This window comes from Streptomyces sp. NPDC034086 (assembly GCF_055575515.1).
Genome location: NZ_JBVISM010000006.1, coordinates 173,859 through 285,995, shown reverse-complemented (window position 1 = coordinate 285,995; position 112,137 = coordinate 173,859). Strand labels below are relative to the sequence as shown.

Below are 112,137 nucleotides of genomic sequence, written 5' to 3'. Positions count from 1 at the left end.
CTTCGCGGAGGCCGCCGCCGATGCCGCCCTGCGGATCGCCGGGCTCACACCGCCGGACCGGCCTCCCAGCCCGCGCGGTCCCGCCAGGCCTGGAGGGTGAGCCCGCTCTCCAGGCGGTGGGCGACCCCCGTGACGGGGTCGGTGAAGGCCAGGACGCGGGCCAGCAGCTGGAGCGGACGCCGGTAGTCCGCCGGGCCGGCCGCCTCGGCCACCACCGGGTACACGGGATCGCCCAGGATGGGCAGGCCCAGACCGTTCATGTGCACCCGCAGCTGGTGGGTGCGCCCGGTGTGCGGGGTGAGCCGGTAGCGGCCCAGGCCGTCGCGGGTCTCGGCGAGCTCGATCAGGCTCTCGGCGTTCGGTTCGGCGCCGGGCACCTCCACCGCGGCCATCACCCCGCGGGTCTTCTCGATGTGGCTGCGGACCAGCCGGGGCAGCTCCACCGACGGGTCGTGGGCCGCGAGGGCCTCGTACTCCTTGTGGACCAGGCGCCGCTGGAACAGCGTCTGGTAGGCGCCGCGGTCCTCGGGCCGGATGCTGAACATCACCAGCCCGGCCGTCATCCGGTCCAGGCGGTGGGCCGGGCTCAGGGCCGGCAGGTCCAGTTCGCGGCGCAGCCGGGCCAGGGCCGTCTCGGTGACGTGGGTGCCGCGCGGGGTGGTCGCCAGGAAGTGCGGCTTGTCCACCACCAGGAGGTGCGGGTCGCGGTGGACCACGCGGATCGGGAACGGCACGGGGGGCTCGGGCGGCATGTCCCGGTGGAACCAGAGCCAGCCGCCCGGCTCGTACGGGTCCTCGTGCCGCAGCACCCGGCCGCCCTCGCCGAGCACCCGGCCGGCCGCGAGCAGCCGGGCCATGGACTCGGAGCCGCGCGTGCCGGCGTACCGCTCGGTCAGGTAGTCGCCGAGCCGGGGCCACCTGCCCTCGTGGTCGGGGGGCAGGCGCATCCGGACGGGGTCGATGCCGGCCTGCTGGGGGAGGGGTGCGGGCGGGATGTGGGATCTGCGGCTCATCGGGACCAGGGTAGGGGGCTACTTCCGGGTGAAGGTGCCGAGGTGGTTCTGGTCGAGGTACTCGACGCGGACCCGGCCGTCGGAGAAGAACACCCCGGTGCGGCCGACGGCGTTCTCGCCGGCCGTCTCGAAGCTGAACGTGTCGCCGTCGTAGTGGGTCAGGGGGAAGCGCGTCGGCTTCGGGCCGAGGGAGAGGACCAGACCCTTGCCGGAGGGGTCGGCGGCGACGGTGAGGGGGCCGTAGTACGGGTTCTCGTAGGTGCCGGTGTAGACGCCGTCGTCACGGGCGGGCTTCGCGCCGGCCGGGGGGCGGGCGTAGTCGGTGTCGGACCGGCCCGCGGCGTCCAGCTGCGCGTACGTGGCGGCGATGAGCGCCAGCCAGTCGGCGGTCGGCTTGCCGTGCTCGGCGATGTCGAAGAAGTCCAGGGCGACGGAGTCCGCCAGGCCGACGGGGGAGCCGTTGGTCAGGACGACGATGCCGAGGCGCTCCAGCGGGACCATCGTGACGTTGGTGTTGGCGCCGAGTTCGAAGCCGCCGGAGTGGCTCAGGCGCAGCCGGCCGGCGTCGTCGTAGTTGACGTTCCAGCCGAGCCCGTAGAACTGCGGGGTGCCGCGGGGGGTCCGGGCCTGCGAGACGATCTCGGGGAGGCGGGTGCGGTCGAGGGTGTCCTCGGGGATGACGCGCTTCCCGTCGAGGGTGCCGGTGTTCAGCTGGAGCCGCAGCCAGCGGGCCATGTCGCGGGCGGTGGAGCTGGTCCCGCCCGCCGGGGTCTGGGCGTCGGCGTCGCGGACGTAGCGGGGGCTCCAGGTGCCGTCGGCGTTCCGCACGTGGCCGGACGCCCGGTCCGGGGCCTTCGCGTAGGCGGAGAACGCGGTGCTGGTGCGGGTCATGCCGGCGGGCTTGAAGAGGGTGTCCTCGCTGAGCTTCTGCCAGCTCACGCCGTGGTCGCGGGCGATGGCCTCGGCGGCGGCGGTGAACCCGAAGTTGGTGTACGCGTAGCCGGCGCGGAAGGGGGTCAGCGGTTCCTCGCGGAGGTGGCGCAGGATGTACGCCTGGTCGTAGCCGAGGTCCTCCAGGAGGTCCCCGGCGTGGTCGGGGAGGCCGCTGCGGTGCGAGAGCAGGTCGGCGGGCGTGACGTGCGAGGTGACCCAGGGGTCTTTGAGGGCGAAGCCGGGGAGGGTGCCGGCGAGGGGTTCGTCCCAGGCCCCGGGGGAGCTGAGGGCTCCGGCGATGACGGTGGTGGTGACGGGTTTGGAGACGGAGGCCAGCTGGAAGACGGTGTCGGGGCCGACCTCGGCGGCGTCGCCGGTGCGGCGGAGTCCGAAGCCCTTGAGGTAGACGACCTTGTCGTCGTGGACGACCGCGACGGAGACGCCCGGTACGCCGGTCCGGCGCATGCCGGCGGTGACGGTGGCGTCGAGCCGGGCGACCGCGGCGGCGACGGCGGCGTCGGTGAGGCGCGGAGCGGGGGGCGGGGGAGGAGCGGGCGCCGCCGACGCGGCCGCGGTCGCCATCAGGACCGCGGCGCCGGCGAGTCCGGCTGCCCGGAACGTACGCATGGGCTCATTGTCCGCCCGGCGCCGCCGCCGCGCCGCTCGGGCGGGGGCGGCCGTACCGGCCTCCGGCGGGGCCTGGGCGGTGCCCGGCGGGGCACGGCGGGGCACGGCCGGAGGCGTGGCCCGCCCGGCCGGGCGGCTTGCCGCCTTGAGGGTGTCCACGAGCGGTGGCGGGGGCCCCGGGTGATGCGGCGCTGATCCGCCGGTCGTCCCCTGGGCGTGTCGTCAAGCAGCGCCGATCGGGCCCGAGTCTTCCCAGCTGGCGCGGGGCGCGGGGCGGCGCGGCGGGGTACCGCGGCGGCGCGGCGAGCTGATCCGCATCCGGCGCCGCGCGCTCGTCGGGGGGCGCGGGGCGGCGCTCAGGCGGCGGCGCGGGCCGGGAGGTCCTGTTCGGCTTCCACCGTGGCGTTCCAGTCGCGCTTGATGGCGCGCCAGCCCTCGTCCGTCTCGCCCAGGCGCCAGTAGCCCGAGATCGACAGCCGCTCGCGCGCCACGCCGCGGTCCAGCCGGAGGTGGCGGCGGAGCTCCTTGACGAAGCCCGCCTCGCCGTGGACGAAGGCGTGCACGTCGGTGGAGGGGAAGTGCAGGGAGGTGACCGCCTCGACCAGCGCCGCGCCCACGGGGCGGTCACCGCGGTGCAGCCATACCGGGGAGACGCCGTCCGGGGTGCGGATGTCCTGCTCGTCGGCCGGGCCGTCGACCTCGATGAAGGCGTGCACCAGCGCGCCGCGCGGCATGCGTTCCATCGACGCCGCGATGCCCGGAAGGGCGCTCTCGTCGCCGGCGAGGAGGTGCCAGCCGGCCGAGGGGTCCGGGGCGTAGCAGCCGCCGGGGCCGAGGAAGCGGACCTGTTCGCCGGGCTGGACGCGGGCCGCCCAGGGGCCGGCCAGGCCCTCGTCGCCGTGCACGACGAAGTCCAGGGTCAGCTCCCGGCGGGCCGGGTCCCAGGCGCGGACCGTGTACGCGCGCTGGCGGGGCCAGGCCTCGCGATGGTGGGTCGCGCGGATGACGTCGAGGTCCCAGGGCTCGGCGTACCGCACGCCCTCGGGCGCGAAGAGGAGTTTCACGTAGTGGTCCGTGTGCGCGCCCGCGTCGAAGCCGGCCAGCCCGTCGCCGCCGAGCACGAGGCGGACCATGTGCGGCGTGAGTCGTTCGGTGCGTACGACGACTGCGGTGCCGACGGTGCGGGCGCGTCCTTCTGCCACGGTATCTCCCCTTACGCCTACGAAGCTTAGGATTACCTAACTTAGCACCTCAGGAGCGCAGCGCGCTGCTCAGACGTGACACCGCTCCTCCCAGACCCCACCGATGGGCGAGTGCCTCGACCGTCTCCGGCCGGGCGGGGGCCTTCGGGAGGGCCGCTTCGAAGGCCGGGAGCGGGACGTCGGAGGCCACCTGGACGACCTTCGGGGCGACCTCGAGGTAGGCGCGCGACTCGTCCAGGCGCTTGCGCTGGGTGGGGGTCAGTCCCGACTTCGGGTCGCCGATCGCCGCGATGATCCCGGCCAGGTCCCCGAACGCGTCCAGCAGCTTGGCCGCCGTCTTCTCGCCGATGCCCGGCACGCCCGGCAGGCCGTCGCTCGGGTCGCCGCGCAGCAGCGCGAGGTGCGCGTACCCGGGGCCGTCCACCCCGTACTTCTCGCGCAGCCAGGCCTCGTCCGTCACCTGGAGGCTGCCCACGCCCTTGAGCGGGTACAGGACGCGGCGCTGCCGGGCGTCGTCCACCAGCTGGTAGAGGTCCCGGTCGCCGGTGACGATGTCCACCGGTCCGGTGGCGCGGGCGGTGAGGGTGCCGATCACGTCGTCCGCCTCGTACCCGGCGACCCCCACCCGGGCGATGCCGAACGCGTCCAGGGCCGCCTCGATGATCGGCACCTGCGGGGCCAGGGTGTCCGGGGTCTCCTCCACGTCCGGGCCGGTCTCCGTCGCCTCCGCGACCCGGTGCGCCTTGTAGGAGGGGATCAGCTCCACCCGCCAGTGCGGCCGCCAGTCGGCGTCCATGCAGGCCACCAGGTCGTCCGGGCGGTGGTCCTGCACCAGCCGGCCGATGAAGTCGAGCAGGCCGCGCACGGCGTTGACGGGGGTGCCGTCCGGGGCCTTCACGGAGTCGGGCACGCCGAAGTAGGCGCGGTAGTAGAGGGAGGCGGTGTCCAGGAGCATCAGGCGTCGTGTCGTCACGCAGACGATGATGCCGCACCGCCGACGCGGGGCGGGGGTCACCCGAAGTGAGGGGACGGTCACTCAAACAGTTGCTCCGGCGCGCGCGTTCGTGATCTCTCGCGGAGGGTGTGATCACGGCCGGGTCCGGTGCCCGTCGGGTTCCGTCAGGTCCGCCGTCCGGTTCCGCCACGTCCCGCCGTCCCGTTCGGCTCCTCCGCCGTCCGGTTCGGTCCCGTTCCGCCCGCCCCCGTCACGTGAGGGTTCCGCATGCCCCGTCGCGGAGTCGCCCGCGCCCTCGTCGCGAGCACCGTGCTGTCCCTGCTGTCCGCCGGACCCGTCGCCGCCCACGACGGTTCCCCGGGTCCGGCCGCCGCCCCCGCCGCCCCCGCCGCCGTCCGGCAGACCCCCGGCCAGGTGCGTGAGCGGGTCCGGCGGGAGGTCTCGCCGGCTGAGGCGCGCGCCCTCGGCCCCGAGCGTGCCGAGGCGCTGGCGCGCACCCGCCTCGCGGTGCGGGAGGAGGCCGGCCGCCCCCGCACCGTGAGGGCAGCCCGCCTCGCGTCCCTGACGGAGTCCCAGGCCCGGGCGAACGCCGGATTCCGCCCCGCCCTCTACGGCGCGTTCCGGGAGTACTTCGGCTCGCCGGAGTCCGGTGCGCACACCGCGCTGCTGCCCACCGGCAAGGTGCTGCTGTTCTCCTTCGGGCCCGCCGGCGCCGGCCGCGCCTCCCTGTGGGACCCGGCGAAGGGCACCGGTGCCGAGTCGTTCGAGGACGTCTCCCCGCCCCCGGCCGCCGCACCCTTCTTCCCCACCGGGCACGCGCTCCTGCCCGACGGCAGGCTCGTCGTCCAGGGCGTCCCCGGTGCGCGCGGCGACGGCGCACGCGCGGACGGCGGGCTCGCTCCGGTCTTCGACCCCTGGACGGAGACCTGGAGCCGCGAGCCGGCGACGCCGGCCGGCCTCCGGGGGCCCTCCCCGGACGGCACCGGGCCGCTCTGGGGCACCCGGGCCCCGGCGATGGAACGTTTCCCCACCCGGGTCCATCCCGCCGCGGCGGGCGGCCCCTCGTACGCGCCCTCCGCCGGCCGCCCCCACGACAGCACCCTCCTGCTGCCCGACGGAACCCTGCTGACCGTGAGCGGCGCGTACGACATCCACGACTACGCGAGCGGCCTCCTCAGCCCCGCCCCCGACCCGAAGTACCGGCAGCTGGAGCTGCGCGACACCAAGGGCGGCTGGCGGCTGGGCCCGGTGCAGCGGCTGCCGCGCGGTCACCGCTCCAACGCCCTGGTCCTGCCCGACGGCCGGGTGGCGATCACCGGCGACGAGCTCCAGCAGACCGCCCACGACGCCGACCCCGGCGACGGCGCGCACGGCACCATCGAGATCTACGAGCCCGCCTACCTGCACCAGGGTCCCCGGCCCGTGCTCGACGAGGTGCCCGCCGCGCCCCTCGCCCCCGGCGACCGCTTCCGGGTGCGCACCAGCACCCCGGACCGGGTCCGCAGAGCCGTACTGCTGGCGCCGGCCGGCGCTGCGCACCCCGCCGGGGCCTCCCGGCGGCAGGTCGAACTGCGCATCGAGCGGCGCGAGGGGGGACTCCTCACCCTCCAGGCCCCGCCGACGCGGACGGCCGCCCCGCCCGGCCACCACCTGCTCTTCCTCCTCGACGGGAAGGGCGTGCCCAGCGTCGCCCGCTGGGTCCGGCTCGCCTGACCCCACCCCGCCCGATCCCCGCCCCTCCCGCCCCTCCCGCCCCGCACCCTGGAGACCCGATGGACGACGCGCAGCCCCTCACCCCCGCCCGCAGGAACGTCATCAGGGCCGGGGCGGCGGCCGCCGCCGCGCTCGCCGTGTGCCCGTACGCCGCCGGCGCGGCGACGGCGGCGCCCGCGCCCGCCCCCCGCCGCCCCGCCCCCGCCCCCGCGCCGGGCGCGGGCCTGCCGCTGCGCGCCGACCGCACCACCCAGGGCGACATCCTCGCCGGCTCCCGCAAGGACCACGCCTGCCTGCTGCTCCTGCACTTCCGCGACGCCGCGCGGGCCCGGAGCTGGCTCGGCCGGCTGCTGCCGGAGATCTCCACCACCGAGGAGATGGCCCGCTTCAACGCCGCCTTCAGCGCGGCCCGGCTCAAGGCGGGCGGCGCCGACCCGGCGGGGCTCTCCGCCCAGTGGACCGGGCTGTCCCTCACCCACCCCGGGCTGCGCCTGTTCGCCGGACGGGACCCCTTCCCCGCGCTGCCCGCCGGCAGCACCGCCGAGGCGTTCGCCCAGGGCGCCGCGCAACGCGCCGAGGAGGTCGGCGACACCGGCGACAGCGCCCCCCGCTCCTGGCTGTTCGGCGCCGAGGAGCCCGGCCGCGCCGTGCACGCCGTTCTCAGCCTCTCGGCGGACGACCCCGCCCGGCTCGCCTCGGCGGTGGCCCGCCACAAGGAGGCGCTCGGGCAGGCCGGCGGCGAGGTCGTCTTCCGGCAGAACGCCGGCAAGCTCCCGGGCGCGCTGAAGGGCCACGAGCACTTCGGCTTCGCCGACGGCATCAGCCAGCCCGGCGTACGCGGCTTCCACGAGCCGGATCCGGCCGACGCGAGCACGGTGAAGGGCAAGCCCGGCACCCGGCTGGTCCCCGCCGGGGAGTTCCTCGTCGGACAGGAGCGGGCCGGGCGGCGGCCCGCCGGTCTGCCCGCCTGGGCCACCGGCGGTTCCTTCCAGGTCATCCGCCGGCTCGCCCAGGACGTCCCCGGCTGGTGGGAGCAGGCCCGGGAGCGGCTGGCCGAGCTGAAGAGGGCCGGGGCCGCGCCGCCCGAGGCGACCGAGACGTGGGTCGCGGCCCGTCTGGTCGGCCGCTGGCCCGGGGGCACCCCCGTCGCCGGCTGCCCGCTCGCCGAGGAGCCCGCCCCCCTCGGCACGGACCCCGACGCCGCCCTGAAGTACGCGGACGACCCCGACGGCTGGCACACCCCGCTGTTCTCGCACATCCGCAAGGGCAACCCCCGCGACGGCCTCGTCACCGTCCCGGGCAGGCCCCCGCTGGCCGCCTCCGAGCTGGACGGGCGGCGGATCATCCGGCGGGGCATCCCCTACGGCCCCGCCTTCGACTTCGACCGGCCAGCGCACGAGCAGCGTGCCCCGCGCGGCCTGGTCTTCGTCGGGTACCAGGCCGACCTGGTCCAGCAGTTCGAGTTCCTCTCCAAGCGGTGGATCAACGACACCGACTTCCCGCCCGGCCGCAACCCCCGTGTCGGCGCCGACCCGGTCCTCGGCCCGGAATCCCCCGTCACCTTCGAGACCGAGTCCGCGAACGGCAGCCGCGCCACCACCCTGCGCTTCGGCCGGTACGTGCGCACCGAGGGCGCCCTCTACGCCTTCACCCCCTCCCTGCCCACCCTGCGCGCCCTCGCCGAAGGCACCCTCGACGACTCCGTGGAGGTCCACGCCCGCACCGTCCTGCGCGCCGGCGACGTCCTCGACGCCGGCACCGTCCGGCTGTCCCTCCAGGCCGACGGGGACCTCGTCCTGCTCGGCGCCGGAGGGAACCGCCTGTGGAGCGCGGGCACGGAGGGAGAGGGGAACGAAGCCGTCTTCTCCTCCGACGGCGAGCTGCGCGTGCGCACCGAGGACGACGTGACCCTGTGGAGCAGCGGCACCGACGGCCACCCCGGTGCCCGGCTGCTGGTCCGGCCTGCCGGCGACGCGGTGATCCTCGACGGTGACCGAGTGCTGTGGCGCCAGGGCGGTGGCCACGCACGGTGACCGGACGGACACGGAAACCCACCGGGCCGCGGCCCGGTGGGCTCCTGCGCGCGAATCACGGGGCGGTTGCTGCGTAAGGTGCTTACAGCACACCGATGTGCGATGAGGACAGGGGAGGGCAGCCCCGACATGAACGACAAGGACGACGGAAGCACCGCGGACGGCACGGACGGCACGGAGTACGAGCCCGCGCGGGCGGGCTCGGCCGAGGGCCACGACAAGGAGAAGGACTCCAAGGAGCCGCTGCGGGTGGGCGTCGCCGTGCGCAAACGGCGCCGCGCGCTGCACCTCACCCTCGCCGCCGTCTCGGCGCGCAGCGGCCTGTCCGTCCCCTTCCTGAGCCAGATAGAGAACGAGCGCGCCCGCCCCAGCATGCGTTCGCTGGAGCGGGTCGCCGACGCGCTGGAGACCACGGCCGTGGAGCTGCTGGCCGCCTCGGACACGGCGCGCACCGTGGACCTCGTACGGGCCGGTGACGAGTCCGGGTTCACCCCGGTGACGGGCGTGCGCCCCCTCGTGCGCGGACACCACCAGCTGCACGCGCTGGAGTTCACCGGGGACCAGGACGCCGGCCGCGAGTACCAGCACCGCAACGACGAGCTGATGTACGTGGTCTCCGGCGCCTGCCAGGTGGAGGCCGAGGGGCGGGCGTACCGGCTGGAGAGCGGGGACGCGCTGTTCCTCTCCGGCGGGGTGCGCCACCGCTGGCGGGCGGTCAGCGAGGACACCCGGCTGCTGGTGGTCGCCGTCGGCGAGCACATCCACGCCACGTCCGAGCCGCCCTCGCCGGGGCGCTGAGCGGGTGCGCGTCGTCTCGCTGGTGCCGTCCCTGACCGAGGCGGTGGCCGTCAGCGCGCCCGGCCTCCTGGCGGGGGTCACCGACTGGTGCGCCCACCCCGCGGACCTGGGGGAGGCGGTGCGGATCGGCGGCACCAAGAACCCCGACGTACGGGCCATCGCGGAGCTGCGCCCGGACCTGGTGATCGCCAACGAGGAGGAGAACCGGGCCCCGGACCTGGAGGCGCTGCGCGCGGCCGGACTGGAGGTGCTGGTCACCGTGGTCCGCGACCTGCCGCAGGCCCTGAGCGAGCTGGACCGGCTGCTGGTGGGAGCCCTGGGGCTGGAGCGGCCCGAGTGGCTGGACCGCGCCGGGGAGGCCTGGGCGGACGTGGAGCCCGTCGGCTCCCTCACCGCCTTCGTGCCGATCTGGCGCCGCCCCTGGATGGTGCTGGGCCGCGACACCTTCGCCGGTGACCTCCTCGCCCGGCTCGGGGTGCGCAACGTGTACGCCGGACACCCGGAGCGGTACCCCAGGGTGCCGCTCGCCGAGCTGACGGCGAGCGGCTGCGACCTGGTGGTGCTGCCCGACGAGCCCTACGCCTTCACGGCCTCGGACGGCCCGGAGGCCTTCCCGGGCCTACCGGCCGCCCTGGTGAGCGGCCGTCATCTGACCTGGTACGGGCCTTCGCTGGCCGAGGCCCCGGCGGTACTCGGCAGGGCGCTCAGCGGGTGGCGGGCAGCAGCCGGCCGGTGAACAGGCCGCGCAGGGTGTGCGCGGCGGCGGCCGCCCAGGCGCAGACCAGCGCCAGGAAGAGGGCGGCGGCCAGCCAGCCGAAGGCGTCGAGCCCGGTGTGGCGGGCCAGCCCGGCGGCGCCGGTGACGCAGGTGCCGACGGGGAAGGTCAGCGCCCACCAGGTCATCGCGAAGCCCATGCCGGCCCGGGCGGCCCGGACCAGCATCGCGGCGGCCAGGGCCAGCCACAGCAGGGCGAAGCCCATCACGGGCACCCCGTAGACGACCGCGAGGGCGCCCAGGGCGTGGGCGTAGGGGGCGTCGACGGCGCCGGGCGCCACGTCGGCGAGCTGGTTGACCGCGGTGGTGGACTGCCCGAGGGGTCCGAGGACCAGGAACAGGGCGGGGGTCAGCGCCAGGGGCAGCGGGCCGCTCACGATCAGCCTGCCGAGGACCAGGGGGAGCAGCAGCAGGGTCGCCAGCAGGCTCACGCCGAACATGGCGTAGCAGGCCAGCAGCAGCGCCTCGCGGGGCTGGCCGGCGGGCAGGTGGGGGACGAGCAGGGGGCCGACGGCGGCGGAGACCATGGGGGAGACGACGGGCAGCAGCCACACGGGGCTGGCCGCGGCGGCCTCGACCCGGTGCCGGACCACCATCAGGTAGGGCACCACGACGGCCATGACCAGGCCGATCACGGTGCCGGCGGTGCACAGCACGGCGTCCACGGCCAGGGCGGCGCCGGTCCCGATCAGGTCCTTGCCGACGATCAGGGTGCCGCCGCCCACGGCCAGCAGCGCCATCGCCAGGCAGCCGTAGAAGGGGGCGACGGCCGGGTCGAGGAGGTGGGCGCGGGCCTGGTCCCGGTGGTGCAGCCAGTGGCCCGCGCGGGCGGTGAGCAGGACGGCGAGGGCCACGGCGGACAGCGCCCAGACGGCCTGGCAGGCCGCCCGCTGGCCGGGGAGCTGGTACGGAAGGGTGGCTCCGGCGTTCGCGACGATCGCCGTGCCCATGACGGAGGCGTACCAGTGGGGGCCGAGGTGGCGCAGCGCGGGGGCCTTGTGGGTCCGGGGCGCGGGTTCGGTGCGGGTGCGGGGTCGCACGACGGTGGTGGCCATGGATCCAGCGTCGTTCCGGGCGACGGGCGGCGGCAGGGGTCATCACCCTATGAGGCCATAAACTGATGTTATGGGTAATGAGGAGACGGTTCCGCTGGCGCACCGCGTGCCGGACCTGGGCGCGCTGGAACTGCTGCTCACGGTGGCCCGCGTCGGCAGCCTGAGCGCCGCCGCCCGGCACCTGGGCATCACGCAGCCGGCCGCGAGCAGCCGCATCCGGGCGATGGAGACACGGCTCGGCGTGGCCCTGGTGGACCGCTCCCCGCGCGGCTCGACGCTGACGGCGGAGGGCGCGCTCGTCACGGACTGGGCCCGGCGGGTGGTGGAGGCCGCCGAGGCCTTCGACGCCGGGGCGCAGGCGCTGCGGGGCCGGCGCGATTCCCGGCTGAGGGTCGCGGCCAGCATGACCATCGCGGAATACCTGCTGCCGGGCTGGCTGATCGCCCTGCGCGGGGAACGGCCCGACACGGCGGTGTCCCTGCACGCCGGGAACTCGGCCGACGTCGCCCAGCGCGTCCTCGCGCACGAGGCCGACCTCGGCTTCGTGGAGGGGCTGTCGGTCCCGGACGGCCTGGACTCGGTGGTCATCGCCCAGGACCGCCTGCTGGTGGCGGTGGCGCCGGGGCACCCCTGGGCGCGGCGTTCGCGCGGGGTGGACCCGGCGGAGCTGGCCCGCAGTCCGCTGATCCTGCGCGAGCGGGGATCGGGCACCCGCCAGGTCCTGGACGCCGCCCTGGCCGCGTCCGGGGGGCTGGCCCAGCCGCTGCTGGAGCTGGCCTCGACCACCGCCGTCAAGGCGGCGGCGCTGAGCGGGGCCGGGCCGTGCGTCCTGTCGGAGCTGGCGCTGCGCGACGAGCTGGCGGCCCGCCGGCTGGTGGAGGTGCCGGTGCCGGGCGCCGCCCTGGCCCGCGCCCTGCGCGCCGTCTGGCCCACCGGCGCCCGCCCGGCGGGCCCGGCGCGCGACCTGCTGTCGCTGACCCGGCGGCGGGCGTAGGCGGGCCGGGGCCGGGGGCGGTCCGGCGCGCGCGGGCGGTGCGCGCGGGGGCCCCGGCGCCCGGGAGGACGCCGGGGCCCTGGGCGGATCCGGGGTCAGGACACCGGCACCGGCACCGACACCGCGCGACGGTCGGCGGCGGCCTCGATCAGGGAGTCCATCACCCGGGTGTCCTTGTCCCGCTCCGGGTGCCACTGGACGCCCAGGACGTAGCGGGAGCGGTCGGGGTCCTCGATGGCCTCCACCGTGCCGTCGTCCGCGTACGCCGAGACGACCAGGCCCCGGCCCAGCAGGTCCACGGCCTGGTGGTGGTACGTCGGCACGTCCGCCTTCTCCGGGACCAGTTCCGCGTAGCGGGTCCCCGCGACGGGGGTGACGGGGTGCCAGGAGGTGACGCCGGGGGTGTGGACGTGCCCGTCGATGTGCTGGATCAGCGTTCCGCCCAGGGCCACGTTCAGGGCCTGCATGCCCCGGCAGATCCCGAGCACGGGCAGCTCCGCCTCCAGCGCCGCCCCGATCAGGGCGAGTTCCCACTCGTCGCGGACGCGCGCGGGGGGACCCGTACGGGGGTCGCGCGCGGCTCCGTAGAGGCGCGGGTCCACGTCCGGGCCGCCCGAGACGATCAGTCCGTCCAGTCGGCCCAGCACCTCCGCCGCCCGCTCCGGTTCGTCCGGCGGCAGCAGGACGGCCGCCCCGCCCGCCGCCTGGACGAGCTCGTAGTACCCGGAGGGCACGAGCGACGTGGGCAGGTCCCACACGTTGTAGCGGGTGGATTCCTCCACGTAGGTGGTGATGCCGATGAGCGGCCTGGGCACGGATTACCTCCAGGGTGGTGCCGGACAGCGTGCGGGGCTAAGGATTTCAGCCGCGGGTCAACTCCGCCTCGGCTTCCGCCAGCGCGGCGGCTTCTTCCTCAGGTGCCGAGGCCACGAGGCGGTGGCGGCTGTAGAAGGCGAAGTAGGCCAGCGCGACGGCGTACACGACGAGGGCGGTGAGCGCCGCGTCCTGGTCCACCAGGAAGGTGGCGACCAGCGCCGCCAGGGCCAGGACGAAGGCGACGGACGAGGTCAGGACCCCTCCGGGGGTGCGGTACGGACGCTCCAGGCCCGGCTCCCGGCGGCGCAGCACAATGTGCGAGAGGGCCATCAGGGCGTACGAGATGGTCGCCCCGAAGACCGCGACGTTCAGCATCCGCGCACCGTTGCCGGTGGCCGCCGCCAGGGCGAATCCGATGGCACCGGGGATCACCAGTCCGAGGTACGGGGCCTTGCGCTTCGAGGTGAGCGAGAGGAAGCGCGGCAGGTACCCGGCCCGGGAGAGGGCGAAGAGCTGGCGCGAGCCGGCGTAGATGAGGGAGAAGAAGGAGGCGACCAGGCCGGCGAGTCCGGCGTAGTTGACGAAGCGGCTGAGCGCGGTCGGTCCCCCGTCCCCCTCCAGGGCCACGACCAGGGGGTTTCCGGCCGTCCTGACGGCGTCGGCGCCCTGGGCGCCGGTGGCGGCGAAGAAGGTGATCAGGGCGAGGAGGGCGAGGACGCCCATGGAGATGGCGAGGGCCTTCGGCATGGCGCGGACCGGATCCTTGGCCTCCTCGGCGGCCAGCGGTACGCCCTCGACCCCCAGGAAGAACCACATGCCGAAGGGGAAGGCCGCCCAGATGCCGAGGACCCCGAAGGGCAGCCAGGAACCGGAGCCGAACGCGCCGGCGTCGACGGCGATGTCGTCCAGTGAGCCCGCGTCGAACTCGGTGAGCGCTCCGAGCGCGAAGATCAGCAGCGCGGCCACGGCCACGGCGGTGACGGCGAGGCTGAAGCGCAGTGCCTCGCCCACGCCCCACAGGTGCACGCCGATGAAGAGGACGAAGCAGCCGAGGTAGACCGGCCAGCTGGAGGTCAGTCCGAACAGTCCGAGCGATTCGACGTAGTCGCCGATGAAGATGACGATCGCCGCCGGGGCCAGGACGTACTCGATGAGGATGGCGGTGCCGGTGAGGAAGCCGCCCCACGGGCCGAGCGCGCGGCGGGCGAAGCCGTAACCGCCGCCCGCCGTCGGCAGGATCGTGGACAGTTCGGCGAGGGAGAACACCAGACAGGCGTACATCGTGCCCATGAGGACCGTGGCGATGGCCAGCCCGCCGAAACCGCCCTTGTCCAGGCCCACGTTCCAGCCGGAGAAGTCCCCGGAGACGACGTAGGCGACGCCGAGCCCGGTCAGCAGCAGCCAGCCGGCGCTGCCGCGCCGCAGGGTGCGGCGCTCCAGGTACTCCGCGTCGGCGTTCCTCGCGCCGGCGTCCTTCGCGAGGGCCGGTGGTGCGGATACGGGCACGGGTGCGGTGTCGTCGGCCATGTGCGCTCCTGCCTAGGGCAATGCAATGGTTGTGAGGCGTACCTTTGCGTCATGGGTGGGGCGCGCGCAAGACCCCGGCGTTAAACGGGGGTTACGAAAACCTCTCCGGCCCGCCGTCGCCCCCGTCCGCCCGCGCGCCGCCTCAGGCCAGGAACCCGCGCAGCAGGGCGGCCGTCCCGCAGCAGTGCTCGCGCATCACCGCGCGGGCGCCCTCGGCGTCGCGTTCGAGCACCGCCTCCACCAGGGCCGTGTGCTGCTGCTGCGAGTGCTCCAGGTTGCGCACCAGCAGCGGGATGCAGTCCAGCAGGTCGTTCACCGTCGCCCGGACGGCGGCGTACTGGGCCGTCAGGGTGGCGGAGCCCGCCAGTTCGCACAGCGTGAGGTGGAAGAGGGTGTCCTGGCGGCGGTACTCGGCGAGCGGGGCGTCGTGGGTGGCGGCGAGCGCGGCCAGCAGCCGTTCCGCCTGCTCCTCGGAGAGCCCCTGCGAGGCGCACAGCCCGGCCGCGCCCACCTCCAGCACCTCGCGGAAGCGCAGGGCGTCCTCGATGTCCACCCCCGCCACGCGCCGCCGCAGCTCCTCCTCGGCGCCGCCGGCCGGCGTGTCGGGGCGGGCCAGCACGAACGTTCCGCCGTACCGTCCGCGCCGGGCCTCCACCAGTCCCTGGTCCTGGAGCACCTTGAGCACCTCGCGCAGGGTGACCCGGCTGATCCCCATCCGCTCCGCCAGCTCCCGCTCGGGCGGCAGGCGTTCCCCGCCCGGCACCAGGCCCAGCCGGACCACCTGGAGGATCTGCTCCAGCGCCTCCTCGAAACCGTTGCCCGCCCGCACCTGCCGCAGTACGGGATTCAGCCGCGCGATCGCGCCACCGCCGTCCGCCGTGTCGGTCATCTCGGCTCCTCCCCTTCCCAAGCAATGGTTCTGTTCAATACCTTAGGCCTCCTCGGCTCACCGAAGGAGAGATTCCAGTGGTAGACCGCATGCCGCCGCTCGCGCCCGGGGAGCTCCGTGCCCTCGTCGCGAGCGGTGAGATCGACACAGTCGTCCTGGCCTTCCCCGACATGCAGGGACGTCTCCAGGGCAAGCGGTTCGCCGCACAGTTCTTCCTCGACGAGGTCCTCGCCCACGGCACCGAGGGCTGCAACTACCTCCTCGCCGTCGACACCGACATGAACACCGTCGACGGCTACGAGATGTCCTCCTGGGACCGCGGCTACGGCGACTTCGCCATGCACCCCGACCCCGCCACCCTGCGCCGCATCCCGTGGAACCCCGGCAGCGCCTTCATCATGGCCGACCTGGCCTGGAGCGACGGCACGCCCGTCGTCGCCGCACCCCGCCAGATCCTGCGCCGCCAGCTGGAACGCCTCGGCGAACTCGGCTACACCGCCATGGTCGGCACCGAGCTGGAATTCATGGTCTTCCAGGACACCTACGAACAGGCCTGGAACGCCGACTACCGCGGCCTCACCCCCGCCAACCAGTACAACATCGACTACTCCGTCCTCGGCACCGGCCGCGTCGAGCCCCTCCTGCGCCGCATCCGCAACGAGATGCAGGCCGCCGGACTGGTCGTCGAGTCCGCCAAGGGCGAGTGCAACCTCGGCCAGCACGAGATCGCCTTCCGCTACGACGAGGCGCTCACCACCTGCGACCAGCACGCCGTCTACAAGACCGGCGCCAAGGAGATCGCCGCCCAGGAGGGCGTCTCGCTCACCTTCATGGCCAAGTACGACGAGCGCGAGGGCAACTCCTGCCACATCCACCTCTCGCTCGCCGACACCGAAGGACGCAACGCCATGGCCGGCGACGGCCCGGACGGGGTGTCCCCGCTGATGCGGCACTTCCTGGCCGGCCAGCTGGCCGCGCTGCGCGACTTCTCCCTTCTCTACGCCCCGAACATCAACTCGTACAAGCGTTTCCGCCCCGGATCCTTCGCCCCGACCGCCGTCGCCTGGGGCGTCGACAACCGCACCTGCGCCCTGCGCGTGGTCGGCCACGGCCGCTCCACCCGCTTCGAGAACCGCCTCCCCGGCGGTGACGTCAACCCGTACCTCGCCGTCGCCGGCCTGGTCGCGGCCGGGCTCCACGGCGTCGAGAACCGCCTCGAACTGCCGGAACCCTGCGCCGGCAACGCCTACACCGCCGGCTTCGCCCACGTCCCCACCACCCTGCGCGAGGCCGCGGAACTGTGGGAGAACAGCGAGATCGCCAAGGCGGCCTTCGGCCCCGAGGTCGTCGCCCACTACCGCAACATGGCCCGCGTCGAACTCGACGCCTACGACTCCGCGGTCACCGACTGGGAGCTGCGCCGCTCCTTCGAACGCCTGTAGAAGCCACCCCGCACCGAACATCAGGAAGGCACCCACGTGTCCGATGTGCTGGAAGTACTGAATCCGGCCACCGAGGAAACCGTCGCCACCGTCCCGGCCGCCACACGGGACGATGTCGACGCCGCCGTCGCCCGGGCCGCCCGGGCCCAGCGCGCCTGGGCGGCGGCACCCCCCGCGGACCGGGCCCGGCTCCTGCGCCGCTTCGCGGCGGTGGTCGACGGACACCTCGAGGAACTGGCCCGCCTGGAGGTCGGCGAGGCCGGCCACACCATCGGCAACGCCCGCTGGGAGGCCGCCAACGTCCGCGACCTCCTCGACTTCGCCGCCGGGGGAGTGGAACGCCTCTCCGGCCGTCAGATCCCCGTCGCCGGGGGCATCGACGTCACCTTCCTCGAACCCCTCGGCGTCATCGGCGTCATCGCGCCGTGGAACTTCCCCATGCCGATCGCCGCCTGGGGCCTGGCACCCGCCCTCGCCGCCGGCAACGCCGTCATCCTCAAGCCCGCCGAGACCACCCCCCTCACCGCCCTGCGCCTCGCCGGACTCGCCCTCGAAGCCGGGATCCCCGAGCACCTCTTCCAGGTGCTCCCCGGCCACGGAGCGGTCACCGGCGACGCGCTGGTCGAACACCCCGGCGTCGCGAAGATCGTCTTCACCGGCTCCACCCGCGTCGGCAAGCAGATCATGGCCAAGTGCGCCGACCGGGTGAAGCGCCTCACGCTCGAACTCGGCGGGAAGAGCCCCAACATCGTCTTCGCCGACGCCGACCTCGAGGCCGCCGCCGCGGCCGCCCCCATGGCCTACCTGGACAACACCGGCCAGGACTGCTGCGCCCGCACCCGGATCCTCGTACAGCGCTCCGTGTACGACCGCTTCCTGGAGCTCGTCACCCCCGGCATCGAGTCCGTCGTCGTCGGCGACCCCCTGGACGAGAAGACGCAGATGGGCCCGCTCATCTCCCGCGGCCAGCTGGAGCGCGTCCGCTCGTACGTCACCGACGACCTCACCACCGTCCGCGGCAAGGCCCCCGAGGGCCCCGGCTTCTGGTACCCGCCGACCCTCGTCACGGACGTGGACCCCACCGCGCCCGTCGCCGCCGAGGAGGTCTTCGGCCCGGTCGCCGTCATCCTCCCCTTCGAGGACGAGGAGGACGCCGTACGCCTGGCCAACGCGACCGAGTACGGCCTCTCCGGCTCCCTCTGGACCCGCGACGTCGGCCGCGCCCTGCGCGTGTCCCGCGCCGTCCGGGCCGGCAACCTCTCCGTCAACTCCCACAGCAGCGTCCGCTACTGGACCCCCTTCGGCGGATACAAGCAGTCCGGACTCGGCCGCGAGCTCGGACCCGACGCCCTCACCGCATTCACCGAGACCAAGAACGTCTTCATCAGCACGGAGGCCTGAACCCCATGACCGACCGCACCGAAGAGATCGTCTGCCGCCGCCTGGTCGGCCGCACCGCCGTCATCACCGGAGCCGGCAGCGGCATCGGCCTCGCCACCGCCCGCCGCCTCGCCTCCGAAGGCGCCAACGTCGTCTGCGCCGACATCGACCCGGCCGCCGGCAAGGCCGCCGCCGAGGAGGTCGGCGGCACCTTCGTCCAGGTCGACGTCACCGACAAGGACCAGGTGGAAGCCCTCTTCAAGACGGCCTTCGACACCTACGGCTCCGTCGACATCGCCTTCAACAACGCCGGCATCTCGCCCCCGGACGACGACTCCATCCTCACCACCGAACTCGACGCCTGGCGCCGCGTCCAGGACGTCAACCTCACCTCCGTCTACCTCTGCTGCAAGGCCGCCCTCCCCTACATGCAGCGCCAGGGACGCGGCTCCATCATCAACACCGCCTCCTTCGTGGCCATCATGGGCGCCGCCACCTCCCAGATCTCCTACACCGCCTCCAAGGGCGGCGTCCTCGCCATGTCCCGCGAACTCGGCGTCCAGTTCGCCCGCGAGGGCATCCGCGTCAACGCCCTCTGCCCCGGCCCCGTCAACACCCCCCTGCTCCAGGAACTGTTCGCCAAGGACCCCGAGCGCGCCGCCCGCCGCCTCGTGCACATCCCGCTCGGCCGGTTCGCCGAACCCACCGAGATCGCCGCCGCCGTCGCCTTCCTCGCCAGCGACGACTCCTCCTTCATCAACGCCACCGACTTCCTGGTCGACGGAGGCATCTCCGGCGCGTACGTCACCCCCCTGTAGGCCGGCCCACCCCTCGACGGCGGCCGGGCGTCCACGACGCCCGGCCGCCGTGCTCCACCGTCCCCGGCGGACCCGTACGAGAACAGGAGCACCAGCCCCCGTGACCCGACCCGCCCCCGCCCGACGGCTCCGGACCCTCGCCGCCGCCGTCGCGACGGCCGCCGCGACCCTCACCACCACCGCCCCCGCCCAGGCCGCACCCACCGCCTGCACCCTCCCGGAACCCGCCGCGGGCTGGTACGGGGACAACCGGGCCCGCCTCCAGCAGCTCGTCGACCGGTACGGCGACTGCGCCCCGCACCGCCCGCACCGGACCCGGCCCGTCGCCGTCTTCGACTGGGACAACACCGTCGTCAAGAACGACGTCGGCGACGCCACCATGTTCTGGCTCCTGCGCAACGGGAAGATCCGCCGGCCCGCCGGCGGCGACTGGAGCACCACCAGCCGCCACCTCACCCCGGCCGCCGCCCAGGCCCTCGCCGCCGCCTGCGGCCCCCTCGCCCGCCCCGGCGCCCCGCTGCCCACCGGCACCCCCGAGGGCGCCGCCTGCGCCGACGAACTCCGCACCGTCTACGGCACCTCCGCCACCCGCACCGGCGCCGCCGCCTTCGCCGGCTGGGACCGCCGCACCACCGACCCCGCCTACGCCTGGCTGCCGCAGCTGATGCACGGCTGGACCACCGACGAGGTACGCGGCTTCGCGGCCGCCGCCCGCGCCGAGAACCTCGCCGCGCCCGTCGGCGCCGTCCAGCGGGTCGGCACCGGCACCGCCACCGCCTGGGTCCGCTACTACGACCAGCAGCGCGACCTGATCGACACGCTCCGCCGCGCCGGCTTCGACGTCTGGATCAGCTCCGCCTCCCCGCAGCCCGTCGTGGAAGTCTGGGCCCGGCACGTCGGCATCCCGGCGGACCACGTCATCGGCATCCGCAACACCACCCGCGACGGCAGGCTCACCAGCCACCTCCAGGGCTGCGGATCCGTCCCCGACGGCGCCGACACGATGACCACCTACATCGACGGCAAGCGCTGCTGGATCAACCAGGAGGTCTTCGGCGTCCGCGGCCGCGCCGCCGAGAAGGTCCAGCCGCCCGCCCGCCGCCAGGTCTTCGCCGCGGGCGACTCCGACACCGACGTCTCCTTCCTGCGCGACGCCACCGCCCTGCGCCTGGTCATCAACCGCAACAAGAACGAACTCATGTGCCGCGCCTACGACAACAGCGACGGCAAGTGGATCGTGAACCCGATGTTCATCGAGCCCAGGAAGCAGAAGCCCGGCCCCTACCCCTGCTCCACCACCGGCTACACCGGCCACGACGGCACACCGGCGCCCGTCCGCCGCGCCGACGCGAGCATCGTCCCCGACCAGACGGACACGGTCTTCTAGAGGAACGTCCGCCCCTCACCCCGGTACGTCGGAACGGCCCCGGTCACCCGGTCCCCCTCCACCAGGTGCAGGGTGTCGAACCGCTCGCACAGCTCACCGGCCTTCGCGTGCCGGAACCAGACCCGGTCGCCGATCAGCAGGTCGTCGGCCGGGCTCCCCAACAGCGGGGTCTGCACCTCGCCCGCGCCCTCCCGCGGGTCGTAGCGCAGCCCGGCCGGCAGGTACGGCACCGGCAGCCGGTCGGCACCCGCCGCCCCCGAAGCCGGATAACCGCCGCCCAGCACCGTCACCACCCCCACCCCGGGCCGCCGGACCACCGGCTGCGCGAACAGCGCCGCCGGACGCCCCCGGAACGTCGAGTAGTTGTCGAACAGCCGGGGCACGTACAGCCCCGACCCGGCGGCGATCTCCGTCACCGCCTCCTCCGCCGCCGTCTCCGCGACGCTGCCCGTCCCGCCGCCGTTGACGAACTCCAGCTCCCCCACCACCGCCCGCACGGCCCGCACCGCCTCGGCGCGCCGCACCGCCAGCTCCTTGCGCGCCGCGCCCTGCATCAGCCGGATCACCCGCGAGCGCACCGGCCGCCCCGCCAGCGCGTCCCCGACACCGGCCACGTGACCCTCGTAGCCCATCAGCCCCACCACCCGGAACCCCGGCCGCGCCGCCACCGCCGCCGCCAGCTCCGCCAGCTGCCCCGGCTCCCGCAACGGCGACCGCCGCGCCCCGACCCGCACCCGCCCGCCGAGCAACCGCAGGGCCGTGTCCAGCTCCAGGCAGACCCGCACCACCTCGGCCCCGCCGCCCCGCGCCCGGTCGATGAGGTCCAGCTGCGCCGGATCGTCCACCATCACGGTCACCGCGGAGGCCAGCTTCGCGTCACCGGCCAGCTCCGCGAACCCGGCCCGGTCGGCGGACGGGTAGGCGAGCAGCACGTCCTCGAACCCGGAACGGGCGAGCCACAGCGACTCGGCGAGGGTGTACGACATGACCCCGGCGAACCCCGGCCGGGCCAGCACCCGTTCGAGCAGCGCCCGGCACCGCACGGACTTGCTCGCGACCCGGACCGGCTTCCCGCCGGCCCGCCGCACGAGGTCGTCGGCGTTGGCGTCGAAGGCGTCCAGGTCCACGATGGCCAGGGGCGCGTCGAGATGCGCGGTCGCCCGGTCGTACCGGGCCCGGTCCGAAGTCATGGGCGGCAGCTTGCCAGACGGCTCTACCGGTGGGTAGGCCCTTGCCCTGGCCGGGCGGTACGGGGCCCTCGCTGCGCGGCCCGTTCCCGGGGGCCGGCCCCCGGACCCCCGCGCCTCAATCGCCGGCGGGGCTGGGTGTGGTGGCGCAGCCCGTTCGCCTGCGGACCGTCTCCTGGGGGCCGGCCCCCAGACCCCCGCGCCTCAATCGCCGGCGAGGCTGGAGTTGGCCCCCCGCGCCTCAATCGCCGGCGGGGCTGGGTGTGGTGGCGCAGCCCGTGCGTCTGCGGACCGTCTCCTGGGGGCCGGCCCCCAGACCCCCGCGCCTCAATCGCCGGCGGGGCTGGCTTTTGCGGCGGAGCCCGTGCGTCTGCGGACCGTCTCCTGGGGGCCGGCCCCCAGACCCCCGCGCCTCAAACGCCGGCGAGGCTGGAGTTGGCCCCCCGCGCCTCAAACGCCGGCGGGGCTGGCTTTTGCGTAGGGGTTGGAGGTGCCGGGCGAGCTGGAGGTGGCTGCGTGAGGGGGCGGGGACGGGGTGGGGTGTTGGCCGGGGCTAAAACGAGATGAATTCGGCGCCCGATGCCCGTACGACTCGGATCCGGAACGGGCGCCGAACATCGAAGCCCGCCCCGGACGACACCCCACCCCGGCACCGACCCCGCCCCGAAGCCACCCCACCGAACCCCGCCCCGCAGGGCGATCCCGTCCGCCTGAAGCCGCCCACCCCGAACCCGCCCCGCAGGGTGATCCCGTCCCCGAAGCCGCCCACCCCGAACCCGCCCCGCAGGGCGATTCCGTCCCCGAAGCCGCCCGCCCCCGAACCCGCCCCGCAGGGGCGATACCGCCGCCCCACCCCCGGGCCCCGTCCCGCAGGGCGTCCCGCACCGCCCGGCCAGGGCAACGGCCCCGTAGAGTACGGGCAGGCAGCCGTACGGAACGGGGGGCGGAGCCGCCGGATGACCACGACGACACCACGGACCGAGGTCCTGGGCGGCGACCCCGAGCAGCCGTCGCCCCACCCGTCCCACCCGCCCCGCCGCCGTCCCGCACGGGTCGTCAGCGCCACCGTCTGCGCCCTCCTCGGCACCGCCCTCCTCGCCGGCGCCGCCACCACCGCCTGGCGCGACCACCGCGCCTCGCACCGCCCCCTGCCCCCCGACGCGGCCTACCGCCAGGCCGCCTCGCTGTGGCGGTCGGCCCCCGTCGACGGCCTCCTGCCCCCCGTGCTGGACGCCCCCGGGTCCGGCCCCGGCGGCGCCGACCGCAGCTGGATCCGGATCGCCCTCGCGCCGGACTCCGACTGCGCGGCCGTCCTGCCCGCCGACTGGCGGGCCGCTCTCGCCGCCACCGGCTGCACCCGCGTGCTCCGCGCCACCTACACCGACGCCACCCGCAGCTCCCTCGTCACCGTCGGCCTGGTCTTCACCCCCGCCGACGCCACCGCGATGGACGGCCTCCGTGGCCGGCTGACCGTCCCGCCCGCCTACGAGTACGCCGACGCGCGCCGCGCCGCCTGGACCGCGACGGTCTCCGCCGAGGCCCCGGCGGTCGTCTACGCCGTCTCCGCCTTCGCCGACGGCCGCACCGTCGACGCCCCGGTCCCCGCCGAGGAGGCGGTGCGGTCCGGCGCCACCGGGACCGTCGCCGAGGCCGGGCTGGGCCACACGGCAAAGGCCGCCGCCGACCGCGCCGCACATGCCCTCACCGGCCTCGCCGCCCCCTCTTCCGCCCCCTCTTCCGGGCCCTCCTCCGGCGCCGCCCCGGCCCCCGCCCCGGCCCCCGCCCCGGCCTCCGCCTCGAGCCCGGCCCCCGTCCCGCCCCCGCCGACGAAGGGGTCCACCCGATGACACCGGCCCCCCTGCGCACGGCGGCCGCCGCCGTCCTCACCGCCGCCCTCCTCGCCGGGACCGCCGCCCACCCCGCCGCCGCCGACACCATCCGCGACCGGCAGTGGGGCCTGCTCGCCCTGCGCGCCGAGGAGGCGTGGGGCACCACCCAGGGCGACGGGGTCACCGTCGCCGTCCTCGACACGGGCGTGGACGCCACCCACCCCGACCTCGCCGGCCAGGTCCTCGAGGGCGCCGACCTCGTCGGCATGGGCGCCGGCCGCGGCGACCGCGCCTGGGCCCGCCACGGCACGGCCATGGCCGGCATCATCGCGGGCCGGGGCCACGGCCCCGACCGCTCGCAGGGGGTCCTCGGGATCGCGCCCCACGCGAAGATCCTGCCCGTCCGCGTGATCCTCGAAGAGGGCGACCCGGGCCGGGCCGAGGCCCGCGACAGCAAGGCCGGCGCCCTCGCCGAGGGCATCCGCTGGGCCGCCGACCACGGCGCCGACGTGATCAACCTCTCGCTCGGCGACGACAGCGACTCGGCGCACCACGAGGCCGCCGAGGACGAGGCCGTGCAGTACGCCCTCGGCAAGGGCGTGGTCGTCGTCGCCTCCGCGGGCAACGGCGGTGAACGCGGTGACCACACGTCCTACCCCGCCGCCTACCCCGGCGTGATCGCCGTCGCGGCCGTGGACCGCCAGGGCCGCAAGGCTCCCTTCTCCACCCGCCACTGGTACGCCGCCGTCAGCGCCCCCGGCGTCGACGTGGTCATCGCCGACCCGGACCGTTCCTACTACGAGGGCTGGGGCACCAGCGCCGCCGCGGCCTTCGTCTCCGGCGCCGTGGCCCTCGTCAGGGCCGCCCACCCGGGCCTGTCCCCGGCACAGGTGAAGAAGCTGCTGGAGGACACCGCCGCCGACCGCCCGGCCGGCGGCCGCGACGACGCCCGGGGCCACGGCACGGTCGACCCGGTCGCCGCGATCCAGGCCGGCGCCGCGCTGCGCCCCGAGGCGCCCGTGCCCGCCGCCGTCCCGGCCGGGCGGCGCCACTTCGGCCCGGGCCCCGAACCGGTCCGCGCGTCCGGGCGCCGGACGGTGCCCGGTGTGCCGGCGGCCGCGGCCGGGGGAGCGGCCCTGCTCGTGCTGGCCGCCGTACTGGCCCGGCGCCCGCGCGCCGCACGGCGGGATAGAGTCGCGTAACTGTGGCGACCAAGAACATTCCAGACCCCGGTTTCTCCGACGACGACGGCACCGCCGATCCCCGGCTGAGCGCCGCCCTGGCCGCCTGGGCGGCCGACCGGGCGGCCGAACCGCAGCTGCTGGCGGCGCTGAAGGACGCCCGCCTGCTGGTGCCGGTCGTGGCGATGCTCGGCGAGGTCGAGACGGACCCGGAGACCGGCCTGAAGCGCGAGAAGACCAGCGACATGGCCGTGCCCACCCTGACGGCGGGCAACCGCCGGGCGCTGCCCGCCTTCACCTCGATCGCCTCGCTGGCCCTGTGGGACCCGGCGGCCCGCCCCGTGGCGGTCCCGCTGCACCAGGCGCTCGCCGCCGCCGCGCACGAGAAGGCCGACACGGTCGTCATCGACCTGGCCGGTCCGGTCCCGTACCAGCTGACGGGGCCGGCGCTGCGCGCGCTGGCCGAGGGCCGCACGGACGCCGATCCGCTGGCCGACCCGGCCGTGCGCGAGGCCGTGCGCGCGGCCGTGGCCGCCGAGCCCGCCGTGCTCCGCGCCCACCTGGGGCGGGGCGGTGCCGACGCCGACGGCACCCTGGCCGTCGTGCTCTCGGCCGACGCCGAGCCCGCCCCGGCGGCCCGCCGGGTGGCCGAAGCGCTGGCGGCGGACGAGACCCTGCGCGCCCGGCTGGTACGCGGCCTGGACCTGGCCCTGCTCCCGCCCGGCGGCCCGGTCCCGCCGGGCGAGCCGCTCTTCGCGCGCTGAGGTCCGCCCGCCCGGAACCCCGTACGCCGAAGGGCCGCCGCGAGGTGTCGCGGCGGCCCTTCGGCGTACGGAAGCGGAACGTGCGGGAGGACGGTCAGGCGTAGACCGGGCCCGTGAACTTCTCGCCCGGGCCCTGGCCCGGCTCGTCCTGCACGAGCGAGGCCTCGCGGAAGGCCAGCTGGAGCGACTTCAGGCCGTCGCGCAGCGGGGCCGCGTGGAAGGAGCTGATCTCGGTGGCGCTGGCGGTGACCAGGCCGGCCAGGGCGGTGATCAGCTTGCGGGCCTCGTCGAGGTCCTTGTGCTCGGAGTCCGGCTTGTCCAGGCCCAGGTTGACCGCCGCGGCGCTCAGCAGGTGGACGGCCACCGTGGTGATGACCTCGACGGCCGGGACGTCCGCGATGTCGCGGGTCATCTCGTCGTAGTCGGGAGGGGTGGAATCGGAGGGCGTCGCGTCAGTCATGCGCTCCACGATAGGTCGTGCGGCGGCCTTGTCCCGCGTGGGGTAGTATGGAACTCGACCGGCCGGACACATGCGTGCCCGGCCCACAAGTGGAGGCTCCGATCTCCCACCCGACCACCCTCCGGGGAGGCGGGTCATCCGGTCAGACGGTATCCATCGTTCCGTACGGACGATGGAAAGCCGTCGATCTGCGCCCCGCGGTTCGCACGCGGCGGTGCTCCGGTTGTTTTGGAGCCCCTGCCTGTGCCCGGCGGGGCATTTTTCATGTTCCGCCGCGGTTGAGGTCTGACGACAAAAGACGTCAGCGGTTGTCTGCCAGGCAACCGTGTGGTGCTACCGAGGAGGATCCATCAGCACCGAGCCCCGCATCAACGATCGGATTCGCGTCCCTGAGGTGCGACTCGTCGGTCCCAGCGGCGAACAGGTGGGCATCGTCCCGCTTGCGAAGGCGCTTGAGCTCGCACAGGAATACGACCTGGACCTGGTCGAGGTCGCGGCTTCCGCGCGCCCGCCGGTCTGCAAGCTCATGGACTACGGCAAGTTCAAGTACGAGTCGGCCATGAAGGCCCGTGAGGCGCGCAAGAACCAGGCGCACACGGTCATCAAGGAGATGAAGCTCCGGCCGAAGATCGACCCGCACGACTATGACACCAAGAAGGGTCACGTCGTTCGGTTCCTCAAGCAGGGCGACAAGGTCAAGATCACGATCATGTTCCGTGGTCGCGAGCAGTCCCGGCCGGAACTCGGCTACCGACTGCTGCAGCGTCTCGCCTCCGACGTCGAGGACCTCGGCTTCATCGAGTCGAACCCGAAGCAGGACGGCCGAAACATGATCATGGTTCTCGGTCCGCACAAGAAGAAGACCGAGGCGATGGCCGAAGCCCGCGAGGCGCAGGCCGCGCGCAAGGCCGAGCGCCAGGGCACCGCCGCCGAGGCCGCTCCGGCCGAGGAGGAGGCCCCGGAGGCCGCCACCGAGGCCGAGGTCGAGGCCGACGGCTCCGCCGAGGCGAACGCCGAGGCCTGATCCCGGACAGCCCGTCCCGGATCACCCAACAACATGACGCTCCCGCGAGCCGGTCCCGCCGGACCGGCGGGAGCGCCACCGACGAGGAGATAACGGCGCCATGCCGAAGAACAAGACTCACAGCGGTACCAAGAAGCGCTTCAAGGTCACCGGCTCCGGCAAGGTGCTCCGTGAGCGCGCCGGCAAGCGCCACCTGCTCGAGCACAAGTCGTCCCGCATCACCCGTCGCCTGACCGGCAACGCGGAGATGGCTCCCGGCGACGCCGCGAAGATCAAGAAGCTTCTCGGCATCTGATGTCCTCCGCTCCCCCCGGGGAGCGGGACGTCAAGACCGGGACCCCATCGATTTCCGGGCCGTGTGAAGACAACCACGGCCCCGCTACAAGGAGTAAAAAGTGGCACGCGTCAAGCGGGCAGTAAACGCCCACAAGAAGCGCCGGGCGATCCTCGAGGCGGCCTCCGGCTACCGCGGTCAGCGTTCGCGCCTGTACCGCAAGGCCAAGGAGCAGGTCACCCACTCGCTGGTCTACAACTTCAACGACCGCAAGAAGCGCAAGGGCGACTTCCGTCAGCTGTGGATCCAGCGCATCAACGCCGCTGCCCGCCAGAACGGCATGACGTACAACCGCCTCATCCAGGGTCTGAAGGCCGCCAACATCGAGGTGGACCGCAAGATCCTCGCCGAGCTGGCCGTCAACGACGCCAACGCGTTCGCCGCGCTGGTCGAGGTCGCGCAGAAGGCCCTCCCGGCCGACGTGAACGCGCCCAAGGCCGCTGCCTAAGGCGCCTGGCCGGCCCGCTCCGCGCGACCGGCACCCCACGGACCCGCAGGCTCACCGCCTGCGGGTCCGTGTGCTTTCGCCCCGCCCCGCAGAACCCGAGAGAGAACCGCAGACACCATGGGTCACCCCACCGAGCTGATCTCCCCCCGATCCCCGCGGGTGGCCGCCGCCCGCCGGCTGGCGCGGCGCAACTTCCGCACCAAGGAGCGCCGGTTCATCGCCGAGGGGCCGCAGGCCGTCCGGGAGGCCGTCGAGCACCGCGGGGCCCAGGGCGCGACCCTGATCGAGCTGTTCGCCACCGTCGAGGCCGCCGAGCGCTACGCCGACATCGTCGAGGCCGCGCTGCTCGCCGGGGCCCGGGTGCACCACGCCTCCGACGAGGTGCTCGCCGAGGTCTCCCAGACCGTGACCCCGCAGGGCCTGGTCGGCGTCTGCCACTTCCTGGACTCCCCCTTCGAGGAGATCCTCAAGGCCGGGCCCAGGCTGGTCGCCGTCCTCGCCCACGTCCGCGACCCCGGGAACGCCGGCACCGTACTGCGCTGCGCGGACGCCGCCGGCGCGGACGCGGTGGTGCTGACCGACGCCTCCGTCGACCTGTACAACCCCAAGTCCGTACGGGCCTCCGTGGGCTCCCTCTTCCACCTGCCGGTGGCCGTCGGCGTCCCCGTGGAGCAGGCCGTGGAAGGGCTGCGGGCCGCCGGAGTACGGATCCTCGCGGCCGACGGGGCCGGGGAGGACGACCTCGACGCCGAGCTGGACGCGGGCACCATGGGCGGCCCCTCGGCCTGGGTGTTCGGCAACGAGGCCTGGGGCCTGCCCGAGGAGACCCGCGCCCTCGCGGACGCCGTCGTCCGGGTCCCGATCCACGGCAAGGCCGAGAGCCTGAACCTCGCGACGGCCGCGGCCGTGTGCCTCTACGCGTCCGCGCGCGCACAGCGGGCGCCCGGAGGGTGCCGCTCCGTGACCCCCAGCTAGTAATGTGGCCGCCCGGGGGCCCACTGAGCTACCCGGAGATGCGGGGTACGGGGACATGACCGTCGGTACGAACAGCTCACCAGGGGCCGCGGACGCGGCCGAGGAGCGGTTCGGGGACGCCGCCCGGCCCCCCGGCGGCGCACCGGCCGGTCCGGGCGCCCTGCCCTCCGTACCGCCCCAGGCCGGCCCCGCCGGCCGCGGGGGCGGTGCCCCCGGCCAGGGTCCCGCCGGAGCCCCCGGGCCGGGGGGCGGCGCCTTCCTGATGGACCCCGACGAACTGCCCGACGGGCTCGTCGTCGCCGACGGCACCGGGCACGTCGTCTGCTTCAACCGGGCCGCGTCCCGGATCACCGCCATCGCGGCCGGCCAGGCCCTCGGGGCCCGCATCGAGCGCGCGCTGCCGCTGGAGGACCTCGAAGGCCGCCGCTGGTGGGCGCTGACCGACCCGTACGGGGGGCTCGCCACCCGGCGCGGCCAGCCCGAGCGGAACCTGCTGCTGCCCGGCGGGCGCGAGGTGCTCGTCTCCGCCCGCTACGTACGCACCCATCCCACCGGCCCGCTCAGCCGCCTCGTCGTCACCCTGCGCGGCACCGAGGCCCGGCGGCGCACCGAGCGCAGCCACGCCGAGCTGATCGCGACGGTGGCGCACGAACTGCGCTCCCCGCTGACCTCGGTCAAGGGGTTCACCGCGACCCTGCTCGCCAAGTGGGAACGGTTCACCGACGACCAGAAGCGGCTGATGCTGGAGACCGTCGACGCCGACGCCAACCGCGTCACCCGGCTCATCGCCGAACTCCTCGACATCTCCCGCATCGACTCCGGCCGCCTGGAGGTGCGCCGCCAGCCCGTCGACATCGCCGCTGCCGTGGGCCGCCACGTCCAGGCGCTCACCGCGAACGGGCAGGCGCCCGAGCGGTTCCTCGTACGGGTCAGCAGCCCGCTCCCGGACCTGTGGGCCGACCCGGACAAGATCGACCAGATTCTCGGCAACCTCCTCGAAAATGCGGTGCGCCACGGTGACGGAACGGTCACCATCGACGTGGCACCGCACGAGAAGGGAACCGCCGTCACCGTGACCGACGAAGGCCCCGGGATCCCCGAGGAGTCGATGGGCCGCGTCTTCACCCGCTTCTGGCGGGGGAGCAAGCGCGGCGGCACCGGCCTGGGCCTGTACATCGTCAAGGGCATCGTGGAGGCCCACGGCGGCACCATCACGGTCGGCCGCGGCCCCGGAGGCGGAGCCGAGTTCCGATTTATCCTGCCCGTGAGCGCCCCGGCCTACCTCACGCAGTAACCCTGCGGACGGTCTCGCCAGGCGGCCCACGGGCTCCTCCACCCCCGGCGGCCCTTAGACTCGTCCTTTGGCACCTTTGTGTCCTTGTGCCGATCGATCCGAGCCGTTTCGATCCAGGTCGCGCGGGGACCCACCAGCCAGCCATCGGAAGTACGGGAAGAGATGTCGGCACCGAACAAGTCGTACGACCCTGTCGAGGTCGAGGCACTGAAACCGGAAGAGATCGAGCGCATGCGGGACGAGGCGCTCGCCGCCTTCGCGTCCGCCGGCGACCTCGACGAGCTCCGCGAGGCGAAGACCGCGCACATGGGCGACCGCTCGCCCCTGGCGCTCGCCAACCGCGAGATCGGCGCCCTGCCGCCCCAGGCCAAGGCCGAGGCGGGCAAGCGCGTCGGACAGGCCCGCGGCGCCGTGAACAAGGCCTTCGGGGCCCGCACGGTGCAGCTGGAGGCCGAGCGCGACGAGCGGGTGCTGGTCGAGGAGGCGGTGGACGTCACGCTGCCCTACGACCGCGTGCCCGCCGGCGCCCGCCACCCCCTGACGACGCTGATGGACCGCATCGCGGACATCTTCGTCGGCATGGGCTACGAGGTGGCGGAAGGCCCCGAGGTGGAGGCGGAGTGGTTCAACTTCGACGCCCTCAACTTCACGCCCGACCACCCGGCGCGCCAGATGCAGGACACCTTCTTCGTCCAGGGCCCCGAGGGCACCGCGGGCGACGAGTCCGGTGTCGTGCTGCGCACCCACACCTCCCCAGTGCAGGCGCGTTCGCTGCTGGAGCGCAAGCCGCCCGTCTACATCGTCTGCCCGGGCCGCGTGTACCGCACCGACGAGCTCGACGCGACGCACACCCCGGTCTTCCACCAGGTCGAGCTGCTCGCCGTGGACGAGGGCCTGACCATGGCCGACCTCAAGGGCACCATCGACCACATGGTCAAGGAGCTCTTCGGGGAGCAGACCACCACCCGGCTGCGCCCGCACTTCTTCCCCTTCACCGAGCCGTCCGCCGAGATGGACATGCAGTGCTACGTCTGCCGCGGCGAGTCGGTGGGCAACCCCGACCGCCCCTGCCGTACCTGCTCCAGCGAGGGCTGGATCGAGCTCGGCGGCTGCGGCATGGTCAACCCGAAGGTGCTCGTCGCCTGCGGCGTGGACCCGGAGAAGTACAGCGGGTTCGCCTTCGGCTTCGGCATCGAGCGGATGCTGATGTTCCGTCACAACGTTGAAGACATGCGAGACATGGTCGAGGGTGACGTGCGCTTCACCCGGCCGTTCGGGAGTGAGATCTGATGCGCGTCCCGCTTTCCTGGCTGCGGGAGTACGTCGACCTCCCCGCGGGCGAGACCGGCCGTGACGTGGCCGCCAAGCTGGTCGACGCCGGCCTCGAGGTCGAGACCGTCGAGCAGCTCGGCGCCGGCCTCAAGGGCCCCCTCGTCGTCGGCCAGGTGCTGACCATCGAGGAGCTCGAGGGCTTCCGCAAGCCCATCCGGTTCTGCACGGTCGACGTCGGCTCCGCCAACGGCACCGGCGAGCCGCAGGAGATCGTCTGCGGCGCCCGGAACTTCTCCGTCGGCGACAAGGTCGTCGTGGTGCTGCCCGGCGCCGTGCTGCCCGGTGACTTCGCGATCGCCTCGCGCAAGACGTACGGCAGGACCTCGCACGGCATGATCTGCTCCGGCGAGGAGCTGGGCATGGGCGACGACGGCACGCACGGCATCATCGTGCTGCCGCCGGAGTACGAGCCGGGCACCGACGCGATCGAGCTGCTCCAGCTGATCGACGAGGTCCTGGACATCGACATCACCCCGGACCGCGGCTACTGCATGTCCATGCGCGGTGTGGCCCGCGAGGCCGCCACCGCCTACGGCCTGCCGCTGCGCGACCCGGCGCTGCTGGACGTGCCCGCGCCGAACTCGTACGGCTACGCCGTCCAGATCTCCGACCCGCAGGGCTGCGACCGCTTCACCGCCCGCACGGTGACCGGCCTCGACCCCGAGGCGCGGTCCCCGATCTGGCTGACGCGCCGCCTCCAGAAGGCGGGCATGCGCCCGATCTCGCTGGCCGTCGACATCACCAACTACGTGATGCTGGAACTCGGCCAGCCGCTGCACGCCTACGACCGCTCGCGCCTCGACGGCGCGATCGGCGTCCGCCGTGCCGAGCAGGGCGAGAAGCTCACCACCCTCGACGGGGTCAAGCGCACCCTCGACGCCGAGGACCTGGTCATCACCGACGGCAGCGGCCCCATCGGGCTCGCCGGCGTCATGGGCGGCGCCAACACCGAGATCGCCGACTCCGTCACCGACCCCGAGACGGGCGCCGTCACCGGCACCACCGACGTCGTCATCGAGGCCGCGCACTTCGACTCCGTGTCGATCTCGCGCACCGCCCGCCGCCTGAAGCTGTCCTCCGAGGCCTCCAAGCGCTTCGAGCGGGGCGTCGACCCGCAGGCCGCCGCGGCGGCCGCCCAGCGGACCGTCGACCTGCTGGTGCTGCTCGCCGGCGGCACCGCCGAGGCCGGCGTCACCGAACTCACCGCCCCGGGGGCCCCGCGCACCATCGCGATGCGCGCGGACCACCCGGACCGGGTCGCGGGCATGGAGTACGGCCGCGAGACCGTCGTGCGCCGCCTCCAGGAGATCGGCTGCGACGTCTACGGCCAGGACGAGCTCGTCGTCACCGTCCCCTCGTGGCGGCCCGACCTCGCCGAGCCCAACGACCTCGCCGAAGAGGTCATCCGGCTGGAGGGCTACGGGAACCTCCCGTCCACCCTCCCGCAGGTGCCCTCCGGCCGCGGCCTGACCGCGCGCCAGCAGCTGCACCGCCGGGTGGGCCGCGCGCTGGCCGGCGCCGGCTACGTCGAGGCGCTGAGCTACCCCTTCATCGGCGAGGCCGTCTTCGACCAGCTCCAGCTGCCCGCGCACGACGCGAGCCGCCAGGTCGTCAAGCTGGTCAACCCGATCTCCGACGAGGAGCCGGCGCTGCGCACCACGCTGCTGCCGGGTCTGCTCGGCGCGCTGCGCCGCAACGACAGCCGGGGCAGCCACGACCTCGCGCTCTTCGAGACCGGCTCGGTCTTCCGTGCCGCCGCCGAGCCGGGTGCCGCCGTACGGCTGCCCGTCGACCGGCGTCCCACGGACGAGGAGGTCGCCACCCTCGACGCGGCCCTGCCCGCGCAGCCGCGGTACGCCGCGGTCGTGCTGGCCGGTGCCCGCGAGCAGGCCGGCTGGTGGGGCAAGGGCCGCCCGGCCGGCTGGGCGGACGCCGTCCAGGCCGCCCGCGCGCTGGCCGTCGAGGCCGGCGCGGAGCTGGTCGTCCGCCAGGGCCAGTACGGCCCCTGGCACCCGGGCCGCTGCGCCGAGCTGGTCGTCACCCTCGACGGTGTCGAGCAGGTCATCGGCCACGCCGGCGAGCTGCACCCGCGCGTGGTCAAGGCGATGGGCCTGCCCGCCCGCACCAGCGCCATGGAGCTCGACCTGGACCGCCTCGCGGCGGCCGGCGGCGGCGTCGTGCGGGCGCCCCGGATCTCCACCTTCCCGGTGGCGACCCAGGACGTCGCGCTGATCGTGGACGCCTCCGTCCCCGCCTCGGCGGTGGAGGACGCGCTCCGCAAGGGCGCCGGCGAACTGCTGGAGTCCCTGCGGCTGTTCGACGTGTTCACCGGTGAGCAGGTCGGCGAGGGCAAGAAGTCCCTCGCGTACGCCCTGCGCTTCCGGGCGCCCGACCGGACGCTGACCGCCGAGGAGTCCACGGCCGCGCGCGACGCCGCGGTGGCCCTGGCCGGCGAGCGGACCGGGGCGGTGCTGCGGGGCGCGTAGCGCCTCCGACGCTTGAACCGCTCCGAGGGGCGCGTCCGGATCACCGGGCGCGCCCCTCACCCGTTCGGGTGGCACCCCGGACCCTGCGGACGGGGGACCGTTCCGCGCGGCGGTGCGCCCGCGCACGGGCACACCCGCGCGGCTGGCTGCGGGCGTGCGCGCCGTGCACGGCACCGGGAGGGCGGCCCCACCGCCGACGCCGCCCCCGGGGTGCCGCGCCGCGGCCGACCGGTGCGGACCCGCCCGGCCAGGGGGGGAGCGGTACGGGCCGGGCGGATCCGGGTCACCGGCGGAGCCGCTCCGCACCGGGCCGGTGGACGGACCCGGTGCGGAACCGGCCCGGCTCCGGCGGGCCCGGCGACCAACCGGACCCCTCGGAGCCGTGGTGCGCCGCCCGCGCCTGCCATGGAGTGTCGGGCAGACAGCAGGGGCGGGCGGCGCGGTGCCGGGTCGTCGCACTGTACGAGGGGGAGCCGACGACCGGGCTGCCTCCTTGGCGAGGCTCTTCAGTGAACCGCCCCCGGGGCCCCGCGCGGCAGGGTGCGCAACGCATTTATGCGCGCACTCACTTCACACCCCGTGTGAAGGAAACGCGGAACGCCCCCGCGCCCACCGCTCAGCCACTAGCCTGAGGGCGACGAGCCCTTGGAGGGGCCCATGCAGCCCAATGCCCTGCTCGACGCCCTCCTCGCCGAGGCGGGCATGTCCCACGCCGGACTCGCCGCGCACGTCAATCAGGCCGGCCGGTCCCGTGGACTCGCGCTGCGCTACGAACACACCGCCGTCTCCCGCTGGTTGAAGGGGCAGCGCCCCCGCGGCCAGGTGCCCGACCTGATCTGCGAGGTGCTGGGCGGGCGGCTCCACCGTCCCGTCGCACTCGACGACATCGGGTTCGGCATCCCCGGCCGGCAGAGCCCGCACACCACCCGGCTCAGCGGATTCGTCGACCGTGCCACCGCGCTGTGGCGCTCCGACGAGCTGGGCCGGCCCGCACAGCTCACCGCGCACGCCCTCACCGGCACCCCGGCCGTCATCCCGGTGTGGGAGTGGGAGAACCCGCCGGAGGACGCCGACGTGTCCCGGGAGGGCCCGCACCGCATCGGTCCCGAGCACATCGAGATCCTGCGTGCCGCCCGGGCGCACTACGAGCTGATGTACCGCCGGGCCGGCGGGATGGCCACCCGGGCCCGGATCGTGCGCTTCCTCGGCAGCGAGACCGCGCCGATGCTGCGCGGGAGTTACTCCGACGAGGTCGGCCGGTCGCTGCACCGGGCCGGCGGCTCGCTGGTGGCGATCGCGGGGATCTGCGCGTACGACTCCGACGCCCACGGCCTCGCCCAGCGCTACTTCCACCAGGCGCTGCGGCTCGCGAAGGCCAGCGGGGACCGGGGGCTGGGGGCGTACGTGATCGCCCTGCTCGTCAACCAGTCGCTGCACCTGAAGGACCACCGCCAGGCCGTGGCCTTCGCCGAGGCCGCGCTGCGCACCGCCGGCCGGGACACCACCCCCGCACTGGCCGCCGACCTGTACGCGATGCAGGCCAAGGCGTACGCGCGGCTCGGCGACGGGCGGGCGGCGCTGGCCTGCATCCGGCGCGCCGAGGCGGCCGCCGCGCGGATCGAGCCCGGTGCCGAGCCCGCCGAGACCGGCTACGTCCAGCCGGGGCTGGTCAACGTACAGGTGGCGGAGGCGCTGCTGAGCCTGGGGGACCTCGCCGGCGCGCACGAACAGGCGGCCGAGGCGGTGGGGCGTCCCGCGCACGACCGGGGGCGGGTGCACCGCCTCGCGATGCTGTGCGAGGTGCAGCTGCGGCAGGGCGAGGCCGAGCGGGCGGTGGCCTCGGCGGCCGAGATGGCCGAACGCGCCAGGGGGATGGAGTCGCTGCGCCTGCGGGACCGGCTGCGGGCCGTCCGGGAGCAGCTGCTGAGCAGCGGATGCGCGGGCGCGGAGGAGACCGCGCACTCCATCGACGGGGCGCTGCGCGTTCCCCTGTGAGGGCGCCGGCCGGCTGCCGTGCCGCCGCCGGCGGGCGTGGCGAGGCCCGGCCGCCGACGGGGCGGCCGGGACCCGCCCGGCGCGCCGTCAGCGGCCGGGCCGCCCCGGGCGGTTCAGCCGTACGGGTAGAAGCCCGAGCCCGTCTTGCGGCCCAGGCGGCCCGCGTCGACCATGCGCTGGAGCAGCGGGGGAGCGGCGTACAGCGGCTCCTTGTACTCCGCGTACATCGAATCGGCGATCGAGGCGATGGTGTCCAGGCCGATCAGGTCGGACAGCTTGAGCGGGCCCATCGGGTGGGCGCAGCCCAGCTCCATGCCGTTGTCGATGTCCTCGCGGCTCGCGATGCCCGACTCGAACATCCGGATCGCGGACAGCAGGTACGGCACGAGGAGCGCGTTGACGACGAAGCCGGACCGGTCCTGGGCGCGGACGGCGTGCTTGTTCAGCACGTCCCGCACCAGGGCCTCGGACCGCTTGACCGTCTCCTCGCTCGTGGTGAGCGCCGGGATCAGCTCGACGAGCCGCTGGACGGGCGCCGGGTTGAAGAAGTGGATGCCGATGACCTGGTCCGGCCGCGAGGTCGCGACGGCCAGCTTGACCAGCGGGATCGAGGAGGTGTTGGAGGCGAGGATCGCGTCCGGGCGGGTGATCACCTGGTCCAGGACCTGGAAGATCTCCGTCTTGACCTGCTCGTTCTCGACGACCGCCTCGATGACGAGGTCACGGTCGGCGAACTCGCCGAGGTCGGTGGTGAAGCTGAGGCGGGCCAGGGTGGCGTCCCGCTCCTCCTCGCTGATCTTGCCGCGTTCGGCGGCCTTGGTCAGCGAGTTGTGCAGCCTGGTGCGCCCGATCTCCAGGGCCTCGCCGGTGGTCTCGGCGACCTTCACCTCAAGACCGCTGCGGGCGCACACCTCGGCGATGCCAGCGCCCATCTGGCCACAGCCCACCACGCCGACCCGTGCGATGTCGGTCGGGAGGGTAGAGAGGTCCGTCACGTCGTGCCTTTCGCTGCTCATCCATCGCGGGTCCCCCGTGTTCGGCAGTGGTAACTGCACCCCGGCGCCCGCCACGCCCCACGACGTTACTCCGGCGTTGCCTCCGGCGGCGGGCCGGGGCGGGCATGCTGTGCGCACGCAGAGCGATGTCACGGAGCGGAACGGAGTCTTCACATGGCGTACATCGGACGGCGGGGGCTGCTGACGGGGGCCGCGGGCGTGCTGGCCGCGACGGCGGCGGGCCCGGCCGCGGCGGCCGGTGCGGCGGCGCGGGTGCGGGAACCGGCGGCGCCGCCCGGGGTGCTCCCGGCGCGGGCCGGCGCCGGGGGCCGGGCCGGGACCGCGGAGTTCCGCGGGATGTGGATCGCCTCCGTACAGAACGTGGACTGGCCCTCCAGGAGCGGTCTGCCCGCCCGGGAGCAGCGCGCCGAGCTGATCAGGCTCCTCGACACGGCCGTGGCGCGCCGGCTCAACGCCGTGGTCCTCCAGGTCCGCCCGGCCGCCGACGCGCTGTGGCCCTCGGCGTACGAGCCGTGGTCGCAGTGGCTGACCGGGGTGCAGGGCCGCGACCCGGGCTGGGACCCGCTGGGCACGGCGGTCGCCGAGGCGCACGCGCGCGGGCTGGAACTGCACGCCTGGTGCAACCCGTACCGGGTGGCCCACCACACCGATCCCTCCCGTCTGGCGGCCTCGCACCCGGCGCGCCGCAATCCCGGCTGGACCGTCGCGTACGGCGGCAGGCTCTACTACAACCCGGGGCTGCCCCAGGTGCGGGCCTTCGTGCAGAAGGCGATGCTGGACGCCGTCTCCCGCTACCCCGTCGACGCGGTGCACTGGGACGACTACTTCTACCCGTACCCCGTCGCCGGGGAGCACTTCGACGACGACGACGCCTACGCGGAGTACGGCGGCTCCTTCACCTCGCGCGCCGCCTGGCGCCGTCACAACACCGACGCCCTCGTCGAGGAGATGTCGCGGCGGCTGCGCGCCGACCACCCGACGGTGCGGTTCGGCGTGAGCCCCTTCGGAGTGTGGCGCAACCAGAGCACCGACCGGCGCGGCTCGGCCACGCGGGCGCTCCAGGCGTACGACGACCTCTACGCGGACACGCGCAAGTGGGTGCTGGAGGGCTGGGTCGACTACATCGCGCCCCAGGCGTACTGGTACATCGGGCACCCGCAGGCCGACTACGCGACGGTCGTGCCCTGGTGGGCGGGGACGGTCGCGGGCACCGGCGTGGACCTGTACGTGGGCGAGGCGCTCTACCTGTGCGACGCCCGCAGCCCGGTCGCCGCCTGGCGCGACCCCGCGGAACTGTCCCGGCACCTGACCTTCGCCCGCCGGCACGCGCAGGTCCGCGGCCACGTGTACTTCTCGGGGAAGCACGTGGCCGCGGACCCCAACGGAGCGCTGGCCAGGGTCGTCGCCGACCACTACCCGACGGCGGTGCCGCCGACCTGAGTCACCGGGCGGCCTTGCCCCCTGACTCGTCCGGGTGGCGCACGACGCAGTCGGGGCCGGGGGACATGACGGCGTCGTGCCCGTCCGGGAAGTGGACCCGGTACGGGGGAGCGCCGTTCTCCCCCAGGACCTCGACGATCTCGCCCACCCTGTCGTGCTGGCCCACGATCCTGCCGTGCTGCACCAACTGGTCGCCCTCGGTCGCGCGCATGTGCTGACCTCCCTCGGAGCCGGTCCGATCCGGTGCAAGAAGTTTAGGCCGATCCGGGCCTATTTGACCCGTTGGGTCACGGTGATGCAGACCAGGACGGCGCAGGCGGTCAGCGGGGTGGCCGGGGACAGCCGCTCGCCCAGCAGCGCCACCGACCACACCAGGGTGAGCAGCGGCTGGGCGAGCTGGAGCTGGCTGGCGCGCGGCGCGCCGATCTCGGCCATCCCCCGGTACCAGACGTACAGCCCGAGGAAGGTCGAGCCGGCCGCCGCCCACACCAGGCCGGTCACCCCGTGCCGGTTCAGGTGGACCGGCTCCGCCGCCAGCGCCAGCACCGAGCCCACGAGGGACAGCGGCAGGCACAGCACCAGCGCCCAGCCGATCACCTGCCAGCCCGGCATGGCGCGGGCCAGGCGGCCGCCCTCGGTGTAGCCGGCCGCGCACACCAGCAGCGCCCCGAACAGGTAGACGTCCCCCGTCGCGACCGAGCCGCCGCTCTGGGCCAGGGTGAAGCCGAGGATCACCGCGGCGCCGGCGACGGCCGCCGCCCAGAAGCGGCCCGACGGGCGGGAGCCGGTACGCAGGGCCGACAGGGCGGCCGTGGTCAGCGGCAGCAGGCCGACGACGACGGCGGCGTGCGAGGTGGTGGAGGTCTGGAGGGCGAGGGTGGTCAGCAGCGGGAAGCCGGCCACCACCCCCGCGGCGACGACGGCCAGGCCCGCCCAGTGCGCGCGGGCCGGCGGCCGCACCCGTCCGGCCAGCAGGAAGCCGCCGGCGATCACCGCGGCCAGCACGCTGCGCAGGGCGACGAGCGACCAGGGGCCGAAGCTCTCCAGTCCCCAGGCGGTGGCGGGGAAGGTCAGCGAGAAGGCGACCACCCCGAGCAGGGCCAGAGCGGTACCGCGGCGCGTTCCCGTGCGTACGCGGGCGCTGCCGTCGCGGGCGCCGCCGTCCACCTGGAGTGCTATCGGAGAGAGGCCAGTAGCGCTATTCTGTGCTGTCATGTACGAGCGTAGCAGTGTGGCGGAGCTGGCAGAATCCCTCCGGTCGGAACTCGACCGCTACCCGGTGGGTGGAAAGCTCCCCTCGAGCCGGGCCATGGTCGAGCGCTACCGGGTCAGCCCCGTCACCGTCTCCCGGGCCCTCGCGCAGCTCGCCGCCGAAGGCCTCGTCGTCACCCGCCCCGGCGCCGGCGCCTTCCGCGCGCATCCCCGTACGGACGAGCCCGCCCCCGGCGACACCTCCTGGCAGGCCCTCGCCCTCAGCTCCGAGGGCGCCGGGGAGGTGGTACCGCGCTCCGTGGACGCCGCCGGGGTGGTCAACTCCCTCGCCGTGCCCCCGGCCGGGGTCATCGAGCTCAACGGCGGCTACCTGCACCACTCGCTCCAGCCCGAGCGGGCCATGGCCGCGGCCCTGGCCCGCGCCGGACGCCGCCCCGGGGCCTGGGGCCGGCCGCCCATGGAGGGGCTGCCCGAGCTGCGCGACTGGTTCGCCCGGGAGATCGGGGGAACGGCCGGGTCGGTGGGCGCCGCCGACGTGCTCATCACCGCCGGCGGGCAGAGCGCGCTGACCACCGCCGTACGGGCGCTGGCCCCACCCGGCGCGCCGATCCTGGTCGAGTCCCCCACCTACCCCGGCCTGCTGGCCATCGCCCGCGCGTCCGGCTGCCGGCCGGTACCCGTCCCGGTGGACGCCGACGGGGTCCGGCCGGAGCTGCTGGCCGCCGCCTTCGAAGCCACCGGCGCACGCGTCTTCGTATGCCAGCCGCTGTTCCAGAACCCGACCGGCGCCGTCCTGTCCGCCGAGCGCGCCACCGAGGTGCTGCGCATCGCGCGGGCCGCCGGGGCCTTCGTGGTCGAGGACGACTACGCGCGCAACCTCGCCCACGAGGACGCCGGACCGCTGCCCGCCACCCTCGCCGCCCAGGACTGCGACGGCGTCGTGGTCCACGTCCGCTCCCTGACCAAGGCCACCTCGCCCAGCCTGCGGGTCGGTGCGCTCGCCGCCCGCGGCCCGGTCCTGGACCGGCTGCGGGCCATCCAGGTCGTCGACTCCTTCTTCGTGCCCCGGCCGCTCCAGGAAGCCGCCCTCGAACTGGTCGGCGCGCCCGCCTGGCCGCGGCACCTGCGGGCCGTCGCCGCCGAGCTGCGCCACCGGCGCGACGTGCTCGTCGGCGCCCTGCGGAGGGAGCTGCCCGGCACCGGACCGGTCCTCCCGCCCTCGGGGGGCTTCCAGCTCTGGGTGCGCCCCGGCGGGGGCGGCGACGACGCCGACTTCGCGGCGGCGGCCCTGCGCGCCGGGGTCGCCGTCACCCCGGGGCGCCCCTACTTCTGCGCCGAACCGCCCGCCGCCCACGTCCGGCTGAGCTTCGCCGGGGTCTCGGGGCCGGGGGAGCTGGTGGAGGCGGTCCAGCGGCTGCGGGGCGCGCTGCCGGGGGGCCTGCCGGGCGCGGCGGCCGAGCAGGCACAAATCCGTTGAGGGGACCGGGAACCGGCCCCTAGCCTGCGGGTATGACCCGCATCGAGATCACCTCCCTCGCCCGCCGCCCCGAACTGGCCCCCCGGCTCTGGGACATGGAGGACTCCTGGCCCGCTTTCGCCCAGCAGGACCCGATCGGCTGGCTGCTGTACCCGCGCCTGGTCGCCGAGTTCCCCGAGTACGTCTTCATCGCCACCGAGGGCGAAGCGGTGGTGGCCCGCGCCTTCAGCGTGCCCTTCGCGCTCCACACGCCCGAGCGCGGCGGGGTGCTGCCCGGGCAGGGCTGGGACCGGGTCCTGATGTGGGCCTTCTCCGACCAGCGGCGCGGGGTCCGGCCCGACACGGTCAGCGCCCTGGAGATCTCCGTCGCGGCGGGCCGGCAGGGCGAGGGCCTCTCCGGCCGGATGCTCACCGCCATGCGCGACGGCGCCCGGGCGGCCGGGTTCACCGAGGTGGTGGCCCCGGTCCGGCCGAGCGGCAAGCCCGCCGAGCCCGACACCCCGATGGCGGAGTACGCGTACCGGACCCGCGAGGACGGACTGCCCCACGACCCGTGGCTGCGGGTCCACGTGCGCGCGGGGGCGGTCATCGACTCGGTGGCCCCCGCCTCGATGACCATCAGCGGCACCCTCGACCAGTGGCGGCGGTGGACCGGCCTGCCCTTCGACGAGCCGGGCCCGGTCCGCGTACCGGGAGCGCTCGCCCCCGTCCACTGCGAGCCCGCTCACGACCGCGCGGTCTACGTGGAGCCGAACGTGTGGGTCCGCCACCCCCTCGGCGCCGCCCCGGCGCTCTCCGCGTGATCACGGTCCGCGCCGCCGGCCCGGACGACGGGGACGCCGTCGGCGAGATCCACGCCGCCGCCTGGGAGGCCGCGTACGCGCCCTTCTTCACTCCCGAGTTCGCGGCCGAGGGCGTCCGCAGCCGGCGTACCCGCTGGCACGCGCGGCTCGCGGAGGACCCCCGGACGCTCCTGCTGGCCGAGGCCGGCGGCCGGCCCCTGGCGATGTCGTGGTCCTGCCCCTCCACGACCCGGCCGGGCCTCGCGGAGATCCTCAGCTTCTACGGCCACCCCGACGGCTGGGGCAGCGGCGTCGCCGCCGTGCTGATGCAGGCGACGCTGGACCGCCTGCGCGGCGACGGATTCGCCCGCGCGCACCTGTGGACCCTGCGCGACACGCCGCGCTCGCGCCGCTTCTACGCCAAGTGCGGCTTCGCCGGGACCGGCGCCGCCCGGCTCCTCGACTTCGGGGACGGCCACCCGCTGGACCAGGTGGAGTACGAGCGGGAGTGCTGAGCCGGGCGCCCCTCGCGGGACCGGCGGCGGCAGGACGTCCCGTTCGTCCGCCGGGTCGGTGATCCTTGGAGGATGCGTGCCGCCCGCCTGATCCGCATGGCCCTCCTGATCCAGTCGAACCCCGGCCTGACCGCGGCCGCCCTCGCCCGTGAACTGGAGGTCTCCGAGCGGACCGTGATCCGCGACGCCCAGGCGCTGCAGGAGGCCGGTCTCCCCGTCCGGTCGGAGCGGGGCAGGGTCGGCGGATACTTCCTCGCCGCGGGATACCGGACCCGGCTCACCACGCTCCATGCGAGCGAGGCGGAGACGCTCTTCCTGTCCGGTCTGCCCTCGGCGCTGCGGGACCTGGGCCTGTCGGAGGCGGCGCAGACCGCCCGGCTGAAGCTGACCGCGACCCTGCTGCCGTCGGTGCGCCAGGCCGCCGAGTCCTCGGTGCGCCGCTTCCACCTCGACGCCCCGGCCTGGTTCCGCGAACCCGCCACCCCGGAACTGCTGCCGGAGCTGGCCCGCGCGGTGTGGGCGGACCGTCCCGTCGAACTGTCGTACGCGTGGCCGGGCCGGGACGGCGCACCGGCCTCCGCCGTGACGCGGGTGGTGGAGCCGTACGGGCTCGTGCTGAAGGCCGGCACCTGGTACGCCGTCGCCCGCGTCCCCGCCAAGCGGGAGGACCCCGACGGCGGCTGGCGCACCTACCGCGTCGACCGGATCACCGCCCTCGGCCCCGCTCGCGGGGCGGAGGGGCCGTTCGCGCGCGACCCGGCCTTCGAACTCGCGGCGCACTGGGAGGCCGGCGCGGCCGCCTTCGCCCGAGGCCTCCTGCGCACCAGCGTCACGGTCCGGCTGACCGGCCGGGGGCTGCGGCGGCTCCCCGCCGTGGTGGACGCGGCCGCCCTCGCGGACGCCCTCGCCTCCGCGGGCCCCCCGGACACGGCCGGCCGGGTCACCCTGGAGCTGCCGGCGGAGTCCGAGGACGTCGCCTTCGACCAGCTGGCCCGGCTCGGCGCGGAAGCCGAGGTGCTGGCCCCGGCTTCCCTGCGCGCCCGCTTCCGCGAGCGCGCCGAAGCCCTGGCCGCCCTCTACCGGTCCGGTCCCCCGGAGGCGTGACCCGGGGCAACCGGGATCAGCGGTAGTCCTCGGGAGAGCCTTCCTTGCCGCCGTAGACGACGTCCTCGAAGTAGGCCCAGGCATCCGGCCGGCTGCCGTCCACGTCCGTCACCCCGTACACGCGGGCGAGTTCCCCGCTGGAGGTGGACTTGCCGTTCCACCGCTCCGCGCGGTCCGGGTCGGCGGCCAGCGCCACGACCGCACGGGCCAGGTAGCGCGGGGACTCCGCGATGGCGAACGCCGGCTCCCGGGCGATCGCGTCACGCCAGTTCTCCTCGCTCACACCGAAGTGGGAGAGCATCTGCTCCGAACGCAGGAAGCCCGGGGACACCGCGACCGCCGTGCCCCCGTACTCCGCCAGCTCCTGACCCAGGCCGAACGCGAGACGGATCGGGGCGTTCTTCGCCAGGTCGTAGTACATGTTCTCCCGGTAGCGGCGGTTGGAGTGCGCGGTGCCGTCGGTGACCTCCACGTGCAGCGGTGCGTCGGAGCGGATCAGCAGCGGAAGCAGCAGGGCCGCCGTGATCACGTGCGAGCGCGCGCCCAGCTCCAGGATCCGCAGACCGTCCGCGAGCGGTGTCTCCCAGCTCTTCTTCCCGAACACCGAGCCGGCCAGGAGGTGCTCCCCGCCCCACAGGTCGTTGACGAGGATGTCGAGCCGTCCGTACTCCCGGTCGATCCGCCCGGCCAGGGCCCGTACCCCGGCTTCCTCGAGGTGGTCGGTGGGAACCGCGATTCCGGTGCCGCCCGCCGCGGTGACGAGTTCGGCGGTCTCCTCGATGGTCTCGGTCGTCCGGCCGACCTCGCTGGCCCGGGCCCGGGTGGTACGGCCGGTGACGTACACGGTCGCGCCGGCCCGGCCCAGTTCCACGGCCTGGGCCCGCCCCGCCCCGCGGGTGGCGCCCGCCACGAGCGCGATCCGCCCCGCGAGGGGACCCGCCGGACTGGCCTGCGCGGTGTTCCGGGTGGTGTGCTGGGTGATGTCCTCGTTGCTCATGTCCTCCATCGTTCCTGCCAAAACCGACAGAACACGTCACCTTTTGCGCGAGGGGAAGGCTTTGCATAAAACTGCGTAGGTACGTATAGTCATGCCATCGAGGAGGAGGGTCCGATGGTGGTACGTGTTGCGGTGGCCGGAGCGAGCGGATACGCGGGCGGTGAAGTCCTGCGCCTGCTGCTCTCCCACCCGGAGGTGGAGATCGGCGCGCTGACCGGGCACTCCAACGCCGGGCAGCCCTTCGGCCCGCTCCAGCCGCACCTGGTCCCGCTCGCCGGACGGACCCTGGAGGCGACCACCCCCGAGGTCCTCGCCGGCCACGACGTCGTCTTCCTGGCCCTGCCGCACGGACAGTCCGCCGCCGTCGCCGCCGGGCTCGGCGAGGACGTGCTCGTCGTCGACATGGGCGCCGACCACCGGCTGAAGGACTCCGCCGACTGGGACGCCTTCTACGGCGCCCCGCACGCCGGCACCTGGCCCTACGGGCTCCCCGAGCTCCCCGGCGGCCGGGCCGCCCTGGCCGGGACCAGGCGCATCGCCGTCCCCGGCTGCTTCCCGACTGCCGTGTCGCTCGCCCTCTACCCCGCCTACCAGGCGCGCCTCGCCGAGCCGGAGGCCGTGATCGTCGCCGCCACCGGCACCTCCGGCGCCGGCAAGGCCCTCAAGCCGCACCTGCTCGGCTCCGAGGTCATGGGCACCGTCACCCCCTACGGCGTGGGCGGCGCCCACCGCCACACCCCCGAGATGGTGCAGAACCTCTCCCCGCTGGCGGGGGAGCGGGTCTCCGTCTCCTTCACCCCGAACCTCGTGCCGATGCCGCGCGGCATCCTCGCCACCTGCTCCGCCAAGGCGCTGCCCGGCACCACCGCGGAATCGCTGCGCGCCGCGTACGAGAAGGCCTACGCCGACGAGCCCTTCGTCCGGCTCCTCCCCGAGGGCCAGTGGCCCACCACCAAGGCCGTGTACGGCTCCAACGCCGTCCACGTGCAGGTCGCGTACGACGGGTCCGCCCGTCGGATCATCGCCATCAGCGCGATCGACAACCTCACCAAGGGCACCGCCGGCGGCGCGGTGCAGAGCATGAACATCGCCCTCGGGCTCCCCGAGGCGCTGGGTCTTTCCACGATGGGAGTGGCGCCGTGAGCGTGACGGCTGCACAGGGATTCACGGCGGCGGGCATCGCCGCCGGGATCAAGGAGAACGGCAACCCCGACCTGGCCCTCGTGGTCAACAACGGGCCGCGGCTGGCCGCCGCGGGCGTCTTCACCTCCAACCGCGTCAAGGCCGCCCCCGTGCGCTGGTCCGAGCAGGTGCTGCGCGGCGCCACCGTCAGCGCGGTCGTCCTCAACTCCGGCGGCGCCAACGCCTGCACCGGCCCCAAGGGCTTCCAGGACACCCACGCCACCGCCGAGAAGGCGGCGGCCGTCCTCGGCGGCGAGCACAACGCCGGGGAGATCGCGGTCGCCTCGACCGGCCTGATCGGCGTCCTGCTCCCCATGGACAAGCTGCTCCCCGGCATCGAGACGGCGGCCGCCGCCCTCAGCGCCGACGGCGGCGAGGCCGCCGCCATCGCCATCAAGACCACCGACACCGTCCACAAGACGGCCGTCGTCTCCCGGGACGGCTGGACGGTCGGCGGCATGGCCAAGGGCGCGGGCATGCTCGCCCCCGGCCTGGCCACCATGCTCGTCGTCCTCACCACCGACGCCGACCTGGACAGCGCCACCCTCGACAAGGCCCTGCGGGACGCGACCCGCACCACCTTCGACCGGGTCGACTCCGACGGCTGCATGTCCACCAACGACACGGTGCTGCTGCTCGCCTCCGGCGCCTCCGGCCGGGTGCCCGCGTACGAGGACTTCGCCGAGGCCGTACGGAGCGTCTGCGACGACCTCGCCCGCCAGCTGATCGGCGACGCCGAGGGCGCCAGCAAGGACATCCGCATCGAGGTCGTCGGCGCGGCCAGCGAGCAGGACGCGGTCGAGGTCGGCCGGTCCATCGCCCGCAACAACCTGCTCAAGTGCGCCATCCACGGCGAAGACCCCAACTGGGGCCGGGTCCTGTCCGCCATCGGCACCACCACGGCGGCCTTCGACCCGGACCGGCTCAACGTCGCCATCAACGGCGTCTGGGTCTGCAAGAACGGCGCCGTCGGCGAGGACCGCGACCTGGTGAGCATGAAGGACCGCGAGGTCCGCATCACCGCCGACCTGTCCGCCGGCTCCGAGACCGCGGTCATCTGGGCCAACGACCTGACGGCCGAGTACGTCCACGAGAACAGCGCGTACAGCTCATGAGCACCGCGAGGCGCCACACGGCGCTCCCCAAGGCCGAGATCCTCATCGAGGCGCTGCCGTGGCTCACCCGGCACAACGGCAAGGTCGTCGTCATCAAGTTCGGCGGCAACGCCATGATCGACGAGGACCTGAAGGCCGCCTTCGCCCAGGACGTGGTCTTCCTGCGCCAGGCCGGCCTGCGGCCCGTCGTCGTCCACGGCGGCGGCCCGCAGATCAACGCCCAGCTCGACAAGCAGGGCCTGGTCAGCGAGTTCAAGGCGGGCCTGCGGGTCACCACCCCGGAGGCCATGGACGTCGTACGCATGGTCCTGGCGGGCCAGGTCCAGCGGGAACTGGTCGGCCTGCTCAACCAGCACGGGCCGCTCGCCGTCGGCATGACCGGCGAGGACGCCCACACCATCACCGCCACCAGGCACACCCCGGTGATCGGGGGCGAGGCCGTCGACATCGGCCGGGTCGGCGAGATCACCGCCATCGACACCGGCGCGATCGAGGCGCTGCTCGCCGACGGCAGGATCCCGGTCATCTCCTCCATCGCGCGCAGCGCCGACGACGGCCACGTGTACAACGTGAACGCCGACACGGCGGCCGCCGCGCTCGCCGCCGCGCTCGGCGCCGAGACGCTGATGGTCCTCACCGACGTGGAGGGCCTCTACGCGGACTGGCCCAACAGCGACGAGGTCATCAGCCGGCTGACCGTCAGCGAGCTGGAGAAGCTGCTGCCCGAGCTGTCCAGCGGCATGGTGCCGAAGATGGAGGGCTGCCTGCACGCCGTGCGCGGCGGCGTCAGCACCGCCCGGGTGATCGACGGGCGGGTCCAGCACTCGATCCTGCTGGAGATCTTCACCGACGAGGGAATCGGCACGATGGTCGTGCCCGACGCACAGGGAGGGGACGGCACGTGAGCGGCAACCAGGAGTACGCGGCCCGCTGGCAGAAGGCGCTGACCCACAACTACGGCACCCCCGCGCTCGCCCTCGTACGCGGCGAGGGCGCGCGGGTCTGGGACGCGGACGGCAGGCAGTACACCGACTTCGTCGGCGGGATCGCGGTCAACGCCCTCGGCCACGCCCACCCGGCCGTCGTCTCCGCCGTGACCGGGCAGATCGCCACCCTCGGGCACGTCTCCAACCTCTACGCCTCCGAGCCCGTCCTCGCCCTCGGCGAACGGCTGCTCCAGCTCTTCGGCCGCGAAGGCCGCGTCTTCTTCTGCAACTCCGGTGCGGAAGCGGTCGAGGCCGTCTACAAGATCGGCCGGCTCACCGGGCGGACCCACATGGTCGCCACCGGCGGCGGTTTCCACGGCCGGACCATGGGGGCCCTCGCCCTGACCGGCCAGCCGGCGAAACAGCAGCCCTTCCTGCCGCTGCCGGGCGACGTCACGCACGTCCCGTACGGCGACGTCGAGGCCCTCCGGGCGGCCGTCACCGAGGACACCGCCTTCGTGCTGATCGAGCCCGTCCAGGGTGAGAACGGCGTGGTCGTGCCGCCCGCCGGCTACCTGACCGCCGCCCGCGAGATCACCCGGGCCACCGGGACGCTGCTCGCCCTCGACGAGGTGCAGACCGGGATCGGCCGCTGCGGCAGCTGGTTCGAGCACCAGCAGCACGAGGGCGTCGAGCCCGACCTCGTCACGCTCGCGAAGGGCCTCGGCGGCGGCCTGCCCATCGGGGCCGTGGCCGCCTTCGGCCGGGCGGCGGACCTGCTCCAGCCCGGCCAGCACGGCACCACCTTCGGCGGCAACCCGGTCGCCTGCGCCGCCGGACTCGCCGTGATCGACACCATCGCCGCCGAGGGACTGCTCGACCAGGTCAAGGCGCGGGGAGAGCGGCTGCGCTCCGGAATCGAGGCCTCCGCCCATGGGCTGGTCTCCCACGTCCGCGGGTCGGGGCTCTTGCTGGGTATCGTGCTGACGGAGCCGCTCGCACCGCAGGTGCAGCGCGCGGCCCAGCAGGCCGGATTCCTGGTCAACGCGCCCGCCCCCGACGTCGTACGGCTGATGCCCCCGTTCGTCATCACCGAGGCCGAGGTCGACGCGTTCGTCCGGGCACTTCCCGGCATCCTCGACGAAGCGGGACGACCCGGAGAATGAGACGACGATGAGCCAGGCGCAGGAACCCGAGCAGAACGGCGGTCCCTCCGTTCCGCAGACCCGCACCGCCCGCCACCGCCGGATCGTGGACATCCTCAACCGGCAGCCGGTCCGCTCGCAGAGCCAGCTGGCCAAACTGCTCGCCGACGACGGGCTGAGCGTCACCCAGGCGACGCTCTCCCGCGACCTCGACGAGCTGGGCGCCGTCAAGATCCGCAACACCGGCGGGGAGCTGATCTACGCGGTTCCCAGCGAGGGTGGCTTCCGCACGCCGCAGGCCCCCCTCGGCGAGTCGGCGAAGGAGGAGCGCATGCGCCGCCTCTCCGGCGAACTGCTGATCTCGGCGGAGGCCTCCGCGAACCTCGTGGTCCTGCGCACCCCGCCCGGCGCCGCCCAGTTCCTGGCCTCGGCGATCGACCAGGCCGAACTGCACGCGATCCTCGGCACCATCGCGGGCGACGACACCCTGATGCTCATCAGCCGCGACCCGGCCGGCGGCCAGGCCCTGGCCGACCACCTGCTGCGCCTGGCGCAGAAGGAGGGTTAGGGCCTGGGCCGTCTCTTTCGGATCTTGCCGGTTAAGCCCGCGTCGTCCGGTGCCGTGCATCGCAAGGCGGAGAGGCTCCCGATTACTGGACGTCCTCGGGTGCCTCGACAACGCGGCGAGGTGCGGTGCCGGGCGACGCGGGTCAGGCAAGATCCGGAAGAGACGGCCTAGGGGCCCGCCCCCCCGGAGCCCGCCCCTCAGTAGCGGGTGACGGCGAGGGCGCCCGTCTCCGTGCCGATCGCGATGTGCGGGCGCCGGCGGGGGTCCGCCCAGCGCAGGAGCTCGCGCATCGCGCCGTGCGGGACCGAGACGCAGCCGGCCGTGGCCCCCTTGCCGTTCACGTGGAGGAAGATGCCCGCGCCCCGGCCGCGCACGGGCCGGTCGTAGTTGAAGGCGATGACCAGGGCGTGCGCGTACTGCCGCGCGTACCCCGCCAGGTGCTCGGCCTCGCCCGGCGCGCAGTCGGCGGGCAGCGGCTCCGTCCAGCGGTTGTAGGCGGTGGAGGCGTTGTCCTGGCACCACCACGAACGGTCCGTCACCCTGCGGTACCGGTACGCCGTCCCGGCCGGGGCGCGCGCGATCCCGAAGGCGTACGGGAGCCCGTACAGGCCCGCCGGGGTGGTGCTGGTGCCCTGGACGCGGGCCCCGCCCTCGGTGAGGCCGTTCGCGCCGAACCGGGCGGGCGCGCTGCCCGCCTCGAACCAGCGGCCCGCGCGCCGGTCCCACCAGGTCACCACCCCCGTCGTGGACCCCGGCGCCGGGGCGACGGCGGTGATCAGCTGGCTGCCGCCGCCGGTGTCGGCGAGACGGGCGGGCAGCGGGGCGGAGTCGTACGGGAGCAGCCCGGCGAGGACGAGCGAGCCGGCGAGCAGAGCGGTACGCAGCACACGTCAGACGGTACGTCCGCCGCGGGCCCCCGCGGTGCAGGCAGGCCGGGCGGTGCCGGCCAGTACGTCGGCGGGGTGTTTGGCCACCAGCCTGCCGAGGGCCCTGCGGGCGCGGCCGCGGACCTGCGGGACCCGGTCGGCGCACCGGATCAGGACGAGCTCGAGCGGCGGGAGCCGCCACGCGGAGAGCGCGGCCGCGCGTACCCGTCCGTCGGGTGGCACAGCCGGGCCTCCGGCCGGCCGCCGCCGGCCGCCCGGCCGGGGAAGGAACGCCGGAGACGGCGCGCCTCCGCGTCGGAGGCGATCCAGGCCTGCGGGCCGTGGCCCAGGAGCCGGCCGGCGACCGGGGAGGCGTCCCCCTCCAGCAGCCACGCGGCCGCCGTGCGCCCCCGGTGTACGAGCGGGCCGACGCCTGGGCACCGGGACTCGATTGACGAAACATACGGAGCAATGCATAGTTATGCCTACTGCGGTCGGTCACCACGGCGCGTCGCGTCGCGCCGTGAATCGTTTGACGCTGTACCGAGACGGCCTCTCCGCTTCCTGCGCGGCGGGGAGACCGTCGCACCACCACCCTCATGAGGAGCAGTAGCTGTGAGCAGCAACAACGGTGACGTCCGGCTCTGGGGCGGCCGGTTCGCCGACGGCCCGTCCGAGGCCCTCGCGAAGCTGTCCGCGTCGGTCCACTTCGACTGGCGCCTGGCGCCGTACGACATCGCCGGCTCGCGCGCCCACGCCCGCGTCCTCGCCAAGGCGGGCCTGCTCACGGCCGAGGAACTCGACCGCATGCTCGCCGGACTCGACCGGCTCGAGGCCGACGTGGCCGACGGCTCCTTCACCGGCACCATCGCCGACGAGGACGTGCACACCGCCCTGGAGCGCGGCCTGCTGGAGCGGCTCGGCCCCGACCTCGGCGGCAAGCTGCGCGCCGGACGCTCCCGCAACGACCAGGTGGCCACCCTCTTCCGGATGTACCTGCGCGACCACGCGCGGATCATCGGCGGGCTGATCGCCGACCTCCAGGACGCGCTGGTCGGCCTCGCCGAGGCGCACGCGGACGTGGCGATGCCGGGCCGGACCCACCTCCAGCACGCGCAGCCCGTCCTGTTCGCCCACCACGTACTGGCCCACGTGCAGTCCCTGTCCCGGGACGCGGAGCGGCTGCGGCAGTGGGACACCCGGACCGCGGTCTCCCCGTACGGCTCGGGCGCCCTGGCCGGCTCCTCGCTCGGCCTGGACCCGGAGGCGGTCGCCGCGGACCTGGGCTTCGAGCGGGGCTCGGTCGGCAACTCGATCGACGGCACGGCCTCCCGCGACTTCGTCGCCGAGTTCGCCTTCGTCACCGCGATGATCGGGATCAACCTGTCGCGGATCGCGGAGGAGATCATCCTGTGGAACACGAAGGAGTTCTCCTTCGTCACCCTCCACGACGCCTTCTCCACCGGCTCGTCGATCATGCCCCAGAAGAAGAACCCGGACATCGCGGAGCTGGCGCGCGGCAAGTCGGGCCGCCTGATCGGCAACCTGACCGGCCTGCTCGCCACCCTGAAGGCGCTGCCCCTGGCGTACAACCGGGACCTCCAGGAGGACAAGGAGCCCGTCTTCGACTCCTGCGACACCCTCGAGGTCCTGCTGCCCGCCTTCACCGGGATGATGGCCACCCTCACCGTCCACCGGGAGCGGATGGAGGAGCTGGCCCCGGCGGGCTTCTCGCTCGCCACCGACATCGCCGAGTGGCTGGTCAGGCAGGGCGTGCCCTTCCGCGTCGCGCACGAGGTCGCCGGCGAGTGCGTCAAGGAGTGCGAGGCGCAGGGGATCGAGCTCGACGAGCTCACGGACGAGCAGTTCGCGAAGATCTCGGAGCACCTGACCCCCGAGGTCCGTACCGTCCTGAACGTGCCCGGCGCCCTGGCCTCTCGCAACGGCCGCGGCGGCACCGCCCCGTCGGCCGTCGCGGTCCAGCTCACCGAGCTGAAGGCCGATCTGGTCATCCAGCACGCCTGGGCCGCGCACAAGCAGTAGCCGCCGTGCCCGCGGGGGCGGTACGGGCCGGACGGGCCCGTACCGCCCCCGCGCGCGTGCGGCGCCCGCCCGGCGGTCACCGCGCCCAGTCCGCCAGCGCGTCGAAGTCCGGGCGGGTCAGGCCGATCCGCTCCTCCACGCGCATCAGCAGGGCGTGCGCCGGGTGGCGCTGTCCGACGTACTCGTGGTCCATCGCCGTGATGTCGTCGTCGATCCAGGCGAAGGGCCGCGCGCCCGCGTACTCGAGGACGTACTGCGTCTTCCAGAAGGTGCCGCGCGGTGCCCGGCCGTGCATCCGCGGCCAGTCGATGAAGGGAAGCCGCGGCAGCCCCAGGCGCGGCCCTATCCAGTCGTTCGTCTCGTCCTTCCAGGTGGTGGCCCAGACGAGGTCGTACGCGTCCGCCAGCGCGAGCAGCTCCGCCCCGTGGTCCGGGTTCAGCCACACCCGCAGCGGCTTGCCGTCGGTGAAGCCGGTGGGACGCATCCGGTGGGTGGTGTAGCCCGGGGGGCGGCGCTCGGCCTGGGCGGCGTACGGGTTCAGCGGGCCGTCGACGTCGATCAGCAGCAGTGGCTTCATGGGCGTGGGCTTCCTCTCCGGCTGCCCGTCCGGCAGCCGATTTTCCTTGATCGGAACCGATGAATGAGACGGGTGCGTCTCATTCGGTTTATGCTTGTCTCATGGCCATGGATCGTGACCAGGTGCTCCGCCACGCGGCGGCCCTGCTCTCCCGCAAATCGACCGCCACGATGGACGAGGTCGCCCGCGCCGCCGGCATCGGCCGCGCCACCCTCCACCGGCACTTCGCCGGCCGCGACGCCCTCGTGCGCGCCCTGGAGGACCTCGGCATCCGCGAGTTCGAGGGGGCCTTCGACCGGGCCCGGCTCGACGAGGGAACGGCCGTGGACGCCCTGAGGCGGCTGATCGCGGAGGCCGAGCCCAACGCCCAGCTGCTGGCCTTCCTCGTCACCGAGAACCAGCTCTTCGAAGGCGACCAGGTCAACGAGGGCTGGGCCCGCCTCGACGCCCGCGTCAGCGCGCTGTTCCGGCGCGGCCAGCAGCAGGGCGACATCCGCATCGACCTGAGCCCCGCCTGGCTCACCGAGGCCCTCTACGGCCTCATCGGCACCTGCGCCTGGGCCGTCATGGACGGCCGGGTCGCGGCCAAGGACTTCCAGTACATGATCACCGAGTTGCTGCTCGGTGGCGCACGGCGGAGTGTGGAGTGATGAGCCGAACCGAACAGCTGAAGCGGCGGACGGGAGCGGAGGGGAAGAGCCGCGGGCGCTGGCTCGCGCTCTCCGTGCTCGTCCTGGCCGTCCTGCTGATCGCGGTCGACGCCACCGTACTCGGCCTCGCCACCCCCTCCCTCAGCGAGGACCTCAAGCCGTCCGGCACCCAGCTGCTGTGGATCGGCGACATCTACTCCTTCGTCATCGCCGGCCTGCTCGTCTCCATGGGCTCCCTCGGCGACCGCATCGGCCGCAAGAAGCTCCTCCTCGCCGGGGCCACCGCCTTCGGCGCCGTCTCGGTCCTGAACGCCTACGCGACCAGCCCCGAGATGATGATCGTCGCGCGGGCCCTGCTCGGCGTGGCCGGCGCCACCCTGATGCCGTCCACGCTCGCCCTGATCCGCAACATCTTCCACGACCCGCGCGAGCGCAGCCTCGCCATCGGCATCTGGGGCGCCACCGCGTCCGCCGGCGCGGCCGTCGGACCCGTCGTCGGCGGCGCCCTGCTCCAGCACTTCTGGTGGGGCTCGGTCTTCCTGATCAACCTCCCGGTGATGGCGGCCCTGGTCCTCGTCGGCATACGGCTGCTGCCCGAGTCCAAGAACCCGGTCGCGGGCCCCTGGGACCTGATCAGCGTCGCCCTGTCCCTCGTCGGCGTCATCAGCGTCGTGTACGCCGTCAAGGAGGCGTCCACCCACGGCGCCGCCCCGGGCGTCTGGATCGCCGCCGCCCTCGGCACCGCCTGCCTCTACGCCTTCGTGCGCCGCCAGTTCACCCTCGCCTCCCCCCTCCTCGACATGCGGCTCTTCCGGCACCGCGGCTTCTCCGGGGCGGTCCTCGCCGACCTGCTGACCGTCTTCGGCCTCTCCGGGCTCGTGTTCTTCCTCTCCCAGTTCTTCCAGCTGGTGCAGGGCCGCGACCCCCTGGAGGCCGGTCTCGCCGAACTGCCCGCCGCCGTCGGCGCCGTCGTCACCGGTCTCGTCGCCGGCAAGTACGCCCGCGCCTACTCCGTACGCGTCATCGTCACCGGCGGCCTCGCCGCCATCGGCCTGGCCCTCGCGGCGCTCACCGCGATCCACCGCGAGACCGGCTACCCGCTGCTCGGTGCCGCCCTCCTCGTGGTCGGCCTCGGCGCCGGCTTCTCCTTCACCGTCACCGCCGACGTGATCCTCTCCAGCGTCCCCAAGGAGCAGGCCGGTTCCGCCTCGGCCGTCTCCGAGACCGCGTACGAACTCGGCGCGGCCCTCGGCATCGCCCTCCTCGGCTCCGTCGTCACCGGCGTCTACCAGGGCTTCACCGCCCCCGCCACGGTCCCCGCCCCGGTGGCCGACGCCGCGCACGAGTCGCTCGGCGGCGCCGTCGAGGCCGCCCGTGCCCTGGACCCGCAGACCGCCCACACCATGGTCGGCGCGGCCCAGGAGGCCTTCGTGGACGGCCTGCGCCTCGCCTCCGGCGTCGGCGCCGCCGTCCTGCTGGCCACCGCCGCGGCCGCCTGGTTCCTGCTCAAGGGCCAGGAGCTCCAGGAGGGCGTCGAGCACTGACGCACCGCCAGGGCCCGCCGCACACAAGGCAATCAACGGAATTGACAGTCCGTCGGGCCGCGGGACACCATCCCCGCGATGGAGATCAACGATCTGACCCCGGCCGAACGCCGCGTATGGGAAGCCTTCCCGCGCGGTGAGGCGGTCGACTTCCGCGAGAGCCCCGAGGAGACCTCCCACGACGGCGCCTCCTGGGGCCCGGGGCGCACCGTCCGCGCCGAGGTGCTGCGCGCCCTGCTGGTCGGCGGCTCCGCCGAGGAGGGACACGTCGCGGGCATCAAGCTCTACGGCGCGAAGATCAGCGGCAAGCTCGACCTCAAGTACGCGGTCGTGGACCACCCGATCCGGATGCGGGTCTGCTGGTTCGAACGCAAGCCCATGATGTACGGGGCCCAGCTGCGCGCCGTGGTGCTCGGAGACTCCACCCTGCCGGGCCTGACCGCCGCCACCGTACGCGTCGAGGTCGTGCTCAGGCTCTCCTGCTGCCGCATCGACGGTCCCGTCCGGCTCGCCGGCGCGAAGATCGGGGGCGGTCTCTTCCTCCAGGGGGCCGTCATCCGGCCCGGGAGCCTGCCCGACGAGGCCGACGAGCCGCCGCTCCAGCTCAACCACGCCGAAATAGGGACGGACATCATCGCCGGCGGCCTCACCGTCCACGGCGAGTTCCGCCTCAACGGATCCACCGTCGCCGGACAGGTCAGCCTCGACCGCGCCCGGCTCATCAACCCCGGCGGCATCGCCCTGCACGCCGAGACCCTCACCGTCGGCAGCGACGTGCGCGGTCACCGGATGCACGCCGAGGGCATGGTCAACCTCACCGGGGCCCGCGTCCCCGGCCAGGTGATACTGACCCGGGCGAGCCTGTCCAACCCCGGCCGGGTGGCGCTGCGCGCCAGCTCCGCCGTCATGGGGGAGTTCTGGCTGCGCAAGTGCCCCACCATCGACGGCATCGTCAACCTGCGCCGCAGCCAGTTCGACATGCTGTGGGCCGAGCCGTCCGTCTGGCCGTCCGTGGTCCGGGCCGACGGCCTCAGCTACCGGCTGCTGCACCCGCACCTGCCCGCCGAGGAGCGGCTGCCGCTGCTGGAGCGCGAGGAGGACGGATACCTGCCGTACGCCTACGAGCAGCTGGCCGCCTCCTACCGCACCGTCGGCGACGAGGCGGGCGCCCGTACCGCCCAGCTGGCCAAGCTGCGCCGCCACCGGCGCACCCGGCCCCGCCACACGCGCCTCTGGGGCCTGCTCCAGGACGTCACCGTCGGCTACGGCTTCCGGCCCCTGCGCGCGGCGGCCTGGCTGCTCGCGCTGACCCTCACCGGGACCGTCGCCTACGCGCTGGCGCCGCCCCGGGCCCTGAAGGCGGGGGAGGCGCCGGAGTTCAACCCGCTCTTCTACACCCTGGACCTGATGCTGCCGATCATCGGCTTCGGCCAGGAGGGCGCCTTCGCCCCGTCCGGCTGGTACCAGTGGCTGTCGTACCTGCTGATCGTGACCGGCTGGGTCCTCGCCACCACCACGGCGGCGGGCGTCAGCCGGTCACTCCAGCGGCAGTGAGCGCGCCGGGGCTCAGGCGGCCTTCGCCTTCGTGGCGTACATGTCCACGTACTCCTGGCCCGACAGCCGCATCACCTCGGCCATCACCGAGTCGGTGACGGCGCGCAGCACGTAGCGGTCGCGGTCCATGCCCTCGTAGCGGGAGAACTCCATCGGCTCGCCGAAGCGGACCGTGACCCGGCCCGGGCGCGGCATGCCTGCGCCGCCGGGCTGGAGCTTGTCCGTGCCGATCATCGCGAACGGGACCACCGGGGCGCCGGTCATCAGGGTCAGGCGGGCGATGCCCGTACGGCCGCGGTACAGCCGGCCGTCGGGGGAGCGGGTGCCCTCGGGGTAGATCCCGAAGATCTTGCCCTCCTCGAGGATCCGGCGGCCGGTCATCAGCGCGGCGACGCCGCCGTTGGCACCGTCCCGGTCCACCGGGATCATGCCCGCGCCGGTGAAGAACCACGCCATCAGGCGGCCCTTGAGCCCCTTGCCCGTCACGTACTCGTCCTTGCCGATGAAGTGGACCGTACGGTCGCAGACGAGCGGAAGGATCATCGAGTCGATGAAGGTGAGGTGATTGCCCGCCAGGATCACCGGACCCGTGCCCGGGATGTTGTCGAGCCCCTCCACCTTGGTGCGGAACATCAGGCGCATGACCGGTCCGACGGTGGCTTTGATGAGCGCGGTACGGAACAACGTGAGCCCTCCGGCATCGAAAAGCGGCTTTCGCACCACACGGCGGTAGTGCAGGTGAGGACGATACTCGCGGGTCACCCCTGATCGCACATCGGGTTCACGAGCTGGATACGCGTTGTTGACACGTGTTTCCGCCATGTTCCGGCGCAGACCGTCCCCGGGCCACCCGCCCCTGCCTACGATCGCCACGCCGATCCGGGCCGCCACGCCCCCCGGAGATCCCGGGGCCGCGGGCCCGTCGCAGAACGAGGAGTGGCACTGATGACACACGGTGGGGCAGCGCGGCGGACGGTGCTCGGAGCGGCCGTACTGGCGGCCGGAACCGGCATCACCGCGATGACGGCGGGAACCGCCACGGCGGCCCCGGGCGCGCCGGCCGCCCCGGGCGAGCACGGCCGGGGCGGCTACCGCGATCTGCCCGTCCCGCTGGTGATCGGCCACCGCGGCGCCAGCGGCTACCGGCCCGAGCACACCCTCGGCTCCTACCAGCTGGCCCTCGACCTCGGCGCCGACGTCATCGAGCAGGACCTCGTCCCCACCAAGGACGGCCACCTGGTCTGCCGCCACGAGAACGAGATCGGCGGCACCACCGACGTCGCCGACCGCTCCGAGTTCGCCTCCCGGCGCACCACCAAGACCGTCGACGGGGTCTCCGTCACGGGCTGGTTCACCGAGGACTTCACCCTCGCCGAGCTGAAGACGCTGCGGGCGAAGGAACGGATCCCCGCCGTCCGCCAGCGCAACACCCTCTACGACGGCAGGTGGGCCGTGCCCACCTTCGAAGAGGTGCTGCGCTGGGCCAACCGTGAGGGACGCCTGCGCGACAAGCGGATCTGGCTGCACGTCGAGACCAAGCACCCCACCTACTTCCGGAGCCTGGGCCTCGGCCTGGAGGAGCCCCTCGCCACGCTGCTGCGCCGCTACGGCCGCGACGGCCGCGACGCCGCCGTGTTCCTCCAGTCCTTCGAGCCCTCCAGCATCCAGCGGCTCGCGCGGCTGGTGTCCGCCCCGCGCGTGGTGCTGCTCTCGGCCGCGGGCACCCGGCCCTGGGACTTCGAGGTGGCCAAGGACCCCCGTACGGTCGCGGACCTGGTCAAGCCCGAGGGACTCCAGTGGATCTCCGGCTTCGCCCAGGGCATCGGCCCCACCCTCGACCTGATCGTGCCCCGCGACGCGGCAGGCCGGCTCACCACCCCGACCACCCTCGTGCGCGACGCCCACGCCCGCGGCCTGGTGCTCCACCCCTACACCGCGCGCAACGAGAACAGCTTCCTGCCCGCCGAGTACCGCAAGGGCACCGACCCGGCCGCCTACGGAGACGCCTTCGGAGCCTTCCGGAGGTACTTCGAACTGGGCATCGACGGCATCTTCACCGACCACCCGGACACCGGCCTCCTCGCGGCGGAGGCCTTCCGCCCCGGCCGCGGCGTCAACCGCTAGCCCCCGGACCCCGATCGGGTGGGCCGGGCCCGCGGGGGAAACCGCCCGGCCCGGCACCCGCGTCCCGCCCGGCATGGACCTGTTACGGGAACCCGATCTGCTCGAGGAACTGGGCCCGCTGCTCTCGGCGGAGGCGGCCGCCGAGGCCCCGGCCGCCGGGGTGGAAGCCGCCGACCTCGAACAAGCCGTCTGGGTGCGGCTGCTGGAGCGCGGCCCGCGCGGCCCCGACCCCACCGGCCGCGCCCGCTGGCTGCGCCGGGCGGTGCGCGCCGAGGCCCGGCACGCCCGGCGGCGGGCCCGGCGCGAGGTCCCGTACGGAGGCACGCCCGCGGACGCCGCCGGCGAGCCGGAGGACGCCCTGCTGCACGGCGAGGCGAACCGGGCCCTCCGATCGGCGGTCGCCCGATTGCCGGGACGCTGTCCGGAACTGATGGCTGCACTTCTTTCGCCCAGAGACCTGACCTACCGTGAAATCGCAGGAGAGTTGGGTATCTCACAAGGAAGTTTGGGGCCGGTACGTTCCCGTTGCCTGGGATGTCTGCGCAGAATGCTCGCTGTCGAGGTTGCGGCTCCTGACCCACGGGGAAAGGAGCGTTAGACCGGAGAGCCACCAGGTGAGCGGGAGGCATGCGCACATGGGCATGAGTGTGACCATTTCGGCGGCGGCCGCCGAAGACGCCGAGCAGATCTTCAAGCTGCAGTACCTGGCGTTCCAGCGGGAGGCCGAGCTGTACGGCAACTACCTCATCCAGCCCCTCACCCAGTCCCTGGACTCCCTGAAGGCGGAGCTCGCCGAGGACACCGTCCTGGTGGCCCGGCTCGGCGACGAAGTGGTGGGCGCGGTGCGCGGCAGCGTCGGCGAGGACGGCACGGCCAGCATCGCCAAGCTGTGCGTGCACCCCCGCCTCCAGGGTCACGGCCTCGGCGCGCGACTGTTGCGCGGGGTCGAGGAGGCCCTCGCCGGCCGCGGCGGCACGACCCGCTTCCGCCTGCACACGGGCCACAAGAGCGAGTCCAACCTGCGGCTCTACCGCAAGGCCGGCTACGCCCAGGTCGGCAACCGCACCGCCTGCGACGGCGTGCGCCTGGTGATCCTGGAGAAGGACGCCGAGGTCACCGACTACGCCGTCAGCGCGTAGCCGCACCGCGTGTCGCGGGCCCGGCCGGCGACCGGGTCCGCGGTCAGCGCCTGGACCGGAGCCAGAGCATCCCGGTGACCGGCAGGATCACCGGGATGAAGAGGTAGCCCATGCCGAAGTCCGACCAGACGGTCGCGTCGGGGAAGGCCTCGGGCCGCACCAGGGTCCAGGCCCCCACGGCCAGCACGCCGGCGAGTTCGGCGCCACAGCACACCAGCGCCGCCCTGCGTGCCCTCTCCCCGCCGCGCACCAGGGAGTACGTGATGAAGGCGTACGCCAGGGCCGCCGCCGCCGACAGCGAGTACGCCAGCGGTGCCCGGTCGAACTCGGTGGAGATCTGGTAGGCCGAGCGGGAGACCGCGCCCACCACCATCACCCCGTAGAGCCACACCAGCAGCAGCCCCGGGCCGGAGACCAGTCGCTTGCGCCCGGCGGACGCGGCGGTCGTCGTGTCAGGCACCGGCGGATCCCCAGATGTCGTAGAGGCGTACTTCCAGCACGGCGAGGACGACCGCGCCCGCGGCCACCGTCACCGAGCCCCACTTGGTGCGCTCGGTCAGGGAGAGCATCCCGGCCGCCGGGACCGCCGCGAAGGCGCCCAGCAGGTAGGCCACGAAGATCACCGTTCCCTGTTCGGGCTTCTCGCCCCGGCCCAGCCGGACCAGACCGACCACCAGCTGGGCGAGGACCAGCACGGTCACCACGGCCATGCCGATGAAGTGCCAGTCCTTGGTCGGCTGGTCCCGCCAGGCGGCGTGACCGCACCAGGCGGCGAGGGCGAGGGCGGCCGCGCCGATGGCGACCGTCAGGGCGACGAGCATGCAGCGAGGGTATTACGGGCCCGGAGAGCCGATGTGCCCGCCCCTGGGGGCGCGCCCGGGCGGAACGCGCCCCGCCGCACGCCGGAGCGGGCCCGGCGGCCGGAGCGCGGAGCGTGGCCTTGGCCACAGCGCGGCGCGCCCGGGGCCCACCGCGGCCGGGGCGGCCAGGGGCCTCCCGGCCGTGCCGGAACTGGGCGGGCGGGCCCGGTGCCGGGTCCGGGACGGCGGGGCGGGGGAGCCCTGCCCCGTCCGCGATGCGGCCCGATTCCGTCCGCTATCCGGACAGCATGGATCGGTGAGCCGACGTGTCTGCTTTACTGGGGCGCATGACCACGACGAGCAGCCGCACCCTTGCGACCGAGGCGACGATGACGCCCGGTGCTCGTTGTATGTGTCGAATGCGCGCCTTCTGAGGGCCCCTTCACGCAGTCTCGCGCCCCGAAGCGAGACCGGCCGAGCAACTCCGCCACCCCGGTCGGACGACAGCTCCGACTGACTCCGGTACGGACCGCTCCTGCCCCGCGCACGCGTCGACACCATCGTCTTGTGACGGTTAGACCCGTATCGCGTCCCCAGATGTTTGCCCCGTGCACGGCACCCGCACCCCGTGCACTCGACAGCGACGGAAATCCTGTGATCACCACATCGGGCCTCACGAAGGTCTACCAGTCCCGTGGCCGCGAGGTCACCGCCCTGGACGGCGTCGACCTGCACGTCCGCGAGGGCGAGGTCTACGGAGTCATCGGCCAGAGCGGCGCCGGCAAGTCCTCCCTCATCCGCTGCGTGAACCTCCTGGAACGCCCCACCAGCGGCACCGTGACCGTGGACGGCGTCGAGCTCACCGCCCTCGCCGGCCGCGGCCGCCGCGCCGGCAAGGAGCTCCGCGAGGCCCGCAGCCGCATCGGCATGGTCTTCCAGCACTTCAACCTGCTGTCCTCGCGCACCGTCCAGGCCAACGTCGAGCTGCCCCTGGAGATCCTCGGCGTCTCCGGCCGCGAACGCTCCCGCAAGGCCCTGGAGCTCCTCGACCTCGTCGGCCTCGCCGACAAGGCCAAGGCCTACCCCAGCCAGCTCTCCGGCGGCCAGAAGCAGCGCGTCGGCATCGCCCGCGCCCTGGCCGGCGACCCCAAGGTGCTCCTCTCCGACGAGGCCACCAGCGCCCTCGACCCCGAGACCACCCGCTCCATCCTCCAGCTGCTGCGCGACCTCAACCGCCAGCTCGGCCTGACCGTCCTGCTCATCACCCACGAGATGGACGTGGTCAAGGCCGTCTGCGACTCCGCCGCGCTCATGAAGGGGGGCCGGATCATCGAGTCCGGCACCGTCGCGGAACTGCTCGCCACCCCCGGCTCCGAGCTCGCGGACGAACTCTTCCCGGTCAGCGGAACCGCCACCGGCCCCGACAGCACCGTCGTCGACGTCACCTTCCACGGCGAGGCGGCCACCCAGCCGGTCATCTCCCAGCTCTCCCGCACGTACAACATCGACATCTCGATCCTCGGCGCCGCCATGGACACCGTCGCCGGCCGCCAGATCGGCCGCATGCGCATCGAACTCCCCGGCCGCTACGAGGACAACGTCGTGCCCGTCGGCTTCCTGCGCGAGCAGGGCCTCCAGGTCGACCTCGTCGACGACGACTCCGAGCTCGACTCCGAGATCGCCGCACTGGTCAAGGATGGTGCCAAGTGACCTGGTCCGAGATGCAGCCCCTGCTCACCCAGGGCACCTACGACACCCTCTACATGGTGCTGTGGTCCACCCTGGTGACCGTCCTGGGCGGACTGCCCATCGGCATCCTCCTCGTCCTCACCGACCAGGGCGGCCTCCTGCAGAACCGGCCGCTCAACAAGGTCCTCGGCGTGATCGTGAACATAGGCCGCTCGCTGCCGTTCATCATCCTGCTGATCTTCCTGATCCCGGTCACCACCGCCGTCGTCGGCACCTTCATCGGCCCCACCGCCATGATCGTCCCGCTGGCCATCGGCGCCGTCCCCTTCTACGCCCGGCTCGTCGAGACGGCCGTCCGCGAGGTGGACCACGGCCTGATCGAGGCCGTCGAGTCCATGGGCGGCGGCATCCCGACCCTCATCGGCAAGGTCCTGCTCCCGCAGGCCCTGCCCTCCCTGGTCGCCGGCGTCACCACCACCGTGATCACCCTCGTCGGCTACTCCGCCATGGCCGGCGCCGTCGGCGGCGAGGGACTCGGCTCCAAGGCCATCACCTACGGCTTCCAACGCTTCGAGACCGGCTTCATGTTCGCCACCGTGGCCGTCCTGATCGCCCTCGTCACGGTGATCCAGCTGATCGGTGACGGCGTGGTACGCGTCCTCGCGCGCCGCGGCCGGACAGCCTGAAGCACCCACAGGAACCTCCCCACCGCAGAGCCCGCACTTGTCGTGCTTGGGCCACCACCCCGCGAACACCCGCGAAAAGCAAGAAAGGCACTCTTCGTGCGTAAGAACACCAAGCTCACCGCCATCGCCGCCGCCTCCGCCGCGCTCGCCCTGGGCCTCACCGCCTGCGGCAGCTCCTCGGACCCGTCCACCACCGCCAAGACCGACGGCGGCAAGGTCGACGAGAGCAAGCCGCTGGTCATCGCGGCCTCCCCGAGCCCGCACGCCGACATCCTGAACTTCGTCAAGGACAAGCTCGCGGCCAAGGACGGCCTCAAGCTCGAGGTGAAGGAGTTCACGGACTACGTCCTGCCCAACACCGCCACCGAGCAGGGCCAGGTCGACGGCAACTACTTCCAGCACAAGCCGTACCTCGACGACTTCAACAAGAAGAACGGCACGCACGTCGTGCCCGTCGTGAACGTGCACCTGGAACCCCTCGGCCTCTACTCCAAGAAGGTCAAGGCCCTCTCGGACATCAAGCCCGGCCAGACCATCGCCGTCCCCAACGACACCACCAACGAGGGCCGCGCCCTCCAACTGCTCGCCGCGAACAAGCTGATCACCCTGAAGGACGGGGTCGGCACCAGCGCCAAGCTGTCCGACATCACCGACAAGAAGGGCCTGGAGTTCAAGGAGCTGGAGGCCGCCACGGTCCCCCGCGCCCTGAACGACGTCGACGCCGCCGTCATCAACGGCAACTACGCCCTCGAGGCCAAGCTCGCGCCCGCCAAGGACGCCCTGGTCCTCGAAAAGGCCGACGGCAACCCGTACGCGAACTTCCTGGCGGTCAAGGAGGGCAACCAGAACGACCCGCGCGTCCAGAAGCTCGCCAAGCTCCTGAACTCCGACGAGGTCAAGAAGTTCATCGAGGAGAAGTACCAGGGCTCGGTCACCCCGGCCTTCGGCTCCCCGGCCGCCTGACACCGGACCGCCTGGACCAGGACCGTCCGGCCCGGGACCGCCTGACCCAAGTCCCCCTGGCGGACGCCGGATTCCCGGCCCCGCGCACCCCCTCGGGCGCGCGGGGCCGCGGGCTGCCCGGGGCGCGCCGGAGGATGCCCGCCTCCGGGCGGCCCGGCCCTGCACATCCCCGGGCCGATGCTGCATGCTGTGGCCTACGACCCGCACGAACGGTCCCGTACGAACGGTCCCGCACCACGGTCTCCCAGGCATGGAGCTGCGCATGACTACCACCTTCCCGGACGTCACCATCAGCACGGACCGGCTGGTGCTGCGCCCCTTCGAGGAGGAGGACGTCACCGCGCTCGCCGAGATGATGAACGACGAGCAGATCACCGCCTGGACCTCGGTCCCGCACCCCTACACCCACGCCGACGCCCACGCCTGGGCCACCGTGCTCTCCCACGCCGAACGCACCGAGGGCCGCGGCATCGTCTTCGCCGTCACCGAGTTCCTCACCCAGCGCCTCGTGGGCATCGTCCACCTCCGGAACACCGACTGGCGCACCCGTACCGCCGAGGTGGGCTACGTCACCGCCCCCTGGGCCCGAGGCGAGGGCTACGCCAGCGAGTCCGTGCTCGCCGTCGCCCAGTGGCTCCTGCGCGACCAGCGCTTCGAAAGACTCGAACTGCGCACCGCCGCCGACAACACCGCCTCCCAGCAGGTCGCCCAGAAGATCGGTTGCATCAGCGAAGGCGTCCTGCGCAACGCGTGGATAGTGCGCACCCAGGCGGCCGACGGCCGCTGGACCGGAACCCGCACCGACCTCATCGTCTGGAGCCTGGTCCCGGAAGACCTCGACGACGCCGACGAATACGACGTGTACGAGAACCGCCACGCCCGCCCCGGCCCCGCCGGACGCCCCGGCCACGACGACGGATACCCCCTGCGCCGGCGCGCCGACGCACGCGGCTACGCCGTCGGCGCCGACCGGCACTGACCCGATGACCAGGTAGTCTCACCGTGACCCCTGACGGGGCGACGACGCCGCCGAGAACGCCGAAGACGCCGCAGACGCCGAAGACGCCGACGAGGCCGGCGACGCCGGCGAGAACACCGAAGACGCCGACGAGAACGCCCGAAGAGGCTTCCCCCACCCCCACCCCCACCCCAGGAGACCGACGACGATGGCCGACCGGGTCACGGTGATCGGCTGGGACGGCTCCCCCCTGACCGCGGCCGCCCGCTCCGCGCTCTCCGCCGCCACCCTCGTGGCCGGAGCCGCCCACCACCTCGCGCTCCCCGAAGTCCCGCCCGGCGCGGAACGCATCCGCCTCGGAAGCCTCGGCCTCGCCGCCCGCCGCATCGCCGGCCACCGCGGCACCGCCGTCGTCCTCGCCGACGGCGACCCCGGCTTCTTCGGCGTCGTACGCACCCTGCGCGCCCCGGAACACGGCCTCGAGGTCGAGGTCGTCCCCGCCGTCTCCGCCGTCGCCGCCGCCTTCGCCCGCGCGGGGATGCCCTGGGACGACGCCCAGGTCGTCGTCGCCCACCCCCGTACGCTGCGCCGCGCCGTCAACGTCTGCCGCGCCCACACCAAGGTCGCCGTGCTCACCTCGCCCGGCGCCGGCCCCGCCGAACTCGCCCTGCTGCTCGAAGGCGTCCACCGCACCTTCGTCATCTGCGAGGAACTGGGCACCGACCGCGAACGGGTCACCGTCCTCACCTCCGACGCCGCCGCCGACCACAGCTGGCGCGACCCGAACGTCGTCATCGTCATCGGCGGCGCCGGGCCCGCCCCCGCCGCCGCGGACCCCGGCTGGCTGCTCGGCCAGAGCCCCGGCCCCGCCCCCGTACGCGGCTGGGCCCGCCCTCAGCCCGCCGCCGACGGACACCGGCCGGGGGAGGGGGAGTCCGCCCAGTTGCGCGCCGCCCAGCTCGCCCGGCTCGGCCCCCGCACCGGGGACCTCGTCTGGGACATCGGAGCCGGCTCCGGAGCCCTCGCCGTGGACGCCGCGGCCCACGGCGCCGCCGTCATCGCCGTCGACGCCGACCCACGCGCCTGCGAACGCGTAACCGCCGCCGCCCGCACGCGCGGTGTCCAGGTCCAGGTCGTCGCGGGCCGCGCCCCGCACGTACTGGAGAGCCTGCCCGAACCCGACGTGGTCCGCGTCGGCGGCGGCGGGCCCGCGGTCGTCGCCGCCGTCGCCGAACGGCGTCCCGAACGGATCGTCAGCCACGCCTCCACGCGCGACGAGGCCGAGGCCGTCGGACGCACCCTCACCGAACACGGGTACGCCGTCGAGTGCGCGCTCCTCCAGTCCGTGGCCCTCGACCCCCGGACCTGGGCGGAACAGGAGCGTTCCGTGGTGTTCCTGCTGGCAGCCGAACGCCCCGTGAACCGCTGACACGGAGCCCGGGGTAGTCTGGCCGATCGTCGTACCGCCGGGTGGACGCGCGACGTGGCGCAGTCCACAGCGGACCGTGCCGGTTTCTGACCGACACGGAGGCCGACGGGCGCGACAATGCTCAGGAGTTGTTGTGGGTGCACGCCGGGCGTCGCACCGCGCGACGACCCGCACGGCAAAGTCCGCACGGCGGGCCCTGTGGGCGACCGGGCGATCGAAGAGGCAACACCGATGGGCGAGGGGTACGCATGACTGACACCGGCCAGGTTCCGGGCGAGGGTCACCCGGACAACACGGGCATGGTGGATCAGCAGGGCATTCCCGCACCGGTCCCGCCCCTGCCCCCGATGCCGCCCCAGGCCCCCGCCGGGTACGCCTTCCAGGACCTCGTGGACGACCCCGCCGAGGCCGAGGACGAGGAACTGCTCCTGATGCCGAGCGGCCACGGACAGGGCGCCTGGAGCGACCCCCAGGTGGTCCCGCCGGTGCCGGCCTTCCCCGGCGACTACCAGGAGCCCGTCTACACGGAGTACCCGCAGGCCCCCGCAGGCGGCTACGCCGAGCCCGGCCACCTCGGCTTCACCGACCAGGGCTACCCCGAGGCCTTCCCCGCCGCCGCGCAGCACGCGCCCGGCGTCCCCGAGGCCGGCTACCCCACCCCCTTCGCCGACCCAGCCGCCTACAGCGCGGGCGCGCACGAGACCGGTGGCCGTGACTCCGGCTCCCTCGACCTCGGCGGTCTCGTCGGCCCGCAGTCCGGGCCGGCCGCACAGACGCCGCCCGCCGCTCCCGTGATGCCGCCGCGCCGCCCGCTGCACATGGGCCCGCCGATGCCCGACGCCACCGGCGGAGTCGTACGCTCCCTCGCGGACCGGGGCCCCGCCGCCGCACCGGTCCCGCCCGCCGCCGTCGCGCAGGCCGCGCCCCAGGCGCAGCAGCCGCAGGCCGCCCCCGCCGTGCCGGCGCAGCCGGCCGGGGCCGAGGCGGTGGAGGCCGCGGCCGCCGCGCCGGAGCCGGTCGTGGTGCTGGCCCCCGAGGTGGCCGCCGCCGCGGCCGCCGCCGCGGAGGCCGCACAGGCCACCGTGGCCGCGGAGGCCGCCGCACCGGCTGCCGACGCCGAGGCCGCCGCTCCTGGTGAAGCCGAGGCCGCCGCACCGGGTGCCGACGCCGTAGCGGCTCCGGATGCCGAGGCCGAGCCGGGTGACCCGGCCGTCGCCGTGCCCGCCGCCGCCCCCGAGTACCAGGACCTGCCTGACGCCGCGCCGCAGCCGGGAGCCCCGTGGCCGGCCGAGCCGGTGACCGTCGCCGAGCCGGTGCCCGCCGCCGAGCCGCTCGTTGCGGAACCCGTCGTCGCCGAGCCGGCCGTCGCCGAGCCGCTCGTTGCGGAACCCGTCGTCGCCGAGTCCGTCGCTGCCGAGCCGGCCGCCGTCGCCGAGTCCGTCGCTGCCGAGCCGGCCGCCGCCGCCGAGTCCGTGGCCGTCGTCGAGCCCGCCGTGGACCCGGCTGTCGCGGCTCCCGTCGCCGAGCCGTCTCCCGAGGCCGTTCCGGCCGCCGAGGAGGCCCCCGAGGCGGCGGCCGGCGTTCCCCCGGTCGCCGAAGCCGCCCCCGTGGCCCCCGAGGCCGTCCCGGCCGCCGCCGAAGCCGCACCCGGGGCACCGGAGACCGCCGAGGCCGGGGCACCGGCCGCCGTGGCCGCCGAGCCGCAGGGTCCGGCCGAGGCCGTCGAGCAGGCCCCGGCGGAAGCGCCGGTCCAGGCCGAAGCCCCCGCCGAGACCCCTGTCCCCGCCGCGCCGGAGCCCGCCGCAGCGACCGCCGAGCCGGTGGAGGCCGCCGGGCCGCCCGCCGGGCCGGCCGAACCTGCCGAAGCCGTGGAGGCCGCCGAGCCGGTGGCCGCGCAGCCGGCGGAGCCGGCCCCCGGCGAACCGGCCCCCGCGTACGCCGACGCGGAGCGCGAGGCCGTCCTGCGCGTGATGCGCGAGCGCCGCGACATCCGCAAGGGCTTCCGCACCGACCCGATCCCGCACGAGGTGCTGCTGCGCGTCCTGGAGGCCGCCCACACCGCGCCCAGCGTCGGCCACTCGCAGCCGTGGGACTTCGTCGTCATCCGCTCCGCCGAGACCCGCCGGACGATGCACGAGCTCGCCCAGACGCAGCGCGAGGCCTACGCCAAGTCGCTCCCCAAGGGCCGGGCCAAGCAGTTCAAGGAACTCAAGATCGAGGCCATCCTCGACACCCCGGTGAACATCGTCGTCACCGCCGACCCCACCCGCGGCGGCCGCCACACCCTCGGCCGGCACACCCAGCCGCAGATGGCCCCGTACTCCTCCGCCCTCGCGGTCGAGAACCTCTGGCTCGCCGCGCGCGCCGAGGGCCTCGGCGTCGGCTGGGTCAGCTTCTTCGACGAGCGCGAGATGGTCCGCGCGCTCGGGCTTCCCGAGCACCTGGAGGTCGTCGCGTACCTGTGCGTCGGGTACGTGGACGAGTTCCCGGAGGAGCCGGAACTGATGCAGGCGGGCTGGTCCCAGCGCCGTCCGCTGGCGTGGGTCGTGCACGAGGAGACGTACGGCCGCCGCGCCCTGCCCGGCGAGGCCCCGCACGACCTGCTCTCCGAGACCGTCGCCAGCATCCGCCCGCTCGACGCGAAGGCGCTCGGCGAGGCGTGGGAGCGGCAGAAGCGCATGACCAAGCCCGCCGGGGCCCTGGGCATGCTGGAGATCATCTCCGCGCAGCTGTCCGGGCTCTCGCGGGTCTGCCCGCCGCCGATCCCGGAGCCGGCCGCCGTCGCGATCTTCGCCGGCGACCACGGTGTCCACGCGCAGGGCGTCACCCCCTGGCCCCAGGAGGTCACCACGCAGATGGTGGCCAACTTCCTGGGCGGCGGGGCCGTCTGCAACGCCTTCGCCAACCAGGTCGGCGCCGAGGTCTGCGTCATCGACGTCGGCGTGGCCGGGGACCTCCCCGCCACCCCCGGCCTCCTGCCGCGCAAGGTCCGCCCCGGTACGGCCGACCTGTCCGTCGGCCCCGCGATGAGCCGCGAGGAGGCCGTCGCGGCCATCGAGGTCGGCATCGAGACGGCCAGGGACCTGGTCGCGGCGGGCAACAAGGCGCTCCTCACGGGCGAGATGGGCATCGCCAACACGACGGTCTCGGCGGCCCTGATCTCCGTCTTCACGGGGGTGGACCCCGCCGAGGTCACCGGCCGGGGCACGGGCATCAACGACGAGACGCACGCCCGGAAGGTCGACGTCGTACGCCGTGCCCTGGAGCTCCACCAGCCCGACCCGAACGACCCGATCGGCGTCCTGGCGGCCATCGGCGGCCTGGAGCACGCGGCGATCGTCGGCCTCCTCCTGGGCGGGGCCTCGCTGCGCACGCCGGTGATCCTGGACGGCGTGAGCGCGGGCGCGGCCGCCCTGGTGGCCCGCGCCATCGCCCCCGAGGCCCTGTCGGCCTGCATCGCGGGCCACCGCAGCGCGGAACCGGGCCACGTGGCCGCCCTCAACAAGCTCGGCCTGCGCCCCCTGGTCGACCTGGACCTCCGCCTCGGCGAAGGCACCGGCGCCCTCCTGGCCCTCCCGCTGGTCCAGAGCGCGGCCCGCGCGATGCACGAGGTGGCCACCTTCGACGCGGCGGGCGTGACGGAGAAGTAGGGGCGGCGGCAGACCCGCGCCACAGCCGAACCGGGGCCGGACACCAGGGGTGTTCGGCCCCGGGGTGTTGGCGGGGGTGTTGCGGGGACGGGTGGTGGCTTCGGGGGCGGGGGTTCGGCGGGGCGGTGTCAGGGCTGGTTTGGGGGTTTCCCGTCAGTCCCATCGTCCTTCCGGGGCGGGACGGTCCCTCAAGGGCGCTCCTTCGTCGCGTCGCTGCGCGATGGCCTTCGGCCACCCTTGACCGACCGTCCCGCCCCGGAAAGACAAGGACTGCCGAGAACCCCCCAAAGAAACGGGACGGTGCAGAGGGGAAGGGCTCCCGTATCAGCGATGAGGCGGGGTGGGCGGGCGTCGGTCCGCCGGGCATGCGGGCCCCTCAGAGACCCTCGGCGGTCCGCCCCCACGCGCCAGATCGCTACGTGCTCCTGTCGGCTTAGCGTCCGGCCCGCGTCCTGGGCTGATACCTGCACGCGATGTCGATCAGAGCCCCATCGGGGAGCGGTGGGCGCGTCAGATCGCTACGCGCTCCCGTCGGCTTGGCGTCTGGCGACCGTCGGGGGCTGATACCTGCACGAAATGACGATCAGGACCCCGTCCGGGACCGGTGGGCGCGTCAGATCGCTACGTGCTCCTCTTGGCGGGCGGCTGATGGCCGTCCGGAGGCGTAGCGCGGACTTCTCGTTCGTCCGGCGGAGCCTGGGGACGTCTTCTTCAACGGCAGACTCCGGCACGGACCCTTCAGGCCTCGCCCACGCATGTCAGATCCCAGCAAAAGGGACAATCGTCCTCGCTGGCGGCTCGCGATCGCCACAGACGGGCGGCAGACGCCCAGTCCGCAGGAGCGCGGGGCGATCTGACGCGTTCGTCGGTCCCGGACGGGGCTCTGATGGACATGAGGTGCGGGTACCAGCCCCGGACGGTCGTCGGACGCCTGGCCGACGGGACCGCGTAGCGATCTGACGCGCCGGGGGTGGGCCGTCGGGGTCTCTGGGCCCGGATGCCCGGCGGACCGGCGCGGGAGCGGCCGTCTCGTCTCTGAGGGAGCCGCACCCCTTCTCGTGCCCCGTGACCGTTTCCTCGGGGGGTTCCCGGCAGTCTTTCGGCTTTCCGGGGCGGGTCGGTCGGTCAAGGGTGGCCGAAGGCCATCGCGTAGCGACGCGACGAAGGAGCGCCCTTGAGGGACCGGCCCGACACGGAAGGACGATGGGACTGACGGGAGCCCCCCGCACCCTCCCGGCCCCGCTCCGCCGGACCCCGCCGCCCCGCCTCCGCGCCCGCCCCCGCACCCCGGCCGGAGGCCGCCGCCGACGCCCGCCCAACTTCGCCCCCGCAGGTACCACCAGCGCCGATGGGTCGTATCGTGGTCCCGGACGGGCGCCCCGCACCGCGTGCCCGTCCAGCCGCTCCAGCGCAGCAGCGGCCCCGCAGACCCACCCCGCCGCATCAGGAGCCGCAACCGCCATGGCAAACCCGGCACACCCCGCCTATCCCGTAGGACTCCGTCTGGCGGGGCGCCGCGTCGTCGTCATCGGCGGCGGGCAGGTCGCCCAGCGGCGGCTGCCCGCGCTGATCGCCGCCGGCGCCGACGTGCTGCTCGTGTCCCCCTCGGCGACGCCCTCCGTGGACGCGATGGCGGAGACCGGCGAGATCCGCTGGGAGCGCCGCCGCTACCAGGACGGCGACCTCGACGGGGCCTGGTACGCGCTCATCGCGACCCGGGACCGGGAGGCCAACGACGCGGCCTCCGCCGAGGCCGAGAGCCGCCGCGTCTGGTGCGTGCGCGCCGACGACGCCGATGCGGCCACCGCCTGGACCCCGGCCACCGGCCGCGTGGAGGGCGTCACCGTCGCCGTGCTGAGCGGCAACGACCCCCGCCGTTCCGCCGCCGTGCGCGACGCGGTCGTCGAGGGGCTGCGCGACGGCTCCCTCACCGCCGCCCGCCCCCGCGTCCCCGGTGTCGCCCTGGTCGGCGGCGGGCCCGGCGACCCGGACCTGATCACCGTGCGCGGCCGCCGCCTGCTCGCCGAGGCGGACGTGGTCATCGCCGACCGGCTGGGCCCCCGCGACCTGCTCGACGAGTTGCCCCCGCACGTCGAGGTCATCGACGCCGCGAAGATCCCGTACGGCCGTTTCATGGCCCAGGAGGCCATCAACAACGCCCTGATCGAGCACGCCAAGGCCGGCAAGGCCGTGGTCCGGCTCAAGGGCGGGGACCCGTACGTGTTCGGCCGCGGCATGGAGGAACTCCAGGCCCTCGCCGAGCACGGCATCCCCTGCACCGTCGTGCCGGGCATCTCCAGCTCCATCTCGGTCCCGAGCGCCGCCGGCATCCCCGTCACCCACCGCGGGGTGGCGCACGAGTTCACGGTGGTCAGCGGTCACGTCGGTCCCGACGACCCGCGTTCCCTCGTCGACTGGGCGGCCCTCGCCAAGCTCACCGGCACCATCGTCATCCTCATGGGCGTCGACAAGATCGGCCTCATCGCCGAGGCCCTGGTCCGCCACGGCCGTTCCGCCGACACCCCCGTCGCGGTCGTCCAGGAGGGCACCACCGCCACCCAGCGCCGGGTGGACGCCACCCTCGCCACGGTCGGCGAGACCGTCAAGGCGCAGGAGGTCCGCCCGCCCGCCGTCATCGTGATCGGTGACGTCGTCCGCGTCAACGCACCCCTCGCCGGCGCCTGACAGGCCGTTGGCACCGCACCCAGGACAAGGCAGTATCACCCTGTGGCTGATCTCATCACCATCGAAGACCCCGACGACCCGCGCCTGCGCGACTACACGGGCCTGACCGACGTCGAGCTGCGGCGCCGCCGCGAGCCCGCCGAGGGCCTGTTCATCGCCGAGGGCGAGAAGGTCATCCGGCGGGCCAAGGACGCCGGGTACGAGATGCGCTCGATGCTGCTGTCGGCCAAGTGGGTCGACGTCATGCGCGACGTCATCGACGAGCTGCCCGCCCCGGTCTACGCGGTCAGCCCGGACCTGGCCGAACGGGTCACCGGCTACCACGTGCACCGCGGGGCCCTGGCCTCGATGCAGCGCAAGCCGCTGCCCGCGGCGCGGGAACTGCTGGCCTCGGCCCGCCGGGTGGCCGTCATGGAGGCGGTCAACGACCACACCAACATCGGGGCCATCTTCCGCAGCGCCGCCGCCCTCGGCATGGACGCGGTGCTGCTGTCGCCCGACTGCGCGGACCCGCTGTACCGGCGCTCGGTGAAGGTGTCGATGGGCGCGGTGTTCTCCGTCCCGTACGCCCGCCTCGAGGCCTGGCCCAAGAGCCTGGACACGGTGCGGGAGGCGGGCTTCAAGCTGCTGGCCCTCACCCCGCACGAGAAGGCCTCGCCGATCGACGCGGCCGCCCCGCAGACCCTGGAGCGGGTCGCGCTGATGCTGGGGGCGGAGGGCGACGGGCTCTCCACGCAGGCGCTGGTCGCCGCCGACGAGTGGGTACGCATCCCCATGGCGCACGGCGTGGACTCGCTGAACGTGGGCGCGGCGGCGGCCGTCGCCTTCTACGCGGTCGCCGGCAGCGGCCGCGCGTAGCCCCAGGACCCGATCGAAGGGGTGTCCCGCCGACGAGGCGGGACACCCCTTCAGAGTTTCTGCGCGAGGGCGATGCCCAGCGCCACGATCAGGGTCACCACGACGAACACGATCAGCCGCTGCCGCAGCAGCTTCGGGTCGGGCCGCGACGGGCGGCGTCCCGTGCCGGTCGTACGCGGGCCCGTGCGGCCCCCCGTGCGCCCGGACGCGGGCCCGGGGTTGCGGGAGGACGACGGCCGTGACCGGGGCCCGCCCTGGGGCCGCTGGGGTCTGGCGACGGGGGTGGAGCCTCCCGTACGGCGTTCCGTGCTCCGGTCCGCCTGGCCCTGGCCGCGCTCGGCGGGCCGGGCCACGGGCCGCTCGACGCGGGCCCGCTGCGCCGGCGGGCGGCCGTCGCCCAGCCCCTGCGCCTCGCGGGCGGCGATCTCCTTCAGCCGCATCGACAGCTGGAGCGTGGTGGGCCGTTCCTCGGGGTCCTTGGCCAGGCAGGCCCGGACCAGCGGCGCGAGGGCGTCCGGGACCCCGACCAGATGCGGCTCCTCGTGCACCACGCGGTACAGCATGACCTCGGAACTGCCGTGCCCGAAGGGCGAGTCGGCGGTGGCCGCGTAGGCGAGCGTGGCACCGAGCGCGAACACGTCGGTGGCCGGGGTGACGGCGGCGCCGCGCACCTGCTCCGGCGCGAGGAAACCGGGCGAGCCGACGGCGGTGCCCACGTGGGTGAGGGTGCTCGCCCCCGTGGCCCAGGCGATGCCGAAGTCGATGATCCGGGGGCCCTTGGGGGAGAGCAGGATGTTCGACGGCTTCAGGTCCCGGTGGACCACTCCCGCCTCGTGCACGGCGACCAGGCCCTCGGAGAGCGCGGCGCCGATCGCGGCGATCTGCGCGGCCGTCAGGGGCCCCTCCTCGGCGACCTTGTCGTGCAGCGAGGGGCCGGGCACGTACTGGGTGGCGAACCAGGGGCGTTCGGCCTCCAGGTCGGCGGCCACCAGCCGCGCGGTGCAGCCGCCGCGGATGCGCCGGGCGGCGGACACCTCGCGCGCGAACCGGGAGCGGAACTCCTGGTCCTCGGCGAGGTCAGGCCGGATCACCTTGAGGGCCACGCGCTGGCCGCGCCGGTCCGAGCCCAGGTAGACCACGCCCATGCCGCCGGCACCGAGCCGCCGGTGCAGTCTGAACGAGCCGACGACACGCGGGTCCTCGCGCCGGAGCCGCATCATCGCCATGTCCACCCCGCTGACGGTCGTCCTGCTGATCTGGCACAGCTTACGGACCATCCGGCACGAGCGCTCAGAGGCCGCGCCCTCACCGGAGGATTCGATCCTCAGTGCGGGGCACGCCACTTGAGGGTGTGACAGCTCCCGCGTCCCCCTCCCGGCCGCCCCCGGCCCCCCGGCCCAAACCGCCGACGGGCCAAGGGGATTGACGACCGCGCCGCTCCCGCCAGGAGCTCTTCCGGCGGGTGGGCGGCCCGTTGCGGCGGGCCGGGCCGTCAACACCCCGTGCGAAGACACGCGTGTGCGGGGAGTGACGGAAGTGAGCGAAGTCACTACCCTCCGGTCATCCCCTCCGGGAAGACCCCCATCGCGGGGGAAGGATCTCCACCCAGGGGAGTAGGCGGGGGTCCGCCTCGTCATCCTCCTGGAGGCCAGGCAAGGGGTACGAGGGCATGAGGCCAGGAGCCTTGCTCCCGCCTAGTGTTGAAGACAAGCGGCGGGCGGCGCACTCGTCCCCCGAGGTCACGGGCCCGCCGCTGCAGACGACAGGGAGAGGACCATGGCGGACATCGCACGGCAAGGACGCAAGGCATTCGCGTTCAACGGCCATGAGTCCGGTACGCGCCACCCGCTGGTGGCCGCGGCCATGGTGCTCCCCCTGGCCGCCCTCCTGCTCTTCCTCTTCGGAGGATTCGATCAGGTGGCGGCGCAGGCGTCGTCCGTGGGCGTGATGCTGGGGCGCTGAGCGGCGCCCCGGGTCCGGAAGAGCGGTCCGGGCCGGGCATCGGCCCGTCGTACCCCGTGGGGACGGGGGCGCGACGGACGGCAGGTGAAGGGTGCTGCCCGTACGACTGGGGAGTCGGACGGGCAGCACCCTTTTTCGCATGCCCACGTGCCTCGCGTGCCCGCGCTGCCCGTGTCCCGGAGAACGCGGAAGCCCCGGCCGTCGTGACGGCCGGGGCTTCCGGTGCGGTGCGCGATACTGGGATTGAACCAGTGACCTCTTCCGTGTCAGGGAAGCGCTCTCCCGCTGAGCTAATCGCGCGGGCTGCGGTACGGAACCACAGGTGTAACCAGGTGTGCAGTCAGTCGAGTGCTCACGTTCTGCGTGCGCGATACTGGGATTGAACCAGTGACCTCTTCCGTGTCAGGGAAGCGCTCTCCCGCTGAGCTAATCGCGCGGGGATCCTCGCGGATCACGGCCCTCGCGGGCCAGTGGACGATACTGGGATTGAACCAGTGACCTCTTCCGTGTCAGGGAAGCGCTCTCCCGCTGAGCTAATCGTCCTTGGAGGTGGAGACGGGATTTGAACCCGTGTAGACGGCTTTGCAGGCCGTTGCCTCGCCTCTCGGCCACTCCACCTCGGAGTGTGCGGGGGTTCTCGGGAAGATCCCCCACTCAGAGCGGACGACGAGACTCGAACTCGCGACATCCACCTTGGCAAGGTGGTGCTCTACCAACTGAGCTACGTCCGCAGTGTCACCGTGTGCGCTCCGGGGTTCTTCCCCTTCGCTCCCTGGCGACGTGTTGAACTCTAGCGGATTCCGGGGCCAGCTCAAAAACGCGTTTCCGCAGCGTGCTGCCACCCGATCACCGGAGGTCACCCGTCAGTCACCTCACCGGCGCCATCGCGCCACCGGTCATAGACTCGCAGCCGTGCACGACCTGCCTCCCCTGGCCCGCTTCGGCGGCCTCCTCGCGACCGACCTCCGAGACGTCACCAGCGACCCCTCCGCCCTCGACTCCACCGGGTTCTGGGCGGTGACCGCGGACTTCGAAGGCCGGCTGGTCTGCGCGCGCTTCGGAGACGTGCGCCCCGACCCCGTACCGGCGCCCGTCCCCGGAGCCTGGCGCGGACCGGCCGCCGACCGGTGGTCCTCCTCCCTCGACCGCTCCGCGTACGTCGCGGGCGTCCGCCGGATCCGCGAGTACATCGCGGCGGGGGAGGTCTACCAGGCCAATCTCTGCCGGGTGATGTCCGCGCCGCTGCCGGACCCGGCCGCGGCCGATGTGGACGCCCTGACCGCCCTGCTCGCGCGCGGCAACCCCGCGCCCTACGCAGGAACGATTCGGCTGAGGGCCCACGGCATCGAGATCGCCACCGCCTCCCCCGAGCTCTTCCTGAGCCGCGCCGGCCGCCGCGTCGAGTCCGGACCCATCAAGGGAACCGGCCGCACCGCCGCCGACCTGCTCCCCAAGGACCACGCCGAGAACGTGATGATCGTGGACCTCGTACGCAACGACCTCGGCCGCGTCTGCTCCACCGGCTCCGTCACCGTCCCCGAGCTGTGCGTCCTGGAGGAGCACCCCGGCCTGGTCCACCTCGTCTCCACCGTCAGCGGCGAACTCGCCGAGGGCGCCGGCTGGCCGGAGCTGCTCTCGGCCACCTTCCCGCCCGGCTCCGTCACCGGCGCCCCCAAGTCCTCCGCCCTGCGGATCATCGAAGAGCTGGAGACCGCCCCCCGCGGCCCCTACTGTGGGGGCATCGGCTGGGTGGACGCGGACCGTGGCACCGCCGCGCTCGCCGTGGGCATCCGCACCTTCTGGATCGACCGCGAGGCGCCCGGCGGCCCCCGCCTGAGCTTCGGCACCGGCGCCGGGATCACCTGGGGCTCCGACCCCGAACGGGAGTGGGCCGAGACGGAGCTGAAGGCCGCCCGGCTGGTCGCACTGGCCTCCGGCGGGCCGATACCCGGCACGGAGCCGCCGGCCGCACACGAGACGCACGACCTGAGTGGAGGAACCGTACGGTGAGGATCTGGCTCGACGGCACGCTGCGCGACGCCGATGACGCGAGGGTTTCCGTACTGGACCACGGGCTGACCGTGGGCGACGGGGTCTTCGAAACGCTCAAGGCACAGCACGGGACCCTCTTCGCCCTCACCCGCCACCTCGAGCGGCTGACCCGCTCGGCGCGCGGTCTGGGTCTGCCGGACCCCGACCTCGACGAGGTGCGCCGCGCCTGCGCCGCCGTACTGGAGGCCAACCCCGTGCCGCTCGGGAGGCTGCGGATCACCTACACGGGCGGCCTCTCCCCGCTCGGGTCCGACCGCGGTGACACCGCGCCCACCCTCGTCGTCGCCGTCGGCGAGACCACCCGCCGCCCCGACACCACCGCGGTGATCACCGTCCCGTGGGTCCGCAACGAGCGCTCCCCGCTCACCGGGCTCAAGACCACCTCCTACGCGGAGAACGTGGTCGCGCTGGCGCGGGCGAACCGGGCGGGAGCCTCCGAGGCCCTCTTCGCGAACACCGTCGGACAGCTCTGCGAGGGCACCGGCTCCAACGTCTTCGTCGTCCTCGACGGGGAACTGCACACCCCGCCCGTGGCCTCGGGCTGCCTGGCCGGCATCACCCGCGCCCTGGCCGTCGAATGGACCGGCGCGAAGGAGACCGAGCTGCCCTTCGACGTCCTGGAACGCGCCGAGGAGGTCTTCCTGACCTCCACCCTGCGCGACGTACAGGCCGTGCACCGGGTCGACGGGCGCCTCCTGACCGCCGCGCCGGGACCCGTCACCGCCAAGGCCATGCGCGTCTTCGACGAGCGCGCCGCCTCCGACCTCGACCCGTAGGCCCCGGGAGCCACCGGGGCCCCTCCGGTGCGGGCCCCCTGGTCACGGCGGCGAGGGGCGGGTAGGAATCGACGATGACCACCACCCTGCGGCCGAGCGGGCCGCTTCAGCAGAGCGGCTCCGGCGCGCGCTCGCGCCCGTACGAGGTCCGCGTCAACAGCAGGCGCGTCGGGGCGCTGCTGATCGCCGCCGACACGCCCTTCGGGCCGACGGTGGGGGAGATCCGGGACCTGGCCATCGACGCGCCGGACCGCCGCCGCGGCCGCGCCACCGTCGCGGCGCTCGCCGCCGAGGAGGTGCTCCGTGGCTGGGGCTGCCGGCGGGTACGGGTCTCCGTCCCGGCGGGATCCCCGGGCGGGCTGCGGCTCGCCGCGGCCCTCGGCTACACCGAGCAGGGCCGGAACATGGCCAAGGAACTCCCCACCGAGCCGCCCGCCCTCCCCGAGGGGACCGCCGGCCGCCCGATGACCGGCGCCGAGTACGAGGCCTGGGACGCACGGGCCCGCGCCGACTACGCGGAGAGCTGGGCCGCCCGCGGGATGCCGTCGGAGGCCGCCCTGGCCAAGGCGCGGGCCGACCACGACGCGCGGCTCCCGCAGGGACCGGCCACGCCCGGGGTCTCCTTCTCCGTCCTGGAGGCGGCCGGCACCCCCGTCGGCCACGTCTGGGTGGCGCCGGCCGGGGAAGGCTCGTACGTCTTCGACGTCGCCGTCGCCGAGGAGCACCGCGGCCGCGGACACGGCCGGGCCCTGATGCTCCTCGCGGAGCGCACGGCGATCGCCGCCGGCCACCGGGTGCTCGCGCTGCACGTGTTCGCGGCCAACACTCCCGCCCTGCGCCTGTACGAGTCCCTCGGCTACCGGCCGACGGACCTCCACTACGCGAAGGAGCTGGTCTAGGCCGTCTCTTTCGGATCTTGCCGGTTGAGCCCGCGTCGTCCGGTGCCGTGCATCGCAAGGCGGAGAGGCTCCCGATTACCGGACGTCCTCGGGTGCCTCGACAACGCGGCGAGGTGCGGTGCCGGGCGACGCGGGTCAGGCAAGATCCGGAAGAGACGGTCTAGGCTGGCCCGATGGGGGCCAGGGAGCGTGAGCGCAAGGTGTACCGGCCGCTGCGGCGGGCCGGTCTCGAGGTGATCCCGGACGCGGTGCCGGACGGCGTCGTGCCGTACGTCATCGGATACCGTGCCGAGGACTTCGCCGGGGGCTTCTCCCACCCGTACCGCACCCCGCGGCTCGTCGAGCGGCTCAACGAGGACTGGTACGACCTCGCCGTCTCCTCGGGCCTCTTCGACCACCGGCGGGAGTTCCTCGTCCAGCTCCCCCAGGGCACCCGGACCCACCGCGCCGCCCTGCGGTACGCCCACGAGGCCTGCCGCTGGGCGCCCCCCTCGCTCTGGACCCGCGTCCGGCTCCTGGAACGGTGGGACATCATGGGCCGGGGCGCGGATTCGGCGTTCCTCGGCGTGTACGCGGGCCACCCGGGCTTCGCGATGATGGCGCTCGACGGCGGCGTGTACATCGGCTGCTCCACGGGCGAGGCCGGTGTCGACGTGGTCGCGGTGCCCCACCCGCACCGCTCGCAGAACGTCCTGCGGCACCTGGAGTGGACGGCCGGCTACGAGAGTTCCCTCAGCAACCCCGAGTACCGCCGGCGGATCGCCGCCTGGCTGGCGGACCGCGCGGCCGGCACCGTCGCGCCGGCCGTGGCCGGCCCTTAGGCGCTCCCGCCCGCGAGCAGCCGGTCCGCGATCTCCTGGATGCGGGCGCGCAGGCCCTCCTGGCTCTTGCCGCCGTCCAGGCGCTCGCCGCCGATCACGTACGTCGGGGTGCCGGTCACGCCGATGGCCTTGCCCTCGGCCTGGTCGGCGTCCACGATCAGGATGTGCCGGCCGTCGATCAGGGCGGTGTCGAACTCCTCGGCGTCCAGGCCCAGTTCACGCGCGACGTCCAGCAGTACGGCTTCGCCGCGCTCGCCCAGCTCGGCGGTGCGGGCCAGCACGGCCTCCGCGTACGGCCAGCCCTGCCCCTGCTCGGCGGCCTCCTCGGCGGCCTGCGCGGCGGCGAAGGCGTGCTTGTGCTTCTCCAGCGGGAAGTGCCGCAGCCGGACGTCCAGCCGGTCGCCGTAGCGGGCGCGCAGGGCCCGCACGTCGTCCAGCGCGCTGTGGCAGTCCGGGCACTGGAGTTCGCACCAGACTTCGAGGATCACGGAATCGGTCATGCGGACAGTCTCCCAGACCTCCTTCCGGACCCCTGAGGAGGAGAACCGACCCGGAGATGTCCCGGAGATCGGCGAGGCAGGGGCCGGGGGCGTGGCCGCGGCGGCGGGGGCCGGTGCAGGATGGAAGGGACAGACCGCCCACCGCAGACCGCCGGAGGACCGCATGCTGGCCGAGACCATATGTTCCGCGGTGTCCGCGGCGGGCCTGGGCATCGCCGCGCTGACCGCGTACCGCAGGCGGTTCCTCGCGGCCGCGCGGATCACGGCCAACGCGCTGGTGCCCGTGGGTCTGGTGCTGACCGGCGTCGTGGAGTGGGCCGCCGGGCTGGTTCTCAAGCCGGGCGTCTGGATCGGCTTCGCCCTGCTGGGCCTGGCCTGGGTGCTCCTCGTGACCACCCGGGCGGTGGAGCGCAGGAGCCTCGGCCGGGCCCCGAAGGCCGCCGAGGGCGCCGCGGGCGGGAAGGCCGTCGCCCCGGGTGCCTCGGCCCCATCCCTGGGCAGGGGAGCGCGCCAGGACGCCGCGTCGGCCCGGCCGGCGGCCCCCGCGGACGACTTCTCCGACATCGAGGCCATCCTCAAGAAGCACGGCATCTAGGCGGTCTGGCGGACGGAGGCGGTCTAGCGGACGCCCACGGTGAACGCGGCGCGGTAGCCGGTGCCGTCGGGGACGGGGGAGAGGGTCATCCTCCCGGCGGCGGCCCGGTAGCGGTCGTCGTGGGCGTTGGGGTCGCGAAGAACTGCGAGGTCGTCTCGGAGCGCCCGTCGGGGCGGACCTTGAAGTGGACGTGCGGCGCCAGCCCCGCGTACCAGCCCGGCACGATCGTCCGGAAGGTGCAGCGGCCGGCGGTGTCGGTGACCTGGACCCCGCGCAGATGGGTCTCCGCGCCCTCCGAGTACAGGCCGGCCGCGTCGGCCTGCCAGATGTCGACGGCGGCGCCCGCCAGCGGCCGGCAGCCGTCCTCGACGCCCACCACGGTCAGCTCCAGCCGCAGCGGCACGCCCTCACGGCCCTCGGTGACGTCCGAGCGCGTCCGGCCCCGGCCGGTGTAGTTCGGGCCCGCACCCGACGTCAGGGCCAGGACGCAGTCCGGAGCGGAGGCGCCCGTCGGCGCGGCCCTGCCGGGCGCGTCCGGGCGGGCGCAGGCCGCGGTCAGCGCGGCGATGCCGGCGGACCCGGCGGTCAGCAGGAGGGCCCGGCGGCTGGTCGGGATGGTGTCCTCGTCGGTCATGCAGGCCTCTCACGCGTACGCCCGGGGCCGTCGCGTGCGGGACGGCCGCCCCCCACGGCCACCGTGCCGCAGGCCGGCGGCCTGGCCCGCGACCGACACACGGCCGGCCGGGTCCTCGTAGCGGATGAGGGGCGGCGCGCGGGGGAGAAGCCGCGGGCAACCACCTGAACTGACGAGAGACGGTGAACCGCCGGGGTGATCGGGGCGGTGTCGCGGGCGCGGCCGGTGCGGGCTGCGCGATCATCGGCCCGACATGCCCGACACATCGCAGGGTGAGCCGCAGGCTCCCTCCTCCGAGGCCCCCATCGCCCGGGCCGCCGCCACTCTGGCATCCAAGGCCGCGCAGGCCACGGCCGTCGCCGAGGCCGGGACGGCCTCCAAGACCGCGACGGCCTCCACGCCCTCCACGGCCTCTGGCGCGGCGGAGGGGCGCGGGTGCCTCTTCGCGCTCTCCCAGCCGCCGCTGATGATCTTCCTAGCGGTGATCGGGACCCTGCTGCTGCTCGCCGCCCTGCACGACCTCTATCTGCTCTGAGACCTCCGGGTGGACGTCCGCCCCCTTCCGGCGGGCCCGGTACGCGGCCACGTGGAGCCGGTTCCCGCAGGTACGGCTGTCGCAGTAGCGGCGGGAACGGTTGCGGGAGAGGTCCACGAAGGCGCGCCGGCAGTCCGGGGCCTCGCAGCGGCGCAGCCGCTCCCGCTCGCCGGAGACCACGATGAAGGCCAGCGCCATGCCGCCGTCCGCGGCGAGGTGGTCGCCGACCGAGGCGCCGGGTGCGAAGTAGTGGACGTGCCAGTCGTAGCCGTCGTGGTCGGTCAGCCGCGGGGTGGTGCCCGCCGTGGCCACCAGCTCGTTGATCAGTGCGGCGGCCGCACGGGAGTTCGATGCCGCGAAGACCTGGGTGAACTTGCCCCGCACCGTCCGCACCCCGGCGAGGTCGCGCGCGCCCAGCTCGCCGACGTCGCTGATCGCGTACTCCTCGACGAACCCGCGCAGCGCCGCGACGTCGGACAGCCGGTCGGGCTGGTCCGGCTCGGCCGCGGTGTTCACCAGCGCGACGACGACGTCGAGCGCGCGACGGGTGTCGTGGGGGATCTGCACGGGATGCTCCCTGGGGCCGGGCCTTGCGGCGGCGGGCCGCTGCCGCCCGCTGGGGGCCGACAATAGCGCCTGCCGCCGGAAAGGTGCCCGAGCACACCGGCGCCGCCCCCGCGGATGGCTCCCGCGAGGACAGCGCCGGCACTGCCGTATGTGGTTGTCCGTCCCGCACCGTCGCCCCGAGTCGGACGGTGGGGGGCTGGGGGCCTGGCTCAGCTTTCGGCCAGGATGTGCGACAGCTCCTTGTCGAGGTCGAAGTGCCGGTGCTCGGTCCCGGGTGGGACCGCGGCGTCCGTCCGCTTGAGGAACGACTCGAGGGCTCGGGCGGGTGCCTCGAGCAGCGCTTCTCCCTCCGGTGAGCTCAGGGCGATGCAGACGACGCCCTGACCGTGGCTGCGGGACGGCCAGACGCGGACGTCGCCGGTACCGGTGGGCCGGTGGAGGCCCTCCGCGAGGAGGTCGCGGGCGAACACCCATTCGACCGTTTCCTCGGCGCCGGTGTGGAAGGTGGCGTGCACGGCGTAGGGATCGGCCGTGTCATACCGCAGGCCCGCGGGAACAGGCAGTGAGGACTCGCTCGACACAACGAGGCGCAGGTGCAGCTCGCAGCTGACCGTGGTGTTCATAAGCGCCAGGGCCTTTCGCTCAGTGTGCGCTCGGGGATTCGCACGTCGGCGAAATCGACATGCCACCTACGGTGCCGTTGTAAACCCCTCTGACCGTTTTGCGGACCTCTGGGTCCCTCGGACGGCGGATCCACACCGGTATGCGCGTGTGCTTCCCGCTCCGGTAGATTCGATGCCATGAATACGGGGAGTGACCGCGGAATCAACGAATCCGCCAGCAGCGAGCCGGCCGCCGAAGAGCCGCCGCACGAGTCGAAGGCGCCCGCCTTCATCAAGGCCAACCGCAGCCTGCACCTGAGCTGGCAGGTCGGCGTCTTCATCGTGGGCCTCGCCGTCATCGGCGCGGGCGTCGCCATGCTCGTCCTGCCCGGCCCCGGCTGGGTCGCGATCTTCGCCGGGCTCGCGATCTGGGCCACCGAGTTCGCCTGGGCCTCCCTCGTCCTGCGCTGGACCAAGCGCAAGGTCACCGAAGCCGCCCAGAAGGCCCTCGATCCGAAGGTCCGGCGCCGCAACCTCGTTCTCACCAGCGTCGGCCTCACCATCGCGGCCGCGCTGATCGGTTTCTACCTGTGGAAGTACGGCCTCACCCTGCCGTGGAACCTCGAGGACCAGTGAACGTCCGGCGTCGCCCCGGGGCGGTCACGGAGCACCGCTGACATGCGGTAATGTTTGCGGTGCGTCCGGGCGATTAGCTCAGTGGGAGAGCACTTCGTTCACACCGAAGGGGTCACTGGTTCGAACCCAGTATCGCCCACCCGGAGCAGGGGCCCGGAGACTCGGAAGAGTCTCCGGGCCCTTTGCCGTACCCGGCCGTGCGCGCCCTCAGCGCAGCCGCCCGAACGCCTCCCGCAGCCTGCGCGCGTCCCGCAGCCGCTTCTCGTACGTCGCCCCCGTCGCCAGCAGCAGCAGGCCCGCCAGCGCCGGCGGCAGCCAGCGCGGAAGTACGCCCGCCACCTGCACCACGTACGGCGCCAGCTCGTGCAGCGCCACCGCCGCCAGCGTCGCCCCGCCCAGCAGCAGCGGCGCCCGCAGCCGGCGGTGCGCACCCGTCAGGGTCACCGCCAGCGCCGCCGCGCCCAGCAGCAGCGGACGCTGCCAGTGCGCGTCCCCCCAGGCGGCCACCAGGCTCGGCAGCAGCGTCACGGCCAGCCCCGGGCCGTACGAGGACCAGGACGAGGCCTGCGGATCCCGTCGGCGGCGCAGCAGCCCCACCACCAGCGCGGGCACCGACACCGGCAGCGTGTACGCCTCCGGCACCGCCACCCCCGACGCCGCCAGCCGCACCCACGCGGCCGCCACGAACAGGGCCCCCGCCGCCCGGGCCGCCGCCCGCCGCTCCGGGCGCAGGGCCGCGCCCGCGCAGACCACCCCGGCCAGCGCCAGGACCAGCGCCAGCGCCGGCGCGTCCCCCGCCGCGAGCGCCACCGCCACCGCCAGCGCCCCGGCCGCCGCCGCCTCGGCCGGGACCCTCACCGGGCCCAGCCGGGGCCCCAGCGCCGCCACCAGCGCCGGGACCGCCACGGCCGCCACCGCCCGCCAGGGCCAGCCCAGACCCGTCACCGCGCCCACCGCCACCACCAGCGCCGCCGCGTACCCGACGGCGCCCACCGCGAAGCCGGCCCGTACGGGCAGCGCCGCGGCCCTGTGGGCCGCCCCCAGGGCGCAGCCGGCGCCCAGCAGCCCCCACACCGCCAGGGTGGCCGTACGGCCGTCCAGCGCGGCCAGGGACAGGTTCAGGGCCCCCAGGGCCGCGCACCCGGCCGCGGCCCATCCGGCGGCCCGCGCCCCCGGCCGCGCCGGAACCCGCGAAGCCGCCGCACCGGCCGCCGCCGTCACCCCGAGCTGCGCGGCGAACACCGCCCCGGCCGGCAGGCCCGCCGCCATCGGCGCCACGAACAGCCCCGCCCAGCCGCACACCACCGCCGCCGCTGCCGCCACCGGCCCCGGCAGCACCCCGCCCGGCAGCCCCAGCGCGCCCGCCGCGAGCAGCAGCGTCACCGCCAGTGCCACCCCGGGCGCCGCCGGGTGCGGGGTTGTCCCGGCCCACACCTCGCGCAGCACCCCGGCCCGGGCCGCCAGCACCACGGCCACCGCCGACAGTCCCGCCAGCGCCCCCGCGGCGGCCACCCCCGCGCCCGCCCGCAGCAGGCCCCGTCGCACCGGCTCCGGGACGGCTCCCGCCCGCACCGCCGCCGCAGACAGGGCGAGCGCCGCCGCCACCCGCGCCGCCACCGCCCACCACACGGTCCCCGCCCCGGCCGGCACCAGCGCCCCCGCCGCCGACACCGCCGCCAGACCCCCCACCAGAGCGGCCGCCGAAGCCCGCGGCTCGCGCCAGGCCACCGCCACGCCCAGCACACCCCCCGCGGCCAGCAGCAGCGCCGGACCGGCCGCCCCGGCCCGCGCCAGGGACAGCGCCAGCCCGAGCGCCAGCGCCGCCCCGGCCAGGACCCCCGAGCACACCCACGCGGGCATCCGTACCGCCCGGCGGGCCACCAGCACCGCCAGGGCCGCGTCCAGCGCCGCCGTCGCCAGCAGCGCCGCGCCGGCCCCCAGCGGGTCCGCCCCCGCCGCGGCCGCCGCCAGCGGCAACGGCAGCTGCGCGGCGGCCACCGCGGCGAGCGCCGGCATCCGCAGCCCCCTCAGGGCCGCCCCGTACCCGGCCCAGAGGCCCGCCAGCGCGGCCGACGCCCAGGCCGCGTACGCGACGCCGTCGGTGTCCGGCAGCCCGGCCGCGTGCACCGCGTACGCGTCCAGCACCGTCAGCAGCAGCCCCACCGCCGCGACCGCCTCGGCCGTCGACCGCAGCCCGCGCCGCAGCAGCGCGGCGGGCGCCGCGAGCGCCGCCGCCGTCACCGCCGCCAGCACCGCGGAGCGCCCGCCGATGCCCAGAGAACCCCAGCTGACGAGGGTGAACGCCAGCGCCGCGACGGCGAGCAGCACCGCGCCGAGCACCAGCAGCACGTTCTGGGCGCTCGGCTTCGGCCCCCCGGCCGGCGGCGCGGACGGCGGGAACGGCGGGAACTGCGGCTGCGGCACCGGCTGGGCTGGCACGCGCAGCAGCCAGTCCCGGCGGGCCAGCAAGTACAGGCGCCGGGTGTCCAGTTGGGCGAGCTCGCCGTCGATGAGCGCCAGCTCCTGGGCCGGCGGCAGGGGGGAGTCCATAGCCGGAGTGTGGCGCCCGTCACGCCATCAGGACATCGGTGTGCCTACTCAGATCGCCGCTGAGTACCTCCTGGGGAAACCGCCCCGCACCGGCGCCGGCCGGGCCACACTGGAGCCATGCACCGCTGGACGCACTACCGCTTCCGCAGCGTGTGGGACCTCGACGCCCCGCCCGCGCTCGTCCACTCCCTGCTGGCCGATCCCGCGCGCTACCCCGGCTGGTGGCCCCAGATCCGCCGGGTCGAACGGATCGACGCGCGCACCGCGAACGTCCTGATCCGCTCGGTCCTCCCGTACGGGATCCGCGTCACCCTCACCGAGCTCCTCCAGGACCCCGGGCGCGGGGTCCTCGAGGCGGCGCTGAGCGGGGACCTCGAGGGCTGGGCGCGGTGGACCGTACGCCCCCGGGGCGCGGCCGGAGCCGTCCGCGCGCGGGTGGTCTACGAGCAGGAGGCCGAGGTGCGGGCCGCCCCGCTGCGGCGGTTCGCGCTCGTCGGCCGGCCGCTGTTCCGGCTCAACCACGCGCTGCTGATGCGGGCCGGGCGGCGCGGCCTGCGGGCCCGGCTGGCCGCTCCGCCGGGAGCGGTTTGATCCGGCCCCGGGGCTCTTGTATTGTTCAGTGCGTTCCCGGGCGATTAGCTCAGCGGGAGAGCACTTCGTTCACACCGAAGGGGTCACTGGTTCGATCCCAGTATCGCCCACCGGGACAGGCCGGTCCGTCTGATGACGGACCGGCCTTCCGCATGTCCGGGGGCCGTTCGGGAATACGCGGATCCCGTCAGGCGGCCTGCGGCTCAGGCGGCCTGTGGCAGGTCCGGACGCAGCGGCCAGTGCGGATCCACCGCCTCCGGAGTGCCCTGCCGGGCGTACCACGCCTGGAGCCCCCGCGCCTGTGCCGCGTGCCACACCGCCTGGAGGGTGTGCAGCTCCGCCGGGCTCAGCCGCTCCAGCCGCGCCGCGAACCTGCGCCCGACCGCCCGTACGACCTCCAGCGCCGCCTGCGCGTCCACCGAGGCGTCGTGCGCCCCCTCCAGGTCTATCCCGTAGTGCGCGCACAGGTCCGTCAGCGTGCGGCGGCCCTTGCGGTAGCGGTCCAGGTGCTTGTCCAGGACCCGCGGATCCAGCACCGTCAGCGGCCTGTTGTCCAGGTACCGCGCCAGCGAGGACGCCCGGTGCCGGCGCAACTCCCGGTCCAGCAGCGTCAGATCGAACGGGGCGTTCATCACCACCACCGGCCGGCCCGCCGCCTGCTGCTCGCCCAGCGCCCGGGCTATCTCCTCCACCACCGGCGCGGGCCAGCGGCCGTTGCGCTGGAGGTGCTCGTCCGTCAGGCCGTGCACCTCCGTCGCTCCCGGCGGCACCGGAACGCCGGGATTGACCAGCCACCGGGTGGAGCGGACCCGGCCGCCCGCACACTCCTGCACGACGAGCGCGGCGGACACGATCCGGTCCTGCTCGACGTCCACCCCGGTGGTCTCCGTGTCGAAGGCGGCCAACGGCCCCTCGTACCAGCGTGTCATGACGAACTCCTCGTTCCCGGTGGGCAGGTGGGCCGCACCGGGCACCTCCGCCCACGGAGCGCGCCGACCCCCGCCGAATCCGTGATACCCGGGCTTTTCGCCCCGTACGCCGTTTGGCGGTACCCGGCTGCGGAGACAACTTCCGCAGGGGGCCGTACGCGTGACCACCCGTCACCCCCTCACCCGTTCACGGCAGAGCCCGGAAGGCATGGGGAGCCGGCCATGGCGCTCACGCAGCCCGAACCGGGCGGGGTACCGCACGGACAGGGCGATCCGCCGACCGGACCGCTGCGCGGCACACTCGCCACCACCGCCTGCATGGAGACCCTCCAGGTGGGCTACCTCCACGCCGTCGCCGCCGCGGCCGGCTGCTCGCTCTCCCAGCCCTTTCCGGACAACGGCATCGACTGGCACGTGAGCCACGGCGCGCCCGAGCACGTCGTCGACGACGAGGTGACCATCAAGGTGCAGCTGAAGGCGACCTACCAGGTAGCGCCCCGCCCCGCCGGGGCCAGCTTCGGCTTCACCCTCGACAACGAGCACCTGGTGAAGCTGGCGCGGACACCGGTCGCCGTCCACAAGATCCTCGTGGTGATGCTCGTACCGCGGGAACGCGAACTCTGGCTGAGCGCCGGGCACGACCGGCTCGACCTGCGGCACTGCTGCTACTGGACCAACCTGGCCGGGCACCCCGTCACCGGCAGGCGCCGCACCACCGTACGGATCCCGACCGGGCGGATCTTCGACGACCGGGCGCTGTGCGAGATCATGACCCGCGTCGGGTCGGGAGGGACACCCTGATGGACCGGTACCCGCCGCACCTCGAACCCCTGCCCCGTCCGCGGCCCGCCCCGGACACCCCCGATCCGGGGCAGGTCGACCCGCAGGTCCTCGGGGCGCTGCTGCACCGCCACGGCTGGCTGCGGCGCGGCGGAGCGGCGGGCCGCTACGGTCGCTGGACCCCGCCGGACCGGGCCGGGACCAGCCTGCTCGTCCCCGAGAACCGGACCTTCCCCGACTGCGCCGACCTCCTGGAGGAGGCCCTGACCGCGCTCTCCCGCAGCGCGGCCCCCTCCGCGCGGGAGGTGCTCTTCGGGCTGAGCGTGCCCAGCGACGAGGTCCGCTGGGAACGGGAGGTCCCGCCGGGACCGTACGGGCTCCAGGGCGAGGCCGCCTGGCCCGCGCAGGAGCGGCTGCGCTCGGCCGCCCGCCGGCTGCTGCTGGCCGGGGCCCTCGCCGACCGGGCCCGCGCCGGCTACTACGGCGCCCGCCACCGCGCGCAGGCCCAACGCTTCCTCGACGGGGTGCTGGTGGGGCCCGCCCCCGGCGGGCGCAGGCTCGCCGCGTACGTTCCGGTGGCCGGGGGGCGCGGGGCGGTGACGCGGCTGCACCACGCGCTGCACGCGGCGCGGGAGGCGGTGGACTACCGGAGGGCGACCGGCGGCATGGAGGCCTTCGACGCCGCGGTGGCGGCGGGCGTCAGCCGGGAGTTCGCCGAGGCGCTGGTCGCCCTCGTCCGGGGTTCGGAAGGGGCCCGGATCACCCTGGCCTGGGCGCCCGCGGCGGGGGTCCCGGCCGGATGCGCGGCGCGGCCCGAGCCGGTGGAGTTCTCGCCGGGCGACCTGCCGGTGCTGCGCGAGGCCGCCGCCCGCTACACCCGGGCCGAGCCGGCCGTCGCCGTCCGCATCGCGGGCGCCGTGGTGCGGATGCGGCGCTCGGCGTCGGGCGGCGGGGGGACCGTCCGGCTGCGGGTGCTGGCGGGCGCGGAGGTCCCGTACGTCCGGGCCGCCCTCGACGAGGAGGACTACCGCACCGCGGTCCACGCCCACCTGGCCGGGCTGCCGGTCCGGGTCAGCGGCCGGCTCTCCCGCCGGGGAGGCTTCCGCAGGCTGGCGGGGGCCTCGGACGTGACGCCGGTGCCGCTGGACGAGATGGAGCGGGACCGGCTGATGAAGTCCCTGGACGCGTCCCTCGACGCCGACGAGGTGCTGCCGTCGGACGGTGACTAGGGCGTTCCCCCTCGGATCGCCTCGCCGACCCGGTGAGGACGGCGGCGAGGCGGGGTCCGGTGAGGACCGCGGCGGTCCTGCCGTACCGGATGGCCGGACCGCGCCTGCGCCGTGACGGTCCGTGGGGACTACGTCCGAGGCCGGGCCCCGTCTGCGTCTTCGGCCCGATCCCCTCGCGCGGCGCGAGCCATAGCGTGCTCGCCGTACGGATCGTCCGCGCGAGGGGGAAGAGCATGAGCACCGCCGCACCGATATCGCTGGTCACGGGCGGCAACAGGGGCATCGGCCGCGAGACCGCGCGCCGGCTCGCCGGACTCGGTCACACCGTCCTGCTGTCCGCCCGCCGTCCGCAGGACGCCGCACGGGCCGTCGCCGGTCTGGCCCCGGGACTGCCCGGCAGGCTGCTGCCGTGCCGGCTGGACGTGACCGACGCCGACGAGGTCCGTGCCCTCGCCCGGCGCGTGGAGGAGGAGTTCGGGCGCCTCGACGTCCTCGTCAACAACGCGGCCATCAACTACGACACCTCCCGGCGAGCCGTGTCCGCCGACCTCGACGAGGTCCGCCACACCCTGGAGACCAACCTCTTCGGCGCCTGGCGGACCGTGCGGGCGTTCCTGCCGCTGCTGCGCCGTTCGCAGCGCGCCCGCGTGGTGAACGTCTCCAGCGAATCCGGCTCCCTGGAGCTCATGTCCGGCGGCACCCCCGCCTACGGGGTTTCGAAGGCCGCTCTGAACGCCCTGACCCGCAAGCTCGCCGACGAGCTGCGCGCCGAGGGGATCCTGGTCAACGCGGTCTGTCCGGGGTGGGTCGCCACCGGCATGGGCGGCCCGGGCGGCGGGCCCGTCGGCGAGGGCGCCGCCGGCATCATCCGGGCCGCCACCCTGCCCGACTCCGGACCCACCGGCGGCTTCTTCCGGAACGGCGAACCCCTGCCCTGGTAGAGGCATCCGGTGGCCCCGCCGTGGAGGCCGCGCGCCCCCGCCCCGGGGCGACGGACGCTACGGAGCGACCGGTGACGCCGTGTCCCCGGCCTTCCGGAGCTCGTCGCCCCCGAGGGGCGTGGCCGGGTCGCCCCTTTCCACCGTGACCGGGACTCCGCCGGTGATCTGCTCCAGGCGGGCCTTCAGGTCCTTCGAGGCGGCTCCCTCGGCGGTGCTCGTCGCCACCACCCCGGAGGCGTCGGCGGCGGGCGAGAAGCCGTAGAGGGGGAAGGCGGGCCGCCCCTGGTCGGCGGTGAGCCGCTCCACGGCGGTGACGAGCGCGCGGTGGGTGAAGCGGCTCAGGTAGAGGTCCGCGCGGCCGGGGTCGACGGAGGGGTCGGCCTTCCCGGCGGCCTCCAGCAGCCGCCGGCCCCGGGCGAGGTCGGTGACGCACACCGCGACGCGCCCGGCCGGGCGGTCGGTGACGTGGGTGCCGTAGACGTCGGCGAAGGCGCCGTACCCCTGCGCGCCGACGGCCTGAGACAGGCGTGCGGCCTCGGGGGTGTTCGCGGGCGTGCCGTCGACGGTGGTGGGCGGGGCGCCGGGCCCGGCCCGGTCGTGCCCGGGGCAGGCCGGAGCCCCCTCCGGGGACGGCGGCGCGGGCGGCTCGGCCGCCGGGCCGGAACCGCCGGCGGCCGAGCAGCCGCCGAGCAGCGCGGCGGCGAGACAGGCGAGCGTGACGGCGGTACGGCGCATGGTTCCTCGATCCGGCTCGGTGCCCGCTCCGGGCGCCCGTGTGACGTACCCGGCCGCCGGACGGTTCCCCCGCGCCCGGCCGCTACGCGGTGCCGCGCAGGGTGAAGGAAGCCATCCGCAGGCCGGGGACGGGGCTGAAGTCCGCGCCCCGGGTGAAGCCGAGGCGTTCGTAGAGGGCGACCGCAGGGGTGTTGTCCGCGCCGGTGGAGACCTCGACGGGCCGGCCCGGGAAGAGCTCCGCCACCGCGTGGCGCAGCAGCAGCGAGCCGATGCCCTGGCGGAACCGGGCCGGGTCCACGCACAGCCGGTCGACGGAGACGCCGTCGGGTGTGTCCTCCCAGGCCAGGAAGCCCGCGACCGCGCCGTCCCCGGTGACCGCGCCCAGCCAGCGCAGCGGCCGCGCCCGCATCGCCTCCAGGCCCTCGCCGAGCGCGGGGATGCCGTCGAAGCCGATCAGCTCCGCCTCCACCGCGTAGGCGGCCAGGCCGACCGCGTGCACGGCGGCCGCCGTCGCGTCGTCGGTGAGGTCCAGCGGGCGGAGCTGCGGCATACGGGTGTCCCTTCGGGGGCTCGGACGGGAACGGCCCACGCTACCCGCGCCGCCCGGGGGCGCGCCTTGGGGTTTCCGGGCCGGCCCGGACCCGCTCCGGGGCCCCCGGGTTAACCGTTTCGCGGCGCGGCCGTTCGGCTCGGTACGATTCAGGCGCGCGGCGTTCGCCCGCGTGCCCCCTGAGTCAGGAGAGACCGGTGTCAGACGTCCGTGTGATCATCCAACGCGATTCCGAGCGGGACGAGCGCGTGGTGGCCACGGGCACTACGGCGGCGGAGCTCTTCGCCGGCGAGCGCACCATCGTCGCCGCGCGCGTCGCGGGCGAGCTGAAGGACCTCTCGTACGAGGTGCGGGACGGCGAGACCGTCGAGCCGGTGGAGATCTCCTCCGAGGACGGCCTGAACATCCTGCGCCACTCGACCGCGCACGTCATGGCGCAGGCCGTGCAGGAGCTGTTCCCCGAGGCCAAGCTCGGCATCGGCCCGCCGGTCCGCGACGGCTTCTACTACGACTTCGACGTCGCCAGGCCCTTCACTCCCGAGGACCTGAAGACCATCGAGAAGAAGATGCAGGAGATCCAGAAGCGCGGCCAGCGGTTCGCCCGCCGCGTGGTCTCCGACGAGGCGGCCCGCGAGGAGCTCGCGGACGAGCCGTACAAGCTGGAACTCATCGGCATCAAGGGCTCCGCGTCGACCGACGACGGCGCGAACGTCGAGGTGGGCGGCGGCGAGCTGACCATCTACGACAACCTGGACGCCAAGACCGGCGAGCTGTGCTGGAAGGACCTCTGCCGCGGTCCGCACCTGCCCACCACCCGCAACATCCCGGCGTTCAAGCTGATGCGCAACGCGGCCGCCTACTGGCGCGGCAGCGAGAAGAACCCGATGCTCCAGCGCATCTACGGCACCGCCTGGCCCTCGAAGGAGGAGCTGAAGGCCCACCTCGACTTCCTCGCCGAGGCCGAGAAGCGCGACCACCGCAAGCTCGGCAACGAGCTCGACCTCTTCTCCATCCCGGACGAGATCGGCTCCGGTCTGGCCGTCTTCCACCCGCGCGGCGGCATCATCCGCCGGGTGATGGAGGACTACTCGCGCCGCCGGCACGAGGAGGAGGGCTACGAGTTCGTCTACTCCCCGCACGCCACCAAGGGCGCCCTCTTCGAGAAGAGCGGCCACCTGGACTGGTACGCGGAGGGCATGTACCCCCCCATGCAGCTCGACGGCGGTACCGACTACTACCTCAAGCCGATGAACTGCCCGATGCACAACCTGATCTTCGACGCGCGCGGGCGCTCCTACCGTGAGCTGCCGCTGCGCCTGTTCGAGTTCGGCACCGTGTACCGGTACGAGAAGTCGGGCGTGGTCCACGGCCTGACCCGCGCCCGGGGCTTCACCCAGGACGACGCGCACATCTACTGCACCCGCGAGCAGATGGCCGAGGAACTCGACCGCACGCTCACCTTCGTGCTGAACCTGCTGCGCGACTACGGTCTGACCGACTTCTACCTGGAGCTGTCGACCAAGGACCCGGAGAAGTTCGTCGGCTCGGACGAGGTTTGGGAAGAGGCCACCGCGGTCCTCCAGCAGGTCGCCGAGAAGCAGGGCCTCCCGCTGACCCCCGACCCGGGCGGCGCGGCCTTCTACGGCCCGAAGATCTCCGTGCAGGCGCGCGACGCCATCGGCCGCACCTGGCAGATGTCGACCGTCCAGCTGGACTTCAACCTGCCCGAGCGCTTCGACCTGGAGTACACCGGCCCGGACGGCTCGCGCCAGCGTCCGGTCATGATCCACCGCGCGCTGTTCGGCTCCATCGAGCGGTTCTTCGCGGTGCTGCTGGAGCACTACGCGGGCGCCATGCCGCCGTGGCTGGCCCCCGTCCAGGCGGTCGGCATCCCGATCGGCGACGGGCACGTGGAGTACCTGCAGGAGTTCGCCGCGGCGGCGAAGAAGCAGGGCCTGCGGGTCGAGGTGGACGCCTCCTCCGACCGCATGCAGAAGAAGATCCGCAACCACCAGAAGCTCAAGGTCCCGTTCATGATCATCGTCGGTGACGAGGACATGGCCGCGGGCACCGTCTCCTTCCGCTACCGCGACGGCTCGCAGGAGAACGGCATCCCGAAGGACGAGGCGCTGGCCAAGCTGGCCAAGGTCGTCGCCGACCGCGTCCAGGTCTGACCCGGACCGACGCGGGAGCGGGGCCCCCGGAAAGGGATCACTTTCCGGGGGCCCCGCTCGTCCGTCCGGACGAGGTCATATGCTGCGCCTATGACGATTGAGCCGGAGCAGCAGATCGGTGTGGGCACGCAGGACGCGTTCCAGCGTCTGTGGACGCCCCACCGGATGGCCTACATCCAGGGCGAGAACAAGCCGACCGGCCCGGAAGCCGGGGACGGCTGTCCCTTCTGCGGGATTCCGGAGATGTCCGACACGGAGGGCCTGGTCGTGGCGCGGGGCAAGCACGTCTACGCCGTGCTGAACCTCTACCCGTACAACGGCGGCCACCTGATGGTCGTCCCGTACCGCCACGTCGCCGACTACACGGAGCTCGACGCGCCGGAGACGGCGGAGCTGGCGGACCTGACGAAGCGGGCCATGGTCGCGCTGCGCAAGGCCTCCGGCGCACACGGCTTCAACATCGGCATGAACCAGGGCAGTGCCGCCGGCGCCGGCATCGCCGCCCACCTGCACCAGCACATCGTGCCCCGCTGGGGCGGGGACACGAACTTCATGCCGGTCGTCGGGCACACCAAGGTGCTGCCGCAACTCCTCGCGGACACCCGCCAGATGCTCGCCGACGCCTGGCCGAACGACTAGGCCGAACCTCGTACGGCCGGACCGCCGCTCCGTCGGGGGCGGCGGCCGCGGCTCCTCCCGCGTGCCTACGCGTCGTAGACGTCGGCCTTGCGGGGCGCGGGTTCCTGGACGAGGCCGTTCATGATCGAGGAGCGGTTGGTGAAGGCCGCGGTGTCCACGCCGTTCTCCTCCAGCACCCTGAAGGTCGCGCGGTGCACCGACCGCAGGACCGGGGCCACGGTGCGCAGCGCGTCGTCCGCCATGAACCGGTGGCGCCACATGGAGCTCGCCCACACGTGCCGCAGGCCGAAGGGCTCGGGCAGGACCAGCTTGCCGCCGAAGTACTCCAGCAGCGGCGGGTACCAGGTCAGGGGGGCGCGCACGGCCAGGCGTACGACTTCCATGGTGTCCACCAGCGGCAGCGGGCGCTCCACGGTCTCCCAGAAGCGGATCGACTTGGGGACCTCGACCACCGGGGCCTTGGACTTGGTGGTGAACAGGCCGTGGACCGGGCCGAGGGCGTGCGCGGTGACGTCCACGCGCAGGGTCTTGTAGAGGACGGTGACCGTGACCAGCATCGTGATGACGAGCTGGCCGTCCCAGAGCGGGTACTGGATGCCGAGGTAGTGCCGGTTGCCGGCGCTGAACTGCTGCTCGTTGCAGATCCGGGTGATCTCGTGCGGCTTGACCAGGAAGCTGTCGACGTCCTCGCCGCTCGGCCGGGCCACTTCGGCGGCGCCCTCGCCGACGGGGGTGACGATCCAGTGCTGGATCGAGGCGGGCGGGAAGCCGCCGGTGTGCAGGGGGCCGCGCTCCAGCTTGCGCAGCTCGGTGTCGATCGCGCGTATGACGTCCCAGCTGCGGAAGGGGTGGATGTCGCGCCCGTCCACCTTCGGGGTCAGCTCCTCGGCCATCTGCCAGCTGCCCCAGCGGGTGCCCATGCCGAGGATGCCCTTGGGGCCGGCGTAGAAGACGGAGTTGCTGCGGTCCTCCGCGGTCAGCTTCGCCAGCTGGCGGCGCAGGTCCTCGCGGGCCTTCTCGTCGGGGTTGCCCGGGACCGCCTCCGGGATCTTGGCGGCGACGGGTGCGCCGCCGCCGAGCAGGCCGTCCCAGCGGGAGCGCAGGTCGGCGGCGGTGGACTCGCAGATCCGGCGGGCCAGGTACCAGCCGAGGACCGGGGCGACGAGCGCGCCGAGCAGGTACAGCTCCAGCAGGCCGCTGCCGGGCTGGCGGTACACCACCCGGTACAGCAGCACCGCGCCGAAGAGGACCACGCCGACCAGCAGGGCGGTGCCGATCCAGCCGCTCTTCTTGCCCTCGCCGCCGGACAGGGTCTTGCGGAGCTGGAAGAGGCCGAGCCACAGCAGCAGTCCGGGCAGGAACACCACTCCGCTGACCAGCGTGATCATGCGGAGCTTGCGGTCGCGTTCCTTGCGGATCCGGGAGGCGGCCAGGCAGTGCTCGACCACGGTCTGCGGGTCGGCGCCGAAGGACTGGATGAGCGGCTTGCGGCCGGCTCCGAGGGTGCGGGCCTCGACGGCGCGGCAGAAGGCCTCGCCGAGGTTGGGCTCGAAGAGGGAGATCTTGGGCGGCTTGACCGAGGCCGGGTGGTTCTCGCTGTTCGCCGTGAGGATGGAGGACAGGGCGGTGTCCTTGCCGCCGTCGCGGTACGCGGCGGAGGCGAGCGCGTTGGTCGCCGCGGTCTGGCCGCCGCCCCCCTGCAGAGGAATCTGTGCTCCGGGCCTGAAGTCGAAACCGTCGTCCGCCACCGCTGCCCCCATCACCGTGCCACTGTGCTCTTTGCCCGTGGTGCCGTCGTGCCAGTCGTTCTCGTGCTGCCGTACTGCTGTGGTGCCCTGCTGCCGTCCGCTTTCGCGGCGTGTCGCGCTCCGTCGCGGTCCGTTGTGCTCTCCGTCGCGGCGAAGAGCCTATCGGCGTACCGGTCCCCATGGTCATGGGACAGGGAAATACCGCCCACCGCAAGCGTGTTGGGTGGGCGGCGTCCGATGTTATGTCAACTAACTTCCCTTCTCGGCCTGTTCGCGCACCTTGTCCGCGAGGTGGGCCGGCATCGGCTCGTGCCGGGCGTACGCGCGGCTGAAGCGGCCCGTGCCGTGGGACACGGAGCGCAGGTCCACGGCGTAGCGGCCGATCTCGATCTCGGGGATCTCGGCCCGCACCCGGGACCGGCCGGGGCCGGCCTGTTCGGTGCCGACGACGCGGCCGCGGCGGCCGGCGAGGTCGCTCATGACCGGGCCGACGTACTCGTCGGGCACCTCGACGTCGAGTTCCGCGACGGGCTCCAGCAGGTGGATCGGGACGTCGGCGGCCGCTTCGCGCAGGGCGAGGGCGCCCGCCGTCTGGAAGGCGGCGTCGGAGGAGTCCACCGAGTGCGCCTTGCCGTCGCGCAGGATGACGCGTACGTCGACCAGCGGATAGCCGGCCGCGATGCCGCGGGCGGCCTGGGCGCGTACGCCCTTCTCCACGGACGGGATGAACTGGCGGGGCACCGCGCCGCCGACGACCTTGTCGACGAACTCGATGCCGCTGCCGGGCGGGAGCGGCTCGACCTCGATCTCGCAGATGGCGTACTGGCCGTGGCCGCCGGACTGCTTGACGTGCCGGCCGCGCCCGGCGGCCTTGGCGCCGAAGGTCTCGCGCAGGCTGACCTTGTGGGGGACGGGGTCGACCTGGACCCCGTAGCGGGTCTTCAGCCGCTCCAGTACGAGGTCCTGGTGCGCCTCGCCCAGGCACCACAGGACGAGCTGGTGGGTGTGCGGGTTCTGCTCCAGCCGCAGCGTGGGGTCCTCGGCGATCAGGCGGGCCAGGCCCTGCGAGAGCTTGTCCTCGTCGGCCTTGCTGTGGGCCTCGACGGCGAGGGGGAGCAGCGGTTCGGGCATCGGCCAGGGCTCCATCAGGAGCGGGACGTCCTTGGCGGAGAGGGTGTCGCCGGTCTCGGCGCGGGTGAGTTTGGCCACGCAGGCGAGGTCGCCCGCGACGCAGGCGCCGAGGGTGCGCTGCTGTTTGCCGAAGGGGGAGGTGAGGGCGCCGATCCGCTCGTCCGCTTCGTGGAGGGCGCGGCTCTCGCCGCCCCGGTCCTCCGCACCGTGGCCGCAGACGTGGACGGTCTCCTCGGGGCGCAGGGTGCCGGAGAAGACGCGGACCAGGGAGACGCGGCCGACGTAGGGGTCGGAGGAGGTCTTGACGACCTCGGCGAGGAGCGGCCCGGCCGGGTCGCAGGTCACGTCGGGGCGGGGGGAGCCGTCGGGGCCGGTGACACGGACGGGGGCGCGTTCCGCGGGGGTGGGGAAGCCGCCCGTGATCAGTTCGAGGAGTTCCACGGTGCCCAGGCCCTGGCGGGCGCCGTCGGCGGCCGGGGCGGCCATCAGGACGGGGTGGAAGGTGCCCCGGGCGACGGCCCGCTCCAGATCGTCGATCAGGGTCTTGACGTCGATGTCCTCACCGCCGAGGTAGCGGTCCATGAGGGTCTCGTCCTCGCTCTCGGCGATGATCCCCTCGATGAGGCGGGAGCGGGCGTCGTCGATGAGGGCGCGTTCGGCGGGGTCCGGGTCGCGCTCGGCGCGCTCGCCGGAGGTGTAGTCGTACACGCGCCGGGAGAGCAGGCCCAGGAGCCCGGTGACGGGGGCGTGGCCGTCGGGTCCGGCCGGTCCGTGCAGCGGGAGGTAGAGCGGGATGACGGCGTCCGGGTCGTCGGCGCCGAAGATCTCTCCGCAGACGGCGGTCATCTGGGAGTAATCGGCGCGGGCTGCCTCCAGATGGGTGACGACGATGGCCCGCGGCATGCCGACGGCCTCGCATTCGTCCCAGACCATCCGGGTGGCCCCGTCGATCCCGTCGGAGGCGGAGACGACGAAGAGGGCCGCGTCCGCGGCGCGCAGACCGGCCCTGAGTTCCCCGACGAAGTCGGCGTATCCGGGGGTGTCCAGGATGTTGATCTTGATTCCGGCCCATTCGACGGGGACCAGGGACAGCTGGACGGAGCGCTGGCGGCGGTGCTCGATCTCGTCGTGGTCCGAGACCGTGGTGCCGTCCTCGACCCGTCCTGCCCGGTTCACGGCCCCCGCCGTGAGGGCCAGGGCCTCGACCAGGGTCGTCTTCCCCGCGCCGCTGTGGCCGACCAGCACGACGTTCCGTACGGAATCGGGGCGGTCGGCCGTCAGTGCCCTGCCGGCGGCTCCGGCTTGGTGTGATGTGGCTCCCATGGTGCTCGTGCCTCCTGGTGTCGCGGTGAGGAGGGTGATCGGGGTCCTTCGAGCTTTGCACCGCCGTCACACTGCGTCCATACGTGGTACCGGCCACGGCCGCCCGCGCGGCGGGAGGGTGACGCGGGCCCGCCGCGGGCGGCGGGCGGGAGCCGACCGGTGGGTGCGCGGCGCCGGGGACGCGGGGCGCTGGCTACGATGGGCCAGCCGGTGGCCGTGGTGGCCGCTCGGCCCACCGACCCTCTGGGAAGGCCATGCTGAACAAGTACGCGCGTGCGTTCTTCACGCGTGTTCTCACGCCGTTCGCCGCGTTTCTCCTGCGCCGGGGGGTGAGCCCGGACGCCGTCACCCTCATCGGTACGGCCGGAGTGGTGGCCGGGGCGCTGGTCTTCTTCCCCAGAGGCGAGTTCTTCTGGGGCACCATCACCATCACCCTCTTCGTCTTCTCCGACCTGGTGGACGGGAACATGGCCCGCCAGGCGGGCCTCTCCAGCCGCTGGGGCGCGTTCCTCGACTCCACGCTCGACCGGGTGGCCGACGCCGCGATCTTCGGCGGCCTCGCGCTCTGGTACGCCGGCCGGGGTGACGACAACGCCCTGTGCGCGGTGGCGATCTTCTGCCTGGCCAGCGGGCAGGTGGTCTCGTACACGAAGGCCCGCGGCGAGGCGATCGGGCTGCCGGTCGCCGTCAACGGGCTCGTCGAGCGGGCCGAGCGCCTGGTGATCTCCCTGGTCGCGGCCGGCCTGTCCGGACTGCAGACCTTCGGCGTCCCCTCGTGGATCGGGGTGCTGCTGCCGGTCGCGCTGTGGATCGTGGCGGCGGGCTCGCTCGTCACGCTGGTGCAGCGCGTGGTCACCGTACGCCGCGAGGCGGCCGAGGCCGACGCGGCGGCCACCGGCGCCGAGGGCGGGGCGGTCTGATGGGCGGGGCGCGGGACAAGCTGGTCGACGGGCTGTACGGGCTCGGCTGGGCGGGCGTGAGGAAGCTGCCCGAGCCGGCGGCGGTGGCCCTCGGCCGCGGGATCGCCGACGTGGCGTGGAAACGCCGCGGGAAGAGCGTGCTGCGGCTGGAGTCCAACCTGGCCCGGGTGGTGCCCGACGCGACCCCCGAGCGGCTGCGGGAGCTGTCGCGCGCGGGCATGCGCTCGTACATGCGCTACTGGATGGAGTCCTTCCGGCTGCCGGCCATGGACGCGAAACGGTTCGGCGAGGACGTCCGGCTGGAGGACGACCACGTCCTGCGCGAGGCGATCGCCTCCGGGCGCGGGGTCGTCGCCGCACTGCCGCACCTGGCCAACTGGGACCTCGCCGGCGCGTGGGTCACCGGCCACCTGGGCGTTCCCTTCACCACCGTCGCCGAGCGGCTCAAGCCCGAGTCCCTCTTCGACCGCTTCGTCGCCTACCGGGAGAGCCTCGGCATGGAGGTCCTCCCGCACACCGGGGGCGCCTCCTTCGGCACCCTGGCGCGCCGGCTGCGCGCCGGCGGGCTGGTCTGCCTGGTCGCCGACCGGGACCTGTCGGCCTCCGGGGTCGAGGTGGACTTCTTCGGCTCCCGGGCGCGGATGCCCGCCGGGCCGGCGCTGCTGGCGCAGCAGACCGGGGCGGTACTGCTGCCGGTCACGCTCTACTACGGCGACAGCCCGAAGATGTACGGCCGGTTCCACCCCGAGGTGGAAGTGCCGAGCGAGGGCACGCGGAGCGAGAAGACCGCCGCCATGACCCAGGCGGTCGCGGACGCGTTCGCGTCCGGGATCGCCGAGCACCCGGAGGACTGGCACATGCTCCAGCGCTTGTGGCTCGACGACCTGGAGGAGCGCCCGTAGTGAAGATCGGCATCGTGTGCCCGTACTCGTGGGACGTCCCGGGCGGCGTCCAGTTCCACATCCGCGACCTGGCCGAGCACCTGATCCGCCGGGGTCACGAGGTGTCGGTGCTGGCCCCGGCGGACGACGAGACCCCGCTGCCCCCCTACGTGGTCTCGGCGGGACGGGCGGTGCCGGTGCCCTACAACGGGTCGGTCGCCCGGCTGAACTTCGGCTTCCTCTCCGCCGCCCGCGTACGCCGCTGGCTGCACGAGGGCGTCTTCGACGTGATCCACATCCACGAGCCGGCCTCGCCCTCCCTGGGCCTGCTGTCGTGCTGGGCGGCCCAGGGCCCGATCGTGGCGACGTTCCACACCTCCAACCCCCGCTCGCGCGCGATGACCGCCGCGTACCCCATCCTCCAGCCGGCGCTGGAGAAGATCAGCGCCCGGATCGCGGTGAGCGAGTACGCCCGGCGCACGCTGGTGGAACACCTCGGCGGGGACGCCGTGGTCATCCCCAATGGGGTCGACGTCGACTTCTTCGCCCGGGCCGAGCCCAAGGCCGAGTGGAGCGGGCGGACCCTCGGCTTCATCGGCCGCATCGACGAACCCCGCAAGGGCCTCCCGGTGCTCATGGCCGCCTTCCCGGCCATCGCCCGGGCCTGCCCGGACGTACGCCTGCTCGTGGCGGGCCGGGGCGACGAGGAGGAGGCCGTGGCCTCCCTGCCGGCGGAACTCCGCTCCCGGGTCGAGTTCCTCGGCATGGTCTCCGACGAGGACAAGGCCCGCCTGCTGCGCAGCGTGGACGTCTACGTCGCCCCCAACACCGGCGGCGAGAGCTTCGGGATCATCCTGGTCGAGGCCCTCTCGGCGGGCGCCGCCGTCCTGGCCTCGGACCTCGACGCCTTCGCCCAGGTCCTGGACCAGGGGGCGGCGGGAGAACTGTTCGCCAACGAGGACGCCGCCTCCCTGGCCGCGGCGGCGACCGCCCTCCTGCGCGACCCGGCCCGGCGCGCGGAACTGAGCGCCCGCGGCTCGGCGCACGTGCGCCGCTTCGACTGGTCGACGGTGGGCGCGGACATCCTCGCCGTGTACGAGACCGTCACCGCCGGCGCGGCCGCCGTCGCCGCCGACGAACGGATCTCCCTGCGCAGCCGCCTCGGCTTCTCGCGGGACACGTAGGCGCCCGCACCGGGTAGTGTCGCCGCCCGTGATCGAAAACCTTGTCTGGATCGCGGTGGCGCTCGCCGTCGTCGGGGTCTACCTCAGCTGGACCGCCGGGCGGCTGGACCGGCTGCACACGCGGATGGACGCCGCCCGGGCCGCCCTCGACGCGCAGCTCGTGCGGCGGGCCTCCGTGGTGCTGGAGGTGGCCACCTCCGGGGCGCTCGACCCGGCCTCCTCGCTGGTGCTGTACGAGGCCGCGCACGCCGCGCGGCAGGCGGAGGAGGAACACCGGGAGGTCGCCGAGAGCGAGCTCAGCCAGGCGCTGCGGGCGGTGTTCGCCGACGCCGACCAGGTGGAGGTGCTGAAGGCGGCCCCGGGCGGCGAGGAGGCCGCCGAGGAGCTGGCCGCGGCGGTCCGCCGGGTGCCGATGGCGCGCAGGTTCCTCAACGACTCCGTACGGGCCGCCCGCGCGCTGCGCCGCCACCGCAAGGTCCGGTGGTTCAGACTGGCGGGACACGCGCCGTTCCCGCTGGCCTTCGAAATGGACGATGAGCCTCCGGTGGACCTCGCGGACCGCCCCGCCTGACCTTCATAGGGCCGCGGGGGACAAGTGAAAGAGCCACCGGCTCCACATTGGCCCTTGTAGTGGACTGGTCGGTGGGGTTTCCTCAGCGAGTACCGCCCGTCTTCCCTTTCGAGTTCGTTTCGAGTGAGGTCAACCCGTGAGCACGCTTCCCACCTCTTCCCAGTCCGCTGAGTCGGCCATCGGCACCTCCCGCGTCAAGCGCGGCATGGCCGAGCAGCTCAAGGGCGGCGTGATCATGGACGTGGTCAACGCCGAGCAGGCGAAGATCGCCGAGGACGCCGGCGCCGTGGCCGTCATGGCCCTCGAGCGGGTCCCCGCCGACATCCGCAAGGACGGCGGCGTGGCCCGCATGTCCGACCCCAACATGATCGAAGAGATCATCGAGGCCGTCTCCATCCCGGTCATGGCCAAGTCCCGCATCGGCCACTTCGTCGAGGCCCAGGTCCTCCAGTCCCTCGGCGTCGACTACATCGACGAGTCCGAGGTCCTGACCCCGGCCGACGAGGTCAACCACTCCGACAAGTGGGCCTTCACCACCCCCTTCGTCTGTGGCGCCACCAACCTGGGCGAGGCCCTGCGCCGCATCGCCGAGGGCGCGGCCATGATCCGCTCGAAGGGCGAGGCCGGCACCGGCAACGTCGTCGAGGCCGTCCGCCACCTGCGCCAGATCAAGAACGAGATCGCCAAGCTGCGCGGCTTCGACAACAACGAGCTGTACGCCGCCGCCAAGGAGCTGCGCGCCCCGTACGAGCTCGTCAAGGAGGTCGCCGAGCTCGGCAAGCTCCCCGTCGTGCTGTTCTCCGCCGGCGGTGTCGCCACCCCGGCCGACGCCGCCCTGATGCGCCAGCTCGGCGCCGAGGGCGTCTTCGTCGGCTCCGGCATCTTCAAGTCCGGTGACCCGGCCAAGCGTGCCGCCGCCATCGTGAAGGCCACCACCTTCTTCGACGACCCGAAGGTCATCGCGGACGCGTCCCGCAACCTGGGCGAGGCCATGGTCGGCATCAACTGCGACACCCTGCCCGAGGCCGAGCGCTACGCCAACCGCGGCTGGTAACCGGTCATGACCCCCACCCCCGTGATCGGTGTCCTGGCGCTCCAGGGCGACGTACGGGAGCACCTGATCGCCCTGGCCGCGGCGGACGCCGTGGCCAGGCCGGTCCGGCGGCCCGAGGAGCTCTCCGAGGTCGACGCCCTGGTGATCCCCGGCGGCGAGTCCACCACCATGTCCAAGCTCGCCGTGCTGTTCGGCATGCTGGAGCCGCTGCGCGAGCGCGTGCGCGCCGGCATGCCCGTGTACGGCACCTGCGCCGGCATGATCATGCTCGCCGACAAGCTGCTGGACGGCCGTGACGACCAGGAGACGCTCGGCGGCATCGACATGATCGTGCGCCGCAACGCCTTCGGACGCCAGAACGAGTCCTTCGAGGCCCGGATCGACTTCGCGGGCGTGGAGGGCGGCCCCGTCGAGGGCGTCTTCATCCGCGCGCCGTGGGTCGAGTCGGTCGGCGCCGCCGCCGAGGTGCTCGCCACGTACGACGGCCACACCGTCGCCGTGCGCCAGGGCAACGTCCTCGCCACCTCGTTCCACCCCGAACTGACCGGCGACGACCGCGTCCACGCGTACTTCGTCGACATGGTGCGCGCGGGGCTGTGACGAGGTCCCGGTAGGATCGTCGGTGAACACTGTTGGTTACGCGAAGGAGACAGGCGGATGTCCGGCCACTCTAAATGGGCTACGACGAAGCACAAGAAGGCCGTGATCGATGCCAAGCGCGGCAAGCTCTTCGCGAAGCTGATCAAGAACATCGAGGTCGCGGCCCGTATGGGCGGCGCGGACATCGACGGCAACCCGACGCTCTTCGACGCCGTTCAGAAGGCCAAGAAGCAGTCGGTCCCGAACAAGAACATCGACTCCGCGGTCAAGCGCGGCGGCGGCCTCGAGGCCGGCGGCGCCGACTACGAGACGATCATGTACGAGGGCTACGGCCCCAACGGTGTCGCGGTGCTCATCGAGTGCCTCACCGACAACCGCAACCGTGCCGCCTCCGACGTCCGCGTCGCCATGACCCGCAACGGCGGCTCCATGGCCGACCCGGGCTCGGTCTCGTACCTGTTCAACCGCAAGGGCGTCATCCTCCTGCCCAAGGCCGACCTCTCCGAGGACGACGTCCTGGGCGCGGTCCTGGACGCCGGTGCCGAAGAGGTCAACGACAACGGCGACACCTGGGAGATCATCAGCGAGGCCACCGACCTGGTCGCGGTCCGCACCGCGCTCCAGGAAGCCGGCATCGACTACGACTCGGCCGACTCCAGCTTCGTCCCGACCATGCAGGTCGAGCTCGACGAGGAGGGCGCGCGCAAGATCTTCAAGCTGATCGACGCCCTGGAGGACAGCGACGACGTGCAGAACGTCTTCGCCAACTTCGACGTCTCGGACGAGGTCATGGAGAAGGTCGACGCCTGACCGGCGCCGCACCTTCCCGCTCTGCCTCCGGCGGGCCGACAGGACACACCCTGTCGGCCCGCCGCTTTGTCAGTGGCGGCGGATAGCCTGCACCGACAGGTGAACGGTGGTCGGAGGAGGGGGCGCGCGTGCGCGTACTGGGCGTGGACCCGGGGCTGACGCGGTGCGGCGTCGGCGTGGTCGAGGGGGTCGCCGGACGGCCCCTGACCATGATCGGCGTCGGGGTCGTACGGACGCCCGCCGACGCGGAGCTGGGGGACCGGCTCGTCGCGATCGAGGCCGGCATCGAGGAGTGGCTCGATGCCCACCGGCCCGAATGCGTCGCCGTGGAGCGGGTCTTCAGCCAGCACAACGTCCGCACCGTCATGGGCACCGCCCAGGCCAGCGCCGTCGCCATGCTGTGCGCCGCGCGCCGCGGGATACCGGTCGCGCTGCACACCCCGAGCGAGGTCAAGGCCGCCGTCACCGGCAGCGGTCGCGCCGACAAGGCGCAGGTCGGGGCGATGGTGACCCGGCTGCTGCGGCTCGCCGAACCGCCCAGGCCGGCCGATGCCGCCGACGCGCTGGCCCTCGCCATCTGCCACATCTGGCGCGCCCCCGCCCAGAACCGCCTCCAGCAGGCGGTGGCCCGGCACGCCACCGGTGCCCGCGCCGCGCACCCCCTGTACGCCGTCCACGCGCCGAGCGCCACGAACGCCGGCACGAGCCCGAACGCCCCGAAAGGCCGTACCCGATGATCGCCTTCGTCAGCGGCCAGGTCGCCGCGCTCACCCCCGCCCTCGCCGTGATCGAGGTCGGGGGAGTGGGGATGGCCGTGCAGTGCACGCCGAACACCATCGCCGGACTGCGGGTGGGCGAGCAGGCGCGGCTGGCCACCTCGCTGGTCGTACGGGAGGACTCGCTGACCCTGTACGGCTTCGCCGACGACGACGAACGCCAGGTCTTCGAGCTGCTCCAGACCGCGAGCGGCGTCGGCCCGCGGGTGGCCCAGGCGATGCTCGGCGTGCACAGCCCGGACGCGCTGCGGGCGGCCTTCGCCTCGGGGGACGCCAAGGCGCTGACGGCGGTGCCGGGGATCGGGCCCAAGGGCGCGCAGAAGCTGCTGCTGGAGCTCAAGGACAAGCTGGGCGCCCCCGGCCCGGTGGTCGGTGCCCAGCGCGCGCCCGCGTCGGGGCCCGCCCCCTGGACCGAGCAGCTGACCGCCGCGCTGATCGGCCTCGGCTACGCCGCCCGGGAGGCCGACGAGGCCGTGTCCGCGGTGACGCCGCAGGCCGAGGCCGCCATCGCCGCCGGCGGCTCGGCCCCCGTTCCGCAGCTCCTGCGGGCGGCGCTGCAGTCCCTCAGCCGGGCCCGCTGAGCCGGCGGGCGCCCCCGCGCCCGTCGCCCGCCGGTCCGGCCCTGACCGGGGCCGGGCCGGCGCGGGGGCGGCGGCGGGGCCCGGATCGACCACCGCAACGACGTAGAAGGCAGACTGACCACCGTGAACTGGGACGACGACGACACCGGCACCTCCGAGCCCGACAGGCTGGTCACCGCCGCGGCCGACGGGGAGGACACCGCCGTCGAGGCCGCGCTGCGCCCCAAGGACCTCGGCGAGTTCGTCGGCCAGGAGAAGGTCCGCCAGCAGCTGGACCTCGTGCTCAAGGCCGCCCGCCAGCGCGGCGCCACCGCCGACCACGTCCTGCTGTCCGGAGCGCCCGGCCTCGGCAAGACCACCCTCTCCATGATCATCGCCGCCGAGATGGGGGCGCCCATCCGGATCACCTCCGGCCCCGCCATCCAGCACGCCGGAGACCTCGCCGCGATCCTGTCCTCCCTCCAGGAGGGGGAAGTCCTCTTCCTCGACGAGATCCACCGCATGTCCCGGCCCGCCGAGGAGATGCTCTACATGGCCATGGAGGACTTCCGCGTCGACGTGATCGTCGGCAAGGGCCCCGGAGCCACCGCCATCCCGCTGGAGCTGCCGCCCTTCACCCTCGTCGGGGCCACCACCCGCGCCGGCCTGCTCCCGCCGCCGCTGCGGGACCGCTTCGGCTTCACCGGCCACATGGAGTTCTACGCCCCCGCGGAGCTCGAACGCGTCATCCGGCGCTCCGCCGGCCTCCTCGACGTCGAGATCGACACCGCCGGGGCCGCCGAGATCGCCGGCCGCTCCCGCGGCACCCCCCGCATCGCCAACCGGCTGCTGCGCCGCGTCCGCGACTACGCGCAGGTCAGGGCGGACGGCGTGATCACCCGTGAGGTGGCCGCCACCGCCCTCCAGGTGTACGAGGTGGACGCGCGCGGACTGGACCGGCTGGACCGGGCCGTGCTCGAGGCCCTGCTCAAGCTGTTCGGCGGCGGGCCCGTCGGGCTGTCCACCCTGGCCGTCGCCGTGGGGGAGGAGCGCGAGACGGTCGAGGAGGTCGCCGAGCCCTTCCTCGTCCGGGAGGGGCTCCTCGCCCGCACCCCGCGCGGCCGGGTCGCGACCCCCGCCGCCTGGGCCCACCTGGGGCTCGTCCCGCCGCAGCCGGGCGGCCGCGGAACAAGCGGACAACAGGGCCTGTTCGGGGCCTGACGGCGCGGAGGTTCGACCGGTCAGGAACCGCGGTGCCATGCTGGGCGTTGTTCCATCGGTGCGGACTCGCCTAGACTCCGCCGATGCCGACCCTTCGGGTCGGCGTGCCCACCCCCGTAGAAATGGCCGCTCCCCGGCGCGGCCGTGCGAAGGATCCTCGTCCCGTGAACAACATCAGCTTCTTGCTCCCGTTCATCGTGCTCATCGGGGCGATGTTCCTGATGACCCGGTCCGCAAAGAAGAAGCAGGCCCAGGCCGCTCAGATGCGTGACCAGATGACGACCGGCACCGGCGTGCGCACCATCGGCGGCATGTACGCCACCGTCAAGGAGATCGGCGAGGACACCGTCACCCTCGAGGTGGCCCCCGGTGTCCACGCGGTCTACGCGAAGAACGCCATCGGCGCCGTGCTGGAGGACGCCGAGTACAACCGGATCGTCCACGGCTTCTCCGAGACTCCGGAGGAGGACGCGCCGGTCGTCCCCGACGACGCCTCCTCGCTGACCGAGGGCGACGCCCCCAAGCTCGACCTGGGCAAGAAGGACGAGCCCAAGGGCGACGACGAGCCGAAGGACGGCAAGACCGACGGCGAGCCCGGCGCCAAGTAGCGTCCGGCAGGGGCCGCGGCGGTGTCCGACCGGCATCCGCCGCGGTTCCCGCAGTGAACTTCTGCGGGGGGCAGGGGTCCCCACCACACATTTCGTGGCCGTCCGCGCGCTGACCCGGCGCGGGACGGTTGGACAGGGAGATACGACAAGGTGGCAGCACCGAAGAAGGGCCGGCGGCCCACGGGGGCTCAGGGGAGGCCGGGGCGCGCCCTGGCCTTCATCCTGATCGCGATGGTGGCGCTCACCGCGGGGATGTTCCTCACGAAGCAGACGACGCCCCGTCTGGGCATCGACCTCGCCGGTGGTACGAGCATCACGCTCAAGGCCAAGAGCGAGCCCGGCAAGCCGGACGCCGTCAACGAGACCAACATGAACACGGCGGTCGGCATCATCGAGCGCCGCGTCAACGGTCTCGGCGTCTCGGAGTCGGAGGTCCAGACCCAGGGCCGCGACCACATCATCGTGAACATCCCCAAGGGGACGAACGAACAGCAGGCCCGCGAGCAGGTCGGTACCACCGCCCAGCTGTACTTCCGCCCCGTGCTGGCCTTCGCCGACGGCGCTCCCGTCGCTCCCGAGCCGAAGCCGAGCACGCCCGCGAACCCCTCCGCGAGCCCCTCCGCGAGCGGTTCCGGCGCCCCGAAGGCCGAGGGCTCCAAGCCCTCCGCGCCGGCCACCCCGTCGTCCAGCGCCACTTCCCAGGGCCGTGTGCTCAGCGAGGCCCTCAAGGCCCCGGGCACCCCCACTCCCTCGCCGTCGGTGAGCGAGTCGAAGAAGGCAGACGACAACAAGGCCACGCCCTCGGCCCCGGCTCCCGTTCCGACCCCGCCGGCCGACCCGGCCGCCGCGGACCTGCAGGCGAAGTTCGCCGCGCTGGACTGCACCAAGGAGGACCAGCGCGCCGCCGCCGGCAAGGGCGTCAAGCCCGAGGAGCCGATGATCGCCTGCGGTCAGCGCGGCACCGCCTGGGGCAAGTGGCTCCTGGGCCCGGCCCAGGTCAACGGCCAGGACGTGAAGGACGCCCAGGGCGTCATCGACCAGCAGCGCGGTCAGTGGATCGTCACCATGCAGTTCACCGACAAGGGCGCCGACAAGTTCGCCAAGATCACCGGTGAGCTGGCCACCAAGCAGTCCCCGCAGAACCAGTTCGCGATCGTGCTCGACGGCGAGGTCATCTCCGACCCGTCCGTCAGCCAGGCGCTGACCGGCGGCAACGCCGAGATCTCCGGCGGCTTCACCCAGCAGTCCGCTCAGGACCTGGGCAACATGCTCTCGTACGGCGCCCTGCCGCTGTCCTTCCAGGAGGACAGCGTCACCACCGTCACCGCCGCGCTCGGCGGCGAGCAGCTGAAGGCCGGCCTCATCGCCGGCGCCATCGGCCTCGCGCTCGTGGTGATCTACCTGCTCGTGTACTACCGCGGTCTGGCCTTCATCGCCATCGTCAGCCTCATGGTGTCCGCGGTCCTCACCTACACGATCATGGCGCTGCTGGGCAAGGGCATCGGCTTCGCCCTGAACCTGCCCGCCGTCTGCGGCGCGATCGTCGCGATCGGCATCACCGCCGACTCGTTCATCGTGTACTTCGAGCGCATCCGCGACGAGATCCGCGAGGGCCGCACCCTGCGCCCGGCCGTCGAGCGCGCCTGGCCGCGTGCCCGCCGCACGATCCTGGTCTCCGACTTCGTGTCGTTCCTCGCCGCCGCGGTGCTCTTCATCGTCACGGTCGGCAAGGTCCAGGGCTTCGCCTTCACCCTGGGTCTGACCACCCTCCTCGACGTGGTCGTGGTGTTCCTGTTCACCAAGCCGATCATGACCCTGCTCGCGCGCACGAAGTTCTTCTCCAGCGGGCACCCGTGGTCCGGGCTCGACCCGCAGCGGCTCGGCGCCAAGCCGCCGCTGCGCAGGTCCCGCCGAGGCGCGCCCGTTCCCGCCCCCGTCGACGCAAAGGAGGCGTGAGAGATGTCGAAGCTGGGAGATCTCGGCGCCAAGCTGTACCGCGGTGATGTCGGCTACGACTTCGTCGGCAAGCGCTTCGTCTGGTACGGCGTTTCCATCCTGATCACCATCACGGCGATCGTCGCCCTGGCCGTCCAGGGCCTCAACATGGGCATCGAGTTCAAGGGCGGCGCCGTCTTCACCACCCCGAAGACCAGCGTCTCCGTCGCCCACGCCACGGAGAGCGCGGAGAAGGCCTCGGGGCACGACGCGATCGTCCAGGAGCTCGGCACCGGCGGCATGCGCATCCAGATCTCCGGTCTGGACACCGACTCCGCCGCGTCCGTGAAGAAGCAGCTCGGCACCGAGCTCAAGGTCGACGCGGCCCAGATCAACGCCGACCTCGTCGGCCCGAGCTGGGGCGAGCAGATCGCGAACAAGGCCTGGACCGGCCTCGGCGTCTTCATGGTCCTCGTGGTGATCTACCTGGCGATCGCCTTCGAATGGCGGATGGCCGTGGCCGCCCTCATCGCGCTGATCCACGACCTCACCATCACCGTCGGCGTGTACGCGCTGGTCGGCTTCGAGGTCACCCCGGGCACCGTGATCGGTCTGCTCACCATCCTCGGCTACTCCCTCTACGACACCGTCGTCGTCTTCGACGGTCTGAAGGAGGGCTCGAAGGACATCACCAAGCAGACCCGCTACACCTTCAGCGAGATCGCCAACCGGAGCATCAACGGCACGCTGGTCCGCTCGATCAACACGACCGTCGTCGCGCTGCTCCCGGTCGCCGGCCTGCTCTTCATCGGCGGCGGCTTCCTGGGCGCGGGCATGCTCAACGACATCTCGCTGTCGCTGTTCGTGGGCCTCGCGGCCGGCGCGTACTCCTCCATCTTCATCGCGACCCCGCTGGTCGTGGACCTGAAGGAGCGCGAGCCGGCGATGAAGGCGCTGACCAAGCGGGTGCTCGCGAAGCGCGCCGCCGGCGCCGCCAAGGGCGAGGACGCCGACGCGGACGCCGAGCCGGAGGGCTCCGCGCAGGTCGTGGCCCAGGGCGGCCAGGGGAGGCGGCGCCGGTGACCGCGTCCTCCACTCCCGAACTGCGCGAGCTGCTGCTCGGCCGGATCAAGGACGTCCCGGACTACCCGAAGCCCGGCGTGGTGTTCAAGGACATCACCCCGCTGCTCGCCGACCCGAAGGCCTTCACGGCGCTGACCGAGGCGCTGGTGGAGCTGGCGGTCCGGTACGGGGCGACGAAGATCGTCGGTCTGGAGGCGCGCGGGTTCATCCTCGCGGCCCCGGTCGCCGTACAGGCGGGCATCGGCTTCGTGCCCGTGCGCAAGGCCGGCAAGCTGCCGGGCGCCACCCTCGCGCAGTCGTACGAGCTGGAGTACGGCACCGCCGAGATCGAGGTCCACGCGGAGGACCTGTCGGCCGGTGACCGGGTCATGGTCATCGACGACGTCCTCGCCACCGGCGGCACCGCCGAGGCCTCGCTGGAGCTGATCCGGCGGGCCGGAGCCGAGGTCGCCGGGGTGGCCGTGCTGATGGAGCTGTCGTTCCTCCCGGGCCGGGCCAAGCTGGCCCCCGCCCTGGCGGGCGCCCCGCTGGACGCCCTGATCGTGGTCTGACCCACTCCGTACGCGAGCGGCGGGCACCCGGGACATCCCGGGTGCCCGCCCCTCGCACGTAACGGCCCGGAGGGCAGTGTCCCAGGGGGCGGAACGCCGAGAACGGGACGGCGGAAAATTGGAAG

The 112,137-nt window shown here is 74.0% G+C and carries 105 protein-coding genes and 7 tRNA genes (1 of these 112 cut by a window edge); 76 read left to right on the top strand and 36 right to left on the bottom strand.

Features of this window, described 5'->3' with window-relative positions:
- Nucleotides 1-100: the 3' portion of a TetR/AcrR family transcriptional regulator gene (locus ACZ514_RS17800; RefSeq protein ID WP_469125110.1), read on the top strand. 602 nt of this gene lie to the left of the window's left edge; the window shows 100 of its 702 coding nt (coding positions 603-702); its start codon lies beyond the left edge, outside the window; its stop codon occupies nt 98-100.
- Here the strand turns inward: ACZ514_RS17800 and ACZ514_RS17795 are convergent.
- The 4 genes from ACZ514_RS17795 to ACZ514_RS17780 form a co-directional block, all read right to left on the bottom strand.
- Nucleotides 45-1,013: a pseudouridine synthase gene (locus ACZ514_RS17795; protein WP_469125109.1), complete on the bottom strand. Its 969-nt coding sequence runs from the start codon at nt 1,011-1,013 to the stop codon at nt 45-47. The genes ACZ514_RS17800 and ACZ514_RS17795 overlap by 56 nt on opposite strands.
- 18 nt (nt 1,014-1,031) lie before the next feature.
- A complete protein-coding gene (locus tag ACZ514_RS17790) occupies nt 1,032-2,573 on the bottom strand; it encodes a serine hydrolase (RefSeq protein WP_469125108.1) in 1,542 nt (513 codons plus the stop codon).
- Nucleotides 2,574-2,929: 356 nt separating this feature from the next.
- Nucleotides 2,930-3,775, bottom strand: a complete 846-nt coding sequence (locus ACZ514_RS17785; protein ID WP_469125107.1) for a siderophore-interacting protein — start codon at nt 3,773-3,775, stop codon at nt 2,930-2,932.
- Nucleotides 3,776-3,824: 49 nt separating this feature from the next.
- Nucleotides 3,825-4,730: a 5'-3' exonuclease gene (locus ACZ514_RS17780; protein ID WP_469125119.1), complete on the bottom strand. Its 906-nt coding sequence runs from the start codon at nt 4,728-4,730 to the stop codon at nt 3,825-3,827.
- A gap of 267 nt (nt 4,731-4,997) precedes the next feature.
- Here ACZ514_RS17780 and ACZ514_RS17775 point away from each other — a divergent pair, with 267 nt between their 5' ends.
- The 4 genes from ACZ514_RS17775 (at nt 4,998) to ACZ514_RS17760 (ending at nt 10,010) form a co-directional block, all read left to right on the top strand.
- Nucleotides 4,998-6,443: a galactose oxidase early set domain-containing protein gene (locus tag ACZ514_RS17775; protein ID WP_469125106.1), complete on the top strand. Its 1,446-nt coding sequence runs from the start codon at nt 4,998-5,000 to the stop codon at nt 6,441-6,443.
- Nucleotides 6,444-6,502: 59 nt separating this feature from the next.
- Complete coding sequence (locus ACZ514_RS17770; protein WP_469125105.1) at nt 6,503-8,476, top strand: Dyp-type peroxidase; 1,974 nt, start codon at nt 6,503-6,505, stop codon at nt 8,474-8,476.
- A gap of 249 nt (nt 8,477-8,725) precedes the next feature.
- A complete protein-coding gene (locus ACZ514_RS17765) occupies nt 8,726-9,274 on the top strand; it encodes a helix-turn-helix domain-containing protein (RefSeq protein WP_468169438.1) in 549 nt (182 codons plus the stop codon).
- 4 nt (nt 9,275-9,278) lie between these two features.
- Nucleotides 9,279-10,010, top strand: a complete 732-nt coding sequence (locus tag ACZ514_RS17760) for a helical backbone metal receptor (RefSeq protein ID WP_468169325.1) — start codon at nt 9,279-9,281, stop codon at nt 10,008-10,010.
- On the opposite strand, the gene ACZ514_RS17755 is transcribed toward ACZ514_RS17760, so the two are convergent.
- Nucleotides 9,979-11,103 (bottom strand): TDT family transporter, encoded by a 1,125-nt coding sequence (locus ACZ514_RS17755; protein WP_469125104.1) that lies wholly within the window; start codon nt 11,101-11,103, stop codon nt 9,979-9,981. The two genes, ACZ514_RS17760 and ACZ514_RS17755, sit on opposite strands and share 32 nt — an antisense overlap.
- A 70-nt stretch (nt 11,104-11,173) precedes the next feature.
- Here ACZ514_RS17755 and ACZ514_RS17750 point away from each other — a divergent pair, with 70 nt between their 5' ends.
- On the top strand, nt 11,174-12,097 hold the full coding sequence (locus ACZ514_RS17750) for a LysR family transcriptional regulator (RefSeq protein WP_467891765.1): 924 nt from the start codon (nt 11,174-11,176) through the stop codon (nt 12,095-12,097).
- A gap of 95 nt (nt 12,098-12,192) precedes the next feature.
- Here ACZ514_RS17750 and ACZ514_RS17745 read toward each other — a convergent pair whose 3' ends face one another.
- The 3 genes from ACZ514_RS17745 to ACZ514_RS17735 all read right to left on the bottom strand — a co-directional run bounded on the left by ACZ514_RS17745 (nt 12,193) and on the right by ACZ514_RS17735 (nt 15,329).
- Nucleotides 12,193-12,912 (bottom strand): gamma-glutamyl-gamma-aminobutyrate hydrolase family protein, encoded by a 720-nt coding sequence (locus tag ACZ514_RS17745; RefSeq protein WP_469125103.1) that lies wholly within the window; start codon nt 12,910-12,912, stop codon nt 12,193-12,195.
- Nucleotides 12,913-12,958: 46 nt separating this feature from the next.
- The gene (gene eat, locus ACZ514_RS17740; RefSeq protein WP_469125102.1) at nt 12,959-14,440 is read right to left on the bottom strand and encodes an ethanolamine permease; all 1,482 of its coding nucleotides are present in this window, start codon (nt 14,438-14,440) and stop codon (nt 12,959-12,961) included.
- 142 nt (nt 14,441-14,582) lie between these two features.
- Entirely contained in the window at nt 14,583-15,329 is a 747-nt protein-coding gene (locus ACZ514_RS17735) for a FadR/GntR family transcriptional regulator (RefSeq protein ID WP_468701801.1), read from the bottom strand.
- Nucleotides 15,330-15,406: 77 nt separating this feature from the next.
- Between ACZ514_RS17735 and ACZ514_RS17730 the strand changes: the two genes are divergently transcribed.
- The 4 genes from ACZ514_RS17730 to ACZ514_RS17715 all read left to right on the top strand — a co-directional run bounded on the left by ACZ514_RS17730 (nt 15,407) and on the right by ACZ514_RS17715 (nt 20,356).
- Nucleotides 15,407-16,771: a glutamine synthetase family protein gene (locus tag ACZ514_RS17730; protein WP_469125101.1), complete on the top strand. Its 1,365-nt coding sequence runs from the start codon at nt 15,407-15,409 to the stop codon at nt 16,769-16,771.
- A 36-nt stretch (nt 16,772-16,807) separates the two neighbouring features.
- Nucleotides 16,808-18,172, top strand: a complete 1,365-nt coding sequence (locus tag ACZ514_RS17725) for an aldehyde dehydrogenase family protein (protein WP_469125100.1) — start codon at nt 16,808-16,810, stop codon at nt 18,170-18,172.
- Between the two features lie 5 nt (nt 18,173-18,177).
- A complete protein-coding gene (locus tag ACZ514_RS17720; protein WP_388945339.1) occupies nt 18,178-18,969 on the top strand; it encodes a 3-oxoacyl-ACP reductase in 792 nt (263 codons plus the stop codon).
- A 100-nt stretch (nt 18,970-19,069) separates the two neighbouring features.
- Nucleotides 19,070-20,356: an HAD family hydrolase gene (locus ACZ514_RS17715; RefSeq protein WP_469125099.1), complete on the top strand. Its 1,287-nt coding sequence runs from the start codon at nt 19,070-19,072 to the stop codon at nt 20,354-20,356.
- On the opposite strand, the gene ACZ514_RS17710 is transcribed toward ACZ514_RS17715, so the two are convergent.
- Complete coding sequence (locus ACZ514_RS17710; protein ID WP_469125098.1) at nt 20,353-21,546, bottom strand: amino acid deaminase/aldolase; 1,194 nt, start codon at nt 21,544-21,546, stop codon at nt 20,353-20,355. The two genes, ACZ514_RS17715 and ACZ514_RS17710, sit on opposite strands and share 4 nt — an antisense overlap.
- Nucleotides 21,547-22,499: 953 nt before the next feature.
- On the opposite strand from ACZ514_RS17710, the gene ACZ514_RS17705 reads away from it, so the two are divergent.
- Genes ACZ514_RS17705 through ACZ514_RS17695 form a run of 3 tightly spaced genes read left to right on the top strand, consistent with a single transcriptional unit; the run spans nt 22,500 to nt 25,317 of the window.
- The gene (locus ACZ514_RS17705) at nt 22,500-23,390 is read left to right on the top strand and encodes a hypothetical protein (protein WP_469125097.1); all 891 of its coding nucleotides are present in this window, start codon (nt 22,500-22,502) and stop codon (nt 23,388-23,390) included.
- Nucleotides 23,387-24,574 carry a type VII secretion-associated serine protease mycosin gene (gene mycP / locus ACZ514_RS17700; RefSeq protein WP_469125096.1) on the top strand — a complete coding sequence of 396 codons (1,188 nt, stop codon included), beginning with the start codon at nt 23,387-23,389 and terminating at the stop codon, nt 24,572-24,574. Before ACZ514_RS17705 ends, mycP begins: the two co-directional genes overlap by 4 nt.
- Nucleotides 24,575-24,576: 2 nt before the next feature.
- Complete coding sequence (locus ACZ514_RS17695) at nt 24,577-25,317, top strand: SseB family protein (RefSeq protein ID WP_469125095.1); 741 nt, start codon at nt 24,577-24,579, stop codon at nt 25,315-25,317.
- Between the two features lie 94 nt (nt 25,318-25,411).
- Here ACZ514_RS17695 and ACZ514_RS17690 read toward each other — a convergent pair whose 3' ends face one another.
- Nucleotides 25,412-25,777 carry a DUF1844 domain-containing protein gene (locus ACZ514_RS17690; protein WP_468169288.1) on the bottom strand — a complete coding sequence of 122 codons (366 nt, stop codon included), beginning with the start codon at nt 25,775-25,777 and terminating at the stop codon, nt 25,412-25,414.
- Nucleotides 25,778-26,102: 325 nt separating this feature from the next.
- Here ACZ514_RS17690 and infC point away from each other — a divergent pair, with 325 nt between their 5' ends.
- The 8 genes from infC (at nt 26,103) to ACZ514_RS17650 (ending at nt 35,665) form a co-directional block, all read left to right on the top strand.
- Entirely contained in the window at nt 26,103-26,801 is a 699-nt protein-coding gene (gene infC / locus ACZ514_RS17685) for a translation initiation factor IF-3 (protein ID WP_468169285.1), read from the top strand.
- A gap of 100 nt (nt 26,802-26,901) precedes the next feature.
- Nucleotides 26,902-27,096 (top strand): 50S ribosomal protein L35, encoded by a 195-nt coding sequence (gene rpmI, locus ACZ514_RS17680; RefSeq protein WP_007263144.1) that lies wholly within the window; start codon nt 26,902-26,904, stop codon nt 27,094-27,096.
- Nucleotides 27,097-27,196: 100 nt separating this feature from the next.
- Nucleotides 27,197-27,583, top strand: a complete 387-nt coding sequence (gene rplT, locus ACZ514_RS17675) for a 50S ribosomal protein L20 (RefSeq protein ID WP_007263143.1) — start codon at nt 27,197-27,199, stop codon at nt 27,581-27,583.
- Between the two features lie 117 nt (nt 27,584-27,700).
- Nucleotides 27,701-28,558 (top strand): TrmH family RNA methyltransferase, encoded by an 858-nt coding sequence (locus ACZ514_RS17670; RefSeq protein WP_468169282.1) that lies wholly within the window; start codon nt 27,701-27,703, stop codon nt 28,556-28,558.
- Nucleotides 28,559-28,613: 55 nt separating this feature from the next.
- Complete coding sequence (locus tag ACZ514_RS17665) at nt 28,614-29,852, top strand: sensor histidine kinase (protein ID WP_469125094.1); 1,239 nt, start codon at nt 28,614-28,616, stop codon at nt 29,850-29,852.
- A 162-nt stretch (nt 29,853-30,014) separates the two neighbouring features.
- A complete protein-coding gene (gene pheS / locus ACZ514_RS17660) occupies nt 30,015-31,142 on the top strand; it encodes a phenylalanine--tRNA ligase subunit alpha (protein ID WP_468169276.1) in 1,128 nt (375 codons plus the stop codon).
- The gene (gene pheT, locus ACZ514_RS17655; RefSeq protein WP_468169273.1) at nt 31,142-33,670 is read left to right on the top strand and encodes a phenylalanine--tRNA ligase subunit beta; all 2,529 of its coding nucleotides are present in this window, start codon (nt 31,142-31,144) and stop codon (nt 33,668-33,670) included. Before pheS ends, pheT begins: the two co-directional genes overlap by 1 nt.
- Before the next feature lie 657 nt (nt 33,671-34,327).
- Nucleotides 34,328-35,665 (top strand): transcriptional regulator, encoded by a 1,338-nt coding sequence (locus tag ACZ514_RS17650; RefSeq protein ID WP_469125093.1) that lies wholly within the window; start codon nt 34,328-34,330, stop codon nt 35,663-35,665.
- 113 nt (nt 35,666-35,778) lie between these two features.
- Here ACZ514_RS17650 and ACZ514_RS17645 read toward each other — a convergent pair whose 3' ends face one another.
- Nucleotides 35,779-36,681, bottom strand: coding sequence for a 3-hydroxybutyryl-CoA dehydrogenase (locus ACZ514_RS17645; protein WP_388945032.1), 903 nt, complete (start codon nt 36,679-36,681; stop codon nt 35,779-35,781).
- A gap of 153 nt (nt 36,682-36,834) precedes the next feature.
- On the opposite strand from ACZ514_RS17645, the gene ACZ514_RS17640 reads away from it, so the two are divergent.
- Nucleotides 36,835-38,121, top strand: coding sequence for a glycoside hydrolase family 10-like protein (locus ACZ514_RS17640; protein ID WP_469125092.1), 1,287 nt, complete (start codon nt 36,835-36,837; stop codon nt 38,119-38,121).
- Nucleotide 38,122: 1 nt separating this feature from the next.
- Here the strand turns inward: ACZ514_RS17640 and ACZ514_RS17635 are convergent, their stop codons facing one another.
- Together ACZ514_RS17635 and ACZ514_RS17630 are read right to left on the bottom strand one after the other, a co-directional pair.
- Nucleotides 38,123-38,332, bottom strand: coding sequence for a DUF1918 domain-containing protein (locus ACZ514_RS17635; protein ID WP_468169264.1), 210 nt, complete (start codon nt 38,330-38,332; stop codon nt 38,123-38,125).
- Between the two features lie 59 nt (nt 38,333-38,391).
- Nucleotides 38,392-39,336: a DMT family transporter gene (locus tag ACZ514_RS17630; RefSeq protein WP_469125091.1), complete on the bottom strand. Its 945-nt coding sequence runs from the start codon at nt 39,334-39,336 to the stop codon at nt 38,392-38,394.
- Here ACZ514_RS17630 and ACZ514_RS17625 point away from each other — a divergent pair.
- From ACZ514_RS17625 to ACZ514_RS17610, 4 genes are all read left to right on the top strand, one after another.
- Nucleotides 39,335-40,810, top strand: a complete 1,476-nt coding sequence (locus ACZ514_RS17625; RefSeq protein WP_469125090.1) for an aminotransferase-like domain-containing protein — start codon at nt 39,335-39,337, stop codon at nt 40,808-40,810. The two genes, ACZ514_RS17630 and ACZ514_RS17625, sit on opposite strands and share 2 nt — an antisense overlap.
- 32 nt (nt 40,811-40,842) lie before the next feature.
- Nucleotides 40,843-41,613, top strand: a complete 771-nt coding sequence (locus ACZ514_RS17620) for an N-acetyltransferase (protein ID WP_468169254.1) — start codon at nt 40,843-40,845, stop codon at nt 41,611-41,613.
- The gene (locus ACZ514_RS17615; protein WP_469125089.1) at nt 41,610-42,107 is read left to right on the top strand and encodes a GNAT family N-acetyltransferase; all 498 of its coding nucleotides are present in this window, start codon (nt 41,610-41,612) and stop codon (nt 42,105-42,107) included. The genes ACZ514_RS17620 and ACZ514_RS17615 overlap by 4 nt, the downstream gene beginning before the upstream one ends.
- Nucleotides 42,108-42,179: 72 nt before the next feature.
- The gene (locus ACZ514_RS17610; protein WP_469125088.1) at nt 42,180-43,211 is read left to right on the top strand and encodes a helix-turn-helix transcriptional regulator; all 1,032 of its coding nucleotides are present in this window, start codon (nt 42,180-42,182) and stop codon (nt 43,209-43,211) included.
- Between the two features lie 16 nt (nt 43,212-43,227).
- Here the strand turns inward: ACZ514_RS17610 and ACZ514_RS17605 are convergent, their stop codons facing one another.
- Nucleotides 43,228-44,208, bottom strand: a complete 981-nt coding sequence (locus ACZ514_RS17605) for an SDR family oxidoreductase (RefSeq protein ID WP_468169245.1) — start codon at nt 44,206-44,208, stop codon at nt 43,228-43,230.
- A 114-nt stretch (nt 44,209-44,322) separates the two neighbouring features.
- Here ACZ514_RS17605 and argC point away from each other — a divergent pair, with 114 nt between their 5' ends.
- From argC to ACZ514_RS17580, 5 genes are read left to right on the top strand one after another with little or no spacing between them, the layout of a single operon-like run.
- Nucleotides 44,323-45,351 (top strand): N-acetyl-gamma-glutamyl-phosphate reductase, encoded by a 1,029-nt coding sequence (gene argC / locus ACZ514_RS17600; RefSeq protein ID WP_388945005.1) that lies wholly within the window; start codon nt 44,323-44,325, stop codon nt 45,349-45,351.
- Nucleotides 45,348-46,505: a bifunctional glutamate N-acetyltransferase/amino-acid acetyltransferase ArgJ gene (gene argJ, locus ACZ514_RS17595; protein WP_468169243.1), complete on the top strand. Its 1,158-nt coding sequence runs from the start codon at nt 45,348-45,350 to the stop codon at nt 46,503-46,505. Before argC ends, argJ begins: the two co-directional genes overlap by 4 nt.
- Entirely contained in the window at nt 46,502-47,410 is a 909-nt protein-coding gene (gene argB, locus ACZ514_RS17590) for an acetylglutamate kinase (protein ID WP_468169241.1), read from the top strand. Before argJ ends, argB begins: the two co-directional genes overlap by 4 nt.
- Nucleotides 47,407-48,597 carry an acetylornithine transaminase gene (locus ACZ514_RS17585; RefSeq protein ID WP_468701578.1) on the top strand — a complete coding sequence of 397 codons (1,191 nt, stop codon included), beginning with the start codon at nt 47,407-47,409 and terminating at the stop codon, nt 48,595-48,597. Before argB ends, ACZ514_RS17585 begins: the two co-directional genes overlap by 4 nt.
- A 7-nt stretch (nt 48,598-48,604) precedes the next feature.
- Entirely contained in the window at nt 48,605-49,144 is a 540-nt protein-coding gene (locus ACZ514_RS17580; protein ID WP_007263124.1) for an arginine repressor, read from the top strand.
- Nucleotides 49,145-49,341: 197 nt separating this feature from the next.
- On the opposite strand, the gene ACZ514_RS17575 is transcribed toward ACZ514_RS17580, so the two are convergent.
- Complete coding sequence (locus tag ACZ514_RS17575; RefSeq protein ID WP_469125087.1) at nt 49,342-50,031, bottom strand: L,D-transpeptidase family protein; 690 nt, start codon at nt 50,029-50,031, stop codon at nt 49,342-49,344.
- Nucleotides 50,032-50,034: 3 nt separating this feature from the next.
- Nucleotides 50,035-50,253: a hypothetical protein gene (locus tag ACZ514_RS17570; RefSeq protein ID WP_469125086.1), complete on the bottom strand. Its 219-nt coding sequence runs from the start codon at nt 50,251-50,253 to the stop codon at nt 50,035-50,037.
- Nucleotides 50,254-50,625: 372 nt separating this feature from the next.
- On the opposite strand from ACZ514_RS17570, the gene argH reads away from it, so the two are divergent.
- Entirely contained in the window at nt 50,626-52,053 is a 1,428-nt protein-coding gene (gene argH / locus ACZ514_RS17565; RefSeq protein ID WP_468169229.1) for an argininosuccinate lyase, read from the top strand.
- Nucleotides 52,054-52,129: 76 nt separating this feature from the next.
- On the opposite strand, the gene ACZ514_RS17560 is transcribed toward argH, so the two are convergent.
- On the bottom strand, nt 52,130-52,630 hold the full coding sequence (locus ACZ514_RS17560) for an HAD domain-containing protein (RefSeq protein WP_469125085.1): 501 nt from the start codon (nt 52,628-52,630) through the stop codon (nt 52,130-52,132).
- A 101-nt stretch (nt 52,631-52,731) separates the two neighbouring features.
- On the opposite strand from ACZ514_RS17560, the gene ACZ514_RS17555 reads away from it, so the two are divergent.
- The 3 genes from ACZ514_RS17555 (at nt 52,732) to ACZ514_RS17545 (ending at nt 56,378) form a co-directional block, all read left to right on the top strand.
- Nucleotides 52,732-53,280, top strand: coding sequence for a TetR/AcrR family transcriptional regulator (locus tag ACZ514_RS17555; RefSeq protein ID WP_468169223.1), 549 nt, complete (start codon nt 52,732-52,734; stop codon nt 53,278-53,280).
- Nucleotides 53,280-54,824: an MFS transporter gene (locus tag ACZ514_RS17550; RefSeq protein WP_468169220.1), complete on the top strand. Its 1,545-nt coding sequence runs from the start codon at nt 53,280-53,282 to the stop codon at nt 54,822-54,824. Before ACZ514_RS17555 ends, ACZ514_RS17550 begins: the two co-directional genes overlap by 1 nt.
- 78 nt (nt 54,825-54,902) lie before the next feature.
- On the top strand, nt 54,903-56,378 hold the full coding sequence (locus ACZ514_RS17545; RefSeq protein ID WP_468169217.1) for a membrane-associated oxidoreductase: 1,476 nt from the start codon (nt 54,903-54,905) through the stop codon (nt 56,376-56,378).
- Between the two features lie 12 nt (nt 56,379-56,390).
- Here the strand turns inward: ACZ514_RS17545 and ACZ514_RS17540 are convergent, their stop codons facing one another.
- Nucleotides 56,391-57,020, bottom strand: a complete 630-nt coding sequence (locus tag ACZ514_RS17540; RefSeq protein ID WP_388944970.1) for a lysophospholipid acyltransferase family protein — start codon at nt 57,018-57,020, stop codon at nt 56,391-56,393.
- Nucleotides 57,021-57,323: 303 nt separating this feature from the next.
- Between ACZ514_RS17540 and ACZ514_RS17535 the strand changes: the two genes are divergently transcribed.
- The 3 genes from ACZ514_RS17535 to ACZ514_RS17525 all read left to right on the top strand — a co-directional run bounded on the left by ACZ514_RS17535 (nt 57,324) and on the right by ACZ514_RS17525 (nt 59,641).
- The gene (locus tag ACZ514_RS17535) at nt 57,324-58,502 is read left to right on the top strand and encodes a glycerophosphodiester phosphodiesterase (protein WP_469125084.1); all 1,179 of its coding nucleotides are present in this window, start codon (nt 57,324-57,326) and stop codon (nt 58,500-58,502) included.
- Nucleotides 58,503-58,575: 73 nt separating this feature from the next.
- Nucleotides 58,576-59,100 (top strand): RNA polymerase sigma factor, encoded by a 525-nt coding sequence (locus ACZ514_RS17530; RefSeq protein WP_469125083.1) that lies wholly within the window; start codon nt 58,576-58,578, stop codon nt 59,098-59,100.
- Nucleotides 59,101-59,137: 37 nt separating this feature from the next.
- Nucleotides 59,138-59,641: a GNAT family N-acetyltransferase gene (locus tag ACZ514_RS17525; RefSeq protein ID WP_468169208.1), complete on the top strand. Its 504-nt coding sequence runs from the start codon at nt 59,138-59,140 to the stop codon at nt 59,639-59,641.
- A gap of 43 nt (nt 59,642-59,684) precedes the next feature.
- Here ACZ514_RS17525 and ACZ514_RS17520 read toward each other — a convergent pair whose 3' ends face one another.
- Nucleotides 59,685-60,101, bottom strand: a complete 417-nt coding sequence (locus ACZ514_RS17520; protein WP_468169205.1) for a hypothetical protein — start codon at nt 60,099-60,101, stop codon at nt 59,685-59,687.
- Nucleotides 60,094-60,462 (bottom strand): hypothetical protein, encoded by a 369-nt coding sequence (locus ACZ514_RS17515; protein ID WP_468169202.1) that lies wholly within the window; start codon nt 60,460-60,462, stop codon nt 60,094-60,096. Before ACZ514_RS17515 ends, ACZ514_RS17520 begins: the two co-directional genes overlap by 8 nt.
- 633 nt (nt 60,463-61,095) lie before the next feature.
- Here ACZ514_RS17515 and ACZ514_RS17510 point away from each other — a divergent pair.
- From ACZ514_RS17510 to ACZ514_RS17475, 8 genes are all read left to right on the top strand, one after another.
- Nucleotides 61,096-62,151, top strand: a complete 1,056-nt coding sequence (locus tag ACZ514_RS17510; RefSeq protein WP_469125082.1) for a methionine ABC transporter ATP-binding protein — start codon at nt 61,096-61,098, stop codon at nt 62,149-62,151.
- The gene (locus ACZ514_RS17505) at nt 62,148-62,816 is read left to right on the top strand and encodes a methionine ABC transporter permease (RefSeq protein WP_469125081.1); all 669 of its coding nucleotides are present in this window, start codon (nt 62,148-62,150) and stop codon (nt 62,814-62,816) included. The genes ACZ514_RS17510 and ACZ514_RS17505 overlap by 4 nt, the downstream gene beginning before the upstream one ends.
- Nucleotides 62,817-62,912: 96 nt before the next feature.
- The gene (locus ACZ514_RS17500; protein WP_468169193.1) at nt 62,913-63,779 is read left to right on the top strand and encodes a MetQ/NlpA family ABC transporter substrate-binding protein; all 867 of its coding nucleotides are present in this window, start codon (nt 62,913-62,915) and stop codon (nt 63,777-63,779) included.
- Nucleotides 63,780-64,041: 262 nt separating this feature from the next.
- Nucleotides 64,042-64,758, top strand: a complete 717-nt coding sequence (locus ACZ514_RS17495) for a GNAT family N-acetyltransferase (protein ID WP_468169190.1) — start codon at nt 64,042-64,044, stop codon at nt 64,756-64,758.
- A gap of 187 nt (nt 64,759-64,945) precedes the next feature.
- Nucleotides 64,946-66,166, top strand: a complete 1,221-nt coding sequence (gene cbiE, locus ACZ514_RS17490) for a precorrin-6y C5,15-methyltransferase (decarboxylating) subunit CbiE (protein ID WP_468701558.1) — start codon at nt 64,946-64,948, stop codon at nt 66,164-66,166.
- Nucleotides 66,167-66,414: 248 nt separating this feature from the next.
- Nucleotides 66,415-69,816, top strand: coding sequence for a nicotinate-nucleotide--dimethylbenzimidazole phosphoribosyltransferase (cobT, locus tag ACZ514_RS17485; RefSeq protein ID WP_469125080.1), 3,402 nt, complete (start codon nt 66,415-66,417; stop codon nt 69,814-69,816).
- A gap of 1,461 nt (nt 69,817-71,277) precedes the next feature.
- Nucleotides 71,278-72,501: a uroporphyrinogen-III C-methyltransferase gene (cobA, locus tag ACZ514_RS17480; protein WP_468169181.1), complete on the top strand. Its 1,224-nt coding sequence runs from the start codon at nt 71,278-71,280 to the stop codon at nt 72,499-72,501.
- A gap of 42 nt (nt 72,502-72,543) precedes the next feature.
- Nucleotides 72,544-73,359 (top strand): TrmH family RNA methyltransferase, encoded by an 816-nt coding sequence (locus ACZ514_RS17475; RefSeq protein ID WP_469125079.1) that lies wholly within the window; start codon nt 72,544-72,546, stop codon nt 73,357-73,359.
- Between the two features lie 50 nt (nt 73,360-73,409).
- Here the strand turns inward: ACZ514_RS17475 and ACZ514_RS17470 are convergent, their stop codons facing one another.
- Nucleotides 73,410-74,585: a serine/threonine-protein kinase gene (locus ACZ514_RS17470; protein ID WP_468169435.1), complete on the bottom strand. Its 1,176-nt coding sequence runs from the start codon at nt 74,583-74,585 to the stop codon at nt 73,410-73,412.
- Between the two features lie 550 nt (nt 74,586-75,135).
- On the opposite strand from ACZ514_RS17470, the gene ACZ514_RS17465 reads away from it, so the two are divergent.
- The gene (locus ACZ514_RS17465; RefSeq protein ID WP_037797219.1) at nt 75,136-75,321 is read left to right on the top strand and encodes a hypothetical protein; all 186 of its coding nucleotides are present in this window, start codon (nt 75,136-75,138) and stop codon (nt 75,319-75,321) included.
- A gap of 228 nt (nt 75,322-75,549) precedes the next feature.
- Here ACZ514_RS17465 and ACZ514_RS17460 read toward each other — a convergent pair.
- The 5 genes from ACZ514_RS17460 to ACZ514_RS17440 all read right to left on the bottom strand — a co-directional run bounded on the left by ACZ514_RS17460 (nt 75,550) and on the right by ACZ514_RS17440 (nt 76,052).
- Nucleotides 75,550-75,621 (bottom strand) — tRNA-Val (locus ACZ514_RS17460).
- A 64-nt stretch (nt 75,622-75,685) separates the two neighbouring features.
- Nucleotides 75,686-75,757 (bottom strand) — tRNA-Val (locus ACZ514_RS17455).
- Between the two features lie 35 nt (nt 75,758-75,792).
- Nucleotides 75,793-75,864, bottom strand: a tRNA-Val gene (locus ACZ514_RS17450).
- A gap of 1 nt (nt 75,865) precedes the next feature.
- Nucleotides 75,866-75,939: transfer RNA gene (locus tag ACZ514_RS17445), tRNA-Cys, on the bottom strand.
- A gap of 40 nt (nt 75,940-75,979) precedes the next feature.
- Nucleotides 75,980-76,052 (bottom strand) — tRNA-Gly (locus tag ACZ514_RS17440).
- Nucleotides 76,053-76,233: 181 nt separating this feature from the next.
- On the opposite strand from ACZ514_RS17440, the gene ACZ514_RS17435 reads away from it, so the two are divergent.
- The 4 genes from ACZ514_RS17435 (at nt 76,234) to ACZ514_RS17420 (ending at nt 79,869) form a co-directional block, all read left to right on the top strand.
- The gene (locus tag ACZ514_RS17435; RefSeq protein ID WP_468169175.1) at nt 76,234-77,331 is read left to right on the top strand and encodes a chorismate-binding protein; all 1,098 of its coding nucleotides are present in this window, start codon (nt 76,234-76,236) and stop codon (nt 77,329-77,331) included.
- Nucleotides 77,328-78,149, top strand: coding sequence for an aminotransferase class IV (locus ACZ514_RS17430; protein ID WP_468169172.1), 822 nt, complete (start codon nt 77,328-77,330; stop codon nt 78,147-78,149). Before ACZ514_RS17435 ends, ACZ514_RS17430 begins: the two co-directional genes overlap by 4 nt.
- Before the next feature lie 74 nt (nt 78,150-78,223).
- Nucleotides 78,224-79,048: a GNAT family N-acetyltransferase gene (locus tag ACZ514_RS17425; RefSeq protein WP_469125078.1), complete on the top strand. Its 825-nt coding sequence runs from the start codon at nt 78,224-78,226 to the stop codon at nt 79,046-79,048.
- Nucleotides 79,049-79,221: 173 nt separating this feature from the next.
- Nucleotides 79,222-79,869 (top strand): hypothetical protein, encoded by a 648-nt coding sequence (locus tag ACZ514_RS17420; protein WP_468169166.1) that lies wholly within the window; start codon nt 79,222-79,224, stop codon nt 79,867-79,869.
- On the opposite strand, the gene ACZ514_RS17415 is transcribed toward ACZ514_RS17420, so the two are convergent.
- Nucleotides 79,866-80,369, bottom strand: a complete 504-nt coding sequence (locus tag ACZ514_RS17415) for a DsbA family protein (protein WP_469125077.1) — start codon at nt 80,367-80,369, stop codon at nt 79,866-79,868. The genes ACZ514_RS17420 and ACZ514_RS17415 overlap by 4 nt on opposite strands.
- Before the next feature lie 163 nt (nt 80,370-80,532).
- On the opposite strand from ACZ514_RS17415, the gene ACZ514_RS17410 reads away from it, so the two are divergent.
- Nucleotides 80,533-80,964, top strand: coding sequence for a hypothetical protein (locus tag ACZ514_RS17410; protein WP_469125076.1), 432 nt, complete (start codon nt 80,533-80,535; stop codon nt 80,962-80,964).
- An 85-nt stretch (nt 80,965-81,049) separates the two neighbouring features.
- Here the strand turns inward: ACZ514_RS17410 and ACZ514_RS17405 are convergent, their stop codons facing one another.
- Nucleotides 81,050-81,598: a dioxygenase family protein gene (locus ACZ514_RS17405; protein ID WP_469125075.1), complete on the bottom strand. Its 549-nt coding sequence runs from the start codon at nt 81,596-81,598 to the stop codon at nt 81,050-81,052.
- Nucleotides 81,599-81,851: 253 nt separating this feature from the next.
- Between ACZ514_RS17405 and ACZ514_RS17400 the strand changes: the two genes are divergently transcribed.
- A complete protein-coding gene (locus ACZ514_RS17400) occupies nt 81,852-82,133 on the top strand; it encodes a hypothetical protein (protein ID WP_468169154.1) in 282 nt (93 codons plus the stop codon).
- Here the strand turns inward: ACZ514_RS17400 and ACZ514_RS17395 are convergent.
- Together ACZ514_RS17395 and ACZ514_RS17390 are read right to left on the bottom strand one after the other, a co-directional pair.
- Complete coding sequence (locus ACZ514_RS17395; RefSeq protein WP_468169151.1) at nt 82,074-82,700, bottom strand: CGNR zinc finger domain-containing protein; 627 nt, start codon at nt 82,698-82,700, stop codon at nt 82,074-82,076. The two genes, ACZ514_RS17400 and ACZ514_RS17395, sit on opposite strands and share 60 nt — an antisense overlap.
- A 209-nt stretch (nt 82,701-82,909) precedes the next feature.
- Nucleotides 82,910-83,323, bottom strand: a complete 414-nt coding sequence (locus ACZ514_RS17390) for an SsgA family sporulation/cell division regulator (protein WP_030011909.1) — start codon at nt 83,321-83,323, stop codon at nt 82,910-82,912.
- Nucleotides 83,324-83,500: 177 nt separating this feature from the next.
- Here ACZ514_RS17390 and ACZ514_RS17385 point away from each other — a divergent pair, with 177 nt between their 5' ends.
- Nucleotides 83,501-83,938 carry a TIGR02611 family protein gene (locus ACZ514_RS17385; RefSeq protein WP_469125074.1) on the top strand — a complete coding sequence of 146 codons (438 nt, stop codon included), beginning with the start codon at nt 83,501-83,503 and terminating at the stop codon, nt 83,936-83,938.
- Between the two features lie 67 nt (nt 83,939-84,005).
- Nucleotides 84,006-84,077 (top strand) — tRNA-Val (locus ACZ514_RS17380).
- A 68-nt stretch (nt 84,078-84,145) separates the two neighbouring features.
- Here the strand turns inward: ACZ514_RS17380 and ACZ514_RS17375 are convergent.
- Nucleotides 84,146-86,488, bottom strand: coding sequence for an SCO7613 C-terminal domain-containing membrane protein (locus ACZ514_RS17375; protein WP_469125073.1), 2,343 nt, complete (start codon nt 86,486-86,488; stop codon nt 84,146-84,148).
- A gap of 117 nt (nt 86,489-86,605) precedes the next feature.
- Between ACZ514_RS17375 and ACZ514_RS17370 the strand changes: the two genes are divergently transcribed.
- Together ACZ514_RS17370 and ACZ514_RS17365 are read left to right on the top strand one after the other, a co-directional pair.
- Complete coding sequence (locus ACZ514_RS17370) at nt 86,606-87,079, top strand: SRPBCC family protein (protein WP_468699900.1); 474 nt, start codon at nt 86,606-86,608, stop codon at nt 87,077-87,079.
- Nucleotides 87,080-87,117: 38 nt separating this feature from the next.
- Nucleotides 87,118-87,189: transfer RNA gene (locus tag ACZ514_RS17365), tRNA-Val, on the top strand.
- Between the two features lie 93 nt (nt 87,190-87,282).
- Here the strand turns inward: ACZ514_RS17365 and ACZ514_RS17360 are convergent.
- Nucleotides 87,283-88,008, bottom strand: coding sequence for a 3'-5' exonuclease (locus ACZ514_RS17360; RefSeq protein ID WP_388944380.1), 726 nt, complete (start codon nt 88,006-88,008; stop codon nt 87,283-87,285).
- Between the two features lie 222 nt (nt 88,009-88,230).
- Here ACZ514_RS17360 and ACZ514_RS17355 point away from each other — a divergent pair, with 222 nt between their 5' ends.
- From ACZ514_RS17355 to ACZ514_RS17345, 3 genes are all read left to right on the top strand, one after another.
- Nucleotides 88,231-88,809 (top strand): DUF4365 domain-containing protein, encoded by a 579-nt coding sequence (locus ACZ514_RS17355; protein WP_469125072.1) that lies wholly within the window; start codon nt 88,231-88,233, stop codon nt 88,807-88,809.
- Nucleotides 88,809-90,017: a hypothetical protein gene (locus tag ACZ514_RS17350; protein WP_468699902.1), complete on the top strand. Its 1,209-nt coding sequence runs from the start codon at nt 88,809-88,811 to the stop codon at nt 90,015-90,017. Before ACZ514_RS17355 ends, ACZ514_RS17350 begins: the two co-directional genes overlap by 1 nt.
- Before the next feature lie 233 nt (nt 90,018-90,250).
- Complete coding sequence (locus ACZ514_RS17345) at nt 90,251-90,958, top strand: SDR family NAD(P)-dependent oxidoreductase (protein ID WP_469125071.1); 708 nt, start codon at nt 90,251-90,253, stop codon at nt 90,956-90,958.
- A gap of 57 nt (nt 90,959-91,015) precedes the next feature.
- On the opposite strand, the gene ACZ514_RS17340 is transcribed toward ACZ514_RS17345, so the two are convergent.
- Both ACZ514_RS17340 and ACZ514_RS17335 read right to left on the bottom strand, forming a co-directional pair.
- Nucleotides 91,016-91,693, bottom strand: coding sequence for a hypothetical protein (locus ACZ514_RS17340; RefSeq protein WP_469125070.1), 678 nt, complete (start codon nt 91,691-91,693; stop codon nt 91,016-91,018).
- A gap of 82 nt (nt 91,694-91,775) precedes the next feature.
- A complete protein-coding gene (locus tag ACZ514_RS17335; protein WP_468699905.1) occupies nt 91,776-92,243 on the bottom strand; it encodes a GNAT family N-acetyltransferase in 468 nt (155 codons plus the stop codon).
- A 197-nt stretch (nt 92,244-92,440) separates the two neighbouring features.
- Here ACZ514_RS17335 and thrS point away from each other — a divergent pair, with 197 nt between their 5' ends.
- Nucleotides 92,441-94,417: a threonine--tRNA ligase gene (gene thrS / locus ACZ514_RS17330; RefSeq protein ID WP_468169124.1), complete on the top strand. Its 1,977-nt coding sequence runs from the start codon at nt 92,441-92,443 to the stop codon at nt 94,415-94,417.
- Between the two features lie 90 nt (nt 94,418-94,507).
- A complete protein-coding gene (locus tag ACZ514_RS17325; RefSeq protein ID WP_388944400.1) occupies nt 94,508-95,056 on the top strand; it encodes an HIT family protein in 549 nt (182 codons plus the stop codon).
- Between the two features lie 65 nt (nt 95,057-95,121).
- Here the strand turns inward: ACZ514_RS17325 and ACZ514_RS17320 are convergent, their stop codons facing one another.
- Entirely contained in the window at nt 95,122-96,816 is a 1,695-nt protein-coding gene (locus tag ACZ514_RS17320; protein ID WP_468169432.1) for a hypothetical protein, read from the bottom strand.
- A gap of 237 nt (nt 96,817-97,053) precedes the next feature.
- Nucleotides 97,054-99,258 carry an elongation factor G-like protein EF-G2 gene (locus ACZ514_RS17315; RefSeq protein ID WP_469125069.1) on the bottom strand — a complete coding sequence of 735 codons (2,205 nt, stop codon included), beginning with the start codon at nt 99,256-99,258 and terminating at the stop codon, nt 97,054-97,056.
- A 254-nt stretch (nt 99,259-99,512) separates the two neighbouring features.
- Between ACZ514_RS17315 and pgsA the strand changes: the two genes are divergently transcribed.
- The 14 genes from pgsA to ACZ514_RS17245 all read left to right on the top strand — a co-directional run bounded on the left by pgsA (nt 99,513) and on the right by ACZ514_RS17245 (nt 112,012).
- A complete protein-coding gene (pgsA, locus tag ACZ514_RS17310; RefSeq protein ID WP_468169118.1) occupies nt 99,513-100,178 on the top strand; it encodes a phosphatidylinositol phosphate synthase in 666 nt (221 codons plus the stop codon).
- Nucleotides 100,178-101,080, top strand: a complete 903-nt coding sequence (locus ACZ514_RS17305; RefSeq protein WP_468169115.1) for a phosphatidylinositol mannoside acyltransferase — start codon at nt 100,178-100,180, stop codon at nt 101,078-101,080. The genes pgsA and ACZ514_RS17305 overlap by 1 nt, the downstream gene beginning before the upstream one ends.
- Nucleotides 101,080-102,243 (top strand): glycosyltransferase family 4 protein, encoded by a 1,164-nt coding sequence (locus ACZ514_RS17300; protein ID WP_468699909.1) that lies wholly within the window; start codon nt 101,080-101,082, stop codon nt 102,241-102,243. The genes ACZ514_RS17305 and ACZ514_RS17300 overlap by 1 nt, the downstream gene beginning before the upstream one ends.
- Before the next feature lie 28 nt (nt 102,244-102,271).
- Complete coding sequence (locus ACZ514_RS17295) at nt 102,272-102,814, top strand: hypothetical protein (protein WP_388944421.1); 543 nt, start codon at nt 102,272-102,274, stop codon at nt 102,812-102,814.
- 136 nt (nt 102,815-102,950) lie between these two features.
- A complete protein-coding gene (pdxS, locus tag ACZ514_RS17290) occupies nt 102,951-103,868 on the top strand; it encodes a pyridoxal 5'-phosphate synthase lyase subunit PdxS (RefSeq protein WP_388944424.1) in 918 nt (305 codons plus the stop codon).
- A gap of 6 nt (nt 103,869-103,874) precedes the next feature.
- Nucleotides 103,875-104,468 (top strand): pyridoxal 5'-phosphate synthase glutaminase subunit PdxT, encoded by a 594-nt coding sequence (pdxT, locus tag ACZ514_RS17285; RefSeq protein ID WP_468169109.1) that lies wholly within the window; start codon nt 103,875-103,877, stop codon nt 104,466-104,468.
- A 57-nt stretch (nt 104,469-104,525) separates the two neighbouring features.
- Nucleotides 104,526-105,278 carry a YebC/PmpR family DNA-binding transcriptional regulator gene (locus ACZ514_RS17280; protein WP_125817794.1) on the top strand — a complete coding sequence of 251 codons (753 nt, stop codon included), beginning with the start codon at nt 104,526-104,528 and terminating at the stop codon, nt 105,276-105,278.
- 128 nt (nt 105,279-105,406) lie between these two features.
- The gene (ruvC, locus tag ACZ514_RS17275; RefSeq protein WP_469125068.1) at nt 105,407-106,015 is read left to right on the top strand and encodes a crossover junction endodeoxyribonuclease RuvC; all 609 of its coding nucleotides are present in this window, start codon (nt 105,407-105,409) and stop codon (nt 106,013-106,015) included.
- On the top strand, nt 106,012-106,635 hold the full coding sequence (gene ruvA, locus ACZ514_RS17270; protein WP_468169103.1) for a Holliday junction branch migration protein RuvA: 624 nt from the start codon (nt 106,012-106,014) through the stop codon (nt 106,633-106,635). Before ruvC ends, ruvA begins: the two co-directional genes overlap by 4 nt.
- Nucleotides 106,636-106,758: 123 nt before the next feature.
- Nucleotides 106,759-107,835 carry a Holliday junction branch migration DNA helicase RuvB gene (ruvB, locus tag ACZ514_RS17265; RefSeq protein ID WP_468699912.1) on the top strand — a complete coding sequence of 359 codons (1,077 nt, stop codon included), beginning with the start codon at nt 106,759-106,761 and terminating at the stop codon, nt 107,833-107,835.
- A 164-nt stretch (nt 107,836-107,999) separates the two neighbouring features.
- Nucleotides 108,000-108,443: a preprotein translocase subunit YajC gene (gene yajC / locus ACZ514_RS17260; protein WP_388944442.1), complete on the top strand. Its 444-nt coding sequence runs from the start codon at nt 108,000-108,002 to the stop codon at nt 108,441-108,443.
- 150 nt (nt 108,444-108,593) lie between these two features.
- Nucleotides 108,594-110,399 (top strand): protein translocase subunit SecD, encoded by a 1,806-nt coding sequence (gene secD / locus ACZ514_RS17255; protein WP_468169097.1) that lies wholly within the window; start codon nt 108,594-108,596, stop codon nt 110,397-110,399.
- 3 nt (nt 110,400-110,402) lie between these two features.
- Entirely contained in the window at nt 110,403-111,461 is a 1,059-nt protein-coding gene (gene secF / locus ACZ514_RS17250) for a protein translocase subunit SecF (protein ID WP_468169094.1), read from the top strand.
- Nucleotides 111,458-112,012 (top strand): adenine phosphoribosyltransferase, encoded by a 555-nt coding sequence (locus tag ACZ514_RS17245; protein WP_468169091.1) that lies wholly within the window; start codon nt 111,458-111,460, stop codon nt 112,010-112,012. The genes secF and ACZ514_RS17245 overlap by 4 nt, the downstream gene beginning before the upstream one ends.
- Nucleotides 112,013-112,137 lie beyond the last annotated feature (125 nt).

Coding starts and splice junctions, on each gene's coding strand:
- ACZ514_RS17610 (WP_469125088.1), top strand. CDS start 42,180: ATGCGTGCCGCCCGCCTGATCCGCATGGCCCTCCTGATCCAGTCGAAC.
- ACZ514_RS17420 (WP_468169166.1), top strand. CDS start 79,222: ATGGGGGCCAGGGAGCGTGAGCGCAAGGTGTACCGGCCGCTGCGGCGG.
- ACZ514_RS17770 (WP_469125105.1), top strand. CDS start 6,503: ATGGACGACGCGCAGCCCCTCACCCCCGCCCGCAGGAACGTCATCAGG.
- ACZ514_RS17580 (WP_007263124.1), top strand. CDS start 48,605: ATGAGCCAGGCGCAGGAACCCGAGCAGAACGGCGGTCCCTCCGTTCCG.
- argB (WP_468169241.1), top strand. CDS start 46,502: ATGAGCACCGCGAGGCGCCACACGGCGCTCCCCAAGGCCGAGATCCTC.
- secF (WP_468169094.1), top strand. CDS start 110,403: ATGTCGAAGCTGGGAGATCTCGGCGCCAAGCTGTACCGCGGTGATGTC.
- ACZ514_RS17790 (WP_469125108.1), bottom strand. CDS start 2,573: ATGCGTACGTTCCGGGCAGCCGGACTCGCCGGCGCCGCGGTCCTGATG.
- cobA (WP_468169181.1), top strand. CDS start 71,278: ATGGCAAACCCGGCACACCCCGCCTATCCCGTAGGACTCCGTCTGGCG.
- ACZ514_RS17320 (WP_468169432.1), bottom strand. CDS start 96,816: ATGGGGGCAGCGGTGGCGGACGACGGTTTCGACTTCAGGCCCGGAGCA.
- ACZ514_RS17735 (WP_468701801.1), bottom strand. CDS start 15,329: ATGACCGACACGGCGGACGGCGGTGGCGCGATCGCGCGGCTGAATCCC.
- ACZ514_RS17280 (WP_125817794.1), top strand. CDS start 104,526: ATGTCCGGCCACTCTAAATGGGCTACGACGAAGCACAAGAAGGCCGTG.
- ACZ514_RS17400 (WP_468169154.1), top strand. CDS start 81,852: ATGCCCGACACATCGCAGGGTGAGCCGCAGGCTCCCTCCTCCGAGGCC.
- pheS (WP_468169276.1), top strand. CDS start 30,015: ATGTCGGCACCGAACAAGTCGTACGACCCTGTCGAGGTCGAGGCACTG.
- pgsA (WP_468169118.1), top strand. CDS start 99,513: ATGCTGAACAAGTACGCGCGTGCGTTCTTCACGCGTGTTCTCACGCCG.
- eat (WP_469125102.1), bottom strand. CDS start 14,440: ATGGCCGACGACACCGCACCCGTGCCCGTATCCGCACCACCGGCCCTC.
- ACZ514_RS17795 (WP_469125109.1), bottom strand. CDS start 1,013: ATGAGCCGCAGATCCCACATCCCGCCCGCACCCCTCCCCCAGCAGGCC.
- ACZ514_RS17360 (WP_388944380.1), bottom strand. CDS start 88,008: ATGACACGCTGGTACGAGGGGCCGTTGGCCGCCTTCGACACGGAGACC.
- ACZ514_RS17605 (WP_468169245.1), bottom strand. CDS start 44,208: ATGAGCAACGAGGACATCACCCAGCACACCACCCGGAACACCGCGCAG.
- ACZ514_RS17375 (WP_469125073.1), bottom strand. CDS start 86,488: ATGGACTCCCCCCTGCCGCCGGCCCAGGAGCTGGCGCTCATCGACGGC.
- ACZ514_RS17325 (WP_388944400.1), top strand. CDS start 94,508: ATGACGATTGAGCCGGAGCAGCAGATCGGTGTGGGCACGCAGGACGCG.
- ACZ514_RS17385 (WP_469125074.1), top strand. CDS start 83,501: ATGAATACGGGGAGTGACCGCGGAATCAACGAATCCGCCAGCAGCGAG.
- ACZ514_RS17550 (WP_468169220.1), top strand. CDS start 53,280: ATGAGCCGAACCGAACAGCTGAAGCGGCGGACGGGAGCGGAGGGGAAG.
- ACZ514_RS17650 (WP_469125093.1), top strand. CDS start 34,328: ATGCAGCCCAATGCCCTGCTCGACGCCCTCCTCGCCGAGGCGGGCATG.
- ACZ514_RS17410 (WP_469125076.1), top strand. CDS start 80,533: ATGCTGGCCGAGACCATATGTTCCGCGGTGTCCGCGGCGGGCCTGGGC.
- ACZ514_RS17690 (WP_468169288.1), bottom strand. CDS start 25,777: ATGACTGACGCGACGCCCTCCGATTCCACCCCTCCCGACTACGACGAG.
- ACZ514_RS17780 (WP_469125119.1), bottom strand. CDS start 4,730: ATGCTCCTGGACACCGCCTCCCTCTACTACCGCGCCTACTTCGGCGTG.
- ACZ514_RS17635 (WP_468169264.1), bottom strand. CDS start 38,332: ATGCGCGCGACCGAGGGCGACCAGTTGGTGCAGCACGGCAGGATCGTG.
- ACZ514_RS17305 (WP_468169115.1), top strand. CDS start 100,178: ATGGGCGGGGCGCGGGACAAGCTGGTCGACGGGCTGTACGGGCTCGGC.
- ACZ514_RS17415 (WP_469125077.1), bottom strand. CDS start 80,369: ATGACCGATTCCGTGATCCTCGAAGTCTGGTGCGAACTCCAGTGCCCG.
- ACZ514_RS17515 (WP_468169202.1), bottom strand. CDS start 60,462: ATGCTCGTCGCCCTGACGGTCGCCATCGGCGCGGCCGCCCTCGCCCTC.
- ACZ514_RS17525 (WP_468169208.1), top strand. CDS start 59,138: ATGGGCATGAGTGTGACCATTTCGGCGGCGGCCGCCGAAGACGCCGAG.
- ruvA (WP_468169103.1), top strand. CDS start 106,012: ATGATCGCCTTCGTCAGCGGCCAGGTCGCCGCGCTCACCCCCGCCCTC.
- ACZ514_RS17355 (WP_469125072.1), top strand. CDS start 88,231: ATGGCGCTCACGCAGCCCGAACCGGGCGGGGTACCGCACGGACAGGGC.
- ACZ514_RS17470 (WP_468169435.1), bottom strand. CDS start 74,585: ATGGCGATGATGCGGCTCCGGCGCGAGGACCCGCGTGTCGTCGGCTCG.
- argC (WP_388945005.1), top strand. CDS start 44,323: ATGGTGGTACGTGTTGCGGTGGCCGGAGCGAGCGGATACGCGGGCGGT.
- ACZ514_RS17710 (WP_469125098.1), bottom strand. CDS start 21,546: ATGACTTCGGACCGGGCCCGGTACGACCGGGCGACCGCGCATCTCGAC.
- ACZ514_RS17495 (WP_468169190.1), top strand. CDS start 64,042: ATGACTACCACCTTCCCGGACGTCACCATCAGCACGGACCGGCTGGTG.
- ACZ514_RS17720 (WP_388945339.1), top strand. CDS start 18,178: ATGACCGACCGCACCGAAGAGATCGTCTGCCGCCGCCTGGTCGGCCGC.
- ACZ514_RS17370 (WP_468699900.1), top strand. CDS start 86,606: ATGCACCGCTGGACGCACTACCGCTTCCGCAGCGTGTGGGACCTCGAC.
- ACZ514_RS17705 (WP_469125097.1), top strand. CDS start 22,500: ATGACCACGACGACACCACGGACCGAGGTCCTGGGCGGCGACCCCGAG.
- ACZ514_RS17535 (WP_469125084.1), top strand. CDS start 57,324: ATGACACACGGTGGGGCAGCGCGGCGGACGGTGCTCGGAGCGGCCGTA.
- ACZ514_RS17755 (WP_469125104.1), bottom strand. CDS start 11,103: ATGGCCACCACCGTCGTGCGACCCCGCACCCGCACCGAACCCGCGCCC.
- mycP (WP_469125096.1), top strand. CDS start 23,387: ATGACACCGGCCCCCCTGCGCACGGCGGCCGCCGCCGTCCTCACCGCC.
- ACZ514_RS17630 (WP_469125091.1), bottom strand. CDS start 39,336: ATGACAGCACAGAATAGCGCTACTGGCCTCTCTCCGATAGCACTCCAG.
- ACZ514_RS17315 (WP_469125069.1), bottom strand. CDS start 99,258: ATGGGAGCCACATCACACCAAGCCGGAGCCGCCGGCAGGGCACTGACG.
- ACZ514_RS17555 (WP_468169223.1), top strand. CDS start 52,732: ATGGCCATGGATCGTGACCAGGTGCTCCGCCACGCGGCGGCCCTGCTC.
- ACZ514_RS17645 (WP_388945032.1), bottom strand. CDS start 36,681: ATGAGCAGCGAAAGGCACGACGTGACGGACCTCTCTACCCTCCCGACC.
- ACZ514_RS17775 (WP_469125106.1), top strand. CDS start 4,998: ATGCCCCGTCGCGGAGTCGCCCGCGCCCTCGTCGCGAGCACCGTGCTG.
- ACZ514_RS17350 (WP_468699902.1), top strand. CDS start 88,809: ATGGACCGGTACCCGCCGCACCTCGAACCCCTGCCCCGTCCGCGGCCC.
- ACZ514_RS17625 (WP_469125090.1), top strand. CDS start 39,335: ATGTACGAGCGTAGCAGTGTGGCGGAGCTGGCAGAATCCCTCCGGTCG.
- ACZ514_RS17340 (WP_469125070.1), bottom strand. CDS start 91,693: ATGCGCCGTACCGCCGTCACGCTCGCCTGTCTCGCCGCCGCGCTGCTC.
- ACZ514_RS17560 (WP_469125085.1), bottom strand. CDS start 52,630: ATGAAGCCACTGCTGCTGATCGACGTCGACGGCCCGCTGAACCCGTAC.
- ACZ514_RS17335 (WP_468699905.1), bottom strand. CDS start 92,243: ATGCCGCAGCTCCGCCCGCTGGACCTCACCGACGACGCGACGGCGGCC.
- ACZ514_RS17540 (WP_388944970.1), bottom strand. CDS start 57,020: ATGCGCCTGATGTTCCGCACCAAGGTGGAGGGGCTCGACAACATCCCG.
- ACZ514_RS17345 (WP_469125071.1), top strand. CDS start 90,251: ATGAGCACCGCCGCACCGATATCGCTGGTCACGGGCGGCAACAGGGGC.
- ACZ514_RS17545 (WP_468169217.1), top strand. CDS start 54,903: ATGGAGATCAACGATCTGACCCCGGCCGAACGCCGCGTATGGGAAGCC.
- ACZ514_RS17465 (WP_037797219.1), top strand. CDS start 75,136: ATGGCGGACATCGCACGGCAAGGACGCAAGGCATTCGCGTTCAACGGC.
- ACZ514_RS17405 (WP_469125075.1), bottom strand. CDS start 81,598: ATGACCGACGAGGACACCATCCCGACCAGCCGCCGGGCCCTCCTGCTG.
- ACZ514_RS17665 (WP_469125094.1), top strand. CDS start 28,614: ATGACCGTCGGTACGAACAGCTCACCAGGGGCCGCGGACGCGGCCGAG.
- pheT (WP_468169273.1), top strand. CDS start 31,142: ATGCGCGTCCCGCTTTCCTGGCTGCGGGAGTACGTCGACCTCCCCGCG.
- ACZ514_RS17670 (WP_468169282.1), top strand. CDS start 27,701: ATGGGTCACCCCACCGAGCTGATCTCCCCCCGATCCCCGCGGGTGGCC.
- ACZ514_RS17425 (WP_469125078.1), top strand. CDS start 78,224: ATGACCACCACCCTGCGGCCGAGCGGGCCGCTTCAGCAGAGCGGCTCC.
- ACZ514_RS17750 (WP_467891765.1), top strand. CDS start 11,174: ATGGGTAATGAGGAGACGGTTCCGCTGGCGCACCGCGTGCCGGACCTG.
- ACZ514_RS17640 (WP_469125092.1), top strand. CDS start 36,835: ATGGCGTACATCGGACGGCGGGGGCTGCTGACGGGGGCCGCGGGCGTG.
- ACZ514_RS17530 (WP_469125083.1), top strand. CDS start 58,576: ATGGACCTGTTACGGGAACCCGATCTGCTCGAGGAACTGGGCCCGCTG.
- ACZ514_RS17390 (WP_030011909.1), bottom strand. CDS start 83,323: ATGAACACCACGGTCAGCTGCGAGCTGCACCTGCGCCTCGTTGTGTCG.
- rpmI (WP_007263144.1), top strand. CDS start 26,902: ATGCCGAAGAACAAGACTCACAGCGGTACCAAGAAGCGCTTCAAGGTC.
- cobT (WP_469125080.1), top strand. CDS start 66,415: ATGACTGACACCGGCCAGGTTCCGGGCGAGGGTCACCCGGACAACACG.
- cbiE (WP_468701558.1), top strand. CDS start 64,946: ATGGCCGACCGGGTCACGGTGATCGGCTGGGACGGCTCCCCCCTGACC.
- pdxT (WP_468169109.1), top strand. CDS start 103,875: ATGACCCCCACCCCCGTGATCGGTGTCCTGGCGCTCCAGGGCGACGTA.
- ACZ514_RS17620 (WP_468169254.1), top strand. CDS start 40,843: ATGACCCGCATCGAGATCACCTCCCTCGCCCGCCGCCCCGAACTGGCC.